Source organism: Citrobacter sp. T1.2D-1 (assembly GCF_950098555.1).
Taxonomy (GTDB): Bacteria; Pseudomonadota; Gammaproteobacteria; order Enterobacterales; family Enterobacteriaceae; genus Citrobacter_A; species Citrobacter_A telavivensis.
This window is the reverse complement of the sequence record NZ_CATNHH010000005.1, coordinates 57,672-173,014: the sequence shown is the minus strand read 5'-3', so window position 1 is coordinate 173,014 and position 115,343 is coordinate 57,672. Positions and strand designations below refer to the sequence as shown.

Genomic DNA, 115,343 nt, shown 5'->3' with positions numbered 1-115,343 from the left:
TAACCGACGGCCTTATCCGCCAGGGCCGGATCAATATTGTGCATCGCGCGGATGATGTAACCGGCGTTCCACAGCACGACCATAACCAGCACCGAGACAAAACCCGCCAGCCAGAATCCCTGGCGAACCTGATGCGCAATGCGTTCACGACGCCCGGAACCGTTGAGCTGAGCAATCACCGGGGTTAGCGCCAGCAGCAGCCCGTGACCGAACAGAATGGCGGGCAGCCAGATGGACGTCCCAATGGCGACGGCGGCCATGTCGGTGGCGCTGTAGCCACCCGCCATCACGGTATCAACGAACCCCATTGCGGTTTGGGCGATTTGCGCAAGAATCACCGGAATTGCCAGAGCCAATAACTGACGCGCTTCACTGATATACTTCTGCACGTGTACACCTATCATTTTGTTTTTATTTGAGAGACTAAAAAAGCCGCCACGAGTGGCAGCAAGAAGAAGATGCAGGGGAAATTTCAGTCTATTGTAGCGATGAATACATATTTCTCCAGTGAAAAAACAGGCGCAATGGGTGCTTCACTGGCAACCTGATTTTCCAACTGCTATTGTGGCAGGCAGAAATGGTTTAACTGAATTCAGGAGTTGCAGGTATGTTTACAGGTATTGTGCAGGGCACCGCCAAACTGGTGTCGATTGATGAAAAACCAAATTTTCGCACCCATGTAGTGGAATTACCTGAATACATGCTGGACGCGCTGGAAACGGGCGCATCGGTGGCGCACAACGGCTGCTGCCTGACCGTGACAGAAATTAACGGTAACCGCATCAGTTTTGATCTGATGAAGGAGACGCTGCGCATTACCAATCTGGGCGATCTGAAAGTGGGTGACCTGGTGAACGTCGAGCGCGCGGCAAAATTCAGCGATGAGATTGGTGGACATCTGATGTCCGGTCACATTATGACCACGGCGGAAGTATCAAAGATTTTGACGTCTGAGAATAACCGTCAGATCTGGTTCAAAGTCCAGGATCCGACGTTGATGAAGTACATCCTGTACAAAGGATTTATTGGCATTGACGGGATCAGCCTGACCGTTGGCGAAGTGACTGCGACGCGCTTTTGCGTACATCTTATTCCGGAAACACTGGAACGCACGACGCTTGGGAGAAAGAAACTGGGCGCGCGCGTCAATATCGAAATCGACCCGCAAACGCAGGCCGTGGTGGATACGGTGGAACGCGTGCTGGCTGCGCGTGAAGCTGCGGTGGTGAAAACCGCCAGCGAAGCGTAAGACAGCGCAGCCCCCGCAGGACGGCGGGGGCATGAAGATTAGCGGGCAACGCGCAGGCCGTCTTCGACGCCGCGTGAGAACACCACCTGCCAGAGCTGAATATCGCGGGCGCGAAACGCACCGGCGCAGGCGTTCAGGTAGTAGCTGAACATCCGTTTAAAGCGCTCGGTATAGTTATCGGCAATTTCCGGCCAGGCGGCGAGGAAACGTTCGTACCACGCCATCAGCGTTGTGTCGTAATCCGCGCCGAAGTTGTGCCAGTCTTCCATCACAAAGTGCGCTTCGCTGGCGTTAGCTATCTGGCGCACTGACGGGAGGCAACCGTTGGGGAAGATGTACTTATTGATCCACGGATCGACATTGTTGTCGGTTTTTTTCGAACCGATGGTGTGCAGCAGGAACAACCCCTCCGGTTTCAGGTTGCGATCAACGACGTCGAAATAGGTCGGGTAGTTTTTTGGACCGACGTGCTCAAACATACCTACTGACACAATGCGGTCGAACTGATCGCGCAAGTCACGATAATCCTGCAGCAAAATCGACACATCCAGTCCCGCACAGCGCGCCTGCGCCAGTTTCTGCTGCTCGGCAGAAATTGTCACGCCAACCACGCTAACGTCGTAGTTCGTCGCCATGTAGTGCGACAAACCGCCCCAGCCGCAGCCGATATCCAGCACCCGCATGCCGGGTTGCAGTTGCAACTTCTCGCAGATTAACCGCAGTTTGGCCTGCTGCGCTGCTTCCAGAGTGTCAGCGTCCTTCCAGTAAGCGCAGGAATACTGCATGTACGGGTCGAGCATGCGGCTGAACAGATCGTTACCGAGATCGTAATGCTCTTTACCGACGATCCAGGCGCGTTTTTTACTTTGCAAATTGAACAGGCGAGCGCCGGCGATGCGGAGAGTATCTTTGAAATGGTGCGGAAGTTGGTTTTCCAGTCCTGCGCGCAGGACTTTGCTAAAAAACTGGTCCAGTCGATCGCACTCCCACCAGCCATCCATATAACTTTCACCCAGACCGAGCGACCCCTCTTGTAAAACACGTTTGAAAAAATCGGGGTTTTTGACGCGTATATCTGCTGGTGAAGAGCCGTTGATGGCAATACCGGCGCGGCTTAATAATTCGCTAGTGATACGGTACCAGTCGTCATCCGGTACGCTGACTTCTTCTATACACGATGAACTCATAGCTTCTCCATCACTGGTCGGTGATCAGAACCTTAAAACAGCGTAGACGCTTTTTGGGCTTTGTGAGAAATCTCGCGGGATCATTCCGCGAGTCTATTATCCGACGTAGAACAGAGGAAGGGAGGACCCCTTGCCGAAAAGGCCATCCGTGGTGAACCGGGAACGCTCCGGTTCCCGTTAGCACATAATTATTATCGTAATTTTAACAACCGAAATTTAGTATAGGCCTCAAAAATCGATGATTCAACCAAAAATTGTTAGCCGACTAATTAAGGGTGATTATCATTAATATCAATGGGATTCGCTGTGGGCAATCCCGTGATTATCAGGCTGTTCACTGGCGCTTGAGGTTTGCAGCTGCATCTTATAACCCAGTCCAGCCAGTACGACCGTCGACAGCATCACGCTGGTCGTGGTCAGCAGCGGGGTGCTGATAAGCCAGGAGACCACCAGACTCGCCAGGAAGCACAGACCCAACTGCAGGGTATTTTGCAGGGCAGCGGCACGCCCCGTAGCCTGCGGGAAAGGACGCAGCGCCTGCGCAACCACAATCGGGTAGATAGCCCCGTTGGCAATCGCCATTACACAGAACGGGATCAGGATTTCCGCGAGCGTAATGTGATGGATAAAGCTTGCCGCCCACGTCGCCACCACGCTCAGCGCATAGATGACCAGTAGCCAGGGCAGAAGCTGTTGTCCCTGCCATTTTTGCAGCGCGGCGCGACAACCGTAGCCCCCAATCAGAAACGCGATGGTTTGTGGTACATAGCTCAGTCCAATCACCGCCGGGCTATAGCCCATTTCACTCAGAATAAACGGCGAGCCGGTCAGCCATGCAAAGAAGCTGGCGGAACAGGCAGCGTAAATCAGGACGTTACCGCGGTACGCTTTCGCGCGCAGCAGCGTGGTGAAGGTCAATTTATCTTTGCTGTCGTTTCGCGCCCGGGTAGAGGGTTTTAAGAACAGCGCAGGCAGCATCAGCAGCAGCGTGATGAAAAACAACGTGGCAAAGATCGCCTGCCAGGAAAGATGGGTCAGGATCCAACTTCCTAATAACGGCGCCAGGGCAGGAGACAGTCCGACCAGCGGCATGATCGTCGCGAAAATACGGTTAATTTTATGTGAGGGATAGTAATCGGTGACCAGCGCCTGCCAGATGACGGTCGCCGCACAGACGCCCACCGCCTGAATAAAGCGCAGAACCAACAGCCCTGTCGCGCTTTCGACCCACAGCATACCCAGGCTACCGAGGGCGAAGATGGACAGACCCAGCAACAGGATCGGTTTACGGCCGTAGCGGTCCGAGAGCGGGCCCCACAACAGTTGCGCGACGGCAAAGCCCGCTAAAAACAGACTCAGGCTGGCGCTGACGGCAGATGCCGGTGTTTGCAGGTCAGATTGAATGGCGGCAAAAGCGGGCAAATACATGTCGGTTGCCAGAAAACCCAACACGCTGAGCCCTGCCAGCCAGACTAAAAACCCTTTTCCTGGTTGCATAGTTGTTCTCTAATTTTAATGAATAACACTGGCGCAGAGTGTAGGGAGTGAATTTCGGCTTGTGAAACGGTAATATTTGTTTATTGCATTCAAAAATTTTGTAGGCAGATTATGTGGTCAGAATATGCACTGGAAGTCGTTGATGCCGTGGCGCGCAACGGGAGTTTTAGTTCCGCCGCTCAGGAGTTGCACCGGGTGCCCTCGGCGGTCAGCTATACGGTTCGGCAACTGGAAGAGTGGCTGGCGGTCCCGCTCTTTGAACGTCGTCACCGCGATGTGGTGCTGACCCCGGCGGGAGCCTGGTTTTTGAAAGAGGGCCGCTCTGTCATCAAAAAAATGCAGATCACGCGCCAGCAGTGTCAGCAGATAGCCAACGGCTGGCGTGGGCAACTTCCCATCGCGGTGGACAATATCGTGCGCCCTGAACGCACAAGACAACTGATAGTCGATTTCTATCGCCACTTTGATGACGTGGAGCTGCTGGTCTTTCAGGAGGTGTTCAATGGCGTCTGGGACGCGCTGTCAGATGGCAGGGTTGAACTCGCTATCGGCGCAACCCAGGCGATCCCGGTAGGAGGTCGATACACCTTCCGCGATATGGGCAAACTGAGCTGGTGTTGTGTCGTTGCCAGCACACATCCGCTGGCCGCCATGAGCGGGCCTTTAAGCGATGACACGTTGCGCAACTGGCCGTCACTGGTGCTGGAAGATACCTCCCGCACGCTGCCGAAACGCGTGACCTGGCTGCTGGACAACCAGAAGCGGGTGGTGGTTCCGGACTGGGACTCTTCCGCGACCTGTATCAGCGCCGGACTTTGTGTCGGCATGGTGCCGACGCATTTTGCCAAGCCGTATCTCAATAAGGGGCAGTGGGTGGCGTTGGATCTGGAGAACCCTTTCCCGGACGCAGCCTGTTGCCTGACCTGGCAGCAGAACGATATGTCCCCCGCGCTGATCTGGCTGCTGGACTATCTGGGAGACAGCGAAACGCTGAACAAAGAGTGGCTGCGGGAGCCTGACGAGACTCCCGCAAAAGAGGTTTAACGACGGTAGTCGCGGAAAGGGCCATCCGCAACGGAGCGGCGCTCCACCAGGCGCGGGTGGACTTCAATGGACTGTGACTCTTCGCGCTTATTGACGATACGGTCCAGCAGCATGTTAAAGGCCGTTTCACCCAGAGAATCTTTTGGCTGGTGGATGGTGGTCAACGCTGGCGTAAAGAAGCGGGCGTTGCGCACATTGTCATAGCCTATCAGCGACACGTCCTGCGGTACGCGCAGGCCCATCTCATCCGCAGCGCAAAGGGCACCCATCGCCATGATATCGCCGCCACAGAAGACCGCCGTCGGGCGATGCGCCTGCGACAGAATTTGCTGCATTGCACGGTAGCCGGATTCCGGTTCGAAGTCGCCCTGCACAATCCAGTTTTCCGGCACTTTAATCAGCGCTTCATCCATCGCCTTCATAAAACCGGCCAGACGGCCCGCGCCGGTGTTGCGCTCCATCAGTCCCGGGATCACGCCAATTTCGCGATGTCCGCGTTCGACAAGGTAACGGCCAGCCATATAACCGCCCTCAAAGGCGTTATCAATCACCGTATCGGTGAAGTCGGCTTTGGCTTCGCCCCAGTCCATGACCACCATCGGGATATGACGGTACTCTTCCAGCATCGAGAGCAGGGGATCGGGATATTCGGAACACATCACCAGCAGGCCATCAACGCGTTTTTGCGCCATCATGGACAGATAGGCACGCTGTTTTTCCAGATTGTTCCAGACGTTACCGAGGATCAGGGTATAGCCTTTCTGGAAGCAGTTCTTTTCAACGGCTTCGATAATTTCGGCAAAGTAGGGGGCTTCGCTGCTGGTCGCCAGCAAGCCGATAGACTTGGTATGGTTGACCTTCAGACTACGGGCAACAGCGCTGGGGGAATAGTGCAATTCTTTGATTGCCGCCCACACTGCATTGCGTGTTTCTTCAGCGACGAAACGCGTTTTGTTAATTACGTGTGATACGGTTGTAGTGGAAACGTTTGCGCGTTTCGCTACATCTTTAATTGTTGCCATTAAATCTCACTCCAGACCCAACCTGAACATTAAAATATGCTAAGTAAACGTTTGCCTTTAATCATCCTGTGCGCAACGTCAGGGTTGCGGCATGCCGGGAAAACGCCACAGAGCGTCAGGAAGGGGTCAATGGCCGGTACGATAATCAAGTAAGCGTCGAATTTTGGCTGATCTTAACGAAAAGGGGAAGTATTAAAAGCACATATCACTCTAAATCGTGGGAGATTTTTGCACTCAAGTGTGCAAAAATGCGCTATATCACTTTTTGTGTGGGAATAAAAAGGAGAAAAGTTGATGAGCACCGATCTGAAATTTTCATTAGTGACCACGTTTATTGTTCTGGCTTTAATCGTTGCTGGCGGTCTGACAGCGGCACTGCATTGATTTCCCTCGGGGGAGTGCCTGCTCCCTCGAACCTCCCGCCATATTGTTATCGAATCTGCAAAAGTCTTTTGTATTTTTGTTAACTTCTCTTTTTTTGTGATTGATGTCATGCTTTTGACTCTTAGTTAAGCCTCGCGCCTCATCGCGAAGAGCCGGAGTCATCACTGCATGAAAATTAATTATCCGTTACTGGCGCTGGCCATCGGCGCATTCGGCATCGGTACGACCGAATTCTCGCCAATGGGGCTGCTGCCCGTCATTGCGCGCGGCGTGGATGTGTCCATCCCCGCCGCAGGCATGTTGATTAGCGCCTATGCCGTCGGCGTGATGGTTGGGGCCCCGCTGATGACGCTGCTTCTGTCACATCGTGGACGCCGTAATGCGCTGATTTTTCTGATGGCAATCTTTACGCTTGGTAACGTGCTCTCGGCGATTTCGCCGGATTACACCACGCTGATGCTGTCACGCATTTTAACCAGCCTCAACCACGGCGCGTTCTTCGGCCTGGGTTCCGTTGTAGCAGCCAGCGTGGTGCCGAAGCACAAACAGGCCAGCGCCGTTGCCACGATGTTTATGGGGCTGACAATCGCCAATATCGGCGGCGTTCCGGCGGCGACCTGGCTGGGGGAAACCATCGGCTGGCGAATGTCGTTTATGGCGACAGCCGGTCTGGGCGTTATCTCGATGCTGAGTCTCTTTTTCTCGTTGCCGAAAGGCGGTGCCGGGGCGCGTCCGGAAGTGAAAAAAGAGCTGGTGGTGTTAATGCGTCCTCAGGTGCTCTCCGCGCTGCTGACTACCGTGTTGGGGGCGGGCGCTATGTTTACGCTGTATACCTATATTTCGCCTGTCCTGCAAAGCATCACCCATGCGACCCCGACCTTCGTGACCGGGATGCTGGTTCTGATTGGCGTGGGCTTCTCCATTGGTAACTACCTTGGCGGCAAACTGGCCGATCGCTCGGTTAACGGTACGCTGAAGGGCTTTTTGCTGCTGCTAATGGTGATTATGCTGGCTATCCCCTTGTTGGCACAAAATGAACTGGGGGCGGCGGTCAGTATGGTGGTCTGGGGGGCGGCGACCTTTGCGGTGGTGCCTCCGCTGCAAATGCGCGTCATGCGTGTGGCTCACGAAGCGCCAGGCCTGTCGTCTTCCGTGAATATCGGCGCTTTTAATCTCGGAAATGCACTGGGTGCTGCCGCGGGTGGGGCCGTGATTTCTGGCGGGTTAGGCTACAGTTTTGTTCCTGTGATGGGGGCGATTGTGGCAGGTATGGCGCTGTTGTTGGTGTTTGTCTCGGCGAGAAAACAGCCTGAACAGGTGTGCGTCGCAGGTTAACAGCAGAACAAAAACGCAGAAGGGACACCCTTCTGCGTTATCTTTTTTACGCGGCGAAGTTCTTCGCGACAAACTCCCAGTTCACCAGCGCCCAGAAGTGCTCCAGGTAGCCAGGACGCGCATTGCGGTAGTCAATGTAATACGCATGCTCCCACACGTCGACGGTCATCAGCGGGGTGGCGTCGGTGGTCAACGGCGTGCCGGCGTTAGATGTTGAAACGATAGCCAACTTGCCATCCTTTCCTTTTACCAGCCAGGTCCAGCCGGAACCGAAGTTCTTAATCGCCGCATCGGTAAACTGCGCTTTGAACTCCGCAAAGCTGCCGAAAGAGGCGGCAATCGCGTCAGCCAGTTTACCGGTTGGCTCGCCGCCCGCATTCGGCGCCAGGCAGTTCCAGTAGAATGTGTGGTTCCAGACCTGAGCGGCGTTGTTGAACACGCCACCTTCGGAGCTGCGTACGATCTCTTCCAGTGATTTTCCTTCAAAGGCGGTGCCTTTGATCAGGTTGTTCAGGTTGGTGACATAGGTCTGATGGTGTTTGCCATAGTGATATTCCAGCGTTTCGGCGGAAATATGCGGCGCAAGCGCATCTTTGGCATACGGTAGTGCAGGTAATTCGAACGACATTGCTTCTCTCCTTATTATTAATAGTATTTCGCGCAATAACCTTATTGTGCGTAAGGATAGGGTAGCAAATTGAAAGGTGAGACAAAAGATGAACTTACCCTGTTGCGTTAACAACAGGGTAAAGTTTTAACGAATGGTTTTGGGGGTCATGACCCGGCGAGCGCCAACGTAGTGGCGTTGCCAGTAATCTTCGCTGAGCGACGTTATCTGGATTTCCTGGCCGCTGCGCGGCGACTGGATAAATTTGCCGTTGCCGACATAAACGCCAACGTGATCGGCGGTGCCGCGTCCCTGAGTGCGGAAGAACACCAGATCGCCATTTTTTAATTCTTCACGGTCAATCGGTGCGGCATCACGCAGGTGATACATTTCATTTGCCGTGCGCGGAATACGGAATTTCACGAGATCTTTATAGGCGTAATAGACCAGACCGCTGCAATCGAAACCGGTGCGCGGCGACGTGCCTCCCCAGCGGTACGGTTTGCCAATCTGGCTCATTAATTTGTTCATCGCCGTGCTGGTCGCTTTTTGCACTTTGACTTTATGTGCATCCGCAATCTTGCCTGGCACTGTGCTCTTCACTTTGATACACGTCGGTTTGTGACCTTTGCGCGGGGTGCATTTCTCGCTCCAGGTGACGGAGGCTGTCTTTTTCGTCGCGACGGTTTTTCCTTTGCGGCTGGCTGTTTTGCTGGCTTTAGCGGGAGCGGTAATTTTTTTCTTAGAAGAAGAGGCGGTTTTAGTACTGGATTTGCTGGTGGTTTTCTTAACGGTTTTTTGACTGGTTTTATTCGTTTTTTTCGCTGTTGCCGTACTTTTCTTTTTGTCGCTGGCTTTCTTATTATGCGAAAGATCAGCGGTGTCCCTAGCTTGCTTGGACGCATGTGCCATCGGCATAAAGGGAATCGTTGTAAATAGTAAAGCACAGAGCGTGAGGGAAAGTCGGTTTATCCGCGCCACTGAGCATTCCTCTGTTAAGGCAGGTCGCAATCATACCTGCGTGTGATTTACAAAACCTGATGATTCTAATCTATAGAAACGGATAAAGTTAATAGCTTTTATTGTTAAAAATGCGGTTTCGCTATTGAGTGCAAAAAAAAACAGCAGCCAAAGCTAAATTTGGTTATTTGGCGCGCACTTCTGACATAAGCACCGGGGAAACCATTATTGGGAATGCAACTTAATCGTTCAGACGATAAAATAGTAAAGCGTAATGAAAATGTTATTTTCCGATGTCGCCCTGAACCGCTACAATGTCAGACGACTGCCGTAAAAGAAGTTAAGGAAGCAAGACAATGAGCACCACTATCGAAAAAATCCAGCGCCAGATCGCTGAAAACCCGATTCTCCTGTACATGAAAGGTTCTCCAAAACTGCCAAGCTGCGGGTTTTCAGCCCAGGCTGTGCAGGCGCTTTCCGCCTGTGGTGAGCGTTTTGCCTATGTGGATATTCTGCAAAACCCGGATATTCGCGCTGAACTGCCGAAATACGCGAACTGGCCGACCTTCCCGCAACTGTGGGTTGACGGTGAACTGGTTGGCGGCTGTGACATTTTGATCGAAATGTACCAGCGTGGCGAACTGCAGCAACTGATCAAAGAGACCGCTGCAAAATACAAATCTGAAGAATCAGATGCTGAGTAATCAGTAGATGGTTAAGAGGAGCTTTCCCGTGTCAGGGTAAGCTCCTTTTCATTTCTGCCGCTCTGCTGCACCCTCGGCATGTCTACCCCCAGTCAAGTCCCTGCGGCGAACTGGAAAACCCGACCTCCCGAAGCAGGGTAAACAGACGGGTTTGCCGGACCGGTTTATCGTTAACTTCTGTCAGGGTAAAACGAAGTCGCGGCTCACGGCGTAAAGCACTCGCCAACGCCCTGAATATTTCCGCTGAAATCGTCTCCTCATTTTCGCTCCAGACCATCATCTTTTTCCCGCCCTGAGCGAGATACAGCCGCAGCTGGCCGGCAGAAATAACGACAAATGCGCCATTACGGCGTCCAGGGACCAGAGACGACGGATGCGTCGGCCACGGCAGAAGCGCGCCCCAGGGATTGGCCGGGTCGTTTGCGGATAACGCCACCGCCGTAAAAGCCTGATGTTCAGTATTCGATGAGGTAAGATCGCGAAGGCGATCGATAGTAGGCCGCTCGGCAAACTGCGCACCGCCCATTCCCTCAACGAAACGCCCTCGTAGAATGCGTCCCGAATCCTCCATGCTTCGACACAGGGTCTGCATGGCAGGAAACCCCCCAGGGACATTCTCCGCAATCACCGCCTGCCGACCGATCACGCCGTAGCGATCGAGCATATTCTCCGCGCAGGCCAACATTCGCTCGGTATCATTTAACGTCTCTCGCGGCAGCAGTGACCAGCGTCCGGCCAGCGCAGGAGTGGTGTAAGAAACCGGTACGGAAACTGACGTGGGGCGAGTTGAGGCATAGACAGGGCGTCCACGACGCATACGCGGTGAGCGTCGCGACGGCTGACGTGACGCAGAGACAGTGCGCGACAGGCCTCGTAGCGGGGCCCAGATATCGGTTGTGATGTACCCTTGCCAGACCAGCCCCCAAAGGGCCTCATGCAGCGTGGCTGGCGTTATCCACTCATCATTGCCAGACCTTTGCGTCCGGGCCTGAATCAACGCACTGAGTTGCTGTGCAAACCATGCGCCGCCGCCTGAGAGGACGTCTAAAATGGCGCGCTGTAAGTCTGAAAGTGACTCGCTGTCACCGGATGGCGGGGAAAGCGTCTCCGCCAGATAATCCCGTAGATGCAGTACCACTCGTCCGTCATCATCACCCAGTTTCTTTTGCCCTGACCAGATGACTTCACCGGTTGCAAGCAGCTCATCGAGCATGTCCGGCGAATAGTCTCTGACCCGGGCAGGGAAAATCTGGCTTTCCCACAGTGAGGCGGGCAGGCCGAGTCCGGCCAGTTGTTCAATAACTCTCGTGACACCGTCACTTCCTTCCAGCATTCCCGCTGAGGACGCCGGGAGGCGCGCCGGGCTGCCGTCGGCGGGTGAAATGAGCCCATGACGTTCCAGCAGCAGGCGGGTGTAGCTCGCCGCCGGGACAGGGCGGGTTGCTTCTCTGGCGGCATGCAGCGAGCGGATGCGCAGCCGATGAAATATGTCTTCATTCACCCACGTTGAAGAACGCGCGTCGTTGGGAGTGGATGACGCCCCCGTCCGCAGTTGGATCAGGACGCCCTCATCGCGTAACTGGCGCAGGAGATCGTCGGCGACGGCTACACCCAACCCGAACGCCTGCGCAATCTGATCGCCGGTAAAGAGCGTATGGGTGCGGCTGAAGCGCATGAAGAGGTCCCGCAGCGGTGTGTTCACCGGATGCAACCATGCAGCCGAAATCGTCGCTGGCAGGCGGACACCCAGTGCATCACGAAGTCTGGCCGCGTCATCCATGCAGGCCATCTGCGCAGTACCTGCAATAACAACCGGGAAAATACGCTTGTCAGCCGTCAGGCCATCGAGCCAGGGCCCGATGTCAGCGATCGTTGCTTCGTGCCTGGCCGCAATATCCTCGATGGTCATTGGCCCCAGTTCGCGCAGCAAATCGTAAACGCCTTCCATTCCCTGGGCTTTTCTGCCCGTCGCCCGCCGCTGAAGTTCATCCTCTACCTGGCGGATAATCTCCGGGTCGAGCAACTCCAGCGGATCGCCCTGGCCTAACAGGTTGCCCAGCAGTTCGCTGTCCAGCGCCAGTACCGAGGCCCGCCGCTCCGCCAGTGGAACGTCGGTGGCGTACATAAATTCCGCGACATAACCAAACAACAGATCGGTGGCAAACGGCGAAGGAGCGGGCGTGGTGACTTCAGATATCTGGATCTCGCCGGTGTTCAGGCGGCGTATGACCTGCTCGAGCGCGTCAAGATCGTAGACGTCCTGGAGGCATTCTCGGGCGGTTTCCAGAATAATGGGAAAGTCAGGATAGCCCGCTGCAATTTCCAGAAGCTGGCTGGCGCGCAGGCGCTGCTGCCAGAGTGGGGAGCGACGTCCCGGCGTGCGGCCAGGCATCAGCAGAGCGCGGGCGGCGCATTCTCTGAAGCGGGCGGCAAACAGCGCCGTGCTGCTGACGGCTTCCCGGACAATGCGCAACAGTTTTTCCGGATCGAACAGAAAAATGGCGGCATCCGGCAGCTTTCCGTCGCTGTCCGGAATGCGGGCGACAATCCCGTCATCGCTGGCGACAATCGACGCGTCAGCCCCCCATTGCGCATGGAGGCGTCCGGCAATCGCAAGGGCCCAGGGGGCATGTACCCGACGGCCATAAGGCGAATGCAGAATGACCCGCCAGTCACCCATCTCATCACGACAGCGTTCAAGTACCAGATGACGGCTCCAGGGGAGCACGCCCGTGGCATTCTTTTGATCGTTAATTAACCCTTTGATATTCGATAAAACATTATCGTCGCGCAGTCGGGGGGAGAGTTGTCGCTCCGCGTTGTCATCGGACAGGGTATGGATGAAATCACCAATACGTTCCCCCAGTTCCGCAGGACGCCCGACGCCTTCGCCGCGCCAGAACGGAAGCCTGGCCGAGCGTCCAGGCGCAGGGACGACGATAACCTGATCGCGGGTGATCTGTTGAATACGCCACGAACTGGCACCAAGCGTAATGATGTCGTTGACGCGAGACTCATACACCATCTCTTCATCCAGTTCGCCCACGCGCCGCGATCCCGCTTGTTCATCCCCTTCGGGGAGCAGCACGCTGAACATGCCACGGTCCGGAATGGTACCACCGCTGGTCACCGCCAGAAGTTGTGCGCCGGGGCGTGCCGTTAATAACCCGGTTTCGCGGTTCCAGATAATACGCGGTCGGAATACCGCAAAATCGCCAGAGGGATAGCGTCCCGCCAGCATATCCAGCGTGGCGTCAAACGCGCCTCTTGGCAGCGCTTTCCATGGAGAAGCCCGGCGGACGAGGGCATACCAGTCATCGACATTGACCGGATCCATGGAAACGGTGGCCACGGTTTGTTGCGCCAGAATATCCAGCGGGTTGCGCGGAGGCGTCAGGGTCTCCAGTTGCCCGGCGTACATGCACTCGACAATCACCGCCGAATCAATCAGATCCCGGCGAGTTCTGGGATAGAATAGCCCCTTCGAGACGCCGCCAACCTGGTGGCTGGCTCGTCCGATGCGCTGCAGGCCGCTGGCGACTGAAAGGGGCGTTGCCACCTGAATCACCAGATCAACGGCGCCCATGTCGATCCCCAGCTCCAGACTTGACGTCGCCACCACACAGCGAAGTTCGCCTGATTTCAGGGCATGCTCCGTGACGGCCCGCTGCTCTTTGGAAACTGAACCGTGATGCGAGCGGGCAATGTATTCTCCGGCGTCCTGCGCCCGATTGCTGGTGGAACCGGTTGACGAGTCATAGTGTACGGGTTCCGCCTGCGATTCAGGGGGGGCGTGTCGTCGCGAGAGATAGAGTTCATTCAGACGAGCCGTCAGTTTTTCCGCCAGCCCGCGCGAGTTGGTGAAGACAATAGTGGAGCGATGGCGAAGGATTTGATCGAGAATACCGGATTCAATGCGCGGCCAGACGGAACCTTCTCTGCCTTTGTGAATGGCATCGCTGCTGTCACTATTATCGGCTAAGACGTCATCCAGATTGGCGGCAGGTGCAACAATGCGGATATCCGGGTGACGAGTCGCGGGGGGATTGACCACGGTAACCGGGCGATCGCCGCCCAGAAAAGCCGCAACCTCCGTAACGGAACGCACCGTCGCCGACAGACCAATACGCTGCGCCGACCTCGTCAGAAGCGCATCCAGTCGTTCAAGGCTGAGCGCGAGGTGCGCACCACGTTTTGTGCCTGCCACCGCGTGTACTTCATCGACGATCACCGTTTCAATCCCGCGCAGCGACTCTCTGGCGCGCGAGGTGAGCATCAGATAAAGCGACTCCGGCGTGGTGATCAGAATATCGGGCGGATGACGACTGAGCTTCGCACGCTCCTGAGGTGGCGTATCTCCTGTACGGATACCGACCCGAATGGTCACCTCTGTCGCGCCGCATTTCTTCCGCTCTTCGCTAATCCCCTGAAGGGGAATTTGCAGATTGCGCTGAACATCCGTGCCGAGGGCTTTTATCGGAGAAATATAGAGGATGCGGGTGACTTTCTTTTCTTTGCCGGAGAGCGGCGTCGTGGGCTTTTCCTCACCTTCACGAAACAGGCGATCCAGTGCGTAGAGAAACGCGGCAAGGGTTTTCCCCGAACCGGTCGGGGCGATCACCAGCGCATGTTGATTCGTCGCGGTAACGGCCCACGTTTGCGACTGCACCAGCGTGGGATGCTGAAATGCCGAGATAAACCAGTCGCGGGTCGCCTGCGAGAAAATATCCGGCAGTGGGGGCGACGCATTGTTTGCTGACATGTTCCCTGTCCCTTTTGCGGTGTTGGCGGATCAAGACCTTTTTACAGAATAGCGGGAAATAGGCAGGGTGTATTGATACTGGTCAAATATACAGTGTCGGGGTGGGGGTGGCACGACCTGATAAACCACGTTATCAGGCCATATCATCAGGCTTCTTCAGGCAGGGGTAACGGCCAACCGCCCAGACGCTTCCAGCGGTTGACGATTTCGCAAAACAGCACGGCGGTGCGCTCGGTATCATAAAGCGCAGAGTGCGCCTGGGTACCGTCAAACTCCATGCCTGCCGCAAGACACGCTTTGGAGAGCACCGTTTGTCCGAGAGCAAGCCCGCTCAGGGCGGCGGTATCAAACGTCACGAACGGATGGAACGGGTTGCGCTTGAGCGACGCTCGCTCGGCGGCAGCCATCATAAAGCTATGATCGAACGTCGCATTATGCGCCACCATGATGGCGCGACTGCAACCGCTGTCTTTAATGCCTTTGCGCACCATTTTGAAAATGGCGTGCAGGGCGTCATATTCGCTCACCGCGCCACGCAGTGGGTTAGACGGGTCGATACCGTTAAACGCCAGCGCTTCTGGCTGCAAATTCGCGCCTTCAAACGGCTCCACGTGGAATTGTAGCGTGCTGTCCGGCATCAGCCAGCCTTGTTCATCCATTTTCAGCGTGATGGCGGCGATCTCAAGCAGCGCATCGGTTTTGGCGTTAAATCCAGCCGTTTCAACATCAATGACGACGGGATAGAAACCACGAAAACGGTCGCACAGACCGGTAAGTTGAGCGTTATCGGACATCAGGGTCTCTTAGTACGGAAAAATTGCAGCGCGCATTATGCCAAATTTTGTTGCTGACGGGAATGGTAGAGGGGAAAAGCGGACATCGGATATTGCGTACCGGGATATCGACATCCCGTAGAGCAGGTTGAAGCATCGTCAGGCTGCTTGTGGGCATTTTCTTCTCCTTCAGATTGCAGAGCGCCTGTTCATAAAATCAAAAAAATATATTTTGTATTCCTATTTTTTATCAGCATTATTCAGTGTTGAGGGCTTAGGTGAACGTGTTATCAATTTAATTGAAGGAATGGTTAGTTAATCTCACTTGCCTATTACGTGAATTAATATCTGATATTGTCTCTGGTTAATTTTGTGTTTAAGTAAAGTGTCCGCATTGTGAATTGTCCAAAAATAGACTGAACATTTATTACCGTCGGCTTACTGTTGATATATAATATTATTATGTTGTTATGGCTATTGTACTGACGCTAAAGATATTCTTTTGCATATGATGACTAAAATTGCTCGGAATTGCGAGTTGTCGGAGTATAAAATATAATAGCGATAAATAACATGAAGAATCCTTACAGATAACACTGGCGAGTGAGTGCTAAGTTTTAGGGATGATTGATACTCAATAAACACTCTTGTTATACGTTGGAGAGATAAATGAAATTGCGTAAGTTATATATGGTGATGTTTGCCTGTGCGATAGTGAGCTTATCTGGCATCAATACCGCGAATGCAGCAACGGATAAAGGGACAATCAAATTCGACGGGGAAGTTATTGCGTCAACTTGTGATGTATCCGTTGATGCGACGGGCCCGACTGGTACGGTAACTCTGGATAAAGTGTCAACAGAAACCATCGCGGGGGTTGGCACGACAGCAAAACCGAAGCCTTTCACCATTTCCGTTTCGAGTTGTGCGCCTAGCGCGACAGGTATCGGTGTTAATTTCGGTGTGGCAACGGGAACGCCGGATACCAATGGTAACCTGGCGAACGAAGACGCAACGCCGACGAAAGTCAGTCTGCAATTGGTTGATGTGGCTAAATCAAATACTGCGATTGATTTAAATGCGGACCAGAGCGGTGGGTCGAAATTTGACATCGATGCCAGTGGGAAAGGTTCGCTTGAATATGTCGTGCAATATTACAGTAATGATGCGGCTCCGGCAGTCGGTAAAGTCACCGCTAATGCCACCTATGAACTGTCGTATCAGTAAATAAGTCACACAGAGTGTTGTTAACAAATGGGTGCTTCTGGATTAATTTAATGAAACGTTCTCAATTTTTATGTCAGATGTCATTAATGATGACACTGTTTGGTTTCAGCACTCTCTCATTTGCTGGTCTGGTATTAGACGGGACTCGTGTTATCTATCCTGCCGGCGAGAGTGAGGTCACTGTACGAATGAAAAATACAGGAAGACTGCCGGTTCTGGCGCAAAGTTGGATCGATAACGGTGTCAAGAACGTGACACCCGACAAAATATCATCGGTCTTTGTCTTAACACCGCCAATTAACCGGGTGAATGCGGGGAAAGGGCAGACCTTGCGGATCAGTTTGCTTGCCGAAAATACCCTGCCGCAGGATAAAGAGTCTGTGTTTTATCTGAATGTATTGGCTATCCCAGCAAAATCGAAAGACTCCATTGACGCAAGCCAGATCAATATTGCCTTCAAAACACGCATCAAGCTTTTCTATCGTCCAGACTCACTCAAAGGCAACGCTAATGATGCGCCCGATTTACTGCGCTGGCATATTAACGGTAGCAGTGTCACAGCGACGAACCCAACACCTTATTATGTTACGCTGAGTGAAGTGAGTTATACATCGGGTGGGAAAAAAGTAGCGGCCTCAGGGCAGATGATTACACCGGGAGGAACCCGCGATTTTAATTTCAACGGTGTGAATCAGATAAATAGTGTAGATTCTATCGAATATGCTTCAATCAATGATTTTGGTGGGTTGAATAAGTATAAAGTAAAAAAATAATTTATTCTCCGGTGATATTGTTATGCGCTTACTTCATGTGTTGTGTTGCGTTAATATTGTGCTCCCGTTGCAATATGCTGTTGCCGAAACAACAGACGCTACCTCGATGGGTGTGGCCGGGAATTATGAATTTAATGATGCTTTTGTGAATCGTTCAGGTGCGCAAACAGTGGACCTGAAGCGATTTTCAAACGGTGCCAGTGTATTACCCGGTATCTATAAAGTCATTGTCACGCTGAACACTGAAAAATTAACGATTTCGAATATCGAATTCCGGGCAGGGGAAAATGATGCTGTTGATGCCTGTATTCCGGGAAATGTCTTTGAACTGATCAGTTTTAAAAAAGAACAGATTAAATTCACGCAATGGGACGGACTGACCGACAGTAAGAACTGCACACGTATACAAGATATCATTCCGGAGGCAACACAGGAATTTGACAGTGAAGCCCAGCAGCTAAATCTCTCTATCCCGCAAGTTTATATTAATAAACTTCCGCGTGGTTCTGTGCCCCCGTCAATGTGGGATAGCGGGATTCCCGCCCTGATGCTGGGATACAATATGAATGGCTACGAATCTAAAAACAGCAGTTATGAATCGAAGTCATTATATGCCTCGATCAACAGTGGTCTGAATATTGGCGCATGGTACCTTCGTCATAATGGTTCCTGGAACTGGATGCAGGATCAAGGCGGTCACTACAATGTCCTGAATACCTATGTGCAACGGGATATTCCCGCTATCTGGGGGCGTCTGGCTGCCGGGCAACTCAATACCAGCGGACAACTGTTTGATACATTACCCATCAGTGGGGCGCAGGTTGCCAGTGATGAGCGTATGTTGCCACAATCGCAGCGCGGCTATGCCCCCGAAATACGGGGTGTGGCGAGAACGAATGCGAAGGTCACGGTTAAACAGAGCGGTCAGACGATTTATGAAACCACCGTTTCGCCCGGTGCGTTTGTGATTAGCGATCTGTATCCGACCGGCTATGGCGGCAACCTGGATGTGAGTATTGAAGAAGCTGATGGTTCGCAACAGAACTTTTCCATTCCTTATTCTTCAGTGTCGCAATTACTGCGTCCCGGAAGTAACCGGTACAGCCTCAGCGCCGGGAAACTGCGTAGCAACAGCGTATCGGACGACCCTGTTTTTACGGAAGCTACCTGGCAACAAGGTTTCACGAACATTCTGACAGGGTACGGAGGCGTTCAGGCAAACAAGGATTATCAGGCGATAAAAATTGGCACCGCCTTAGGTTTTCCCATTGGCGCCATTGCGTTTGACGTTACCCAATCCAAAGCGCGTCTTCCCGGCCGCGGCGACATGTCCGGTCAGAGTTATCAGATAAGTTACAGCAAGCTGATTAATGAAACGAACAGTAATATCACACTGGCCGCGTACCGATTCTCCAGCAGTGGCTATATGGATTACCTTACGGCGATGGAAACTCTGGATGATCTTCATCATGGTGATGACGGTAATCATATCCAGCGACAAAAAAACCGCTTTACGCTTAATCTGAGTCAGGGACTGAAGGACGGATGGGGTCAGTTATACATCAGCGCCAGCATGGAGAACTATTGGAATAAAGGATCTGTAGAGCGGCAATATCAGATCGGTTATTCCAATAGTTATAAATGGTTGAATTATAGCCTGAACATCAGTCGTAGTCAGGACGAGTGGGGCACATCACAAACCAGCTATTTTCTGAATTTCTCGCTTCCGTTGTGGGAAAGCCACGATATGGGGACGTATGCGCCGCAGCTCAGTATGAGTTATAACCAGGATTCTTCTGGCTCGGCCTCAGAACAGGCGATTATTTCGGGTAATCTCGGTGAACAGAACCAGTATACCTGGTCGGTGAGCGGCAGTCATGACGACTATTCGGGAACAAGCGGCAACGTTGGTGGGTCATATAAAGGCAGCCTTGCGTCACTTTCTGCAACTTACAGTGAAGGTCGTGATTATCACAGTGCGTCGGTTGGGATGTCCGGTACGCTGGTTGCGCATTCTGGCGGTATCACGCTTTCACCCTACACGGGCGATACGTTCACCCTGGTAGAGGCGAAAGGGGCTGAAGGAGCGGCAATACCTTCTTATCCCGGCGTGACCATTGACCGTTTTGGCTATGCTCTGTTTCCGTCAACCAATCCTTATCAACTAAATGATGTCGTTATTGATCCAAAAGGGATATCTGAAAACGCCGAACTGGAAAACACCTCGCAAAAAATAGTCCCGCGCTATGGCGCAGTGGTGAAAGCGAAGTTTGATGCCCGCCAGGGGCGGCCGGTTTTAATTCAGGCGGACTTTTCCGGCAAAACATTGCCGTTCGGTGCGGATGTTTTTGATGATAACGGTGTCAGCGTCGGGGTGGTTTCGCAAGGGAGCCTGATTTATGCCCGCGTACCCAATGATAAAGGCAGCCTGCATATTAAATGGGGGGATGATGACAATGAACAGTGTCATGTCAATTATGCTCTTGCACCAGAATCGGAAAAAACAAAGAAAACAGCGTTGAAACCGTTTGTGGAAAGTTGTAGATAAACGTCCGGCACACAATGGATAACAGGAATATATGACAGCAATTATTTTAATTCTAAACAGAGCATTGAGCTACTCACTACGAATAGTAATAATGTCAGTTATTGCATTATCGTTGTACGGAATACCCATAGACGTACACGCCAGCTATACATCTTCATGTGCTACCGAACACGACATGAATGCTAAACCTGCTAATGTAACAATAGCTGTCAATGATTCCTCGGAATATCCTGTAGGGTCGCTGGTGGGGGAAGCCTATGTTGATAATTTGGAATCAGCATTTACATTCACGGGGGTAAAATGTTCCGCAAATGGGACATCAACTTGGGCATACAGTAGTAACATAGGCCAATCTATAGGAACATATTCAGCCCCAGAAGGAAATTTACCTGTATATCGACTGCCAAATAACTTTAATTATGGATATGCGATGGCAATAGGCGATCCTAATCTTTCCTATCACGGCCTAGGATGGGCTTCTTCCTCTACCGAGTTATGGTCAGATCCCGGGGTTATTTACCAGGGAGCCTTGGGAGTGAAATACAAAATATATTTCGTCACGGCACAAGCGTTGTTTCCAGGAGAGCATCTTATCCAAAATTCGAATTTGGCATACGTATGTCTCTCATCGTCAGATGTAAGGAATACGGGTGATATGTGTGCAACTATTTCGTCATCAGAGTTTACCATTTCTGTTAATTCAGGCGGCTGTGATATTAATGCTGACACCCCCTCAACGGTTAATTTGAGGCGTATTAATGCCAGTGACTTGCCTAAAAAAGGCGATGTCGGTAATAACGTGGATTTTACGATCAGCCTCAAGTGTAATGCGGCCACCACCGTCAATATGACGCTGACCGATCCTAACGGCGGCGACGCTGAAAATGGTGTGCTGTATAGCGATAAAGGGGACGGATTAGCGGAAAATGTGGGTGTTCAGATTTTGTCAGCCAAAGACGGAGGGCAAACGCCGCAAACCGTTCATCTGAACGAAACTTTTACAGTGGGGAATGCGAGCGAAGGGCAGTACAGTATTCCGATGGCAGCCAGATATTACAGAACGTCAGACAGCGAAATTGTCGGTGGGAAAGTCTCGGCGTCGGTCGTTTATGAATTGTCCTACCAATAAATACATCGCGTGTCGATAAAGGCGGGCGCGTCGTGCGCCCGCGAATACTCAGTTGCCCAGCCCGCGACCGGCATCTTTCTCTTCGATCAGTTCGATTTTGTAACCGTCCGGATCTTCAACAAATGCAATAACGGTCGTGCCGCCTTTCACCGGGCCGGCTTCACGGGTGACGTTTCCGCCGTTCTGACGAATGCGTTCACAGGCTTCGGCCGCATTATCCACGCTCAGGGCGATATGACCGTAAGCGGTGCCCAGTTCGTATTTATCGACGCCCCAGTTGTAGGTCAGTTCAATCACCGCTTCATCACTCTCTTCGCCGTAGCCGACGAACGCCAGAGAGTATTTGTATTCCGTGTTTTCACTGGTACGCAGCAACTTCATGCCCAGGACTTTAGTGTAAAAATCAATGGAGCGTTGCAGATCGCCAACGCGCAGCATCGTGTGAAGTAAACGCATGTTTTGTCCCCTTAAAAATGGTCAATACATTCAAAATGTTGTTTTAGTATAGCGGCGTTTTTACGCCGCTATCAATGCAGTAATGCGGATGGGGGGATCAGAGCGTCGGGTAATCGGTATAACCTTCCGCGCCGCCGCCGTAGAAACTTTCGCTGCGCTGTGGGTTGAGTTCGGCTTTACGTTGCAGGCGCGCGACCAGATCCGGGTTAGCGATGTAATCGCGCCCAAAGGCGACAGCATCGATCAGTCCTTTCTCAATTAAGGTTTCTGCTTTTTCTGGCGTATAGGCGCCGGCACCGATGATCGGACCGTGGAAACGAGCGCGCACTTTTTCACGGAACGCGTCGGTATACGGCTTGCCGCCCGCCCAGTCGGGTTCAGACATGTGCAGATAAGCGATGCCGCGTTTACCCAGTTCTTCAATCAGATACAGCGCATCGGCTTCTTCGTTCGGACCATTGTCAACGTTCTGGAAGGTGCCGACAGGCGAGACGCGAATACCGATACGGTCCGCACCCCATTCTTTTATGCCTGCATCAACCACTTCCAGCACCAGACGTGCGCGATTCTCTACGCTGCCGCCGTACCGATCGTTACGATGGTTAGAAGAAGGGGAAAGGAACTGGTGCAGCAGGTAACCGTGCGCGGAGTGCAGTTCAACCAGATCGAAACCGGCTTCACGCGCATTGGCGATCGCCTGGCGGAAATCATTGACGATGCCCGGAATCTCATCGATTTCCAGTGCACGAGGCATTGAGGTATCTACGCGGATCGCCTGACCGTGTTCATCACGCAGGGAAGTACGGGTACCGGCACTGATAGCCGATGCTGACACCGGCGGTTGACCGCCCGGTTGCAGGCTGGAGTGAGAAATACGGCCTGTGTGCCATAACTGAACGGCGATATGACCGTTTTCAGCATGGACGCCCGCGGTGATTTTCTTCCACGCGGCGATTTGCTCATCGCTGTGCAGACCCGGCGCGCCGGCGTAACCCTTCGCCTGTGCGGAAATCTGTGTTGCTTCGCTGATGATAAGACCCGCGCTGGCGCGCTGGCGATAATACTCGGCCATTAACGGAGTCGGGATGTCGCCAGGCTCAATACTGCGCAAACGCGTCAGAGGAGCCATAAAAATACGGTTTGGTGCGGTGATCGCGCCCACTTTCAGTGGGGTAAACAGTTTATCAGATGACATAATATTTCCCGTTATAAATAGACCGGTCGTCTAGTGAGAGAGTAAATAAAACGCCTGTTAAGCACCAGGCGTTGCAATAATACGTTCCACATGTGCCAGCGCATTTTCCAGCGGGGTGGCACTGCGCGAAATTTTGGCCTGCAGATTCGCTCCCAGCCACAGCGCGTAGAGAATTTGCGCCTGTTGCAGCGGCTCGCCTGCAAACGTCAAACAATGACTGTCGCGGCCTTTTTCCAGCGCCTGCGCCAGGATCGTCATAATCTTTCCGGCGCCCTGGTCCATCGCGGTGCGCATATCTTCCGACAGATCGCACACTTCGGCGGAAAGTTTAACCGTCAGGCAGCCGCTGATGATCCCTTGCTGGCAAAACTGGTTCAGAGTTTGCTGATAATAAGCCAGAATGCGATCGCGATAATTGCCAGGGCCCGTGTCAAAATGTGCCGCCAGCCGCTGATGATAACCGGCAAAGTGACGTTCCAGCATCGCGACGCCAAAGGCTTCTTTGGATCGAAAATAGTGATAAAACGATCCTTTCGGCACCCCGGCGGTTTTAAGCAACTCGCTCAGTCCCATACCGGTAAAGCCCCGCTGCATGCAAAGATGCTCACCGGTAGCCAGTAAGTGTTCGCGAGTATCGTATTCAGTTTGCTTGTTCATGGCAGGGAGTGTAATAGACCAGTCGGTCTAATGCAAGTCAGGTTGCCAGAAAGCGTGTTTACGTCTTCAATAGAATGAAGACCTGATTAAGAGGAAAGGGCGTGGCAGAGCAGTTAGAGTTTTTCCCCGTGCAGAGCCCGTGTCGGGGAATTTGCCAGTCAGATGAGCGCGGTTTTTGCCGGGGGTGTCTGCGCAGCAGGGAGGAGCGATTCAACTGGCAAAACATGAGCGACGGACAAAAACAAGACGTGCTGCGGTTATGCCGCCAGCGTCTGCTGCGTAAATTACGCGCAAATAAACCTGCGGCGCCAGAAGAACCTCAACAGCCTTCACTCTTTTAAGCCACTAATTGTATATACTCGCAGTAATTTACTTCACGAGGAAGCTGTTATGGTTCAGCGTATTACTCTTGCACCGCAAGGCCCGGAATTCTCCCGCTTTGTCATGGGATACTGGCGACTGATGGACTGGAAAATGTCCCCCCGGGAGCTGGTGAGCTTTATTGAAGCGCACCTGGATTTAGGTGTCACCACCGTGGACCATGCGGATATTTACGGTGGTTATCTGTGCGAAGCCGCTTTTGGTGAGGCGCTGAAACTGGCTCCTCATCTGCGCGAGCGCATGCAGATCGTCACCAAATGCGGTATCGCCACCACCGCCCGCGCGGAAAACGCGCTTGGCCACTACATCACTGACCGCGATCATATTGTGAAAAGCGCGGAACAGTCGCTGACTAACCTGGCGACTGACCATCTGGATCTGCTGTTGATCCACCGTCCGGACCCGCTGATGGATGCCGATGAGGTCGCTGAAGCCTTCAAACACCTGCACCAGAGCGGTAAAGTGCGCCATTTTGGCGTCTCCAACTTTACCCCCGCACAGTTCACGCTGTTGCAATCGCGTCTTCCTTTCACGCTGGCGACCAATCAGGTGGAGATTTCACCGGTTCACCAACCGCTGCTATTAGACGGCACGCTCGATCAACTTCAGCAACTGCGTATTCGTCCGATGGCCTGGTCCTGCCTCGGTGGCGGGCGCCTGTTTAATGACGATGCGTTCCAGCCACTGCGCAACGAACTGGCGGTCATTGCACAAGAACTCAACGCCTCGTCCATTGAGCAAGTGGTTTACGCCTGGATACTGCGTCTGCCGTCGCAGCCGCTGCCGATCATCGGCTCCGGTAAAATTGAACGCGTTCGCGCGGCGGTGGAAGCGGAGTCGCTCAAAATGAGCCGTCAGCAGTGGTTCCGTATCCGAAAAGCGGCGTTGGGGTACGACGTACCGTAATCGCTAAATCATGGTTCTGCGTTCAAAATGGTGTCACTGGTTTACACTTAACCGACATGCATACAGAACGGAGGTCCTATGAAGCGATTGAGTCTGGCTGTGTTAACCCTGTTAGCCTGTACGGGCGCGCAAGCCGCCAGTGAGACGGTGGAGATGAATCTGGTCACCTCGCAAGGCGTTGGGCAGTCTATCGGGGAGGTGACCATTACCCAAACGGAGAAAGGGCTGGAGTTTACGCCGGATCTGAAAGCGCTGCCGCCGGGAGAACATGGTTTTCATATCCATGCCAACGGCAGCTGTCAGCCCGCGATTAAAGATGGCAAAGCGTCTCCTGCTGAGTCCGCAGGAGGACATTTTGACCCGCACAAAACCGGTAAACATGCCGGACCGGATGGCGAAGGGCACCTGGGCGATCTGCCTGTGCTGGTGGTTAATAACGAAGGTAAAGCCATTATTCCCGTCACGGCAACACGCCTGAAATCCCTGAATGATGTCAAAGACAAAGCGCTGATGATCCATGTCGGCGGCGATAATATGTCCGATCAGCCTAAACCGCTGGGCGGCGGCGGGGCGCGTTACGCCTGTGGGGTGATCAAGTAATCAGGATGTGAGCGTTCCTTCTGGCGGCGCTTGTTCCAGTTGAGAAAGTGAGCAATACAGCCGCCAGATGATGGCTGCCAGTTCTTGCGCAGCCGGCTGATGATGATGCGAAAGCGTCTCACAGATGCGCAGCAATTCGGTGAGCGTGGCGGCGAGGGGGCGCTGCTGGACACCGCGCTCATTCATTACATCGCGTAGTAACGAAATACAGATATCCCGCACGCGCGACAGCGGATCGGAGCGCGATTCCCAGGCGCGAAGCTGCCAGACCACGTGTGAACAGTTGAGCAGCACCACGCCCCAGCGTAAAAGCCAGCGTCTGGCCAGCGCATCCTGGCTGTTGCTTAGCTGGCTGATGTGGTGATACGTCAGCGACTCAAACTCGTTTTCACTGTGTGCAGGATGGCGGCTCAGTTGGTCGACAAAACTCCGGCGTAACGCGCGGATATGACGGCGACTTTTACGCGCATCCGATCCCGGACGCAAGATGGCGAAAGCAAGCCAGGACAAGGCGACTCCGACGATCTTGGCGGTGTTGTCATTAAGGAAATCAGCAAAGTCATAGACGGGCGGATTGGTCACGGCGATAAACGATCCCATAAAGACAATGAGTTGTCCCCAAAGCCCCGCCAGTTTTGGCATCTGTAGCTTAAGCAGTTGCATGGTGGTCAGCAGGGGGAATAAAAACAGTAAGAATTCCCACAGTTCACTAATCTGCACCATCAGGCCAAACTTCACCACAAAGCTGAACAGCGATAACAACACCAGCGTACGCATCAGCAGCGTCAGTGATTTAAACGGCGTGGCAACGGCAGAGTAGAGCACGCAACTGATGGCGGCCAGCGTCAGCGCCCCCGAACCCGATTCCCACTGTGACCCAATGCTCCAGGCGCCAATCACCGTCAGCGTGACGAAAGTACGCAAACCGCTCCAGAGCGCTTCAGCATTATCAGTGTGTCGCGCCAGCGCAGGCGCACGGGGAATATGGACAGGCGTCAGTGCCCCGCCATTTTCGATCAGGTATAACTGATGGCTGGTGCGCAGATAGAGACGACAGAAGTAACATAACCGCTGCCAGAAGGCGACATGACGGTAATCAGCCCCGTTAGCGGGGGCAAGCGGGGCAATAATTCGAGCGATGGTGTAACTGTCCGTTTGCGAGCGGGCCAGGGCCGTCAAAAGTTGGTCAATGACATCACGCGTGTGGGCTGGAGGATTTGGCCAGTTAAGCAACATCCTGCGCAGGCTTGAGATGACGCTGGTCAGGCGCAACTGATGATGCAAGAGGGCATTCAACAGCGCATTCTGGCGACGAAAGCGGTAATGGCTCCAGAAGGCCTGGATACGCAGTAAGTTCATCGTCAATATTTGCCCGATCACCCCTTCGTGGGCAGAGCGGATGGCGTCTGTAGTCTCGGGTTGCCACAGCAGACTGGCATGTTCCAGCAAGCGTGCATGCATATTCTTCAACGCCGTCAGCAACGCGGTGCCATCGGAGGTGCTCGGCAGGATCATCATCATCGTGCCGCCGCAGAGGATCCCGACAATCACTTCACAGACGCGCGCCTGCGCGATATCCCAGAGTTGAGTGATTTCAACGATGTTGACCATCGGGAAGGCAATAATCGCCGCCGTGTAACCGGCAAGCTGAAAAGCGTAGGCTACGTTGTTGGTAAACTGCGCACAGGCCCAGGTACAAAAACCAATCCAGGCGGACATGCTCAGCAGAAAAAGCCACGGCTCGTTGAGAGTATGCCCGGCGAGAATCAACGCGGCGGTTGCGCCGAGCAAACTCCCGGCAATACGCCCGAGGCTCTTGCTGATAACGCCGCCGACGGTGGGAAAACTGACCACCGCGGCAGAGGTCATGGCCCAATAGGGTTCATCCAGGTTCAGATAATAGGCGAACGTCAACGCTAGACACATCGCGAGGGTATTACGCAATGCATAGCGCCACTGCCCGGCCGTCGCTTTCAGCCACGGCGTTTTGCTCAGATAGCGGTACAGGGAGGACATTTATTTGCCGATCGCTACGCTACAGGTCGTGCCGGAAACGAGCGTCACGTCATGCGGTAGTTGATCAAACTCGATACGTACCGGTACGCGCTGCGCCAGACGCACCCAGGGCACGTTAGGTTTGATATCCGGCACCAGTCCGGAATCGCTCTCCACGCTTTGGTCGTAAATGGCGCGACCGATGCTGGATACGTGACCCTGTAACTGAATATTGCCGCTGTAGAGCGTTATTCTAGCAGGCGCGCCCTCGCGGATATGACGCAACTTGGTTTCTTCAAAATACCCCATCACATAGAAGGAGTGGCTATCCACCAGAGCAAACAGCGGTTGCCCGGTGGTGGCGAAATCACCGGTACGCGTCGACAGATTGGTTATCCAGCCGGAGACCGGGGCATGGACATCCGTCTGCGCCAGTTGCCACTGCGCCTGTCTGAGCGTCGCCTGAGCGACGTCCACACTTGCCTGCATCGCTTTGACGTTCAGATTCGCGGTGTCTAACTCTTCTGCAGAAATGACGTTCTGCGATAAACGGCGGCGGCGGTTGGCTTCATTGTTGGCCTTTGCCAGTTCCGATTGCGCTTTAGCCAGTTGAGCCTGTGCGTTGAGTTCGGCGATATGAAAAGGGGTCTTATCAATGCGAAAGAGCAGATCGCCCGCGTTGACGAACTGGTTATCCTTTACCTGGAGATCGACGATGGTGCCAGACACCTGGGGGGTAATGCTGACCTGCTCGGCGCGCACCTTACCATCACGCGTCCAGGGCGATTGCATGTAATAATTCCACATAAACCAACCCGCCAGAACGGCGAGGGCAGCAATCACAATTGTGGAGAAATACTTCAGTGTTTTCAGCGTCATAATTACCACGCAACCAATAGAAAAAGACCCGAACAGACGCAGAGGGCAAAAATCGACAGATCCATCAATAATGGATGCCAAATTTCACCGGAGTAGATGCGTTCGCGCAGCAGGCGATGGATGAAAAGCCAGAGGAAAAATCCCAGCGCGAAGGCCTTGAACAGCGGCGGGAAATAAACAGATGCGCCAATCACCAGGTCTTGTAAGGGCATCCCTGTAGTATTGAGTGCGGAGGTCACAAGCAATAGTCCTTTGCGTCAGGTTACGTGTATACAGGTTTAGCAAAAACCTGCATGACGAGCGCTTTTTTCGCGTAATGTCTGAAAAATATGTCTGGCGGTAACCAATTGCAGCAATACATTTGTTTTAGCAATACAATTGCTGCACACTATTCTAAAATCAGTATAATATCTTAGCAAGCTAATTATAAGGAGATGAAATTGGAATCGCCATTAGGTTCTGATCTGGCACGGTTGGTGCGCATTTGGCGTGCTTTGATAGACCACCGTCTTAAGCCTCTGGAATTGACGCAGACACACTGGGTAACGCTGCATAATATTCATCAATTGCCACCGGATCAATCACAGATACAACTGGCAAAAGCGATTGGCATTGAACAGCCGTCACTGGTACGTACGCTGGATCAGCTCGAAGAGAAAGGGCTCATTTCGCGTCAAACCTGTGTCAGCGATCGCCGTGCTAAACGTATAAAGCTAACGGAAAAGGCAGAGCCGCTGATTGCCGATATGGAAGCGGTTATCAATAAAACGCGTGGTGAAATTCTGGAAGGGATTACTGCGCAGGAAATTGATCTGCTGATCAAGCTGATCACCCGACTTGAACACAATATTATTGAGCTCCAGTCGCACGATTAAAATCATGAAACGTGTGGTCAGGATCTGACCACACGTTAATTCACTTAGCGCGGAGAGACAGTAACCTGACGACCGTTGCTGGCCAGCACGACACGCTGTCCTGCAGAGAAACGCGTATCCCCTTGTTTCTGAACAACCATGATGGTGTTGCCATCATCCTTGCGGATTTCCAGCTCAACGCCCTGCGTTTTGTTCATCGCGCCCTGTACGCCTTGACCGGCAACGCCACCAGCGACAGCGCCTGCCGCGGTTGCCAGGGAACGACCCGTACCACCACCGACAGTATTCCCCAGGAAGCCGCCGAGCACGGCACCGCCAATGGCGCCGATCACGTTTTCATTATCACCGGCCTGAATTTTGACCGGACGGACGTTCACAATCGTACCGTAGGTGACATTCTGCACCTGCTTCGCTTCGGAGGCGGTGTAGACATCGCCTGAAAGGCTATCTGTGTTGGAACAACCCACCAGAGACAAGCCTGCCAGTGAAACGATCAGCACACGTTTAATCATCTAAAAATCTCCTGTTCACCATGAAACGCTACCCAAGCATCCCTCATGGTCAAATTATATGGTATTTGTGCGTTTAAGGTCACATGTTCTGTCTTAACGATGCAGAAATCATAATAACAGCCAGGTTAACCAACTTTAAACGAACTATTCAGCGGATCCACTTAATTGACATTGCGCACGCGCTTTCAGGGGAAAAACGTGAATGAAGCGTAGCATTGACTGCGCGTTTGTGATGGAGTGTTGACGCAACATTATGCTTAAAAAAGGAACATGTATGAAATCGGGCCGTTATATTGGCGTGATGTCTGGCACCAGTCTTGATGGTGTCGATGTAGTACTGGCGACGATTGATGACACGATGGTGGCTCAACAGGGGAGTCTCACCTGGCCGATGCCTGTGTCCCTTAAACAGGCGATTCTCGATATCTGTCAGGGACAATCCCTGACGCTCTCTCAGTTTGGTCAGTTGGATGTCCAGTTGGGCAAGCTGTTTGCAGAGGCGGTAAACGCGCTGCTGGCACAGGAAAAACTGCGCCCGCAAGACATTGTCGCCATCGGCTGCCACGGGCAAACCGTGTGGCATGAACCTGGCGGCGTTGCGCCGCACACGCTACAGATTGGCGATAACAACCAGATTGTGGCGCGTACCGGTATCACGGTGGTTGGCGATTTCCGCCGTCGTGATATTGCGCTGGGCGGACAGGGCGCGCCACTGGTGCCCGCATTTCATCAGGCGCTGCTCGCGCATCCAACTGAGCGAAGAATGGTGCTCAACATTGGCGGTATTGCGAATCTGTCGATGTTGATTCCAGGGCAACCCGTTCGTGGATACGATACCGGTCCTGGCAATATGCTGATGGATGCCTGGATCTGGCGGCAGTGCGGTAAACCCTATGATAAAGATGCGCAATGGGCCTGTGGTGGGACGGTGATTATTCCGTTGCTGCAAAACATGCTCAGTGACCCCTGGTTCTCGCTACCGGCACCGAAAAGTACCGGACGGGAATACTTCAACTATGGCTGGATTGAACGTCAGATGACGGCGTTCCCGGGGATTAGCCCGCGAGATGTTCAGGCGACGCTGACGGAACTGACGGCGGTAACCATCTCCGAGCAGGTGCTGCTGAGCGGAGGGTGTGAGCGCCTGATGGTCTGCGGCGGCGGCAGTCGCAACCCGCTGTTGATGACACGCCTGGCGGGACTGCTGCCGGGAACCGAAGTGACCACCACCGATGAGGCTGGGATTAGCGGCGATGATATGGAAGCGCTGGCGTTTGCGTGGCTGGCGTGGCGTACGCTTGCCGGTCTTCCGGGCAATCTGCCCTCGGTCACCGGTGCCCGCGAAGCGAGTGTGCTCGGTGCTGTTTTCCCCGCCAACCCGCGAACTCAGAGTTAACTGAATTTTTCTTTCGTCTTCTGCCGTTACACTGTGGAGATTAAGGAGGGTGAATTCACCCTCCCGGACCAGGAAAGTCTTCAGGATACGTCTATGAAAAAACTGTTACTCATCTGTTTCCCGCTTATGCTGTCCGGTTGTAGCGTCTACAATCAGTTTGTTGAGCGCATGCAAACGGACACGCTGGAATACCAGTGTGATGAAAAACCGCTGACGGTGAAATTGAATAATACCCGTCAGGAGGTGAACTTTGTTTATGACAACAAACTGCTCAATCTGAAGCAGGGCATCTCGGCGTCAGGCGCGCGCTATACCGACGGAATTTATGTGTTCTGGTCGAAAGGCGACGGTGCGACCGTCTACAAACGTGACCGTATCGTGCTGAATAACTGCCAGTTACAAAACCCGAAGCGTTGAGATTTCCAGCAGGGCGGCGCACAATAGCGCCACCCACTGACAATCCGTAGCGAGCACCATGTCTGATAACGACGAATTGCAGCAAATCGCGCATCTGCGCCGTGAATATACCAAAGGCGGTCTGCGCCGCCGCGATCTTCCCGCTGAGCCGTTAACCCTTTTCGAACGCTGGCTGGCTCAGGCATGTGACGCCAGACTGGCGGATCCCACCGCCATGGTCGTGGCGACCGTTGACGAAAATGGCCAACCTTATCAGCGTATTGTGTTGTTGAAACACTACGATGAAAAAGGTCTGGTGTTCTATACCAACCTTGGCAGCCGCAAAGCGCATCAAATCGAAAAAAATCCACGGATCAGCCTGCTGTTTCCCTGGCATATGCTGGAGCGTCAGGTGATGGTGACCGGCAAAGCCGAGCGCTTATCGACGCTGGAAGTGGTGAAGTATTTCCACAGTCGTCCACGTGACAGCCAGATAGGTGCCTGGGTCTCGAAACAGTCCAGCCGCATTTCCGCGCGCGGGATCCTCGAAAGCAAATTCCTCGAACTGAAACAGAAATTCCAGCAAGGTGAAGTGCCGCTGCCCAGTTTCTGGGGCGGATTTCGCGTCAGCATTGAGCAGATGGAGTTCTGGCAGGGCGGTGAACACCGACTGCATGACCGCTTTTTATACCAGCGTGAAAATAACGCATGGAAAATTGACCGTCTCGCGCCATAAACCCGGAAAATTGTTGTTTTAAGCGCTAGCGCTGTGTGCGCCAGCGCTTTATTCTATAGAGCTTTCGCGTCTGGCGAAAAGTCGTGTACCGGCAAAGGTGCAGTCGTTTTATACATGGAGATTTTGATGGCAAGCAGTAACTTGATTAAACAATTGCAAGAGCGGGGGCTGGTCGCCCAGGTGACGGACGAGGAAGCGTTAGCAGAGCGACTGGCGCAAGGCCCGATCGCGCTCTATTGCGGCTTCGATCCTACCGCTGACAGCTTGCATTTGGGGCATCTGGTTCCATTGTTATGCCTGAAACGCTTCCAGCAGGCAGGTCACAAACCTGTGGCGCTGGTCGGCGGCGCGACCGGTCTGATTGGCGACCCGAGCTTTAAAGCCGCCGAGCGTAAACTGAACACCGAAGACACCGTTCAGGAGTGGGTAGACAAAATCCGTAAACAGGTTGCTCCGTTCCTGGATTTCGACTGCGGCGAAAACTCCGCTATCGCGGCGAACAACTATGACTGGTTCGGCAACATGAACGTGTTGACCTTCCTGCGCGATATCGGTAAGCATTTCTCTGTAAACCAGATGATCAACAAAGAAGCGGTGAAGCAGCGTTTGAACCGTGACGATCAGGGGATCTCCTTCACCGAGTTCTCCTACAACCTGTTACAGGGTTATGATTTTGCCTGCCTGAATAAACTGCATGGCGTGGCGCTGCAAATCGGGGGTTCCGATCAGTGGGGTAACATTACTTCCGGGATCGACCTGACACGTCGTCTGCATCAGAATCAGGTCTTCGGTCTGACCGTTCCGCTGATCACTAAAGCCGACGGCACCAAGTTCGGGAAAACCGAAGGCGGCGCAGTGTGGCTGGATCCGAAGAAAACCAGTCCGTACAAATTCTACCAGTTCTGGATCAACACGGCGGACGCCGACGTGTATCGTTTCCTGAAGTTCTTCACTTTCATGGACATTGAAGAGATCAATGCGCTGGAAGAAGAAGACAAGAACAGCGGCAAAGCGCCGCGTGCCCAATATGTGTTGGCCGAGCAGGTCACGCGTCTGGTGCACGGTGAAGAAGGTCTTATCGCGGCGAAACGCATCACGGAGAGCCTGTTCAACGGCACGCTGAGCGATTTGAGCGAAGCGGACTTCGAACAGCTGGCGCAGGATGGCGTACCGATGGTTGAAATGGAAAAGAGCGCTGACCTGATGCAGGCGCTGGTAGATTCCGAACTGCAACCGTCTCGTGGTCAGGCGCGTAAAACCATTGCGTCAAACGCGATCACCATTAACGGTGAGAAGCAGTCAGATCCGGAATACACCTTCGTCGAAGGCGATCGCCTGTATGGCCGCTACACGCTGCTGCGTCGCGGTAAGAAGAATTACTGTCTGGTGTGCTGGAAGTAATCGAAAGTCAGCAGGGGCGTGGGAAACCACGCCCCTTTCTATTTTCAGGGTTGTGGTAAGCAAAAAATGAAGAATATTCTCGCCATCCAGTCCCACGTTGTTTTTGGGCATGCTGGCAATAGTGCTGCGGAATTCCCGATGCGCCGCCTCGGTGCCAACGTCTGGCCCCTCAATACGGTTCAATTCTCTAATCACACGCAATACGGCAAATGGACAGGCTGCGTCATGCCGCCATCACATCTGACCGAGATCGTGCAGGGCATAGCTGATATCGATCAGCTGAAGCGCTGCGATGCCGTGCTGAGCGGTTACCTGGGTTCTGCCGAGCAGGGCGAGCATATTCTGGGGATCGTGCGTCAGGTGAAAGCGGCCAACCCGGCGGCGAAATATTTTTGTGACCCGGTGATGGGACATCCGGAGAAAGGCTGCATCGTCGCCCCGGGCGTCGCCGAATTTCATGTTCGTCACGCGCTGCCAGCAAGCGATATTATTGCGCCGAATTTGATTGAGCTGGAAATCCTCTGCGAACACGCGGTGAACAGTGTGGATGACGCCGTTGTCGCCGCCCGCGAGTTAATCGCACAGGGACCGGAGATCGTGCTGGTAAAACATCTGGCGCGTGCGGGTTACAGTCAGGATCGTTTTGAAATGCTGCTGGTCACTGTTGATGACGCCTGGCACATCAGCCGTCCGCTGGTGGATTTCGGCACACGCCAGCCGGTCGGCGTTGGCGATGTGACCAGCGGGTTGCTGTTAGTGAAGTTGTTGCAGGGGGCGACAAACCAGCAGGCGCTGGAGCATGTCACTGCGGCGGTGTATGAGATTATGATTGCCACCAAAGCGATGCAGGAATATGAACTACAGGTGGTTGCCGCACAGGACAGGATCGCTCAACCAGAGCATTACTTCAGCGCCACACAACTCTGACCCACTTGCCGGATGAGGCGTCTACCGCCGCCATCCGGCACAATTCGCTTATTGTAACCCTTCAGCTTTCAGCGCCGCCGCAACGCCTGGACGCTCAGCCATGCGCTTCATATACGCCGCGATATGCGCTAACCCATCCATATTGAGCTTCACCGCGTATGCCCAGCGCAGTACGGTGAAAAGGTAGGCATCTGCGATAGTGAAACGCGATCCGCATATCCACTGTCCCTCTTTGAGGGAAGCATCAACGTACTGCATCTTCTTCTCCAGCAGCGCACGAACGGTCGGTTTGTACTCTTCCGGGGTATCAGGGCGAAACAATGGGGTGAAGCCTTTGTGCAGCTCAGTTGCAATGTAGTTAAGCCACTCAAGCGTCTTATAGCGCGAGATGCTGCTCACGGGCGCCAACAACTGGCGGTCAGGAACGCTATCGGCGAGGTATTGCATAATCGCCACGCCTTCGGTTAACAGCGTGCCGTCATCGAGCAGCAGGGCGGGAACCTGTCCTTTCGGGTTGACCGCGAAAAAATCATCACCGTTTTCCAGACGCTTCTTCATCAAATCCACACCATCCAGCGTGAAATCTTTCCCACTCTCGCGAAGGGTAATATGGGAAGCAAGAGAGCAGGCGCCTGGCTTGTAGAACAGTTTCATCGATAACTCCTTTCAACTGAGGTTTAACGTATCCTGGTTCGGGTTCAGGCAAAAAAAAAAGCTGCTAACGCAAAGTTAGCAGCTTCATTACGCGTTTCCCAGAAATTTACGCGGTAGCGGTCTTGGACGCTTTCTCGCCTGGTTCGTCGTCCTGAGTCATGCGGTTCAGTTTCGGCGCCGTCAGCAGCATCAGAACAGCGATCACTGCGGTCGCCACGCCAATCTGCAGGAACACGCGACCATACACTTCCAGAGACATCAGCGGATCGGTCACATTTTCAGGAACCGCCATCATGCTGGCGACATAACCGCCAATGATGTTGGCACCGGCGGTGGTCAGGAACCAACTGCCCATGATGAAGCCCATCAGACGCTGTGGAACCAGCTGTGCCACCATGGCCAGACCCAGACCGGAAATCATCAGCTCACCGATACTTTGCAAGCCGTAGCAGATGATCAGCCAGTTAACGGAAACGATACCCGCATCGGTCGCGAATTTTGCTCCCAGCGGCAGGATCAGGAACGCGCCAGAACACAGCACCATACCAATGGCAAACTTAGTTGGCATCGGCAGGGTGTCACCCATCTTGTTATAGATAGCCGCGAGGATAGGGCTACCAATGATGATCCAGAACGGGTTCAGCGCCTGATACTGTTCAGGTTCGAATGCAATGCCAAGAATAGAGTGCTCAACGTTACGAATAGCGAAGAAGTTCAGCGACGTCGGCATCTGGCTATACAGTACGAAGAAGATGATCGCTTCCAGCATCAGAATGAAGGCCACAATCATTTTACGACGAGCGGCACCCTGCATGGCGAACGCTTCTTTACCGAAGATAAAGACGATACCAAGTGCGATCACGCCCAGCACCATACGTGCGATTTGTTGGTTATGCAGCAGCCAGGTCGCAATTGCGATCAGCGCGACAACACCGACGATGGTCAGCAGCAGGTTGCGGATGTTGATAGGTTCGAAGTCAGGTTTAGAACCGTAGTTTTTCACCCAACGCTGGCAGAATGCGAAGTTTACTACGGTTATCAGCATACCGACGACGCTCAGCGCGAACGCGGTGCTCCAGCCGTAATGCGCGGCCAGCCACGGTGTTGCCAGCATAGAGAAGAATGAACCGATATTGACGGACATGTAGTACATCGTAAAGGCGCCATCAAGACGCGGGTCATCTTTCGCATAGCAGGTCGACAGCAGAGAGGATGGGTTAGCCTTAAACAGACCATTACCGACGGCAATGGCGGCCATCCCCATATAAACGACACCGGCGTCGTGTCCGGACCATGCCACCAGTGCATAGCCGATAGCCAGTACCACCGCACCGAGCATAATGACGCGCTTGGTACCCAGAACTTTGTCACCTAACCAGCCACCAATGGCGACCAGACCGTAAACCAGGGCGCTAAAGGATGAGAAAAGAGTGATTGAATCCGCTTCAGACATACCCAGTTGTTTAACCAGGTAAACGGCCATAATTCCTTGTAAGCCGTAATAACCGAAACGCTCCCAGAGCTCAATCGAGAAGATGAGATAGAACGCCTTCGGTTGTTTGAAAGCGTTAAGACTGACGCTTTCCGTTGGTTTCTTGTTTGCAGTAGACACTTTAACCTCTTTTTTTACATCCCATATTAACGGGGGTGTTCTGTCACGTGATACCTCTTGGGTAGCCGTGAAATTGTTATAGTGGGAGGGGAAACGGCGAGTAATGTTCACTATCTTGCACTTTCAGACAAGTCTTTTGTAATACTCTGTTACATATATATTGAATGGTGGATTCCACGGGGTGGATAAATGTTATCTAGCGTTAAATTTTATTAATTGAGTAATGGCAGTTTATTACGCTGTCACGTTGCCCTGGAAATGGCTGTATGGCGATATGTTCTGCTATTTGTCGGTTAATGCAGTGATAAAGCCCAGTATCTAAAAAATAGCCAGTGTAATGTTTTGTGTATAAAAACTGACTCATTGTCATCTGAATGCAAAGTTAACCAAAATTAACAGAAAAATTTACATAGAGTTATCACTATGATCGAGATCACAATTGGATAGAAATTTTCGTTATTAAAAAAAGGATTAACCTGAATAAGTGCTTATAGCCAGGATGAATCATTTGTATAAGACGTAGAAAGCGGAATCATTGACGGATTGGGGAGAAAGAAGCAGAGGATAACAAAAAGTGATGGCTGGACAATGTTACCAGCCCCTGGCGGTCAGATATCCACCTTCTCTTTGAATTCACAGAGATCTTCAATGATACAGGAACCACAGCGCGGCTTACGGGCAATACAGGTATAGCGCCCATGCAGGATAAGCCAATGGTGGCAGTCGACCTTAAATTCCGCGGGAACCACCTTCAGTAATTTCTCTTCCACCTGCTCAACGTTTTTGCCCGGTGCAAACTGGGTACGGTTACAAACGCGAAAGATATGCGTGTCGACGGCGATGGTTGGCCAGCCGAAGGCGGTATTCAGCACAACATTCGCCGTCTTGCGGCCCACGCCCGGCAGCGCCTCAAGCGCCGCACGATCTTCTGGCACCTCGCCATGATGCTGCTCAAGCAAAATACGGCAGGTCTTAATCACGTTCTCGGCTTTGCTGTTAAACAGGCCGATCGTTTTGATGTAGGACTTGATCCCTTCAACGCCGAGCTCCAGCATGGCGGCGGGGGTATTCGCAACCGGATAGAGTTTCGCCGTGGCCTTGTTCACGCTGACATCCGTCGCCTGCGCCGACAGCAGCACCGCGATCAACAGCTCAAAGGGGGAGTTGAAGTTCAACTCGGTGGTCGGATGCGGATTGTTCGCGCGTAATCGGGTTAATATTTCTAACCGCTTTGCTTTATTCATGAGGCATTCCCTGGTTCACCGGAGGGCAACTCCGTCGCGACTGCCGCACTGGCGCGGCGCTTTTTCATCTTTTCATCAATGAGATATTTCACCGCCAGCATGAGTCCCAACCCAATAAATGCGCCAGGCGGTAACATTGCCAGCAGGAAAGGAGAGTCGGTGTGGAAAATTTCCACGCGCAGCACCTTTGCCCAGTTGCCGAGCAGTCCGTCCGCCCCGTCAAACAGCGTGCCATTGCCGATTATTTCGCGCAGGGAACCCAGCACAAACATAGCGCCGGTTGCCCCCATCCCAATGGAGAAGCCGTCCAGCGCCGACAGCGCCGGACCCTTTTTGGCGGCAAAGGCTTCAGCGCGTCCCACCACAATGCAGTTGGTCACGATCAGCGGGATAAAGATCCCCAGTGACTGGTAAAGACCAAAGGCATAGGCGTTGATCAGCATTTGTACCGCACTGACCACCGAGGCGATGATCATCACGTAAATCGGGATACGAATTTCGGCTGGCGTCCAGCGGCGCAGCGCGGAGATAGTCAGGTTGGTCAGCGTCAGCACCAGCGTGGTGGCAAGCCCCAGCCCGAGGGCGTTGGTGGCAGTCGAGGTGACCGCCAGCAGCGGGCACATCCCCAGCAGTTGCACCAGCGCGGAGTTATTTTTCCACAATCCCTGAACGATGACGTCTTTAATTTCACTCATGACTTACTCTCCGCAGGCCGGAAGTTGAGGCAGTTGCGCAGGCAGCGTTTGGGCATACAGCCCTGCACGCTTGACGGCATTGACCACCGCGCGCGGCGTAATCGTTGCCCCGGTAAACTGATCAAAATCTCCGCCATCTTTTTTCACGGCCCAGTGGCTGTCGTTGTCACCCTGAATCTTTTTACCGCTGAAACCGGTTATCCAGTCTGACAGGCGCAGTTCAATTTTATCGCCCAGCCCCGGCGTTTCATGGTGTTCCGTTACCCGGGTGCCCAAAACCGTGCCGCTGAAGTCGGCACCGACCAGCAACTGAATGGCGCCAGAATAGCCATCCGGCGCCGTTGTCTCAAGCACGGCCGCCACGGGCGTACCGTCCTGCTCCGCAATATAGACGCGATGCTCGCCTTTCCCCAGTGCGGGCGCGCTGACCACGAAGCAGCGATCCTGCAAACGGTTATTATAGCGATCGGCAGGCAGAACCTGATCAAACAGCGCCTTTTGCTGAATGGCCGCCTGCTCATCAATGGTGGTTTTGGTCATCAGGTTGATGGCGGCAGTCAGTCCGGTCGACCCCGCCGCAAACAGCGCCAGGGTGATGCCATGTTTACGAATCGTTTTCAGCATGGATTATCCTTTGCGGTGTCCGTACACGCGCGGACGCGTGTAGTAGTCAATCAGCGGGACCGTGATATTGGCCAACAGCACGGCAAAGGCCACGCCATCCGGATAGCCGCCGAAACTGCGGATTAACCACACCAGCAAGCCTGCCAGCGCGCCAAACACCAGACGACCGCGATTGGTCGTCGATGCCGTCACCGGGTCAGTCAGAATGAAGAATGCGCCAAGCATCGTTGCCCCGGAGAGCAGATGAATTTGCGGGGAGGCGAGCGTCTCAGGCGCAAATAGCCAACCCAGCATCGCGCAGACGGCTAATGAGAGCAGGAAGCTAACCGGAATATGCCAGCGAATAGCGTTTTGTTGCAGCAGAAAAACACCGCCAGCCAGCCAGGCCAGGTTGACCCACTGCCAGCCCGCACCGGCAAAGATGCCGCTGTAAATGGGGTATTGCATGATCTGCTCAACAGAATGACCGGCATGCAGGGACGTTTTGAAGGTGTCCAGCGGCGTGGCCTGGCTTATCCCGTCAATCCCCATGCGCAGCGTATGCATGTCGCCCCCGCCGGTGGTCTGTCCGGTAACGATTATCTGCAGGGCATCGAGCAGTCCTGGCGTTGTGGCGGCAATATCCTGTGGCGGTAACCAACTGGTCATCTGCACCGGGAAGGAGATAAGCAGCACCACATAGCCAATCATCGCCGGGTTGAACGGGTTTTGTCCCAGACCGCCATACAGCTGTTTGGCGATGATCACCGCGAATACCGTACCGAGGATCACCATCCACCAGGGCGCGAGCGGGGGAATACTGACGGCAAGCAGCAGACCGGTCAGTAGCGCGGAATTGTCCTTTAAAATCGCCACTACCGGTTGCTTACGTAATCTGAGCACGGCGGCTTCAGCCAGCAGCGCACTTGCGCAGGCGAGTACGATCTGCAACAGAGTTCCCCAGCCGAAAAACCACCATTGCACGGCAATTCCCGGCACGGCGGCAAGTAAGACCAGCAGCATAATGCGCGACGTTTGACGCTGATTATGCGTGTAGGGAGAGCTTGCGATTCTGAATACCATTTAATCCTCGTTAACAACCTGCTGCTGAGCGTCTCTTTTGGCTTTTGCCCGTGCTATTGCGACTTCGACGGCCGCTTTACGCGAGTCCACCGGTTTATCCGACGCGGCGGGTTTACTGCTGGCCTGCTGTTCCTGTTTGCGCGCCTTCGCGCGGGCAATAGCGGCTTCGACGGCGGCTTTACGTGGGTCCACCGGTTCATCAGACGCAGCGGGTTCGTTGCTGGCCTGCTGCTCCTGCTTGCGTGCCTTCGCGCGGGCAATAGCGGCTTCGACGGCGGCTTTGCGCGGGTCCACCGGTTCATCAGACGCGGCGGGTTTACTGCTGGCCTGCTGCTCCTGCTTGCGCGCCTTTGCGCGGGCAATAGCGGCTTCGACGGCCGCTTTACGCGAGTCCACCGGTTCATCAGACGCGGCGGGTTCGCTGCTGGCCTGCTGTTCCTGTTTGCGCGCCTTTGCGCGGGCAATAGCGGCTTCGACGGCGGCTTTACGCGGATCGGTGTCAGTAGCGGTGGCGTTCTCGGCCTGTTTTGCTCGCGCCAGCGCTTTACGCGCTTCACGAGCCGCAATCACCGCGCTATTGTCCGGCGTTTCACCCGCTTTAATCATTACCGGTTGCGTCGCCTGAGCCTGTTTCTCTTTAACGCGAGCCAGGGCGGCGGCAATGGCATCCTGATCCTTCGCCGCTGGCTGTACGGCGGCTTTCTTATGACGTTCCAGACGCGCGGCTTTCTCACGCTCCAGGCGAGCCTGACGCGCTTCGAAACGCGCTTTGGCTTCCGCCGCGCGCTTTTCTTCCTGGCTTATTGCATAAAGCTCAGCTTTTTCCTGACGGAAATATTGCACCAGCGGAATGTTGCTTGGGCAGACCCAGGCGCAAGCGCCACACTCAATGCAGTCGGCAATGTTATGCGCGGTGGCTTTGTCATGCTGCTGTCCTTTACTGAACCAGTAGAGCTGCTGGGGCAGAAGATCGGCCGGGCAGGCGTCGGCACAGGCGCTACAGCGAATGCAGCCTTTCTCTTCCTGCGGCTCGCCCATTTCCGTTGCCGACGGTGCCAGCAAACAGTTGGTTATCTTCACCACCGGGACATCGAGCCACGGCAGGGTGAAGCCCATCAATGGGCCGCCCATGATCACCATCTGATCGGCAGAAGGGCAGAAACCCGCATCATTAAGCAGATGGCGTACCGGCGTACCGAGTCTCGCCCAGACGTTACCCGGACGACTGACCGCTTCACCGGTGAGGGTCACAACGCGCTCGGTAATCGGTTCGCCGTCAATAATCGCACGTTTAACCGCATACGCCGTGCCGACGTTTTGCATCAGTACGCCGATGTCGGAAGAACGACCGCCGTGAGGAACCTGTTTTCCGGTCAGGATTTGGGTAAGCTGCTTTGCCCCGCCCGAAGGGTATTTCGTTGGGATCACGCGCAGCGCGATATCCTGCGAGCCGGCCAGCACCGCACGCAGCATTGAGATCGCCTGCGGTTTGTTATCTTCAATACCAATAAGGATTTCACGCGGTTGCAGAATATGCGCCAGAATGCGGATACCCTCGACGATCTGCGCCGCACAATCCTGCATCAGACGATCGTCGGCGGTGATATAGGGTTCACATTCCGCGGCGTTGATGATCAGCGTTTGAATTTTGTCGCCGCCGCCCTGCAATTTATTCCCGGTCGGGAAACCGGCTCCGCCCAGCCCGGCGACGCCGAACTGATGAATGCGGGCGATCAGGGCGTCGCGACTCTGCGAACGGTAATCCTGCCAGCCTTCACGCTCAATCCAACGGTCTTCACCGTCGGCATCAATGATTACGCTCAGCTCGGCTAATGCTGAAGGGTGCGCCGTCGAGTGGGGCGCAATCGCCACCACCGTCCCGGAGGTAGGCGCATGAACCGGGAGCATTCTTCCCCATCCACGGGTTAGCGGCTGTCCGCGCAGTACATGCTGCCCTTCGGTGACGCACAGTTCCCCTTCAGCACCGATATGCTGTTTGAGCGGAATAACGAAACGCTGCGCGAGGGGAACCTGGCGCAGCGGCGTGCCGTTTGACTGTGTTTTCATTTCCGGCGGATGGATGCCGCCGTTGAAATCCCAGATCTTATCTTTTCTGAAAGCAGAGAATAACTTAAGCATGGTGTTCCACGGGGATAATACGCACGGGGATCGTGTTCAAATCCCACTTCCAGTTGTCAGGCGTTTCGGCGACCGGACGCAGTTCAATGCAGTGAGTCGGGCAGGGGTCAACGCACAGATTGCAACCCGTGCACAAATCGCTCATCACCGTGTGCATGGCGCGCGTAGCGCCAATAATTGCGTCCACCGGACAGGCCTGAATACATTTGGTGCAGCCAATGCAATTAGCTTCATCAATTACCGCCAGCATGCGAACCGGCGCAACGTCTTGTTCATCGCCATCAATCGGTTGGGGATCGACGTTCAGCAGTTCCGCAATTTTCAACATGACCGCTTCGCCGCCGGGCGCACAGCGGTTAATTTTTTCGCCCTGGCCACCAATCGCTTCCGCGTAGGGGCGACAGCCAGGATAGCCGCATTGCCCGCACTGGCTTTGCGGCAGAATTTCATCAATCTTTTCAACGACAGGATCATCCTCCACCGCGTAACGACGGGAGGCATAACCCAGGATAGCGCCGAACACCAGACCCAGCAGGCTCACGGCGGCAACGGCAATCCAGATAGCATTCATTACAACTTCACCAAACCACTAAAGCCCATAAAGGCCAGAGACATTAACCCGGCGGTAATCAGCGCAATGGCGTTACCGCGAAACGGAGCAGGCACATCCGCGACGGCGAGACGCTCGCGAATCGCCGCAAACAGCACCATCACCAGTGAGAAGCCGACAGCGGCGGAAAAGCCGTACAGTGCCGACTGCAAAAAGTTGTGGCCGAGATTGATATTCAACAGCGCCACACCGAGAACCGCACAGTTGGTGGTGATAAGCGGCAAGAAGATCCCCAGCAGACGATAGAGCGCCGGGCTGGTTTTGCGCACCACCATTTCGGTAAATTGCACCACGACCGCGATAACCAGAATAAAGGCCAGCGTACGCAGATAAATGAGATCGAGCGGAATCAGGATCCAGGTGTCAATCAGCCAGGCGCAGATTGAAGCCAGCGTCATCACAAACGTGGTCGCGAGCCCCATCCCCATCGCGGTTTCCAGTTTTTTGGAAACGCCCATAAAGGGACAAAGACCCAGAAACTTAACCAGTACAAAGTTATTGACCAGTACAGTTCCGACAAACAGCAGCAGGTAATCAGTCATTTTTCGGCCTGAAATAAAAAAGCCGCCTATTATCTGACAATCTACAGCAGGCGACAACAGGTTAACTGTAGGGTTATTACGGATTCACAAAGGTGGTTTTCACACGTACTGAGCGCTTGAAATAGGGCACTAACAGTGCCGCCGCCAGCAGCGGAAATAGCAACTGGCGTACCGCGAGTGCGTCGGGTACTGGTGAAAAAGCAAAGGCTTTAACCGCCAGCAAGACGGAGACCAGTAGCCAGATAATATAATGTTTCGGAACACTGCGTCTGCGCTTAAAGAACGCAATCGTCAACCACAGGGTGTAATACCACATGGCGATCGCGGTGAGAAAAGAGACGCCCCACAACAGCAGATTGCCGGTACTTTGCTCTGCCAGCATCGCAAACGTTTTGGGAGAGGCGAGTGCTGTAGCATACAGAAACAGGGCCAGCGAGGCACTCAGCAAGGCGACTAAAAGCCAGGCCAGCGGGCCCAGTAACCAACCGCCAATGCGCTGTGCCGGTGTTGTGGTCATAAAATCTCCGGAATTGCCATATGTACCGTTCTTTTTGGGGCGGTTATTATAAAGCTTTTACCGGCAAGCGCTACTTTCTTATTGCACGTAGCGCCAGACTGATTTCGGTACCTGGCCAACATCAAAAAGGCGACCGCCGGAGACCAGTTCAGCGCGACGGTGATCGGCAGCGCGATACATATTGATAATGTCCTGGTCATCGGTAAGGGTGTAGTGCAGATGGTCAAACAGTTTTTCCAGACTTTCGAGCGAGCTAATTTTGCGAAATTTTAATAAATAATCCTGAACAGTCATAAACAGGGATCCCTATTATAAAAATAAAGCCTACGAGTCGTGAACGTAAATAAACCTTTCCGGCGAAAAGAACCGGCAGGCAAATGTCAACAAAGTATTTTCTTAAGTGGTGTTTGACGTGTCAGACGACACCAGAGCGAAGGGTAACGCGCTTCGCTATGACTGGCAATACGCGCAGAGGCAGGAAGCCGCACAATCCGCTTTTTCAGATAATTTTTACGGCTTTTTCTGCAATCAACAGGGGAAAACAGACCTTCCAGGCGACATACGTCGCCTGGCACACTATTTCTGCTGAATAGCGGCGGTCGGTTCGGGAGGCTGATAATTATCAATATGATTAGCGACGCCGAGGAGGACCACAGAAACTGCGAGAACCACCCAACCTGTTAATTGAATAAGACGATCGATGACTGACGACATTTGCGTTGATTTATCCTTAAATACAGGCAGCAGATGTTACTTAGCAATAATTATCCCGGCAAGTGTTTTGGGAACGATTTCAGTGACTTTATATCGACAAAATGCGCGAAAGTGACATTTATTTGACTTAAGTTAAATAACGACCTTTCTTGCGGCGGGGTGAGTAAACTATTGTTAGTGGTTTATGGATAGTGTGAAATAGTCAGCAGACTGAAACGAGAGGCAGAGATATGAGTGACAACATCCGTGTAGGACTGATTGGCTACGGATACGCCAGTAAAACGTTCCATGCTCCCCTGATTGACGGCACACCGGGACTGGAGCTGGCGGCAGTATCCAGTAGCGATGCAGCGAAAGTGAAGGCGGACTGGCCTTCCGTGGCCGTTGTCTCTGAGCCGAAGCATCTGTTTAATGACCCCAATATCGATCTGATTGTCATTCCTACCCCCAACGATACCCACTTCCCGTTGGCCAAAGCGGCGCTGGAAGCCGGCAAACATGTGGTGGTGGATAAGCCCTTCACCGTGACACTGTCACAAGCTCGTGAGCTGGATGCGCTGTCGCGCAGCCTGGGACGGGTGCTTTCTGTTTTCCACAATCGCCGCTGGGACAGTGACTTTTTGACCCTGAAAGCGATGCTGGCAGAAGGCGTTTTGGGTGAGGTCGCCTATTTCGAATCGCATTTCGATCGCTTTCGTCCGCAGGTGCGCGACCGCTGGCGTGAGCAAGGGGGGCCGGGGAGCGGTATCTGGTACGATCTGGCTCCGCATCTCCTTGACCAGGCGATCAATTTGTTCGGCCTGCCTGTCAGCATGACGGTAGATTTAGCGCAGTTGCGTCCGGGGGCGCAGTCAACGGACTACTTCCATGCCACGCTTTCCTATCCACAGCGTCGGGTTATTTTGCACGGTACGATGCTGGCCGCGGCGGAATCGGCACGTTACATCGTGCATGGTTCGCGCGGCAGCTATGTGAAGTATGGTCTTGATCCGCAGGAAGAGCGCCTTAAAAGCGGGGAACGTCTGCCGCAGGAAGACTGGGGTTATGATATGCGTGATGGCATCGTCACACGCGTTGAAGGCGAAACGCGGGTGGAAGAGACCTGGCTGACCGTGCCGGGGAATTATCCGGCGTATTATGCCGGGATCCGCGACGCGCTGAATGGTAACGGCGAAAACCCGGTACCGGCGAGCCAGGCCATCCAGATCATGGAATTGATTGAGCTGGGCATTGAGTCGGCGAAGCATCGTTCGACGTTATGTCTTGCCTGATGTCTTAAAGGCCCGATGAAATTCATCGGGCCTTTATCTTTATGCCGTTGCGACTTTTTCACGCAGCGCCTGTTTTTCCGCTGCGCTCAGGAAGGCGCTTTCCAGCCCGTTGATCTGCGCCTGACGAATCTGCTCACGGCTCAGTCCCGCTGCCGGTGCCGCGACCGTATATTCGTGAATAATATCCACCCCCTGGACCGCCGGGTCGTCAGTGTTCAGGCTGGCGAGGATGCCGTGCTCCAGGAACGTCTTCAGCGGATGGACGGATAACGACGGCACGGTGCTGGTCTGAATATTTGACGTCAGACAGGATTCGATTCCAATACGCTGTTCAGCGAGGAAATCCATCAGCGCGGGATCCTCTACCGCTTTTACGCCGTGACCGATACGTTCCGCACCCAGTTCGCGAATGGCCTGCCAGATGCTTTCCGGACCGGCGGCCTCACCGGCGTGCACCGTAATATGCCAACCGGCATCACGGGCGCGGTTGAAATGGGACAGGAACAGACTGCCGGGGAAGCCCAGTTCATCACCGGCAAGGTCGAGGGCGGCTATCCGATCGCGGTGCGCCAGCAGTGCTTCCAGTTCTTGCAGGCAGGCGGCTTCGCCGAAGGTCCGGCTCATGATGCCGATCAGTTGCGCCTGTACGCCAAAGGTTTGGCAGCCTTCACGCACGCCGGCAATCACGGCTTCAACCACGCCAGCGACCGGCAGCTGATGCGTCATTGCCATGTAGCCTGGGGAAAAACGCAGCTCAACATAGTGCAGGCCATTACGCGCGGCGTCTTCGATGTTTTCAAAAGCCACGCGGCGACAGGCGTCAAGGGAGGCTAAGACCTTTACGCCCCAGTCCAGTTTCGACAGAAAGCTGACGAGATCGGGTTCTGTGGCTGTCACCTGCACATGAGGGATCAACGCTTCAAGGGTTTGTGCGGGGAGGGGCAAATTGAACTGGCGGCCAAGATCCAGAATGGTTTGTGCCCGGATGTTTCCATCAAGGTGGCGATGAATGTCAGTTAACGGCAGGGAAGTATCAATCATGGTCGCACTCATTATTCGAATATAAAAGTGCGCTCTATTATAAAAACAAAAGCAGGGGAAAAGCTATGTAGCGCAATGATTAATTCCATTGCGCAACAGGCTGTCAGCGTATTGAGCGGATTGCGTTAATTAACCCGTTCACCCCTTTTTCCAGTTTTGAACGGGGACAACCGGCATTCAGGCGCACAAAACCGCGTCCTTCATCACCGTAGGTGTAGCCGGGCATGATGGCGACTTTTTCCTGCTGAATCAGCGCATTCTGCAATGCGCTATCGTCAACGTTCAACGCCCGCAGGTCAATCCACGCGAGATAGGTCGACTGGGGTATCTGCCAGTTGAGTTCAGGAAATGCGTGGTTCAGCGTATCCGCAACGTAGCGCAGATTGTCTCTGAGATACTCCCGCAGCGCATCCAGCCACGGCGCACCCTGTTCGTAGGCTGCAATGTGCGCAGTCAGCGCCAGCACGGCGGGAGACGACAGGCCATCGCGGCCTTTTAGCGCACTCAGATACGCATCGCGACTGTCAGCGTCTTCAATCAGTCCCCAGGCGCCGGTCAGCGCCGGAATGTTGAAGCTCTTGGAGGCGGACGTGAACAGCGCCCACTGGTCGCGTGCTACGTTGCTCCAGGGAATATGCGGCTGTTCGCCCCAGACCATATCCATATGAATCTCATCAGATATCACCCGCACGCCGTGACGCTGGCAGCGTTCCGCCATCGTCTCCAGTTCTTCGCGCGTCCAGACTTTACCTGTTGGGTTATGCGGACTGCACAGCAGCAGAATTTTACTTTCCGGGCGAGCCAGCGCCGCATCCAGTTTGTCCATGTCGCAATGCCAGCCGCCATTTCGCTGCTCCAGCGCCACCGGCACAACGTGGCGCTCATTGCCTTCGATGGCCTTATAAAAGGCGTCATAGGCCGGGTTGTGAAGCACCACACCGTCGCCGACAGAAGACCACTGGCGGATGAGCTGCGACACCATATAGATTACAGAAGGGCCATACACCAGCGACCCGGTATCAATGGGCGTGTTGTGACGCCGGGCAAACCAGTGGGCGATCGCGCTGAGAAACGCATCATTCTTCCAGCGACTGTAGCCCAGCACACCATGTGCGAGGCGCTGATTTAGCGCCTCCAGGATGCAGGGAGCCGTCGCGAAATCCATATCAGAGATGGTAAACGGCAGCAGGTCGGCGGTACCGAAACGATCGGCCACGTAATCCCATTGCGTGCACCACGTACCGTGACGGTCGACAACCTGTGAAAAATCAAACATGCGCGTGTCCTTATGCCTGAACCGTATTCATCAGGCCTGCCATTTCGTCTTTAACCGACTGGACCTGCGGGCCAATCACCACCTGTAGGTTATGCTGATTCAACTGCACAACGCCAATGGCTCGGTTGTCCTTCAGCGCCTGCACGTTCACCTGCGACATATCTTTAACAGAAAGACGCAGGCGGGTAATGCAGTTATCCAGACTGACGATGTTATCAGCACCGCCCAGCGCGGCCAGAATAGCAGGAACGTTATAACCCGATTTTCCCGGCGTTCCGGCAACGGCTTTTTCGAGCGTGCTGGCGATTTCACTGTCACGACCCGGTGTTTTGAGGTTAAAGCGGGTGATGGCGAAGCGGAAGATGGCGTAGTACACCACGAACCAGACCGCCGCCACGACCGGTACCAGATACCACTTGGTCGACAGCCCGTGCAGGATCCCAAACACCACAAAGTCGATAATATTGCCGTCGGTATTACCGATAGTCACACCCAGTACCGACATCATGGTAAAGCCCAGACCGGTCAGTAACGCGTGAATGACATAGAGCACCGGCGCGACAAACAGGAACAGGAACTCCAGCGGTTCAGTCGTGCCGCCAACGACGCAGGCAATCAACCCTGAGATCAGCAGTCCTTTGATCTTGTGACGGTTCTCCGGACGTGCGCAATGGTACATCGCTAACGCTGCACCCGGCAAGCCGCCGAGGAACGCCGGCATTTTACCCTGTGACAGGAAGCGGGTGGCGCTTTCCGAGAAGCCCTGCGTGGTCGGGCAACTCAACTGTGCCTGGAAAATAGTCAGTGCGCCGCTCACCGAATGACCGCACACTTCCTGGGTGCCACCGGCGTCGGTAAAGCGAATCAGCGCCACCAGAATGTGATGCAAACCAAACGGCAACAGCAGGCGTTCGCCCGTACCAAACAGCATTGGACCAAAGTCACCCGCGCTGTTAATCATATGGCCCAGGCCGCTGATTCCCATCGCGAAAACCGGCCACACCAGCGGGATCACCAGACCGACCAGACCCATCACCACCGAGGAGACGATCGGGACAAAGCGGGTGCCGCCGAAGAACGCCAGCGCATCCGGCAGGCGGATGTTATGGAAACGCTCGTGCAGCATCCAGACGATGATACCGGCGATTACCGCGCCGAGGATCCCGGTGTCGATGGACTGGATGCCGAGGATATTCTGGATGTTATTGGCTTTCAGTACTGCCGCATCGGTGGTTGGCAGAATGCCTTTCGCGGTCAGCCAGAAGTTGACGGCGAGGTTCATTACCGCGTAACCGACAAAACCGGCGAACGCCGCAACGCCTTTGTTTTCGCGCGCCAGTCCGAGCGGGATAGCAATACAGAACATCACCGGCAGGAAACTAAAGGCGAAGGAGCCCACTTTGCTCATCCAGGTAAAGATGGCCTGTAGCACCGGATTACCCAGTGCCGGAAGCAGGGTGATCACATCGTGGCTGCTTAACGAACTGCCAATCCCGAGCATAATCCCGCAAAACGAAAGCAGTGCCACGGGCAACATAAACGTTTTCCCCAACTGCTGGAAAAACTCCCACAATGTAATTTTTGGTGTTGTCTTCGCCGTCATCTAACGACTCCTTGTGCAAATCCATTGGTAATGAGCAAATTTGAGCAAGAAGATAAAACGTTTTACCATTTTTTAGTGCGGTGAAAGTCACATTATCAGCGGATGATTACGCGTATAAATATAAGTTATAGATAAAACGTTTTATCTGTCACATTATCAGGGAGTCCGGCGTTTTTATGGCTATAGCCAAAAAAATCACTATTCACGATGTCGCCCTTGCGGCAGGTGTCTCCGTCAGTACGGTTTCACTGGTGCTCAGCGGCAAGGGTCGCATTTCAACCGCCACCGGCGAACGGGTGAATGCGGCAATAGAACAACTGGGTTTTGTGCGTAACCGTCAGGCCTCGGCGCTACGGGGTGGGCAGAGCGGCGTGATCGGACTGATTGTCCGCGATTTGTCGGCGCAGTTTTATGCGGAACTGACGGCGGGACTAACGGAAGCGCTGGAAGCACAGGGGCGGATGGTGTTTTTACTGCATGGCGGTCAGGATGGTGAACAACTGGCCCAGCGCTTTGCCATGTTACTGAATCAGGGCGTTGACGGGGTGGTGATCGCCGGGGCGGCTGGCAGTAGCGACGACCTGCGCATGATGGCGGAAGAGAAGGGCATTCCGGTGGTTTTTGCCTCGCGGGCCAGCTATCTGGATGATATGGATACCGTGCGTCCGGACAACATGCAGGCCGCGCAACTGTTGACCGAGCATCTGATTCGCCACGGTCATCAGCGCATCGCTTGGCTGGGTGGGCAGAGTTCTTCATTAACGCGTGCGGAACGCGTCGGCGGCTACTGTGCGACGCTGCTGAAATACGGTTTACCGTTTCACAGCGACTGGGTGATGGAGTGCGCGTCCAGCCAGAAGCAGGCCGCCGAGGCAATCGGCGCGTTACTGCGGCGCAATCCAACCATCAGCGCCGTGGTGTGCTACAACGAAACCATTGCGATGGGGGCGTGGTTTGGTCTGATGCGGGCGGGGCGGCAGAGCGGTGAAGTGGGGGTCGATCGCTACTTTGAACAACAGGTCTCGTTAGGCGCCTTTGCTGACGTGGCGGAAAACGCACTGGACGATTTGCCGATTGTCTGGGCGACGATACCGGCCCGGGAAATGGGGTACAGCCTGGCGGAGCGCATGCTGCAACGTCTTGCACACGAAGAGAGTCACTCCCGTAATCAGACGCTGTCTGCGCGGCTGGTGGTGCAAAAATAAACCCCTCCGTAGAGGGGCTTTAACGATTATTGCTGCGGCAATACCATACCAAACATCGCGACAAACTCTTCCAGCGGCATCTTCTTACCGTTTAAGGTCACCTGACCGTTAGCGTACTGCAGGCTGGTGCCAATGGTGTTGTCCTCAAGGGTGGTAATGCGGAACATCTGTCCCATTGCGGCCAGCCCCTTCACCTGCTGGTTGGCAAGCTTAGCCGCTTCATCCTGTTGATAACCTTCGAGTCGGGCAACCTGAGTCATGAACTCAACGGCCATGTCCACCGGAATCGATAGCTTACCGTCGAACGATTTCACTGAGCGATCGACTTCGTCAGCCAGCGTCTGCGGCTCGCCCTGTGCGGCGGACGGATCCTTCAGGAACAGAGATACATTCAGCGCGGTTTCGCCTTTGGCATTTTTCCAGCTCAGCGGTGCAATGGTGATCGTCGGTTCGCCTTTCATCAACAGCGGCAGGGCACCGAAGAAGGCTTCGGTCACTTTCTGCTGATACAGTTCCGGGTTATCCGCTATGTCCGGTTGAGATAACAGCGCCTGGGTCTGGGCGTTATACTGCTGGCTGAACTGATGCCAGGCCGCGCCGTCAATCTGGCCCACTTTCAGCGTCAGCTTGCCGCTGCCCAGATCCTGATTCTGAACCTTCAGGCTGTTCAGGGCGTAATCCAGCTGGCTGTTGATGGTTTTACCGTCATCCACGAGATCGGTTTTACCGCTGATCTCCATGCCTTCCAGCAGCGCCATCTCTTTGCCTTCCACGGCGAGCGCTACTTTCCCAATCGTGACTTTCTGGTTGCCGACGCGCTCACCGAAGCTGGCAAGCGTGCTGGAACCTTCTGTTTTCAGGTCATTAAAGGAGACCTGGACCTTCTGATCGTACTCATTTACTGCATCGACCAGACCGCTCTTCGCCTCACCGGAAAGGGATACCACTTTTCCTTCTTTATCAGCATTGAAGATAAAGTCGCCGCCGCTGAACGCGACTTTCTCAGCCCCTTTCTCATAGTTCAGCGGTTTCAGCGACAGTGCGGAACGGGTATCGCCGCTATAGTTAATACGAGAATTGACCTCAAAAGGCGTTTCACCTTTCGCCATCTCAAAGAGCGGTTTGCTGACGTCGTTGTTCACCAGGGTGGTTTTCACCGAAGCCATCGACGGCAGGAGATTAAAGGTTTTCAGTTGGGCAAACGGGAAGGGACCGTGATCGACGGATTCATCAAGCACCACGCTCTGGCCCGCTTTCAGCCATGGATTCTCTTTTCCCGCCACCGGCTTAAGCACTAACTGTAACTGGCTACTGAATACGCCACGCTGATAGTTCTGATAAGCGAGTTCCACGTTTGCTTCCGGTGCGGTGAGTTTAATCTGCGCATTGGCCTGGCTGACCATCTCAGCAAGATGGGTTTCCAGCTTCTTACCTGTGTACCACGCACCGCCTGTCCAGACGACGCCGAGTGCGACGATCACACCTGCAGCTACCAGCGATTTTTTCATATTGTTTGTCCATAAAATGAAACCAGGCGGTAGGGACCGCCCGGCAAAGTCATAAGCCCTTTACAAGCTTAGCAAGAGTTACTACAGAATTCAGTAAGTTGCTAGAGTTTGTTGTAAACCCGCGCCACACGACCCACGCCACTCATGCTCACCGGCGACTCTTCAGCGCTGATAAACGCCGATTCCCCCGGTTTAAGTACCAGACTCTGTTCGCCTTTGCTCAACACCGCTTCGCCTTCAACGCAAAACAGGATCGCCGCGCTTTGCTGGTCAATCGTCGTCTCTTCGGCTGACAGAGCGTGCAGGGAGAACGCGAAATCATCCACCGGGATAGGGAAATCGAGTTCCGCGCCGTTTTTCACCGGCGTGGTCAGTAACTGGTTTGCCGGTTTTGCGTCGAACTTAACATTGGCGACCAGTTCCGGGATGTCGATGTACTTCGGTGTCAGACCCGCACGCAGCACGTTATCGGAGTTCGCCATAACCTCCAGCGCCACGCCCTGCAGATAGGCATGCGGCGTTTCGGCGAACAGGAACATCGCTTCGCCAGGATTCAGTTTCACCACGTTCAGCAACAGAGGCGAGAAGAGACCGCTGTCGTCCGGGTAAAATTCTGCGATAAGGCGGATAGTCTGCCACGGTTCGCCCTGTTGGGTTTCCAGCGCCGCTTTCAGAATCGCCAGCGCCCGGGATTTCTCTTCGCCCTGCATACTCAGCAGACCGGCAAACAGCTCGCTCAGACGTTCAGCGTTGGGGTCTTCCAGAAAATGGGCGATGGCGGTGTGCGCGCCAGCCACCGGTTGCAGCAGTGAAACGATTTCAGAGAACTCGCGGAATGCGTTCATGGCAAGGAACGGGGTCAGGGCGAAAACCAGTTCCGGCTTATGGTTCGGATCTTTGTAGTTGCGCTCTGCGGCATCCATCGGGATACCGGCGGCATTTTCTTTAGCAAAGCCGATTTCAGAATTACGCTTGTTTGGGTGTACCTGAATGGACAGCGGCTGCGCGGCACACAGCACTTTAAACAGGAACGGCAGCTCCCCGAAGCGCTTTGCCACGGCATCGCCGAGCAAGGCGGATTGCCGACTGTCGATCGCGTCACGCAGCGACACAATGCGTCCGCTGGTATCTTCAATCTTCGAACTGCTCTTCGGGTGTGCGCCCATCCACAGTTCCGCCATGGGTAACTGCTGCGGATTCGCCAGACCATAGAGTTCTGTCAGCGCCGTTTTACTTCCCCAGGCGTAGTTCTGCACGGAGTTGATGAGTTTTTGCATGTTCAATGCCCTGTTGCAAGTTGGAAATCAGTGAAAACTTAATTCGACTATTAAAGCAAGAAACCTGTGGGAAGTAACCTGTGGGCGCAAAAAGTCGTACTTGTCTCAGTTTTTGTTAAAAAAATGTGTAGGATAGTGTAACTCGCTTTTAACGAGGGCAATGGAACATCTGCCCTGAAGCCTAAGAAAATCAGACCGAGCAGTAAGTGAGAGAACAATGTCAAACAAACCCTTTCATTATCAGGATCCTTTTCCCCTTAAAAAGGATGATACCGAATACACCCTGCTGACCAGTGAATATGTTTCCGTCGCCGAATTTGAAGGACAAGAGATCCTCAAAGTCGACCCGCAAGCGCTGACGCTGCTCGCGCGCCAGGCCTTCCATGACGCTTCATTTATGCTGCGTCCTGCGCACCAACAGCAGGTTGCCGATATTCTGCGTGACCCGCAGGCCAGTGAAAACGACAAGTATGTGGCGCTGCAGTTCCTGCGTAACTCTGACATCGCGGCAAAAGGTATTCTGCCAACCTGTCAGGACACCGGCACGGCGATAATCGTCGGGAAAAAAGGCCAGCGCGTCTGGACCGGCGGTGGTGATGAGGCGGCGCTGGCGCGTGGGGTGTACAACACGTACATCGAAGATAACCTGCGCTACTCGCAAAATGCCGCGCTGGATATGTATAAAGAGGTGAATACCGGCACCAACCTGCCTGCGCAGATTGACCTCTATAGCGTCGATGGCGATGAGTACAAATTTCTTTGCATTGCGAAGGGCGGCGGCTCAGCGAACAAGACCTATCTCTGGCAGGAAACCAAAGCGCTATTAACACCGGGCAAGCTGAAAAACTACCTGGTCGAGAAGATGCGCACGCTCGGAACCGCAGCCTGTCCGCCATACCATATCGCTTTTGTGGTAGGCGGGACGTCGGCGGAAGCGAACCTGAAGACCGTGAAGCTGGCGTCGGCAAAATACTATGACGAACTGCCGACGGAAGGAAATGAGCACGGTCAGGCGTTCCGCGACGTTGAGCTGGAAAAAGAACTGCTGCTGGAGGCGCAAAACCTCGGCTTAGGCGCACAGTTTGGCGGCAAATACTTTGCCCATGATGTTCGCGTGATCCGTCTGCCGCGTCACGGCGCGTCTTGTCCGGTCGGGATGGGCGTCTCCTGTTCGGCGGACAGAAACATCAAAGCGAAGATCAACCGCAAAGGCATCTGGATCGAAAAACTGGAGCACAATCCGGGTAAGTACATTCCTGAAGAACTGCGTAAAGCGGGCGAAGGGGAAGCGGTACGCGTGGACCTGAATCGTCCCATGAAAGCGATCCTTGAACAGCTATCGCAATACCCGGTTTCGACTCGTCTTTCCCTGAACGGCACGATTATCGTCGGTCGTGATATCGCGCACGCAAAATTGAAAGAGCGGATGGATAATGGCGAAGGGCTGCCGCAGTATGTGAAAGATCACCCGATTTACTACGCGGGTCCTGCGAAAACGCCGGAAGGCTACGCCTCCGGTTCACTCGGTCCGACTACCGCCGGGCGTATGGACTCGTATGTCGACCAGCTTCAGTCGCAGGGTGGGAGTATGATCATGCTGGCGAAAGGTAACCGCAGTCAGCAGGTGACCGATGCCTGTCAAAAACACGGCGGATTCTATCTCGGCAGCATTGGCGGTCCGGCAGCCGTTCTGGCGCAGGGCAGCATCAAGAGCCTGGAGTGCGTGGAATATCCGGAACTGGGAATGGAAGCTATCTGGAAAATCGAAGTCGAAGATTTCCCGGCCTTTATTCTTGTTGACGATAAAGGAAACGATTTCTTCCAGCAGATTCAGACGTCGCAGTGCGCACGCTGCGTTAAGTAACGTCAGCCGCCCTTCGGGGCGGTTTTTTTTATCGCACAAACCACCAAACGGTGGTGCTGTCATCGTTGATACTCATAAGACCGCAAGCAAGTGGGCAATGTCGAACATAACCTAATCAATTCATTATCTAAGGAGCAGGTCATGGTAACGGTACGCAGCGAGAAAGATTCGATGGGCGCGATTGATGTCCCGGCAGATAAGCTGTGGGGAGCGCAAACCCAGCGTTCGCTTGAGCATTTTCGTATCTCCACCGAGAAAATGCCCGTCTCGCTGATCCACGCGCTGGCGCTCACCAAGCGCGCAGCGGCAAAGGTTAACGAAGATTTAGGGCTGCTGGACGCCGAAAAAGCCGCCGCAATTATGCAGGCTGCCGATGAGGTGCTGGCAGATAAACACGCACAGGAGTTTCCTCTGGCTATCTGGCAGACCGGGTCAGGTACGCAAAGCAACATGAACATGAACGAAGTGCTGGCAAACCGGGCCAGTGAACTGCTTGGCGGCGTTCGCGGCATGGAGCGCAAAGTCCATCCTAATGATGATGTCAACAAGAGCCAGAGTTCAAACGACGTCTTTCCGACGGCGATGCATGTCGCTGCGCTGCTGGCGCTACGCAGCCATCTTATTCCGCAGTTGCAGGTATTAACAAAAACGCTGAACGAAAAATCACACGCCTTCGCTGATATTGTCAAAATTGGCCGTACTCATCTCCAGGACGCCACGCCGCTGACGCTGGGGCAGGAGATTTCCGGTTGGGTGGCGATGTTAGAACATAATCTGCGACACATCGAAAACAGCCTGCCACACGTGGCGGAACTGGCGCTGGGCGGTACAGCCGTTGGCACCGGGCTGAATACGCATCCGGAGTATGCCCGCCGCGTCGCCGACGAACTGGCGGCAATTACCCACGCTCCCTTTGTCACGGCACCGAACAAGTTCGAAGCGCTGGCAACCTGCGATGCGCTGGTTCACGCCCACGGCGCGCTGAAAGGGCTGGCGGCGTCGCTAATGAAAATTGCCAACGACGTGCGCTGGCTGGCATCGGGGCCGCGCTGCGGCATTGGCGAAATTGCGATCCCGGAAAATGAACCGGGTAGCTCGATAATGCCAGGCAAGGTCAACCCGACCCAGTGCGAGGCGCTGACGATGCTGTGCTGTCAGGTGATGGGGAACGATGTGGCGATCAACATCGGCGGAGCGTCAGGCAATTTCGAACTGAACGTCTTCCGTCCTATGGTGATTCACAACTTCCTGCAATCGGTGCGTCTGCTGGCGGATGGTATGGAGAGCTTTAATGCGCATTGTGCGGTCGGTATTGAGCCAAATCGCGAGCGGATTAATCAGTTGCTCAATGAATCGCTGATGCTGGTTACCGCGCTGAATACCCATATTGGCTACGACAAAGCGGCGGAAATCGCCAAGAAAGCGCATAAAGAGGGGCTGACGCTGAAAGCGGCGGCTCTGGCGCTGGGCTATCTCACCGAAGCGGAGTTCGACAGCTGGGTGCGGCCAGAGCAGATGGTCGGCAGCATGAAACCGGGTCGTTAATCTGCCACATACAGGTGCAGTCGCGGAATGATCAGATGCAGCGGCTGCGCCTGCGGTTTAAATCGATGCTGTACGTTTTCGGCGTCGTAGTTCAGTAGCTCGCCAATATCCGGCATGCCTGCACCGTTTTCCGTATTGATTAACGCGATAAGCGGCGTCGGGCAGGCATGCTGTACCTGCTTTTGTTCGCCTTTGTACCAGACTCTGGCAATGGGTTGGACCTTCACCGGACGCTTAATTTTCAGTTTTGCCTGCTGCGGCAGGGCGGCGATGTCCTGATACTCGCGCTCAAGCTTTGCCTGCCACTCTTCGCGCGTCCAGGGATGCACGCTGCGCGGGGTATTCAGACTCTTTTCCAGTTGCGCCAGGACCTCATCGCGCGTCAGATTCTTGATGATATGCTTGTTCGCCCAGCCAAAGCGCAGTGTCGCCGGATCGTTTATCACCGTCAGCATCCGGTAGGCATTAAGCGTAATCAACCCCGGCAGATGGCGATGGACCCATTCAAAGCGCGCGGCGGACGGCAAACCGGACTCGACGGTGACAATATGCTCAAAAGTGGTTTTCAACTGATTGATACGTAGCACCTGGTTTTCCAGCGCGGCCTGGCCTGCACCGTCAACCTGATAGCACAGCACACCCGGCAGACGCACCGCCGCTTTACTGCTGCGGGATTCGGATTGCTGCTGAATAAACAGGTGACGATAATGCGCCAGCGCCAGCGTTTCGGCCTCTTTGCCCAGATGCTGCTTCACCGCAATGGTATCCAGCGGGGAGTGCTCGGCCTCTTTGGTCACTTCCGGTAGCGAAAAGACGCGGGCAATCATCAGTTGATGTTGTCCGAGCGCTTGTGTCAGTTCTGCCAGCGCCTGCTCCATCAGGCGAAACGTGGTATTCAGTCTGTCGACGAGATCGTAACGGGCCATTGGGTACCTCATTAGTTACAACATACTCAATTTATAGCAGGTTATTTAGCCTGCGACTACGGTGCGGGTGGCGTTAGCCAGCGGTTAATTCGGAAAGTGTGTGCCGGATCGGCCAACAAAAGCTGAAGCGGGCACCGCCCAGTTCACTTTCCCCACAGCTGACCGTGCCACCCATCGCCTGAGCGATAGAGTAGACGATAGCCAGACCCAGACCGCAGCCGCCGGTGGCGCGATCCCGACTCGGATCCAGGCGAACAAAAGGCTCGAAAACGTTCTCTCTGGCTTCCGGGGCAATGCCTGGACCGTCATCTTCAACGACCAGCGTGGCGAAACGATCGCTAAGTTGCAGGCTTATCTGCACCGTGGACTGGCAATAGCGCAGCGCGTTGTTTAACAGATTATCCAGCACCCGTTCCATGAGTCGCATATCCAGCGCACCGTAATCGCCGTTGACGAGGTGTGAAACCTGAAGCGTTCGCTCAGGATTCACGCTCTGTACATCGTCAATGTGCGCCGTGAGCCAGTTTGGGAGGTCCGGTTCGCTCAAATGCAGTTCATTCTGCGGTCTGTCGAGCCGGGCGTAGGTTAACAGTTCTTCAATCAGCGCTTCGAGTTGCCCGATATCGCGATTAAGCGCCAGAGACTCCTGCTCACTGAGGTTTTCACTCATCTCCAGCCGGTAGCGAAGTCGAACCAACGGGGTACGCAGTTCATGGGCAATCCCGTCGATCAGCTGTTTTTTACTGGCGATCAGCGCATTGATATTGTCCGCCATCTGGTTAAAGGCAATGCCCAGGCGTTCAAAGCTGGAACCGCTGTCAAAATTCAGTCGTTCACTGAGATGACCGGTGCCGAACCGCTGAGCGGCAGCTTCCAGTCGCAGCATTTCCTGCCAGTGAGGACGCATCCAGATAAACACCGGAAAGGCCAGTGAAATGGCGATAAACGCCATTAGCGCGATATCCAGCAGGCGCATCTGATGGAGAAAATAGAGATAGGGAATGGGGCCAACGGCCAGTACATAGTGACTGCGCGGAATGCGCTGAATGAAGGTGTACTGATCGTCGAGCGCAATGATGTCGCCTTCACGCAAACGCTGCATACTTGGGGCATCCAGCGTGAATTTCGTCAGTGGCTCAACGCGCAGGTCAAAAGAGAGATTAAGGTCCATCTCTTTGAGCGTTTTACCCCAGTCGCGCGGGGGGATCTCGCGCAATTCGCTGCGCATCAGATAGAGCGAGCTTTTCATCAAATCATCGAGCGACTGCCTGCCGGCTCGTTCCGCGGTGAATTTATAAACCAGTCCGACCAGCAGGGTCATCACCAGAAAGCAGACAAACAGCAGGAGATAAAACTGCACGAACAGTTTCTTCATTAAAAATCACCGAATGTTCAATGTTGTGTCTGATGCAAACGGATTGCAGGTACGTTGCTCTGTTGTCCAGGTCGTCATCATGCGCATCCCGCCAGGCAGTGTACACTGTCCTGTCCTGCGTGAAAATTTTGTGATGAAGAGGGAAACCTCTTTCCTGGCTAAAGTATATGGTGTCGTAATAACAGGAATGGATTTTTTCAAGGGAGAGAACAAATGCTGGTGCGTAATACGCTGACGGAAGCCTTACCATTACGTACGCGGGCAGGGGCCGTGGGCCTGGTGTTGAGTCTGGAAGGCGCGCGTTATTATGTTTTTCATAGTCGCCAGACCCGCGATCAGGTTGCCAGCTCCGTTCTGCAAAGGAGGCTGGAACTGCATCATGACTTGCTGCACCGAGGACACGAAGACCCTCCGCCTTACGATAGCGCACAAGGCCAACTGCGTTACCGCGAGCTGATCGGTTTCGCGAGGAATATGGCAGCGAGAACCGCTGGATCCCGAGGGGCGACATGCGGAAGAAGCAATGATTGAACACTGGGATGAAGTATTGCGGGATTTCGCGAACCATCGACATCGTCTTCCCCGGCGCGCCGACGTCTTTCTTACCTATTGCCCCTGTCAGGTGACCAATCGCGATCCCAGTCCTGCACGTCAACTGGGACGCATTCATTATCCACTGTCCTGTCACGAAAAATTACGTCGGTTCTGTACAACAGAAAACCGTTCGCACATGCACTGGACGGTTTACTATGAGCATCTGTTTCAAACGGTCACCGGGCTGGATATTCATTATGGCAATCTCCGGATCCTGAGACTGCCTCCCTATATCGTCATGCCGTAACCGGCGAAAGGCGTCGTCTTACTGGCCTTGTACTTCATCCCAGGCGTGCGGGGCAAACAGATAGCCCTTGTTACGTATGGTTTTAATACGATAGGGTTCTGCCGCGTTATCAAGCAGTTTCTTACGTAGTCGCGAGATGGCGACGTCCACGCTGCGATCCATACCGTCGTAGCTTACGCCTCGTAGATTTTTCAGCAGCGCATCGCGGTCCATAATCTGTCCGGCATGGGTGGCGAGTTCCCATAACAGTTCGAAATCGGCGGTGGACAGTATGACCTGCTCACCGCTGAGCAATACGACACGGTTGATGGGATCGATGGACAGGGAACCAAAGCGCAGGGTTTTATGCGGCGTGACGGTGGCAGGCTGAAACCCTTTGCTATGGCCAGATTGATCGCTCTGACGCAGGTGCAGCCGCAGGCGGGCCAGCAGCACCGCTGGCGGTGTGGTCTTCAGAATGTAGTCGCAGGCGCCCATTTCCAGCGCCAGGATGTGGTTCATGTCGCTGTCAAGCGAAGTGAGCAGGACGACGGGACCCTGCCATTGCCCCTGCAGGTCACGACAAAGGGTCATGCCGTCTTTGCCGGGGAGCATAATATCCAGCAGCACCAGGTCCGGTTGAACCTCTAATATCCGCGCTTCCGCCAGATCGCCACGCGGTTCGACGACCACCTCGAAGTCATGTTTTGCCAGATAGGCCGCAATGAGCGCACCGACCTCAGGATCGTCTTCAACAAATACAATCGTGTTCATCGTCTTGATTGCCGATCAGAAAACGTCAACATACACCGCCGGGGCGTTGCCTTCCATTAATCTTTCCTAAACGGGGACGCTTCCGTTATGCTGGTTGCCGATGTTATTGATGTGTAAAGGCAAGGTAATGGGACTCGTGATTAAAGCCGCGCTGGGTGCGCTGGTAGTGGTGTTGATTGGGTTGCTGGCAAAAACGAAGAATTACTACATCGCAGGGTTAATCCCGCTGTTCCCGACATTCGCGCTGATTGCACATTACATCGTGGCCAGCGAACGGGGTATTGACGCGCTGCGAACGACCATCGTGTTCAGCATGTGGTCAATTATTCCCTATTTTGTCTATCTCGTTTCGCTGTGGTACTTCACCGGTTTTCTGAAGCTGCCGGTGGCGCTGGGCGGGGCGGTGATCTGCTGGTGCCTGAGCGCCTGGCTGCTGATCTTTTGCTGGGTCAAACTTCACTAACGCAGGTGACGACCACCGTCCACGGCGAAACTGCGGCCGGTCACAAAGCAGCTGGTCAGCAGATAATCGATTAAATCAATTACCTCTTTTTCGCCCGGAGCCGTTTTCATCAGCGATTTGTTCAGTGCCTGCTGACGGTACTCGGCATCGTCAGCTTCGTTAAACAGAATCAACGAAGGGGCGATTGCGTTAACCTTCACTTCTGGCGCGAGCTTACGGGCGAATGATCGGGTCATATTATCCAGCGCCGCCTTACTGGCCGCATAGGCGATATGCTTGTCGCTGCCTTTCTCCACAACGTAATCGGTAAAGTGAATGATGTCACCGGCGGCGTGCCCGTGCCCGCGCAGCATGCCTTCCAGCGCATGATTAAGTAGATAGGGGGCATTAACATGGATTTGCATCATACAGGCCAGTACATCAGAGAGCGGCGTTCCGGGTTTCTCTGCCATCCATGCGCTGGCGTTGTGCACGATGGCGCGCAGGCCGCTGGCACACGCTTTAACGTTATCGGCAAAGGCCAGAATGCCTTCATCAGTAGAGAAATCGGCCTGAATGCACAGGGCTCCTGCCTGGGTCAACCCATCAATGGCCGGATAATGCGTGCGGTAGCTCACGATCACCGGCTGTTTCTGATTGAGAAAGTGCCAGGCAATGGCGAGACCGATGCGGCGACCTCCACCGGTCACTAAAATGGGCAGAGGATGTTGGGTTCCCATCGAAAAACTCCTTATGCGCCTGCGAATCAGGCAATTAGCGTCAAACGATGGGATGCGTTTACCCCACCAGCAACCAGGTCGCCGGTACGGCGGCAACCAGTAACAGACCTATCAGAACCATCTCCTGACGATTCAGAACGTTATCATGCGTATGCGTCTTGCGTGCATACAGGAACACCAGCAGACCCGGCGCATAAAGCACTACCGAGAGCAGCAGGTGCATTGGCCCGGAGGCATACAATAACCATAAGCCATAAATGCACGCACCGACACCTACCGCCTGGTGAAGCGGGCGGGTGGCAATTTTCAGCAGAAAGGCACCGACGAGGAAATAAGGCACCAGAATCATCTCTGAGGCGATGGTCAGCAGCGTGTTGTAATCTGAACCGGTAAGCCAGATAAGCACCAGGCAGACCTGGACGCAGAGGTTGGTGAGCCACAGCGAAGCCGATGGCGCCCCTTGCGCATTCTGACGGGCGAAAATCCGCGGAAAAGCTTTATGCGTTGAGGCGAGAAACGGAACCTCCGCCGCCATAATCGTCCAACTCAGATACGCTCCGCAGACAGAGACAATCAGGCCCGCCGCAATGATAATCTCACCCCACGGTCCCATCATCTTGACCATCAGACCGGCCATTGACGGGTTACGGATTTCCGCCAGTTCAGGACGGGCAACCACGCCAAGTGAGAGCAGGGTAACCAGCAGATAAACGGCAAGTGCAGAGAGCACCGCTAACAGCGTGGCGCGACCCACATCGTGCTTATTACGCGCCCGCGCCGAGACCACCACCGCGCCTTCCACACCGATGAACACCCATAACGTGATGAGCATCGTGTTCTTAACCTGTTCCCAGACCGGGACTCCCAGCGCGAGGCCGGTAAAATCGAGGCTGAAGACCTCCAGTTTAAACGCCATAAAGGCCAGCACGATAAACAGACCGAGCGGCAACAATTTTGCCAGCGTCGCCACCAGATTAATGCTGGCCGCCGTTTGTACGCCGCGCAGTACCAGAAAGTGCACCACCCACAGCAGAACCGAAGCGCCAACGATCGCCTGCCAGGTGTTCCCGTCGCCAAACAGACGCAACGCTGGCGTGTCGGTAAAGAAGCTGAGGGCAGAGAAGACAATGACGAGGTAGGAGACGTTGGCAATCACCGCGCATAACCAGTAGCCCCAGGCAGAGCAGAAACCGATCAGCTCCCCGAATCCTTCACGAGCATAGGTGAAGATGCCGCCATCCAGTTCGGGACGGATACGGGTCAGAATCAACATGGCAAACGCCAGCAGCAATATCCCGGCCCCGGTGATCGCCCAGCCGATGAGTAATGCCGACGGACTGGCAACCGCGGCCATGTTCTGCGGCAGACTGAAAACACCTGCGCCAAGCATTGAGCTTAAAACCAGCGCGGTGAGTGCGCTCAGTCCCAGTTTCTTTTCCATGGTTATCCCGTGGTAAAAACGAACGATGAAGAATAATTATTGTGGCAAAACGCATAAAAATGGTGAAAGCCACTAAGGCGCGGGATTTTACGGAGAGAAGAGACTGCATGCAATGATCAGAGAAAAATTTGTGACTAATAAAACGAAAGGCGGCATAAAGCCGCCTTATTTTGCTACCGGAGATCGTTATTTATAGAGATCGGCGCTGATGGTCATGTTGTTACCACGTTCCTGCCACTGGCGAGTAATGTGGTAATACTTGGCCCCTTGCTTCGCCGCACGTTTGGCGACCTGATAAGAGACTTCGGTCATGCTGCTGTAGTTGCCGGTGAACTTGATGCTGTCGAACGGCACCATCATAGCCGCCGTGGCTTTGTTCAGCTCTTCGACTTTCGTGCCATCCGGAAGGGTGACAGTGTAACGTCCACCTTTAGTGGATTGCGTTTCGAAGAAGCGGCCCACGTCAGAGCTCGGGGATGCGGTAGTGGCTACGCCCGGGATTTCGACGTTCTTCGCCGCCTCGCCGCCAGCAGCGAGCGCTGCGCGACCAGCATCGGAGTCTGCCGGGATCGCGTCAGGGCTCTGCACCACGCGTTTCTTCGCATCTTCTTTATAGATAAAGGCGGTGATACGCTGGTTGCCACCCTGGTTCGCATCAATCTGACGTACGATATAGAAGGAGTAGGCTCCTTTTTCACGTGCGGCTTTAGTGATGGCGTCATTCACTTCCGGCTGGCTGCGGTAGAAACCCTGTACCGTGACGGTATCAAACGGTTCCAGCATTACGGCTTCAGACTTCGGTAATTCAACCACGCCATTGATCACGCGGTTTTTGCTGGCTTCCGCTTTTTCGGCGTCGGCTTTGTAAAAGTCTGCAACAACACGCCAGTTACCACTGTTGCCAAAATCAGATGTATCAACGACATAAAATGAGGCAGCGCCTTCTTTATCTGCGCGGCGGTTAACGGCCTTCACCGCGTCGCCAATCGCATTAAAACGGCCTGTGACCGTGACACGGTCGTAAGGTTTCAGTGCTGCCGCTTGCTCCGGCGTCAATTCTGTTGCTGCGTTTACGGAAAAAGCCGTCGCAGAAAGAAGTGCGGACGCCAGGAGAGTGTTCTTAAGCTTCATAAAAATAATCCTTCGCCTTGCGCAAACCAGGTACTGGTATTGTTATTGACTAGAAACGTGGCTGATTATTGCATTTAAACCCGGTGACTGTCTGCGTCATTTTTCAATCAGCATGGCAGATGACGTCACAAGGTCGATAACAAATTATGATATGTCGAAAAAATGGTCATTTCACAGTAAAAACTGATGAACGTGCTGAATTTTATAAGTTAATTTAATGTTAATTAGTTGATCTGCCGTGGCGCTTAATCATGTTTTGCCGCTTCGTCTGAGCGATTTATTGGCCTTTCTCAAGGAATTGAAGGTCATTATCCCGGGCAGAGGGCTGAATCGTTCCTGTTTTGCTGATAATCCGACAAATACTGTTTTTTGGCGCTAGATCACAGGCGCTATTTTCAGTACGTTATAGAGAGTTTGTTACTGTTTTATTTTTCCGGGGTAACCTATACCTCCTGCGTGAAATTGCTTACGCGATTCCACGATCACTGACAAACCATCATCAAAAATACCGATGGAAGGGAACATTATGCGAATTGGCATACCAAAAGAACGGTTTACCAATGAAACCCGCGTAGCAGCGACGCCAAAAACGGTTGAGCAACTGCTGAAGCTGGGTTTCACCGTCGCGGTAGAGAGCGGCGCGGGTGGACTGGCGAGTTTTGACGATAAAGCTTTTGTAGAAGCGGGCGCGGAAATTGTCGATAGCAGCGCTGTCTGGCAATCAGAGATCATTCTGAAGGTCAACGCACCGGAAGATGAGGAAATTCCGTTACTCAATCCGGGCACCACGCTGGTCAGCTTCATCTGGCCTGCGCAGAATCCAGAGTTAATGCAAAAGCTCGCCGAGCGTAATGTGACGGTGATGGCAATGGATAGCGTACCGCGTATTTCACGTGCGCAGTCGCTGGATGCATTGAGCTCCATGGCAAACATTGCCGGTTATCGGGCGATCGTGGAAGCGGCACACGAGTTCGGCCGTTTCTTTACCGGGCAAATTACCGCAGCGGGCAAAGTCCCTCCTGCCAAAGTGATGGTGATTGGCGCCGGTGTTGCCGGTCTGGCTGCCATTGGTGCGGCGAACAGCCTGGGCGCGATTGTACGTGCCTTTGACACCCGTCCGGAAGTGAAAGAACAGGTCCAGAGTATGGGCGCTGAATTCCTCGAACTGGATTTCAAAGAGGAAGCAGGCAGCGGCGACGGTTACGCCAAAGTGATGTCTGAAGCGTTTATCAAAGCGGAAATGGCGCTGTTTGCCGCGCAGGCAAAAGAGGTCGACATTATTGTCACCACTGCGCTGATCCCCGGCAAACCAGCACCGAAACTGATCACCCGTGAAATGGTTGACTCCATGAAAGCGGGCAGCGTGATTGTCGATCTGGCCGCGCAAAACGGTGGCAACTGTGAATACACGGTCGCCAATCAGGTCACGACCACGGCAAATGGCGTCAAAGTGATCGGCTATACCGACTTGCCAGGGCGTCTGCCGACGCAGTCTTCCCAACTGTACGGCACTAACCTTGTTAATCTGCTCAAACTGCTGTGCAAAGAGAAAGACGGTAATATCACCGTTGATTTCGACGACGTGGTCGTGCGTGGCGTAACGGTGGTGCGTGACGGTGAAATTACCTGGCCTGCGCCGCCGATTCAGGTGTCTGCACAACCGCAGGCCGCCGCGAAAGCCGCGCCGGCAGCAAAAGAACCGGCAAAACCCACATCGCCGTGGCGTAAATATGCGCTGATGGCGCTGGCGATCATTCTGTTCGGCTGGCTGGCTGATGTCGCGCCGAAAGAGTTCCTCGGGCACTTTACGGTATTCGCCCTGTCCTGCGTGGTGGGTTATTACGTGGTCTGGAACGTCTCTCATGCCCTGCATACGCCGCTGATGTCCGTGACCAACGCCATTTCAGGGATCATCGTGGTTGGCGCGCTATTGCAGATTGGCCAGGGTGGCTGGGTTAGCTTCCTGAGCTTCATCGCGGTACTGATTGCCAGCATCAATATTTTCGGTGGCTTCACCGTGACTCAGCGCATGCTGAAAATGTTCCGGAAAAACTAAGGGGTAACACATGTCTGGAGGATTAGTTACAGCTGCATACATTGTTGCCGCGATCCTGTTTATTTTCAGTCTGGCGGGACTTTCAAAGCATGAAACGTCTCAGCAGGGTAACAACTTTGGTATCGCCGGGATGGCGATTGCGCTGATTGCCACGATTTTTGGCCCGGATACCGGCAACGTTGCCTGGATCCTGGTGGCAATGATCATCGGCGGCGCGATTGGTATTCGTCTGGCGAAGAAAGTCGAAATGACGGAAATGCCGGAGCTGGTGGCGATTCTGCACAGCTTTGTCGGTCTGGCTGCGGTACTGGTCGGCTTTAACAGCTATCTGTATCACGAAGCGGGCCTCGAGCCGATTCTGGTCAATATTCACCTGACCGAAGTGTTCCTTGGCATCTTCATTGGTGCGGTGACCTTCACCGGCTCGGTGGTGGCGTTTGGTAAACTGCGCGGCAAGATCTCGTCTAAACCGCTGATGCTGCCGAACCGCCATAAAATGAACCTCGCGGCGCTGGTGGTTTCTTTCCTGCTGCTGGTGGTTTTTGTGCGTACCGAAAGCGTTGGCCTGCAGGTTCTGGCGCTGCTGGTGATGACCATCATCGCGCTGGCGTTTGGCTGGCACCTGGTGGCCTCCATCGGCGGGGCGGATATGCCGGTCGTGGTCTCCATGCTGAACTCCTATTCCGGTTGGGCAGCGGCGGCGGCAGGCTTCATGCTGAGCAATGACCTGCTGATCGTGACCGGTGCGCTGGTCGGTTCTTCCGGTGCGATTCTGTCTTACATCATGTGTAAGGCGATGAACCGCTCGTTCATCAGCGTCATTGCGGGGGGCTTCGGTACCGATGGTACGGCGTCCAGCGGTGATGAAGAAGTGGGTGAACACCGTGAGATCAGTGCGGAAGATACTGCCGATATGCTGAAAAACTCGCATACGGTGATCATCACCCCGGGCTATGGCATGGCGGTGGCGCAGGCACAGTATCCGGTTGCGGAAATTACCGAGAAACTGCGCGCGCGCGGCATCAAAGTGCGTTTCGGCATCCACCCGGTTGCCGGGCGTTTGCCGGGCCATATGAACGTACTGCTGGCGGAAGCGAAAGTGCCTTACGACATCGTGCTGGAAATGGACGAGATCAACGATGATTTCGCCGATACCGACACCGTGCTGGTTATTGGCGCGAACGACACGGTGAACCCGGCGGCGCAGGACGATCCGAACAGTCCTATTGCCGGTATGCCGGTACTGGAAGTGTGGAAAGCGCAGAACGTTATCGTCTTTAAACGTTCGATGAATACCGGTTATGCCGGTGTGCAGAACCCGCTGTTCTTTAAAGAGAACACCCATATGCTGTTTGGCGATGCCAAAGCCAGCGTGGATGCGATTCTGAAAGCGCTGTAATCGGTTGTTCGTTCAAAACGGCCTCTGCGGAGGCCGTTTTTACGTCAGTTATGCGTTGTTCGCGTCGCCTAACAGAATGGCGATACTTTGCCCGCCAACGGATTGTTCCAGCGCAATCTTGACGATAATGGTCAATGGTACCGAAAGCAGCATCCCGACCGGTCCCAGCAGCCATCCCCAAAAGATCAACGACAGAAACACCACCAGCGTAGAGAGCCCCAGACCGCGTCCCATGATGCGTGGCTCAAGGATATTACCGAACACCAGGTTGATAATCAGATAGCCAGCAAGTACCACCAGCGCGTCGTACAGGCCGCCAAACGCCAGTACCTGAATGATAGGGGGGATTGCAGCCAGCACCGAGCCTATGTTCGGAATGTAGTTCAGCGCGAAGGCCAGAAGCCCCCAGATGAAGGCGAAACGGACATCCAGCGCTGCCAGCATCCCCCAGACCACCAGACCCGTGACGAGACTGATGGCCGTTTTCAGCACCAGATAGTGTGACACGCTGTCGATGGCGCGCTGAATGGCCGCCATCCCCTCAACCGGGCGGACCATAATCTGCTGGAATTTAGTGGGAAGCTGCGGCACTTCCAGCAGCATGAAGACCACCGTCAGCAGCAGTAAAAATATCGACGACATGGCATTGGTTAACTGCGTCAGCAAATTGGTGATAAGCGTCATGGCCGCGTTGGGATCGATGTACTTCACCATCTCATCCACGGAGACGCCGATGCCTAAGCGAACCAGCCAGGGCTCCAGATTTTTCAGGGGAATGACCAGTGACGAACGATACTGGGGCAGGGTGCGCGCCAGTTCGTTGAGGGACGTTCCAAGGTAGGCCAGCAGCAGGACCATCGCCATAACGATGATGATAACCAGCAAGGAGATCGCCAGCACGCGCGGAACGCGCAGTTTCACCATCCGCTGTACCAGTGGGCTAAGGACAACGGCAATAAATAAGGCCAGAATAAAGGGAACAATAATATCCGCCGCAAAGCGGATACCGGTAAGAATGATCACCAGCATTCCCAGCATAATGACTATCTTGAGACCGTTCAGCGTGATGATGGGTTTTGCCATGGGGTGTCCTGTATTTTTCTGATTGCCGCGTATAATAATGTGATTCCTGTCGAGGTGTCCTGGAAAAAATCAAACGATTCGGGTAAAGAAGTGAAAAGGTTTTGAGTTAATTCCTGGCCTATGATACAAATCAGGCGTGTTCAACTACCGAGGACAATTATCATCCGCGATGACGAGAAGCAACACTGCGGATAATTGTAATATTATGGACAATATGTTCAGGACGTTTTTTTCTACACAGACTCTTCTTCGCACTTCCTCCTCTTTCTTGCTTGCAGGTGAGCAGCACTGGCGCAACGCGCTGTAGTCCCTTCTTCTGTTCGAGCTGACGCCATGCGTCTGGCTAACTGATTTTATTTTCTGGTTTGCCGCTTTGTGCAAGCCCAAAGGATTATATTCTCAAGCAGGAGAAGCACCATGTTTTACTGGATTTTATTAGGCCTGGCGATTGCCGCCGAAATTACCGGCACACTGTCGATGAAATGGGCAAGCGTGAGCGATGGCAACAGCGGATTTATTTTAATGCTGGTGATGATCGCGACTTCGTATATTTTTCTCTCTTTCGCCGTTAAAAAAATCGCCCTCGGCGTAGCTTACGCCCTGTGGGAAGGTATCGGTATTTTATTTATTACGCTGTTTAGCGTGCTGTTATTTGATGAGTCGCTGTCGGCCATGAAAATTGCCGGTCTGGCGACGCTGGTACTGGGGATTGTGTTGATCAAGTCTGGTACCCGCAAGTCGCGTCAGAGTGCGAAAGAGGTGACGCATGCAACAGTTTGAGTGGGTTCATGCTGCGTGGCTGGGAGGGGCGATCGTTCTGGAAATTATCGCCAACGTCTTCTTAAAATTCTCTGACGGCTTTCGGCGCAAATGGTACGGCATCCTCTCGCTGGTCGCGGTACTCGCCGCGTTCAGCGCGCTGTCTCAGGCGGTAAAAGGCATCGATTTGTCCGTTGCCTATGCGCTGTGGGGTGGGTTTGGTATCGCCGCGACGCTGGCCGCCGGATGGATACTGTTTGGTCAGCGCCTGAATCATAAGGGCTGGATTGGCGTTGTTCTACTGCTGGCCGGAATGGTGATGATTAAACTTGCCTGATGTTCCGCTGCCCGCTTCCTGCGGGCAGCGCGATGAGCCTTATTGTTCCCCGGCCAGTGCATCCAGTTTTTCACGAAAACCGGTCACCGAGATAGCCCGGTTGTCTGCGCGCCAGCGATCTTTTGCCGCCGGGGCAGAACTCTGAACGCCGATTAACTGCCATCCCGCCTCGGTTTTCAACATCAGCGGCGAACCGCTGTCGCCCGGCAGGGTGTCACACTGATGTGACAACACCGAATTCTGCGCCCAGCCGGTGACAATGCAATCCTGATGAGAATAGAGCGTATCAAGATGGTCTTCCGGATATCCCGACTGTGTGACCTTGCGCCCGGCATCCTTGAGTGCGGCGGTCAGTGCGGCTTTATCCCCTTCAAAGAGCGGCAACGGCGTGATGCCGGAAGGCGGATAGCGCAGGACGACCAGACCAAAATCCCACGGCGCGGCAGCCGGCGGCACAATCCAGCCATCGCCATCGGGCTTCAGACGTTTTCCCAGGCCGGGATCGACGCGTCCTTCAATTCCGTGGATTTCATAACGCCAGAGACCTTTTTTAGAGACAAAACGCAGGACCACGGCTTTATCCGGTTTCCCTTTAGGCGGGGTTAATAAGCAATGTCCGGCGGTAAGCGCCAGATGCGGGGAGATCAGCGTCGCAGTACACAAGTTACCGCTGGCGGTTTCCAGTTGTCCGATAGCATCCCACGGCGATTGCGTAGGATCGCTTACCGGCGCGCGATCGTCCTGACCAAAAAATAACGTTTTGACTTCACTGGTCTCGCTATCCACCTCAGGCTTATCCGCATGCGCAATACCCGATGAAAAGCACAACGACCCCAGTAATACAGCAACGGTTTTACGCATATCACACTCTGTGTGGGTAATTATGATTATTAAAAGAAAACCCTCAGTAAATACTATAGACGTAACGGCGGGAAAGTGAGAGCAAAATCAGAGTACTACGATCAGGAAAGATAAAAGCGGGCAGCAATGAGTGCACATAAAATAAGCGTGATAAGGATGAACTCAAAGCGATAACGGCGCACCATGTTACCCTCCGAAAAAGACGGCGCTAAACCGGGAAAGCGTTCAGCGCCGTTAAGTAATGGCGCGAGGGGGCGCGCCAGTTTACAGATTCAGGACTTAAGCTGCCGGTTGAGCAGCAGGCTTAGCAGCCGGTTGCTTGGTGTGTTTCTTGGCGTGCTTTTTAGCGGCTTGCGCTTTTTGTTCTGGCGCTTTCTGCTCAGTCGTGGCTTTGGCTTTTTTCGGGTGTTTTTTAGCGGCCTGCGCTTTTTGCTCTGGCGCTTTCTGGGTGGTCGCTTTGTGATGTTTTTTGTGGTGCATGGTTTTTGCCGGAGCCGCTTTTGCGACAGGTGCGGCAGCCGGTGCAGTTGTCGTAGTGTCAGCAGCAAATGCGGCAGAAGACAGACCCATAGCAGCGGCAACAACCAGAGCTAATACTTTTTTCATTCTCATACCCTCGATTTGGTTTTTCATTCAACCCCACTGCGGGGCCGTTGAAATAACTATATCGCTGGATTATGTGTGCTTCCGTGAGTCATTGGTTTCGGCGTGTAACGATATGTACAATGCCGGGCGCAACGGCCCGGCAAGGCGGTTTACAGATAGCGAGATTCAAGGTGGGCGCGGAAATGGCGGCTGTTGAGCGTTTCTCCGGTGGCCTGCGTGATCAACTGCTCCGTAGTAAAGCGGCTGCCGTGTTGCCAGATGTTCTGTCGCAGCCAGTCAAACAGCGCGCTGAAATCACCGCCAGCAATTTGTTGGCTGAGGCCAGGCAACGCGCGGTTCGCGGCGCTGAACAACTGCGCGGCGTACATCGCGCCCAACGTGTAAGAAGGGAAGTAACCAAACCCGCCGTCGGTCCAGTGAATATCCTGCATACAGCCGTCGCGATAATTCCCTTTTGTCGACAGTCCCAGCCATGCCTGCATTTTTTCGTCCCACAGCGCCGGAATATCTTCCACCTCGATGTCGCCATTGATTAACGCTCGCTCAATCTCATAGCGCAGAATGACGTGCGCCGGGTAGCTGACTTCATCCGCATCCACGCGGATAAAACCGGGTTTAACCCGCTGGTTCCAGGCGATGAAGTTTTGCTCTTCAAAGGCAGCCTGAGAGCCAAAATGACGCTTCACGGCGGGTAGCAGTCGCTGTAAAAACGCATTGCTGCGGCCCACCTGCATTTCAAAAAACAGACTCTGGGATTCGTGGATCGCGGTGGAACGGGCTAGCGCTACCGGCTGACCCAGCCAGTTACGCGGCAGGTTTTGCTCATAGCGGGCGTGTCCGGTTTCGTGGATAACGCCAAACAGGGCGCTGAGTAACTCGTTTTCGTCATAGCGCGTCGTGATACGCACATCTTCCGGCACGCCGCCGCAGAACGGATGAGCGCTAATATCCAGGCGACCGGCATTGAAATCGAAACCGAGTACAGACATCGTCTCCAGCCCCAGTTCTCGCTGGACGGCAGTCGGGAAAGGGCCAACGGGGGCAACCAGCGACTGCTGTGACTGCCGGACGACCACGCGGTTGAGGAGATCCGGCAGCCACGATTTGAGATCGGCAAACAGTCCGTCCAGTTGTGCACTGGTCATTTCTGGCTCATAAATATCCAGCAGCGCGTCATACGGCGAGCCGCCTTTGACCTGCGCACGCAGTCTGGCCTCCTCGCGACTCAGTTTCACCACCTCTCGCAAATTCGCCGAGAATCCCTGCCAGTCGTTGGCGGGACGCTGACTGCGCCAGGCGTGCTCGCAGCGACTTCCGGCGAGCGATTTAGCCTCCACCAGCGACTCAGGTAACAATGCGGCCTGGGTATGCAGCCGCGTCATTTCCCGCAGATTGGCCTGTTCCACATCATTGAGATCCTCCTGGGCGGCAGCGGCAAGCCATTGCGCCACTTTCGGTTCGGTCAGGATTTGATGTTCCAGCACGCTCAGCTCAGCCAGCGCTTCACCGCGCGCCGCGCTGCCGCCTGGCGGCATCATGGCGAACATATCCCAACTGGCGATGGCGGAAAGGTGAGAGAAGCGGGACAGCCGCAGGAAGGTACGTGCAAGTTGTTGATAGCTTTTGTTATCCATGTAACCTCTTCGACGAAACAGGCAGGTTGAGTTCCCCCACCATAATGGGTAGTTATGTTTATCGATAGCCTTTTTTATAGTAGCCGACGGGAACATCGTCCCCGTCCAATAAAAATAAACACACACAGCAAAATGAATCCACTTCACTGGGTTGTCTTTGCTCTTCTGGCACTGGATGCCGTCAGAGAATTGATGGGGTATTCATCAATCTTAGGAATTTGGTAACCACTGTTGGTCGAGAGGCGAAAGCCCGGTGAAACCCGGGCTTTTCTTTCAGACTAGACGTGAAGGCGGTGATGCAGTCGGGTGCCGACCAGAATGGCCAGTATCAGCATAATAGCGATAAATCCCCCCACGCCATTCCAGCCATAGTTATGCCAGAACACGCCGCCGAGCGTACCGGCGATACTGGATCCCAGATAGTAGCTGAACAGATACAGCGAAGAGGCCTGGCCTTTGGCGCGCCGCGCGCGCGGGCCGATCCAGCTACTGGCGACGGAGTGGGCGCCAAAGAATCCCGCCGAGAAGAGCAGCATGCCGGTGAAAATCAGCCATAGCGAGCTGAATAGGGTCATTAGCAGACCGACAAGCATCACGGCGGTAGAGAAGAGCATCACCGGGCCGCGCCCGTAGCGCACCGTCATCGAACCGGCTTTCGGTGAACTCCAGGTCCCGGTCAGATAGGCAACGGAAAGCAGGCCGACCACCGCCTGACTGAGCTCCCACGGTGAAAGCATCAGGCGATAACCGATGTAGTTAAACAGCGTGACGAACGACCCCATCAGCAGAAAACCTTCCGCAAACAACAGCGGCAGCCCCTGGTCGCGCCAGTGGAGTCGAAAGTTAATGAACAACGTTTTGGGGCGCAGCGACGTGGGACGGAAGTGGCGTGATTCCGGCAGAATTTTCCAGAACATCAGGGCCGACGCCAGTGCGAAGCAGCCAATGGCCGCCAGCGCAATGCGCCAGCTAAAGAAATCCGTAAACACGCCGCTAATCAGACGTCCGCTCATTCCGCCAATCGAGTTGCCGCTGATGTACAGTCCCATTGAGAACGCGACAAAACTGGGGTGGATCTCTTCGCTCAGATAGGTCATTCCGACGGCCGCTACGCCGCTGAGCGAGAGGCCAATCAGCGCGCGCATCACCAGTATACCGTGCCAACTGGTCATCATCGTCGAAAGCAACGTACAGCAGGAGGCGAGCAGCAGCGCGGTCACCATCACCGGCTTGCGACCGATGGCATCCGACAGCGGGCCGGTAAACAGCAGGCCAACGGCTAACATTCCTGTGGAGATCGACAGTGAAATACTGCTACTGGCAGGCGATACGCCAAATTCATGGGACAGCACTGGCAGAATAGGCTGGACGCAGTACAGCAGGGCGAAGGTCGCCAGTCCGGCAGAAAAGAGCGCCAGCGTGACGCGCATGAAGGCAGAGGTACCGCGTTGAATAAACTGAACCGGCTGAGAAATGCGTTGGTCGTCAATATCGCTCGCCGTCGCGTCATTGACTGTAGTAGTACGACTCACTGGAAATCCTTGCGCAACAAACCCGTGTTTTAAGGGGACGGGCATAACCTTGTTGAGTAGAGTAGGAAAAACTCATTATTCTGTCTAATATATTAATAGTCTCAAATAATACTTTAAAAATATGAATATTGAACTTCGTCATCTTCGCTACTTTGTTGCCGTAGCGGAAGAACTGCATTTTGGGCGTGCTGCGGCCCGATTGAACATTTCGCAGCCGCCGCTGAGCCAGCAAATTCAGATGCTTGAGCAACAGGTCGGCGCGCGCCTGCTCGCGCGAACGAACCGTAGCGTCGCGCTGACCGCCGCAGGCAAGCAATTTCTTGCCGACAGTCGGCAGATCCTCGGGCTGGTTAATGATGCCGCCGCCCGCGCGGAGCGTCTGCACCAGGGGGAGGCCGGGGAACTGCGCATCGGCTTTACCTCGTCGGCGCCGTTTATACGCGCGGTCTCCGATACTCTGTCGTTGTTCCGGCAGAATTACCCGGATATGCATTTGCAGACCCGCGAGATGAATACCCGCGAACAACTGGCACCGCTGAGTGAAGGGGCGCTGGATCTGGGCCTGATGCGCAATACCCCGTTGCCGGAGAGCTTACATCATGCGGTTATCTTGCATGAACCGCTGATGGCGATGATCCCCCGGGTGTACCCACTGGCGCAAAAGCCGGTAGTGACGCTGGCTGAACTGGCGAAAGAACCGTTTGTTTTCTTTGACCCCCATGTCGGAACCGGTCTTTACGACGATATCCTCGGCATGATGCGTCGCTACCAGTTGTCGCCTGTGATTACCCAGGAGGTCGGCGAGGCAATGACGATCATTGGGCTGGTCGCTGCCGGTTTAGGCGTGTCGATACTTCCGGCGTCGTTTAAAAAAGTGCAGCTCAATGAGATGTGTTGGGTGCCAATTGCGGAAGAGGATGCAGTCTCGGAAATGTGGCTGGTCTGGTCGGCACATCATGAACAGAGCCAGGCGGCGCTACGCTTTCGTCAGCAGTTAATTCAGGCCGTCAGTAGCGCTTAAATTAATTTAATAACGGCTGAAAATGTGCAGTTAATCACACGGCTAAGTAAAAAGTTGACGTCGTGTATTGAAGTACTTCACCATAGCCCGCAGATTATTTCGGAGCGCGAAAATAAAGGGAGTCAGAGGTGGTTGCTGATAGTCAGCCTGGGCACATCGATCAAATAAAGCAGACCAATGCGGGTGCAGTTTATCGCCTGATTGATCAGTTGGGGCCGGTATCGCGTATTGATCTTTCGCGTCTTGCGCAGCTGGCGCCTGCCAGTATCACGAAGATAGTGCGCAAAATGCTTGAAGCGCACCTGGTCCAGGAACTGGAAATTAAAGAAGCCGGTAGTCGCGGACGCCCTGCGGTGGGACTGGTGGTGGAAACAGAAGCCTGGCACTATTTGTCTCTTCGTATCAGTCGTGGGGAAATATTTCTCGCCCTGCGCGATCTCAGCAGCAAACTGGTGGTGGAAGAGTGTCTTGAGCTGCCGCTGAACGATGAAACGCCGCTGCTGGCGCGCATTGTCACGCTGGTCGATCAGTTCTTTATTCGCCATCAGCAGAAGCTCGAACGTCTGACCTCCATCGCCATTACCTTACCCGGCATTATTGATACAGAGAATGGGATCGTGCATCGCATGCCGTTTTATGCCGATGTGAAAGAGATGCCGCTCGGCGATACGCTGTCGCAGCACACCGGTGTACCGGTCTACATTCAGCATGATATTAGCGCCTGGACAATGGCAGAGGCGCTGTTTGGCGCGTCCCGTGGGGCGCGTGATGTGATTCAGGTGGTTATCGATCATAACGTTGGGGCCGGGGTGATTACCGACGGTCACTTACTGCATGCGGGCAGCAGCAGCCTGGTGGAGATTGGCCACACCCAGGTTGATCCTTACGGAAAACGCTGTTATTGCGGCAATCACGGCTGTCTGGAAACCATTGCCAGCGTCGAAAGCGTGCTGGAACTGGCGCAACTGCGGCTGGCACAATCCATGAGCTCGTCGCTCCATGGCCAGCCGTTGACGGTTGATTCGTTGTGTCAGGCGGCGATGCAGGGCGATCTGCTGGCTAAAGACATTATCAGCGGCGTGGGAACTCACGTTGGACGTATCCTCGCCATTATGGTCAATCTGTTTAACCCGCAAAAAATACTGATCGGATCGCCGCTCAGTAAAGCGGCGGACGTGTTGTTCCCGGCGATTGCGGACAGCATTCGCCAGCAGGCGCTACCGGCCTACAGCAAAAATATGGTCGTTGAGAGCACGCAGTTTTCTAATCAGGGGACGATGGCGGGGGCCGCGCTGGTAAAAGACGCGATGTATAATGGTTCTTTGTTGATTCGTCTATTACAGGGTTAACATTTTTTAACTGTTCTACCAAAAATTGCGCTAACTCAAGCTGATTCTACCTGGCATACCTTAGACTTTCTCCACTGTATTATTTTCCTGGCTTATATTTTCGAAGCATAACGGTGGAGTTGGTGATGCTGAAGCGTTTCTTTATTACAGGTACAGACACTTCTGTTGGGAAGACGGTTGTTTCCCGCGCATTGCTACAAGCGTTAGCGTCGGGGGGTAAAAGCGTTGCGGGATATAAACCGGTCGCGAAGAGCAGCAAAGAGACCCCTGAAGGGTTGCGCAACCGGGATGCACTGGTGCTGCAAAGCGTATCGACGCTGGAATTGCCCTATGAGGCCGTTAACCCCATCGCCCTGAGCGAAGATGAAAGTAGTGTGGCCCACAGTTGCCCGATCAATTACACCTTACTTTCTAACGGTCTGGCGAGCCTGTCCGAGAAAGTCGATCACGTGGTGGTTGAAGGCACCGGCGGCTGGCGCAGCCTGATGAACGATCTGCGTCCGTTGTCTGAATGGGTGGTGCAGGAGCAGTTACCGGTACTGATGGTGGTAGGCATTCAGGAAGGCTGTATTAACCATGCGCTGCTGACTGCTCAGGCGATCGCCAACGACGGCTTACCGCTGATCGGTTGGGTCGCCAACCGTATCAATCCGGGTCTGGCACACTATGCGGAAATTATCGATGTCCTGAGCAAAAAACTGCCTGCGCCGTTGATCGGCGAACTGCCTTATTTACCGCGCGCCGAGCAGCGCGATCTTGGACAGTACATTCGCCTGTCAATGCTGGGTAGCGTGCTGTCAGTCGATAGAATCATGGCCTGATTCACGACCTTACACATCATAATGATGAAACCGGGGAGCCAACGCGCTCCCCGGTTTTTTTATACTGTCAAAACCGGTCTTAGCTGCTTTCGTGAATGTTCAGCGCCCGGCGGGTACGTCCAGAACTGAGATAATCGGCGATGTAATCCTGTGAGATCTCGCCGTTGTAGCGACCGTCCTCGTCAACAATCGGCATCCAACTGGTATTACTTTCATACAGCTTGGACAGCACAATACGCAGGTTGTCTTCGGCCTTGCCGGTAATACGGAAGGGATGAATGATGTCTGCGCAGGTGCCGGTGGCCTGACGCGCCTCGCGACGTTTCACAAAGCCCAGCGGTTTACCTTCGCCATCCACCACCGTAATCGCACGAATGTCGTTGTCATCCATAATCCCAAAGGCTTCATTCAGCGACGTAGACGGTTGCGCGGTCAGCGTTGGCTGCTGGTCGGTCACGTCGCCCGCCGAGACCAGCAGCAGGCGCTTGAGCGTACGGTCCTGACCGACGAATGAACCGACAAAGTCGTTGGCCGGTTTGGCCAACAACTCATCCGGGCTGGCGCACTGGACAATGCGTCCCTGGCGGAATACGGCAATACGATCGCCGAGTTTCAACGCTTCATCAATATCATGACTTACCAACATCACCGTTTTCTTCAACGCGCGCTGCATGTCGAGGAACTGGTTCTGGATCACTTCGCGGTTGATGGGGTCGACGGCGCCAAACGGTTCATCCATCAGCAGAACCGGCGGATCCGCCGCCAGGGCGCGAATGACGCCAATACGCTGTTGCTGGCCGCCGGACATCTCTTTTGGATAACGATGCAGAAACTTCTTCGCATCCATTGCTACCATCTCCATCAACTCTTCGGCACGGCTTTTACAGCGGGCTTTATCCCAGCCCAGCATGCGGGGGACGACCGTAATGTTTTCTTCAATCGTCATGTTAGGGAACAGACCAATCTGCTGGATCACATAGCCAATGTTGCGGCGCAGGGTCACGGTATCCATCTCGCCCGTATTTTCACCGTTAATCAGGATGTTGCCGCTGCTCGGGGTAATCAGGCGGTTAATCATCTTCAGGGTAGTGGTCTTGCCGCAGCCCGACGGCCCCAGCAGAACGCACATTTCTCCCTCTGGCACGTTCAGATTGACGTTATCGACGGCCTTAAGCGGCTGACCGTTTTTCTGCGAAAATTGTTTGGTGAGGTTTTCCAGTTTTATCATTATCGTATCCCCTTCGGTGTCAGGACGACTTGCAGGCGGTGTAACAGCCAGTCAAGTACAATCGCTAAAAGACAAATCATCAATGCGCCGGCAATCAGCATGCGAATGTCGCTGCCGCCGATACCATTCAGTAACAGTAATCCCAGGCCGCCTGCGCCAATCACTGCGGCAATCGCCATCACGCCGATGTTCATGACCACGGCGGTGCGGATCCCGCCGAAAATCACCGGTAAAGCCATTGGGATCTCAACCCAGCGCAAACGCTGCCAGAACGTCATGCCAATCCCGCGACCCGCTTCGCGTAAGCCCGGTGGGATGCTGTCCAGTGCGGTATGGGTGTTACGCACGATAGGCAGCAGCGAGTAGAGGAACACGGCGGTAATGGCGGGCAGTGCGCCAATTCCGTGACCGATCAGCGAAAACAGAGGGATCATCAGCCCGAAGAGGGCAATAGATGGAATCGTCAATAGCAGCGTGGCGGCGCTCAGTACGGGCGTTGCCAGCCATTTGTGGCGGACAATCAGGATCCCGAGCGGTACGCCAGTCACAATCGCCAGGCCAACCGCCAGCGCCACCAGCCACAGATGCTGAAAAGTGAGCGTCGCCAGATAACCTGCGTTATCGATCATGTAGTGAATCGTATCCATATGCGCTCCTTACAGCAGGTTCTTTTGTTGCAGGAATTCACGAGCAACCTGCTGAGGTGACTGGTGATCGATATCAACCTTCGCATTCAATGAACTGATCACGTCATTATTTAACTGCTCCGAGAGGATATTGAGCGCCTCGGCAAGCCCTGGGTTGGCCTCCAGCGTATCTTTACGCACCACAGGCGTGACAGCGTAACTTGGGAAGAAGCCCTTATCATCTTCCAGCACCTTGAGATCAAAACCCTTCACACGACCGTCAGTGGTATAGATAAGGCCGGCGTCAATAAAGCCATCACGCACGGCGTTGTAGACCAGTCCGGGATCCATCTGGCGGATTTGCGGTCGGTCAAGCTCCATCTGATAGGCCTGCTGTAGCGGCTTCATTCCGTCACTGCGCCCGGCAAATTCCAGGTCGAGCCCCAGCAACCAGTTGTTGTCGGGATCGGTCTGGCGGATGTGCTCAATTTTCGCCACCATCTCCGACATGGTGTTGATGTTTTCCGCTTCGGCGCGCTTACGTTGCATGGCGAACGCGTAGGTGTTGTTCATATCTGCCGGTTTCAGCCATACCAGCCCCAGCCTGGCATCAAGGCGCTTCACCGTGTCATACGACGCCTGCGGGCTCATGCGCTCATTGATATGGTTGAAAATAATCAACGAAGTGCCGGTGTATTCCCATGTCATATCAATCTGTTTATTGATCATCGCATTCCGTGAGATGACCGTGGCGATATTGGTCTGTGGCTGAACCTGAAATCCTTTTTTTTGCAGATACTGAACGGTCATGGCCGAGAGAATGTGCTGTTCGGTAAAGCTCTTGGTGGCGAGGATAATGGGGGCGGCCTGGACCTGCGTGCTCATCAACAGCGCGGCGGCGAGCCATCCCAGCCATGTATTCTTGAGATTCATTTAGCGCTCCTTGTTTTTATCATTGTCATCAGGCCGTGTGCGGGCTCAGGGCGCGCCCAAGCCAGGCGAGCAGACTGTCGAGGATCAGGGCGAAAAGTGCGGTGGCGGTCGCCCCCAAAATCAATGTCGGGAAGTCGTTAAGATAGATGCCGGGGAAAATCAGCTCGCCGTAGCTGCTGGCGCCAATCAGAAACGCCAGCGGGGCGGTTCCGACGTTAATCGCTGTGGCAATGCGGATCCCGGAAAGCATCACCGGCCAGGCGTTGGGGATTTCCACCTGACGAAGCCGCTGCCATTTCGTCATACCGATGCCGTTTGCCGCTTCAATCAGCGACGGTGGGACAGAAATCAGTCCGGCATAGGTGTTACGCACAATCGGCAACAGTGACGCCAGAAACAGCGCAACAATAGCGGGTAGGTCGCCAATGCCGATAATGACCATCGCCAGCGCGAGAACGGCCAGCGGAGGTAGCGTGTTGCCAATGTTGAAGATCTGCATGGCATATTCAGCAATCCCCTTTGCTGCGGGGCGGCTGAGCAGGATACCGCTTGGAATACCGACCAGTAGGGCGAAGAACATTGAGGTAAGGACTAAAATCAGGTGCTGTTGGCCGAGATAGAGCAAATCGACCTGACGTGATTTGAGCGTTTCGACGCCAATTCCCCAGATCAGCAGTGCCAGTAGCACAATGATGACGAAACTAAAGCCCAGCACGTGTTTTAACGTGGAAGTGTGCATTGCAGTGTGTCTCCCTGTTTGCATGCGTTATGGCGGCGAATAATCGTCGCATGTTGTTATGCCATGTATCGGCAGGGTGTTTTGAGCTATAGCAACAGGGTGGGAAGGATTCCAGCGTGAAGGCAAATTAGATTCGCAGACTATTAATCGCTAAACGCGATTTGGCCTTATGCCGTAAAGGATAAGCAGGGTATGTAAAGAATTGTCTTAAAAACGCCAATCAGAAGTGACACTGTAACAACAAAGAAAAGTGCAGGTATCAGAAAAGGCAGGAAAAACCTGCCTTCAGAGGGTTAGCGGAATAACGGTTTTTCCGCGACCGGAGTCAGTAACTGAGACTGCCACTGTGCCAGGGTGTGGCGGGCCAGTTCGCCGAGAGCCCGATAAAAAGGATGACCGGCGTTATCAATAAATATGTCCAGGAAGCGGGATGACCACGGGAACAGATGCCACGCCAGCAGCTGTTCGCATTCAGTGTGTCGGCCACTTTCAGCCAGCCACGCCGCCATCAGCAATAACGAACCGAAATGATCCTCGGGTTCATTTTGCGTTGCTTCGACGTGAATGCCGTTGTCGCGCATCCACTGACGCAGGGCCAGAGTGGACTCGCCAAACAGGACATTTTCGCGATCTAACCAGACGGAACCCCAGGGTGGCGACGGTAACGCATACGGCCCCACGAACAGGCGCTGAAACGCCTCGGGAAGTGATTCATCGCTGACGCGTTTAAAATCCGTCGCCAGCGGAGCCAGTATTTCCGCTGCCAGCGGCCACTGAGTCTGCCAGTCATCTGCGGTTAACGCTGATACCAGAGGGGCGGCCTCGGCGCTGTCGGGCGCGTAATAAAACAGGGCCCCCAGCACGCGTGCCGTCATCGCAAAATCATCACGTTGAGTAAAATCAGTCATCTGAAACATCCTGAGAAGTGCGGGTTTCCCCGCACGGATTTGTTAACCTGCTACCGCCATACCGACGGTCATATGCAGGCCATAAAACAGGCCACGACCTATTATTTCGCCACCAAGCACGAGGAGTAACCCCAGTAGCAACCCGGCGACATGCGGTTCTTTGCGGCGTACCAGCGGGCAGATCCAGCAGCCCAGTCCGGCGGTAAGCAACACCACACGCCATACCTGCAGGGAGGCATAATCCGGCACCAGCGCAGAGGCCTGCTGAACCGAACTGTGAATCGTCGCCAGCGACATGCCTTGCAGGACAATGACACCCACGCTGACCAGCAGCGCCAGTACGCTGATACTGGCGAACACGGTTCCGCTAAAGGTGACGCGGGACGCCCGCAACAGTAATGCCGCGAACAGGGGGCCGCTGAGCAATACCGTCATGAAGAACGCCAGCGTCGTATAGCCAGTATACCAGGTCGGTACGGTATCGATCAGGTAAACACGGGTCATTGCCCAGACGAAGACGATACCCAGCACCATGCCGAGCAGCAGCCAGAGTTTTCCCAGCGCGGGCGGCATTTTACCCAGTACGGCGACCAGCCACCAGATACCACCCACGGCGAAAAAGACCGAGCCTGCGGCGATTTCATTGCTCAACCCGGATGCGCCAATGCGGTTGAGTGAGTTGAATGCCCGCATCGGCGACCCGAGATGCACGATCGACGCCAGGAATCCCAGCCCCATCACCAGCCAGAGGAAAAACATGCTGCGAACCAGGCGTTGCCGGGCGGCGGCATCGTCTTTCATCGCAAACCAGCCAAGCCCACTGACAATCAGCGCGCCCACGACGCACTGGCCGAGTACTGTAAACAGCACCAGCGGCCATTCATGCCATCCACTTCCCATTTTACACCTCCTTCGGATTTGCCAGATAACCGGTGGTATCCCCGGTCGGACGGCTGTTGGCATTCGGTTTGATCACAATACTCGGCTTCGTGAAGTGCGCACCCGGCAGTGGCGCAACGGCAGCCAGTTCACCGTGTTTCTTACGCAGTTCGTCGATGGGACCGAAATCCAGCGCGCGCAGCGGACAAGATTCGACACAGATCGGTTTCTTACCCTCTGCCACGCGGTCATGACAGCCATCGCACTTGGTCATGTGACCCTTAGCGGCATTGTACTGTGGCGCGCCGTACGGGCAGGCCATATGGCAGTAGCGGCAGCCGATGCAGATATCTTCATCCACGACCACAAAACCGTCTTCCCGCTTGTGCATCGCTCCGCTCGGGCAGACCTTGGTACAGGCCGGATCTTCGCAGTGGTTGCAGGCAATAGAGAGATAGTAGGCAAAAACGTTCTGATGCCAGACGCCGTTGTCTTCCTGCCAGTCTCCGCCCGCGTATTCATAAATGCGGCGAAAACTGACATCCGGGGTTAAATCCTTGTAGTCCTTGCAGGCCAGTTCGCAGGTTTTGCACCCGGTGCAACGGCTGGAATCGATAAAAAATCCATACTGAGTTGTCATCGGTTACTCCTTAAACCTTTTCAACCTGAACGAGATTACTGTGCGAAGGATTCCCTTTTGCCAACGGCGAAGGGCGGTGTGACGTCAGGATGTTGATGGAGCCACCGTGGTCTACCTGGTCGCCAAACATATCGGCCTTGAGCCACGCCCCCTGACCAATGGCAGTGACGCCGGGCAGAATGCGTGGCGTTACCTTGGCGGGGATCAGCATCTGACCGTTATTGTTAAATACCCGGACGGTGTCACCGTGTTGAATCCCGCGCGCGTTGGCATCAATCGGGTTAATCCAGATCTCCTGCGGGCAGGCCTGTTGCAGGACGTCAATGTTGCCATAGCTGGAGTGGGTGCGCGCCTTATAGTGGAATCCGGTGAGTTGCAGCGGGTATGTTTTGCGGATCGGATCGTCCCAGCCGTCGAAACCGGGAGCATAGGCGGGCAGAGGATGGATTACCTCATCCGCCTTCAGTTCCCAGGTCTCGGCGAGAGTGGCCAGCCGCGCAGAGTAAATTTCAATTTTCCCTGACGGCGTTTTCAGCGGGTTAGCGTTTGGATCTTCACGGAACGCGCGGAAGGCGACGTAGTGCTCTTCCGGACATTTTTTCTTGAAGATACCGGTTTGCTTCATCTCTTCGTAATCCGGCATTTCCGGATTGCGCTCTTTGGTTTTCGCATGCAGGTATTTCACCCATTCATGCTGCGAGCGTCCTTCGGTGAACGTCTGGTATACGTCAGGCCCAAGTCGGCGGGCGATTTCGCTGAGCATCCAGTAAATAGGCTTTCTTTCAAACTTCGCTGAGGTCGCGGGCTGGCCGAGGATTACATAGCCCATGTTGCCCGCAGATTCGTGGGAGATCAGATCTTCCTGCTCCGTTGGCATTAAATCTGGCTGCAGGATGTCGCAGTACTTCGCCGAGGCCGTCATGAAATGTTCAATGCCGACAATCATTTCGCACTTGCTGTCGTCCTGTAGCACCTCATGAGTATGGGCGATATTCCCGTGCTGGTTAATCAGCGTATTACTGGCGTAGCACCACATGAACTTGATGGGAACATCCAGTTTCTCTTTGCCGCGTATGCCGTCGCGCGTGGCGGTCATTTCGGTGCCATGATCGATAGCATCGGTCCAGGTGAACACGGAGATTTGCGTTTTCACCGGGTTATCGAGCATCGAAAACCACTCCACGCCGAGATCCCAGGTGCCTTCACGTACGCCTGAGTTACCGCCGTTGATGCCGACGTTGCCGGTGAGTACCGACAGCATGGCGATAGCCCGTGCGGTTTGCTCGCCGTTGGAGTGACGCTGAGGTCCCCAGCCCTGGCAAATATAGGCCGGTTTCGCCGAGCCAATTTCACGGGCCAACTGGATGATTTTATCCGCCGGAATACTGGTGATGCGGGACGCCCACTCCGGGGTTTTGGCTATGCCGTCCGGACCTTCGCCGAGGATGTACGCCTTGTAGTGCGCGTTACGCGGCGCACCGGCAGGCAGGGTGGTTTCATCGTAACCGACGCAGTATTTGTCGAGGAACGGCTTATCGACCAGATCTTCAGTAATCAACACCCAGGCGATTGCTGCCGCCAGCGCGCCGTCCGTGCCGGGACGGATGGGCAGCCATTCATCTTCGCGTCCGGCGGCGGTGTCGTTATAACGCGGATCGATAACGATCATTCGCGCATTGGAACGTTCACGCGCCTGTTCGACGTAGTAAGTGACGCCGCCGCCGCTCATACGGGTTTCCGCAGGGTTGTTGCCAAACATCACCACCAGTTTCGTATTGGCAATGTCATCAGGGCTGTTGCCATCGTTGCTGCCAAACATGTAGCTCATGGCGGCGCTGATCTGCGCGGTGCTGTAACTGCCGTAACGGCTAAGGTAGCCGCCGCAGGCGTTCATCAGACGGTAAGGGACATTAGAGTTGGTAATGTTTCCGCCGTCGACGCCAGTGCCGTACAGCACGTGGACCGCCTCGTTGCCATACTCTTTGAGGATCCGCTTCAGGTTGTCGCCGACGATATCCAGCGCTTCGTCCCAGGTGATGCGTTCAAACTTGCCTTCACCGCGTTTGCCGACGCGTTTCATCGGGTATTTCAGCCTGTCGGGGTGATTCATGCGTCGACGTATCGAGCGACCGCGCAAGCAGGCGCGAACCTGATGGTTGCCATACTCATCGCTGCCGGTGGTGTCAGACTCCACCCAATAAACCGTGTCATCTTTGACGTGCAGACGCAGCAGACAACGGCTTCCGCAGTTAACGGTACAGGAACTCCAGACCGCTTTTTCTTCGACCGGCGCGGGCGTCATGCCGTCTGCGGCGCGCGCGATCCGGGTGAAAGGGAGGGTGAAAGCGCTACTGGCAAGCGCAAGGCTGCCAATAGCGGATGATTTCACCAGACTACGGCGACTGATACTGGCCGTCATGAGGGCCTCAGGCGTGGTGATTTTCATGGTTGCTCACTTTGCTAATGTCAAAAACTGACCTGGTTGCGTCCCTGTTTCCGGGAACAGCCATTCCTTTGTTTTCTGTATTGATCGGTGTGATGCAGGCGGTGTTGTGTTGATACCCCACCGTCAAACAGAGCGTTGTATAGTTTTTTCTATAGCGATATCAGAGACATGCTAAGCAGGAATGAATTTTACCCCTTAATGAGTAGGGGTTATTAATCCATATCAAAGTGAGGGAAACCCTCCGTTGCCGGAGGGCGAAAAACAGGCGGAATTACTGCGGCTCGGTGTTGGCACCTTCCTGAGAAGGCGTGGTGCTGGCAGGTGCATTACCACTGCTGGTTCGGGTGTAGAGAATTTTATGCGTGTCGTTGGCGCAATGCCCTACAACCTGTGAGTCAGGCTGATCGGCCTGATCGTTTGGCACGATGCTCAGGGTGAAATTGGCCTCCGGCACGCCGTTATTGATGATGCGCTGCTCAATATCACTCCTGACACGTTCGCAGGAGTCAGGGACGGCGAACACCAGCGGGGAGGCGCTCAGCAGTACACATGTCAGTATTCCTCGGGAAAATTTCATCATCAGCTCCATTGTTGAGATGCACCGATTAAGCATAGCATTGATAGTGTAAGCAATTGTCATTGCCAGCAACCTGTCGAAGAATCGGAAAGCTCTCTCTTTTCCCCAAAAGCAAAAACCCCGACGGTGTCAGGGTTTGTGCTAAATCCCCCGTGTTGCCACGGGAGGAAGGGTCAGAAGCTGTATTTCAGCCCCAGCATACCTTGCGTATCGCTGTAGCCATTGTCGCCAATCTGTTGGGCGACGTTGCCCCACAGGGTGACATTTTTCGTCAGTTGACCTTCAACACCAGCTTTCAGTTCAGCTATGTTGCGGCTGCCTTTCACTTCGCTGTTGATGTCATCCATCTGCACGCTGTAATTCTGCGTGTTGTGGATCCAGTTGGCTTCGACAAACGGCTGGAAGGTGCGGTCTTTACCGTCATCCATCGCGTTATGCCCTTGCAGGTACGCTTTCACACCCAGGCGGGTTTGCAGATTGCCGTCGGTTTTATCCACCACCCGGGTACCGTTTTTCTCGATGTGGGTATCGGCCTGCACGTCCATCCAGGTCACCTGGACTTTAGGCTGAATGTACAGCGCGTTACGTTCGCTGAATTCGGCCAGTTTCCAGGTATAACCCGTTTCGACAGAGGCGGTGATGCCGTCTGAGTCATACTCTTCAGAGGCCAGTCCCTGTCCGGAGACGGTGTTGTCAAACCAGTTGTAGAGCATCCAGCCATCAACATAAGCCCCGGTTTTATCGGCGTCGTTGGCATACCAGGTGCCGTACAGACCGGCGCTGTAGCCGCTGATTTCCCCGCGAGAGGTGTATCCGGTCAGACTGGAATGGCTGCGGCTCTTGCTGTTGGCGTAACCGGCCATCAGACCCAGATGCCAGCGATCCAGACCGTCGGTACTCCATTGCGCAATATCACCGCCGAGTTGCAGCACATAGCGGTTGCTCTGGGTGCTTATCTGCCCGGAACCGTCCTTGAAGCGGTTATGGCCGCCGATGTGGCGCATCCACAGGCTGGTCACCTTCTGCTCGCCGGTTAACGCGTCGGTATACTGCGTTTCGCCCAGACGATCGTGGAGGCGGGTGGTAAACAGCGTATTGGCGGCAAGGGTGTTTGCCAGATAGCTGCCGGTTTCCGGGCGATACTGGTGTTTACCTTCCGGGGCGGCAGGAGTCTCCGGAACCGGCTGTTCCGGTGATGCTGGCGCGGGCTCATCTGGCGGTAACGGATCGGGAATTACTTCGCTGGTCAGATGCCAGTTCTGGTTGTTCTTTTTGATGATGTTGTAGTCGTAAGCGCCTGCGACGATACGGCCTTCTTTGACAAAGGTACCGTTGGAGGCTCCTTCCACTTCCACAACCGGGATGCCTTCTACCGTCTGCGAACCGCCGCCGCCAGCGTTGCTGACGCTGACACGCGTGGTGCCGCTGGTATCACCACGAACAACCAGCTTATCGGTCGCCGAAAGGTCATCGCCTAATACGGTGCGTAAGGCCAGCAGACCGTTGTTGCCCGTGTAATTGCCGTTGATGGTTAACGTGGTCGGGCTAAAGGCCGCTTTCACTCGCGGTGGGGAAGAGAGCGTCGTCGTGCCTGCCAGTGCCAGCGAGTTCAGGGTTTGCGAATAGCCATTAAGATCCAAACTGGCACCGTCGTTGACGATGTAATCTGACGCGTCGCTAAAGGTATTTTCCGCGCCTGCGCGCAGCGTCCCTCTGGAGACAAGCGTGTTGCCGCTGTAAGTATTGGCCCCGGTCAGCGTGGTCACCCCCGAACCAACGTGGTTGACTTCACCATTGCCGTAAATTCGCGATGCCAGCACGAAGTCCTGACTGGAATGGTTGAAGTTCAGAATGGCGGTGTTCTGATCGCTGTTATTCATCAGATAAATTCGTGACGCCTCAATGTTGCCTGCCGCCTGTTCGGTTTCTCCCTGCGCGCCGCCGATATTTAAAATCCCGGTACTGCCGTTGCCATAGGCCAGGCGGATCAACGTGCCGGACTTAACGGTTGCGCCATTGCTGACGGTGAGGATCCCTTTGGCGGTATTATTTACGGTTGAGAACCCGCCCAGATTGATGGCCGCAGCAACGTCCAGCATTGAATTAGCCCCATCGACCCGGGTTTCACCAAAGCCTTTAGCATCGGTATTAACCGTCACTCCGACGAGGCCAATACTCATGTGACTGGTCGTTGAGAGCTTACCGCCGTTGGTAATGAATAATTGACCATGTCCCTGATCGCCGACGACGGTCCAACTGGTTTCAATTGAAGAATTAGCGCCGTCAATGTTTACCACTCCCTGGGCATCTTCGTATGCTTCACCAATGCGCAAATCATCAAGTCCAGTTATTTTACTGCCGTTAAGCACATTCAGCGTGCCGGAACCATTCCCCATTCCAAGCTGGATATGCCAGTTATTCGTTCTCCAGGTGGCGCCATTGGTCAAGGTGACGATACCGGTCCCCCCGTAACCAATGATAGCCCCTTCGGCAACGAGGATATCCCGACCATCAATAATCAATGTACCGACGCCGGTACTCCCAACGCTTGCTGCGCGAACCTGATTCCAGTTACTGCCGGTATTTTCGGTTGAGGAAAGGGTGAGAGAGTCATTATTATCGATAATGAGATCGCTCGTGATGTCCGTCGGAGGCGTCACGGTTAACAGATTGATATTATCCACATTCGCTGCGGCGGCAGTTTGTATTGCGAAGGCAATAGCGATTGCCAGTATTGATTTTGGTTGGTGCGATTTTTTAATATTCATAATTGTCTCTTCCATAAGAGAGTGCCTGGTGTACGAAATAAATTTTGTATTGAAGAACAATCCCTTAGTGCATGGTGATGAACAAAAATATAATTTGTAAAAATAAATTGTTTTCTTAAGGTGTATTTTATTCGCATGATTTTAAATTGAGAAATGGTTTTATCGACTAATTATTGTGTTGTTCAATAGGTTTCATCTATTTAATATATCTTTAATTTTCTTATATAAGATCTTAAGTGTTTTTTTGCCAGCAATGTATCTTATTAAGACCATTTAAAATATTAGGATTAGTGCAAATAATTTCCCTTATACAATGAGATAATAGGCGTGGAGGATGAGTGATTTTTATTATAGAGCGAATGACTAACCTGCTAGTCATTTGTCAGGCAATCATTGCTTAAATGCGTGAGCGTGGTGATTTAGGATTTTTGCGGAAAGCTAATACATGATAGCTTGATTTCGATCAAACCTCGCAGTTGAGATAAGTAAAGTCCGGGCGCGTTTTGCGTAGAAGTTTGCCACCAGACGCTATGTGCCCGTTGGCACTCAACGGTTTTTTTTGCTTTGCTGTCGTGTAAACGACAGTCTTTGCTAATATGACTGGAGATCATCCTTTTCTTTCGGGGAAGCTGTGAAAAAACAGATATTTCTTTTCGTGCTCGGTACTTTGCTGGTGGGATGTGACAACGGTACGGTACCGCTCTCCTTTACGCCGGAAATGGCCAGTTTCTCTAATGAGTTTGATTTTGACCCTTTGCGCGGGCCGGTAAAGGACTTCAGCCAGACGTTGCTCAATGAGAAGGGCGAAGTGGCGAAGCGCGTCAACGGTACGCTGTCTGAGGAAGGCTGTTTTGACTCGCTGGAGCTGCACGATCTTGAAAACAATACCGGCGTGGCGCTGGTGCTGGATGCGAACTTTTATCGTGATGCCGAAACGCTGGAGAAAAAGGTGCGCCTGCAGGGGAAATGTCAGCTCGCGGAACTGCCTTCAGCCGGCGTCGTCTGGGATACCGATGATAATGGCTTTGTGGTCGCGGCGACCGGAAAAGAGATGAAAGTCCAGTATCGCTATGATGCCGAGGGTTATCCGCTCGGCAAGACCACCGTCAGCAAGGACCAGACGCTATCCGTCAGCGCAAAACCTTCGACCGATCCGCGTAAGAAGCTTGATTATACGGCGGTAAGTCTGCTTAACGATCGCCCTCTGGGGAACGTTAAGCAAACCTGTGATTATGACCGTCATGCCAATCCCACGGACTGTACGCTGGTGATCGTTGATGAAAGCGTCAAGCCCGCGGTTGAGCACAATTACACGATCAAAAATACCATCGATTACTACTAAGATGACCGCGCAGCGATTACTGCGCGGTAGGTTTCAACATCGCCGTACCGGGCGACCGATGTTCCGCCAGGTACTGATGCTGGAAGATACACATCCGGATAGTATTGCGGTATTCACCGTTAATAAAGAATTCATGAATCAGTTCACCTTCAACCATAAAGCCCAGCTTACGGTAGATGTGGATCGCTTTTTCGTTCTCTTTATCAACGATGAGGTACAGCTTATAGAGGTTAAGTACGGTAAATCCGTAGTCCATCGCCAGCCTGGCGGCACGTGAGGCGAGACCTTTTCCCTGATACTCCGGGGAAATAATGATCTGAAATTCGGCCCGACGATGGACATGGTTGATTTCAACCAGTTCGACCAGTCCCGCTTTTTCACCGTCGCATTCGACAACGAAACGGCGTTCGCTCTGATCGTGAATGTGCTTATCGTAAAGATCGGACAACTCGACGAAGGCCTCATAAGGCTCTTCAAACCAGTAGCGCATCACGCTGGCATTGTTATCGAGTTGATGGACAAAACGTAAATCTTCACGCTCCAGCGGGCGTAGCTTGACACTGAGGGCGCTTGTCATACCAAATCCTTAACGTCTCGTTTAGTTCTTTGTATCAGGGGGCAACCACGCGACCGGTGCGACGATCCAGACAGCGCAGGGTATTCGGCTCCCAGTACGCATTCAGATTGGCACTCTGCTCGCAGCTATCGCGGTTATCAAAAGCGGCATCCGCTTTATCCCACTCTTTTTCCGCGCGCTTGTTAATTTTCTGACGCAGGCTACGTGTGTCATCCCATTGCTCTTTTTGCATGGCTGCCTGCTGACGGCTCAGGGCGCTGTCACCGGATTCGATCACCAGTCGACTGGTCTCAGCCTGCGCGGTCGCGGTGTAGACGACGGCACTCAGCAGCAGCATTGCCGTCAGGCACAGGCGTTTGCGAAGCGTAATGTTCATGGCAAGTTCCTTTTATGAGCGACGCAAAAAGCATCATTGACAGGCAAATTCTACACCATTCCTCGCACAGGGCATACCCGCCGGAAGGTTATGGATAAGTTCAGGCAATTATGACGTATCATGCCTGAACCTCAGGTAAATGAACGATACAGATGATCAAAACGACGCTGCTTTTTTTTGCCACCGCACTTTGCGAAATTATCGGCTGCTTTCTCCCCTGGCTCTGGCTAAAGCGGGGGGCTACCGCCTGGTTGCTGTTACCTGCAGGCGTTGCGCTGGCGCTGTTTGTCTGGCTGTTGACGCTGCATCCTGCCGCCAGTGGTCGGGTGTATGCTGCGTATGGCGGCGTTTATGTTTGTACTGCGCTTATCTGGCTGCGCGTGGTGGATGGAGTAAAGCTCAGCGTGTATGACTGGAGCGGGGCGCTCATCGCGCTCAGCGGAATGCTGATTATTGTGGCGGGATGGGGACGCGGATAAGCGCCTCTTTTTTGTGATCGCCTGGTGATTTTTTGATCATTATACTTGTATGGTAGTTATGGGGGGAATAAATTTCTTGCATCACTAATTTGATGTAAGGAAAACGCATGGAAAGTATAGTGATTCAACAGCCAAATAAATTATGCATTGAACAGCGGCCATTACCTTTACCAGAACCTGGAGACGTGAGGATTAAGGTAAAAATAGCAGGGATCTGCGGGTCGGATAGTCATATATATCGTGGACATAATCCTTTTGCGCAATATCCTCGCGTCATTGGTCATGAGTTCTATGGCATTATTGATGCAGTCGGCGAGAGCGTGGAGAATAAACGCGCTGGCGAACGTGTGGTGGTGGATCCCGTAATAAGTTGCGGTGTCTGTTATCCCTGCACTGTTGGCAAACCCAATGTTTGTACCTCTTTAACGGTATTAGGTGTTCATCGGGATGGTGGCTTCAGTGAATATGTCACGGTTCCGGAAAGTAATGTTTATTGTATTCCGGATTCGATTAGCGACCGACAGGCGGTAATGGTTGAACCCTTTACGATTGCCGCGAATGTCACGGGGCAGGTTGCGCCAACAGAAAATGATATTGCCTTAATTTACGGCGCCGGTCCGATGGGGTTAACCACCGTCCAGGCGCTTAAAGGGGTATATCAGGTCAAAACGGTGATTGTTGTTGACCGGATTGACGCGCGCCTGGCAATGGCGAAAGCGTGCGGGGCCGATGAAACGATGAATAATGCCCGGCGGTCATTAGCGGAATATCTGGCACAGAAGGGCATCAGACCGACGCTGATTATCGATGCGGCCTGCCATCCCACCATCCTGTCTGAAGCCATTGGCCTGGCATCACCTGCGGCGCGTATTGTGATAATGGGTTTTTCCAGTGACCCTTGTCAGATAATCCAACAGGGGATTACCGGAAAAGAGCTCACGATTTTTTCATCCCGACTGAACGCGCATAAATTTCCAACCGTTATTGAGTGGATGCAAAATAAATTAATCGACCCTGATAAATTAATCACGCATCAGTTTGACTATCGACAGGTCATCGACGCAATAACGCTATTCGAAACCGATCAGCAAAGCTGTTGTAAAGTATTACTCACCTTTTCCGCTTAAAATTAATTCATGCGATGGATGCCTGACGATTCGGGTATTCCGTGGTACGCATTTACTCTGTAGAGACAGACGACATGAATACAACAAAGCATGAAAGAAGCACCCGGGATCTGGTGCGCGCCGCGGTTTCCGGTTGGTTAGGCACCGCATTAGAGTTTATGGACTTTCAGTTATATTCTCTGGGTGCCGCACTGGTTTTCCATGAAATATTTTTCCCGGAACAATCGGCGGCAATGGCGTTAATTCTCGCAATGGGAACTTACGGGGCAGGCTATATCGCCCGCATTATCGGGGCCTTCTTTTTTGGCAAAATGGGGGACAGGATCGGGCGTAAGAAGGTGTTGTTTATTACCATCACGTTAATGGGAATGTGTACGACCTTAATCGGTATACTTCCGACTTATGCGCAGATAGGCATTTTTGCACCCGTGCTGTTGGTGACATTACGTATTATTCAGGGACTCGGGGCCGGGGCAGAAATATCCGGTGCCGGAACCATGCTCGCAGAATATGCGCCAGTCGGTAGGCGGGGAATTATTTCATCACTGGTCGCTATGGGAACAAACTGCGGCACGCTCAGCGCGACCGCGATTTGGGCGGTGATGTTCTTTGCGCTCGATCGTGAAGCCTTGCTGGCATGGGGTTGGCGTATTCCATTTCTGGCGAGCGTCGTCGTCATGATTTTTGCGATCTGGTTGCGGTTGAACCTGAAAGAAAGTCCCGTCTTCGAGCAGGTCAATGAAGGGGACGCACCGGCGACAGCCTCGCAGGAGGCGATTTCAGTGGGAACGATGTTTACCAGTAAATCTTTCTGGCTGGCAACGGGATTACGCTTTGGTCAGGCCGGTAACTCGGGGCTGATCCAGACGTTTCTTGCCGGATATCTGGTGCAGACGCTGCTGTTCAATAAGGCCATTCCGACGGATGCGCTGATGATAAGTTCGGTGATTGGTTTTATCACTATCCCGCTACTGGGATGGTTATCCGACAAATTCGGCCGTCGATTACCCTATATCGTGCTGAATATCTCGGCGATTATTCTCGCATACCCAATGTTATCCATCGTGGTGGATAACTCTTACCAACCGGGCGTGATTATGACGGCTCTGATCGTCATTCATAACGTCGCGGTACTGGGATTATTTGCTCTGGAAAACATTACGATGGCTGAAATATTTGGCTCACGTAATCGCTTTACCCGTATGGCGATCGCCAAAGAAGCAGGGGGACTGGTGGCGGTCGGCTTTGGACCGGTGCTGGCAGGGATTTTCTGCAACATGACAGGAAACTGGCTGCCAATTCTGGTGATGATCGTGATTTATTCCCTGATTGGTCTGCTCTCTGCATTCCTGATGCCTGAAGTGTGCGACCGCGATCTGCGGATACCGGAAGACGCCGCGCAGCCGGTGACCGGGAAACGGCGTTCTGCGACAGCCAGTCGCGTCTGACCTCCTTCAAGGGTGACGGTTCCTGTCCTTCAGGGCCGTCTTTACACCCTTTCTGAATTCAGCATTCCATGACATAACCCGCGAGTTTTGTGATCTGCTCAGAAAAACAGATCATTTATACTTGTATGGTAGTATGTGAATTGCGTAGATTCTCACCATCACCACACAGAACCAGGAAGAAAAAATGAAGATTGTAGGGGCTGAGGTTTTTATCACCTGTCCGGGGCGTAACTTTGTCACGTTGAAGATTACGACCGAGGACGGCATCACCGGTCTGGGAGACGCAACGCTGAATGGACGTGAGCTGTCCGTCGCGTCGTACCTGAAAGATCATCTTTGCCCGCAGTTAATCGGCCGTGATGCCCACCGCATCGAAGATATCTGGCAGTTCTTTTATAAGGGGGCGTACTGGCGTCGCGGACCGGTGACCATGTCTGCCATCTCCGCCGTCGACATGGCGCTGTGGGATATCAAAGCCAAAGCCGCCAACATGCCGTTGTATCAGTTGCTCGGTGGCGCATCGCGCGAAGGCGTGATGGTTTACTGCCACACCACGGGTCATACCGTTGATGATGTGCTGGAAGACTATGCGCGTCACAAAGAGATGGGATTCAAAGCCATTCGCGTACAGTGCGGCGTGCCGGGCATGAAAACCACCTACGGCATGGCGAAGGGGAAAGGGCAGGCTTATGAACCGGCGACTAAAGGGCAGTGGCCGGAAGAACAACTGTGGTCAACCGAAAAATATCTCGATTTCACGCCGAAACTGTTCGAGGCGGTGCGCAATACGTTCGGCTTTAACGAACACCTGTTGCACGACATGCACCACCGTCTGACGCCCATAGAAGCGGCGCGCTTTGGTAAAAGCATCGAAGATTATCGTCTTTTCTGGATGGAAGATCCGACGCCTGCTGAGAATCAGGAGTGCTTCCGACTGATTCGTCAGCATACGGTGACCCCGATTGCCGTCGGTGAAGTCTTTAACAGCATCTGGGACTGCAAGCAGCTTATTGAAGAACAGCTCATCGATTACATCCGGGCCACGATCACCCACGCGGGCGGAATTACCGGCATGCGTCGTATCGCCGACTTCGCCTCTCTGTATCAGGTACGTACAGGATCGCACGGACCGTCCGATCTTTCTCCGGTCTGTATGGCCGCTGCGCTGCACTTTGACCTGTGGGTTCCGAACTTTGGCGTTCAGGAGTACATGGGCTATTCCGAGCAGATGCTGGAAGTGTTCCCGCACAACTGGACCTTTGACAACGGCTATATGCATCCGGGTGAGAAGCCGGGACTGGGTATCGAGTTCGATGAAAAGCTGGCCGCGAAATATCCCTATGACCCCGCCTATTTGCCGGTTGCCCGGCTTGAAGATGGCACCTTGTGGAATTGGTAAAAAACCTATTTCGATTCACGCAGGAGAAATAACATGGGCTTCATTAACGATCGCTTTATGATTGGCAATGAAGTCGGTGTTCGGCTCTATCAGGATATCGCTAAAGATCTGCCGATCATCGATTATCATTGCCATCTTGAAGCAAAAGACATTTACGAAAATCACGCATTTGATGATATTACCCAACTCTGGCTGGCGGGAGACCATTATAAATGGCGGGCGATGCGGGCAAACGGCATCGACGAACGTTTTATTACTGGCAATGCCAGCGCGGAGGAAAAATTCCAGGCATGGGCTGAAACTGTGGAAGCGGCATTTGGCAATCCGCTGTATCACTGGACGCATCTGGAATTAAATCACTATTTTGATTGCCAGCTTATGCTTGACAGTCATAACTGGCGTGAAGTGATGGATCACTGTAACCGGCTTATTAAGCTGGCTGATTTTAAACCGCGCCGCTTAATGGAACGCTCCAGGGTTGAAGTGATTTGTACAACCGATGCCCCCCTCGATTCTCTGGAATACCATCGTCTGCTCCAGCAGGACGACACGTTTGCCATTAAGGTATTACCTACCTTCCGTCCGGACGATGTCTTTAATGAGGATGCCGTACAGTTTTCGCAGTTTACGGCAAAACTTGGGCAGTTAACGCAGATTGAGATTACGACGTTCGAGCAGTTCAGCGCAGCGCTGAGCAAACGTATTGCCTGGTTCCATGAGGCAGGGTGCCGTATTTCTGATCATGGTCCGATCGCTATTGACTATCAGGCAGCCGAACCGTCCCGCGTGAATCAACTTTTTATGCGCAAAGCCTCTGGTGAGACGCTGAAAAAAGAAGAAGAGCGACAGCTGAGCAGCGCTATTTTTGTCATGTTGGCCAGACACTACAAAGCATCAGACTGGGCGATGCAAATCCATTTTGGCGCGATTCGTAATAACAATAGCCGGATGCGTCAACAACTGGGGATTAATACGGGTTTTGACTCGATAAACGATCAGTCGAATCTGGCGATGTCTCTGAATCAGTTACTGGATGCGATGGCGCAGGAAAACGCGCTGCCAAAAACCATCCTGTATAACCTGAACGCTGTTTATAACGACGTTGTGGCGACAACTATCGCCAATTTCCAGAGTGCCGAACATGGGGTGAAATCACCAATGCAGTTTGGTTCCGGTTGGTGGTTTAACGACACCCGACGTGGCATGGAAAATCAACTGAACAGTTTGGCCGATCAGGGGTTGTTGATGCATTTTGTTGGCATGCTTACGGATTCGCGCAGTTTTGTTTCCTACACCCGTCATGACTATTTCCGCAGGATCCTGTGCAATCTGATCGGGGGATGGGTTGAGAAAGGTGAAGTACCCGACAATAAAGAGATTCTGGCACGAATGATCAGAAATATTTGTCACGATAACGCTAATAACTATTTTAAATTCTAATACTCTCCGGTGAGGATAGAACATGACTCGTACCAATAGAAAAATAACCATTCCGGTCAGTATCGGCTACGGACTGACGGATATAATGGGGGGAGGCGCGTTTACCGTTATTGGCGCCTGGCTACTCTTCTTCTACACCACTTTTGTCGGCCTGTCGCCGGTAGAGGCTGCTGCCATCGTGGCGATTGCGCGAATTGTCGATGCCATTGTCAGTTTGTTTATGGGCTCATTTACCGACCATTTCTATAAGAATGCGTTAGGTAAACGATTTGGCAGAAGACGTTTTTTCCTGCTGATCGGCGCGCCATTGATGCTGGTCTATATTCTCTTGTGGGTCACCGGAATGAATTTCTGGTTCTATCTTTCGGTCTACCTTGCCTTCGAAATTATCGCAGCAATGGTATTAATCCCGTGGGAAACATTACCGTCGGAAATGACCAAAGACTTTAATTCCCGAACCAAACTTTCTACCTGTCGTATGTTCCTCTCTGCATCCGGGACGTTTTTGGCGACCTTTATTCCAGGACTGCTAATCGGTTATTTTGGCGAACAAGATCCTAATGCCTATTTTATTAATGGTGTTGTATTTGCAGTCATGTTTATGCTGTGCGTGTTTATCTCCTGGAAAGTGACCTGGGAGCGCGAGTTAACCCCAGAAATGCTGCAGGAACTGGAACGTAGCAATCAACCCTCCACGTTTGCTGAGAAAGTCGTGAAGGTTGGACAGCTCTTTAAAGATTACGCGTCAACGCTGAAAGTACGTGCTTTCCGTAAACATCTGGCGATCTACTTGTTCTCGTTTACGGCGAAAGACGTCTACAACACGGTCTTTGTTTTTTTCTGCGTCTATTGCCTTAACGTGTCGTCATCGCTGGCGGGAACGTTGCTGTCGATGAGTATTGTGGGACTGCCGGTTACCTTACTGGCAGGAGTAGGGATCATCAAGTACGGTCCGTCTCGCCTCTACATTTTTGCCTATACATTAATGATGCTCTGTCTGGGCGGACTGTTTATGGTTTACCAGTTCCCGACAGACAGCAAAGTCACCTTGCTGGTGATCCTTGCCGCACTGTATCAGGTTGGGCGCTGCGTACTTGAGTTTACGCCCTGGAACGTGTTCCCCTTTATTCCTGATATTGACGAGATGATCACCCGTCAGCGCCGTGAAGGTTTATTCGCTGCAGTGATGACGTTTTCGCGCAAAACAACCGTAGCAATCGCCACCTTTATTGTGGGATTGATGCTGCAAAACGGTGGGTTTGTGAAGGGTAGTCAGGTGCAACCCGAGCAGGCCATCAATACCATAGCGACACTCCTCTTTGCCGGTACCGCTGGCTTACTGATTCTGGCGCTCTGGCAGGCAGTGACATTCCATCTGAATAAACAGACCCACAAAATCTTTGTTGATGAGGTGGATCGTTTAAAAGCTAACGGCGCTAAACAGGATGTGGATCCTGAGACCCGCCGAGTGGTAGAGGATCTGACGGGCTACAACTACGACACGCTGTGGTGCGATGCGCAACCTCAGGTTGCAAAATCCGCTAAACCGGCCACCACGCAGAGTTAATGGGTGGACAGTCCTGGTCGTGAATATCAAATCGCCAGGGCTGTCACATAACTTCTTAATGATGTTATACCAATTAGCAAAATATTAATTCAAATCAAAACATACAACCATACAGGCGTTACTCTGGGACCGTCCTGATTTCATTCAAAGTAGGTCATACAATGCAAAACAAGCTCTTAACGGCAAAGGCGACGCTTCCTGACTACGATCGCAACCGACTGATTCCGCGTATTGTTCATCTTGGTTTTGGTGCTTTCCACCGTGCGCACCAGGGCGTCTATACCGATATTCTGGCAGCAGAGCACAACAGCGACTGGGGATACTGCGAAGTAAACCTAATCGGCGGCGAGCAACAAATCGCCGATCTTAAGCAGCAGGATAATCTCTATACCGTGGCGGAAATGTCTGCCGATGCCTGGACGGCGAGAGTCGTGGGCGTGGTGAAAAAGGCGCTGCATGCTCAGGTTGACGGGCTGGAGAGCGTGCTGGCGGCGATGTGTGAACCGCAGGTTGCCATTGTTTCACTGACGATTACTGAGAAAGGGTATTGCCACTCCCCGGCAACCGGACAACTGATGCTGGATCATCCAATGATCGCCGCCGATCTGCAAAACCCTCATCAGCCGAAATCTGCGCCAGGCGTGGTGGTTGAAGCGCTGGCGCGTCGCAAAGCCGCGGGTTTAGCGGCCTTTACCGTGATGTCCTGCGACAACATGCCGGAAAACGGTCACGTGATGCGTAACGTGGTCACCGCCTATGCACGCGCAGTGGATGCTGAACTGGCCGCCTGGATCGAACAAAACGTCACGTTCCCGTCGACGATGGTTGACCGTATCGTTCCGGCCGTCACCGCCGACACGCTGGATAAAATCGAGAAACTGACCGGTGTGCGCGATCCGGCGGGCGTGGCCTGCGAGCCGTTCCGCCAGTGGGTGATTGAAGATAACTTTGTTGCCGGTCGCCCGCAGTGGGAAAAAGCGGGGGCAGAACTGGTCTCTGACGTGATCCCGTTTGAAGAGATGAAACTGCGTATGCTTAACGGCAGCCACTCATTCCTCGCTTATCTGGGTTATCTTGCAGGGTATCAGCATATCAACGACTGCATGGGGGATGAAAATTACCGCGTGGCGGCCCGCGCGCTGATGCTTAACGAGCAGGCGCCGACGCTGAAAGTGCAGGGGGTGGATCTCACGCATTATGCCGATCTCCTCATCGAACGCTACAGCAACCCGGCGCTGCGTCACCGTACCTGGCAGATTGCGATGGACGGTAGCCAGAAATTACCTCAGCGGATGTTGGATTCTGTGCGCTGGCATCTGGCGCACAACAGCCGTTTTGATTTGCTGGCGCTGGGCGTGGCGGGCTGGATGCGCTATGTCGGCGGCGTGGACGAGCAGGGAAATGCCATTGAAGTGAACGATCCGCTGTTGCCGGTAATTCAGCAGGCAGTGCAAAACAGTGCGGAAGGTGAAAGCCGCGTTGAGGCACTGCTGGGTATTGACGCGATCTTTGGTAACGAACTGCCGCAAGTGGCGTTGTTCACGCAGGCGGTGAAAGAGGCGTATCGGACGTTGCTGGCGGATGGGGCGAAAGCCACCGTGGCAAAATATGCGGCAAAAGTGAAGTAACTGCCTCAGGACTGCCGGATAATCAAGGCATTATCCGGCACTCACACCATTAGTTCATGCCGAGCCGAATCAGTTCTACCGGGGCAAATATGCCTTCACAGCCTTCCACTTCGACTGTTTTTTCACGACGAATTTGCGCCGCATCCCGGCCCTCGGTATCAATCGCTTTGATGCGACCGGTATGGCCGGTGCCACTGATCATCACACGGCTACCTGTGGTGATTGCGTTACGGTTACGATCGTATGTCATCATGGTATTTTCTCCTTTCTAACTTACCGTCAAAGCCCGTGGGCTCAGGTCCCACGTAACGGGCGCTATATAAATACGCTTATCAGTCAGGAATTTTTTTGTTTTTGATCAATCTCACATCTTTTTTGATGCGGACATGCAGGGAAGAAAACGAGGAAACCTCATCTCGCAGGAGATGAGGTGGGGGAATTACTCTTCGCTGAACCAGTCACTGTTTTCCTGGCGGATCAACAGGACCGATTCGCCAATTTCTTGCAGATGTTGGGTCATTGCCTGCTCGACGGCATCGGCGTCGTGCTTTTCCAGCGCGGCAAAAATATCGAGGTGCTGACGGAGTAACATTTCCGGCGGGGAAACGTGATCAAGGCTCATGTAACGCACGCGGTCGATAGTGGCCTTGATATTTTCGATGGTGTCCCATGCCAACTGACAGTCGGCAATGGTTGCCAGCTTCTGGTGGAAATTGTCATCCAGCTCGAAGAAATCGTTCAGCTGTTTGCGCTCAATGGCAATCCGCTGCTGATTGAGATTCTGCTCAAGCTGATAGCACTGACTGTCGGTGATTTGGGCTGCGGCCCGCCGCGCCACTGCGCATTCGATAGCCTGACGGACAAAGCAGCCGTTTCGCACCTGCGAGAGGGAGATCTTGTTGACGTAGCTGCCGCGCTGCGGGCGGATCTGGATCAATCCGTTTTCCGCGAGCTTAATAAACGCTTCGCGCACCGGTTGACGAGAGACATCGAAGCGAACAGACACCTCTTTTTCGGACAGCGGCGTGCCTGGCGCAATGAGGCAGTGCACGATGTCACGGCGAAGAATGCGATAAATCTGCTGATTTACGGGCTGTGTAGGGTTGAGTTGCGTTTCGACGGTCATTCGCTCTTACTTTTTAAAAAGTTAACCCACAAATTCTACCACTTTTTTGTCGCGAGCTATACCCGGCCCGCAGGCCGGGAGGCAAAATTAACCGCGGTGAACGCTCAGTCCGGCAAATGACTGCGTCACAGGCATCATTTCTACCGTATTGATGTTCACATGGGCAGGCAGGGTGGCAACCCACCAGACTGCTTCGGTCACATCTTCCGGCGTCAGCGCCGTGGTGTTCTCATAGGTTTTGTCCGCTTTGTTGTCATCGCCTTTAAAGCGCACGTTGGAAAACTCAGTACCGCCCACCAGACCCGGTTCGATATCCGTGACGCGAACCGCCGTACCGTGCAGATCGGTACGCAGATTCAGGCTAAACTGACGAACAAACGCTTTGGTCGCGCCATAAACGTTACCGCCGGCATAAGGCCAACTGCCTGCCGTAGAGCCAATATTGATGATATGACCCCGGTTACGCTCTACCATGCCAGGCAGGACGGCGCGGGTCATGTAAACCAGCCCTTTGTTGTTGGTATCGATCATGGTTTCCCAGTCTTCCACACTGGCTTTATGCGCAGGTTCCAGGCCCAGCGCCAGACCGGCGTTATTGACCAGCAGATCGATATCACGCCACCCGGCAGGCAATGACGCCAGCATCTCCTCAATGGCCGCGCGGTTGCGGACATCCAGTTGCGCGGTCAGCACGTTATCACCCAGCGACTCTTTTAACTCTTGCAGGCGTTCCTGGCGACGGCCAGTGGCAATGACTTTATGCCCGTTCTCAACAAAACGACGTGTAATGCATTCACCAAAACCTGCTGTTGCTCCGGTTACTAAAACGATCATCTCACTGTTCCTCAACGCTTTTTACGTTTAACTACCATAGCACGCGATCCGCCCACGCGGGTAATCCTGGTTTTACAGGATTGCGGTCTTTTACCCTGAAGCCTACTCTATTGAACAAATCGTTTTCAGGAGTGAAAGATGTCGTTAACGAATCCGTTCTTTAGCCACAGCCTGTTACCGTATCAGGCACCCCGTTTTGATCTGATTGAAGTCAGTCATTATCGTCCCGCATTTGATGAAGGGATGAAGCAAAAGCGGGAGGATATCGCCGTGATTATCGCTAACCGCGATGCGCCGGATTTTACCAATACCGTTCTCGCGCTGGAGAAAAGCGGTGAACTGTTGACCCGCGTTACCAGTGTCTTCTTTGCCATGACCGCCGCGCATACCAATGAGCAACTTCAGCGTCTCGATGAGGCGTTTTCCGCCGAACTCGCGGAACTGGCGAATGATATCTGGCTTAACAGTGCGCTATTTTCCCGCGTCGACCACGTCTGGCAACAGCGCGATGCGCTGGGGCTCGACAGCGAATCCGTGCGTTTGATTGAGGTGACGCATCAGCGCTTTGTCCTTGCTGGTGCGCAACTGAGCGACGCCGACAAAATGCAGCTCCGGGCACTTAATACCGAAGCGGCGACGCTCACCAGCCAGTTTAACCAGCGTCTGCTGGCGGCGAATAAATCCGGTGGTCTGGTGGTGGACTATGCCCATCAACTGGAGGGACTCAGTGCGGAAGAGGTAGCCAGCGCGCGTCAGGCGGCGAGTGAAAAAGGGCTAACCGAGGGATGGCTCATTCCGCTACTGAATACGACCCAACAGCCGGCGTTAAGCGTGCTGCGCGATCGTCAGACGCGGGAGAATCTGTTTAACGCCGGGTGGCGTCGTGCGGAGAAAGGGGACGACAATGACACGCGAGCGCTGATTCAGCGACTGGTCACCCTTCGAGCCCGTCAGGCGCAACTGTTGGGCTTTGCGGATTACGCGTCGTGGAAAATCGCCGATCAGATGGCAAAAACGCCAGACGCCGCACTGGCGTTTATGCGCGCAATTGTTCCTGCCGCACGTCAGCGGGCGTTGAATGAGTTGGCCGATATTCAGCAGGTCATTGATGACGAACAGGGCGGGTTTAGCGCGCAGGCCTGGGACTGGTCGTTTTATGCCGAGCAGGTGCGCCGCGCGAAATATGCGTTAGATGAATCACAGCTAAAACCTTATTTTGAACTGGATACCGTTCTGCACGAAGGGGTGTTCTGGACCGCCAACCAACTCTTTGGCATCAAATTCATCGAGCGCTTTGATATTCCGGTCTACCATCCGGATGTGCGCGTCTGGGAAATCTTCGATCATAACGGCGTCGGACTGGCGCTTTATTACGGTGATTTCTTTGCCCGTGATTCGAAAAGCGGCGGTGCCTGGATGGGCAATTTTGTCGAGCAGTCGACGCTCAACGAAACCCAACCGGTTATCTACAACGTCTGTAATTATCAGAAGCCCGCGGCGGGACAGCCCGCGCTGTTACTCTGGGATGATGTCATCACGCTGTTCCATGAGTTCGGTCATACCCTGCACGGGCTGTTTGCCTCACAGCGTTATGCCACGCTCTCCGGCACCAATACGCCGCGTGATTTCGTTGAATTTCCATCGCAGATTAACGAACACTGGGCGAGCCACCCGGCGGTATTTGGGCGCTACGCCCGCCATTATGCTACCGGCGAGAAAATGCCAGAGGCGCTACAGGACAAAATGCGTAAGGCAAGCCTGTTCAATAAAGGCTATGACATGAGCGAACTGCTCAGCGCCGCGCTGCTGGATATGGGCTGGCACAGGCTGTCTGTTGAAGCATCGAGCCAGCAGGTCGAGTCGTTTGAAAAGCAACTGCTGGCGGCAGAGCAACTCAGTCTTCCGGCGGTACCACCGCGCTATCGCAGCAGCTATTTTGCTCATATTTTTGGCGGGGGTTACGCGGCAGGCTATTACGCCTATCTCTGGACGCAGATGCTGGCGGATGACGGCTTTCAGTGGTTTGTGGAGCAGGGTGGGCTGACGCGCGAGAACGGTCAGCGTTTCCGCGAGGCGATTTTATCGCGGGGCAACAGTGAAGATTTAGAGCATCTTTACCCGGCCTGGCGAGGAAATGAACCGCAGATCGACCACATGCTCAGACACCGTGGCCTGGCGGGATAAGACGATTGACAACCCAATACGGGTAACTTGATGTACAATGCGGGCTTCTTTTTTCGGAGTCCGCGGTTGCACATGCCTGTTTTCCTCCCTTTCTGCGCTGATACCCTTCAGGTAATTTTCATCCCATGAAAGGATCCGCACCCCTCCTTCTTTCCTCTGTCCTGCTACTGGCCGGTTGTGGCAACAGCACCTTATCGCAGATGAATATGCCGGCTGAACAGCGTGCGCAGGCGGTGGTGGGTTACTACGCGCGCGGCATCGATCCGATGATCCGCCAGTATATGCAGGAAAAGCAGGTGACCGGGATGGTGGTGGCGGTTATTCAGCACAACGGGCCGGTGGAGTTCCACAGTTACGGTGTGACCGACAGCAGGCATCGTTATCCGATCACGCCGGACACGCTATTTGCGCTGGGGTCGCTGAGTAAAGGGGTGACCGCGGAAGTCACTACCGTTCTGGTGAATCAGGGCGTGCTTCAGTGGAACGACACGCTGGCGCAACTGCTACCGGCCAGTACGCCGTTAAGCGAGGACGCCAGAAAAATTACCCTGCTGCAACTGGCGACGCATACTTCCGGTTTACCCAGACAACCGATGGATTTGCTGACTCTGGAAAATCTTCTGCACTATTTCAGTACGGGTGAAAATTTTTATACCCAACTGGATAACGACACGGTGCTGACATTTCTCTCCGACTTCACCGCGCCTGAAGCGCGCGTGCCGCGCTATTCCAATATCGGTTACGCGCTGCTTGGCTACATCGTGCAACGTCAAACCGGTGAGTCGATCCCGGCGTTGGCCCGTCGTCTAATCTTCCAGCCACTACAGATGAGCAACAGCAGTTTTGTGCCGACGTCGCTCAAAGCCTATCCGTATCGCGCATTAGGCCACGCGGGAGATCAGCCGAAGCTCATTCAACGCGGCGAACTGACGCCGGACTGGACGTTCCGCCACAACATGGTCGGGGCGGCGAGTTTATACAGCAGCGCACGCGATCTGGCGGGCTACGCACGGGCCCATTTTGCGCCAGGGGACAACGCCGTGCTCGCCCGCGCGTTTGCGGATGTTTCCCGCATCCAGTTTTATCGTCAAAAAGAAGCGGCGAATATTGCGTGGGTGACAGATACCTTAGCCGATCGCCAGATAACCTGGCAGGTAGGGTATATTGGCGGATATTCCAGTTATATTGGTTTTGACAAACGGAATCAGAATGCGGTGGTGGTGCTGCAAAATAGTTTTAACTGGAGTAATTATCTGGGGCATACCATTCTTACAAAATTGGACAAACAGGAGAACATGCCATTCTGAGGGCGCTATGTCGGGGTTAAATCAGCATATTGCTCTGAACCGTTGATCCCATCCTCTTCTATTAATAAATTGACATAACCTTGCTTTTATCTCGTTACACTATTTTTCGAAATGGAACAGGTGCGAAGGAGTGGCGATGATTAAAAAGGCAGTAGAAATTGATGCTATCCTCTTAGAACTTAATCAGTCTATTGATACGCATTATCAGTGGTTAGTCAAAATGTTCCACTGTGTGGTCACAGAGGATGCGTCGCAGGCAGATATTATTGCTACTAACGCACACTGTTTATGCCATTTTGGTCAGTGGTTAAAAAATCATACTGTGCACAGTCACGAGGAGTGGGAACATTTTCGCGAAATGGAATATGCACACGCTAAAATGCATGAATCGGGTCGTGAATTAATGTTGGCGGTCATTGAAAAGCGTTGGCGCGGTACCCATTTTGACCATTTTCAGGACAGCTTATTAAGCTTCACCGGGAAAGTGATGGAATATAAAATATCTCTGGTCAATCTGCGAAGCAATATGGATATATTAACCGGCCTTCCTGGACGTCGGATGCTGGATGAAACGTTTGACAGACAACTTAAAGACGCCGCGCCGCTGGAGTTATATCTCTTGTTGCTGGATATTGACCGATTTAAATCGATTAACGATGGCTATGGTCACCTGGTGGGGGACATCGTACTACGTATGCTGGCGACGAATCTGACGGCCTGGACGCGCAGCGATGAAACGGCTTACCGCTATGGCGGCGAGGAATTTGTGATTGTCATCCGGGCAAAATCGGATGAAGAAGCCCGACAGGCCGGTTTACGCATTTGTCAGGCTATTGCGAGCACAACGATTCACTATCCTGGCGGGACTCTGGATATCACAGCAACAGGCGGAATCACCCGCGGCTGGCCGGGCGAGTCCCTGAATACCGTATTAGGCCGTGCCGACAAAGCCATGTATGAGGGGAAACAGACGGGAAGAAACCGTTGTATGTTTATCGATAAGGACCAACGAATGACCAACGTGGTAAACGTCGCCCCCGTTCACGCGGTCTTTACAAAACAGGCCGTTAGCTGACATAAGTCTGCACTCGATATGCTAAATTCCTGTCAACAAGTTGATTAATGGACTAAAACAGTGAAACCCGGAGGTCATATGCAGCTGTTGATGCGCAAGAAATTACAGAGAAAACGCTGGAATTCCCGTCCTGAATCGCAAGATTTACAGAATACACGTTCCGCTGAACCGTGGTCTTCACGTACCGCATGTTGCCAGAGTAAGAAAGAGTGGAAACGAGACGCGCCGGAATCTTAGTTCCTGTCGTTTAACATTCATTGAGAATTGGCGTGGTAAGGTATTGGCTGTCTATTGTCTCTGCCGGGATTGGCAGGATGATAGAAAAAGTAAAATACAAATCTATCCATGCAAGCATTCACCGTCGGTTATCCGGCGGTTTTTTTTTGCCTGTCGGAGATAAAAAAATGGCCCCTTGTGCAGTGTTGCGACAAGGGGCCTTATCGGTTCAGGACTTTCTCCGTTCATTAGTCATCCCATTTGTGGCTGAAATAAGCGGCCAGGAATCCAGAAAATAAAATGATTCCCAGAACGGCCATGAAAACGTTCATATTACCCAGCATAATTACCTCCTTTGACGGGTTGTGTTTTTCCTCGCTTACCTTAATTTCGGTTGGTGAAAGAGATAATAGCAGCGTGAACCTAAACAAAAGCTGAATTAGGTGATTATTTAACGTTAAAAGTAAATTTCTTTCGGTATTGTGACGGGGACAGACAATAAGCGTGGCGAAAATGGTGACGAAATAGCGCCGCACTGCCAAAACCGGTTTGTTCCGCGATCATTTCCACGCTGAGCGGTGAATTTTCCAGGTAATCGCGCGCCCGTAATAAACGTTCGTTGAGGATCCAACGTGCAGGCGTGGTGCCCGTACAGTCGGTGAAACGCCGCAAAAATGTGCGCGAACTCATTCCGGCGCGTTTGGCCAGCGAGGCGGCGTCATGATTCATCGTCAGATTCTGATGCAGAAAATCAAACAACGGGCCGAGCGTCTGGCTTTCACGCTGCCGGGCAACGGGGCGTAGCAGTTGCTGTGGTTGCGCGCCGTCGCGATGGGGTTGCACCACCAGTCGTCGGGCAACGCTGTTGGCAACCTCGAGGCCGTAGTCTTCTCTGACCAGGTAGAGACAAAGGTCTATACCCGCCGCGCTGCCCGCCGAGGTCAGCAACCGTCCCGCATCATGGTAGAGAACGTCATCAAGCACCTCGACCGCCGGGAAACGCTGCTGGAGTTTCTCAGTGTAGCGCCAGTGGGTGGTGGCTTTGCGCCCATCCAACAACCCGGTCGCCGCCAGTACAAACACGCCGGAACAGATCGACAACAGACGGCAACCTCGCGCCTGTGCGGTGCGCAGTGCGACACACAAGGCTTCCGGCACCGGCGCGTCGCTGTCCCGCCAGCCGGGAACAACAATGGTATCCGCCTCAGCCAGCAGTTCCAGCCCTCCATCCACCATCATCCGCACGCCGCCGGTCGCGCAGAGTGGACCGGGATCGACTGACGCAACGGCAAAATGATACCAGTCAGCACCCAGTTCCGGGCGCGGCAGGCCAAATATTTCGACCGCCACGCCAAACTCGAAGGTGCACAGTCCGTCATAGGCGAGCACGACCACCAGCGGGCGCGGCGTTTTTGGCATAATCCTGGCGTTTTTTGGCATAGTTGAAGGCGGTATGTGAGGTCAGGGATGGTTAAATTATTGTAAACACAATCGTCCCTGAGGAGAAAGCAGAATGAGTCATGTCACTGAGTTTCCGGCCGCCGCATCCGCCCTTGCGGTCAACCATTTCCTGTCTCGTTTGAGTCTGGAAACAGATTGCGCCGATGTTTATGAAAGTATCCATAGCGGGGAGCCGGATTTCGTCTTACTCCACGTAGTGGGAAGGCCGGAGACATTTGCACGTCGCCATATTCCGGGCGCTATTCATCTGCCGCATGCCATGATGACCGCCGAACGGATGGCGCAATGGCCTGCGGATACCCTGTTTGTGGTTTACTGCGCCGGGCCTCACTGTAACGGTGCCGACCGCGCGGCGCTGAAGCTCGCAAGGCTGGGCATACCGGTGAAGGTGATGATTGGCGGTATCACCGGATGGGCAGACGAAGGCTACGCGTTTGCCTGTCCCGCAGAATGAAGATGAATTTTTTTCATCATCCATGAATTTATCTCGTTTGCCTGCACGACCCTTGCATGTCAATTTGGACGCATGGACATCCAGAAGTCTAAATGTTTAAATAAGAAACTATCACGTCAGGCAACCTTTGCCTGACGACGAAGGAGATCACATGCAAAGACAACAGGCCCCATTTCGCGCAGAAGTCGTTGGCAGCTTTTTACGTCCCGACGACATCAAAGTTGCCCGCCAACAGTTTTCGCGCGGTGAGTTAACCGCACTGCAGTTACGCGCCGTCGAAGACGACGCGATTCGCCGGGTGGTCGAACAGCAGTGCGCCTGCGGTTTGCACGTTGTCACGGACGGTGAGTTCCGCCGCGCCTGGTGGCATTTTGATTTCTTCGACGGTCTGCAAGGGGTGGAGCGTTATGACTCACAGCAGGGCATTCAGTTTAATGGTGTGCAGACCAAAGCGCACGGTGTGCGGGTTACCGGAAAACTGGCTTTCGGCGATCATCCGATGCTGGAGGATTTCCGCTATCTGAAGAGCATCAGCGGTAACGCGCAACCGAAGATGACCATTCCCAGCCCCAGCGTGCTGCACTTTCGCGGCGGGCGTAAGGATATCGATGCCTCAGTGTATCCGGATCTTGAGGCCTATTTTGACGATCTGGCGACGACCTGGCGCGATGCTATCCACGCTTTCTACGCCGCAGGCTGTCGCTATCTGCAACTGGATGACACGGTATGGGCGTATCTCTGCTCTGATGCCCAGCGTCAGCAAATTCGCGAGCGTGGGGACTGCCCTGACGAACTGGCGCGGATTTATGCCGATGTTATCAACCGGGCGCTGGCGGATAAACCGGCCGATCTGACGGTGGGCCTGCACGTCTGCCGCGGTAACTTCCGCTCAACCTGGATCTCCGAAGGCGGCTATGAACCGGTTGCGGAGATCCTGTTCGGCAGCGTCAACGTCGATGCCTTTTTCCTGGAATACGACAACGATCGCTCCGGCGACTTTGCGCCGCTGCGCTTTATCCGCCCTGGCCACCAGCAGGTGGTGCTGGGACTGGTGACCACCAAAAATGGTGAACTGGAAAACCCGGAGGGAGTAAAAGCGCGCCTGCAGGAAGCGGCACACTATGTCGACAAAGCGCAAATTTGTCTCAGCCCGCAGTGCGGTTTTGCTTCGACGGAAGAGGGGAACAGCCTCACGGAAGCCCAGCAGTGGAACAAAATTAAACTTATCACCGAAATAGCCCAACAGGTCTGGTAAGTTGCCTCAATAATGCACACCGCGTTGCACACTAATAATGCAGCGCGGGTTCATGATGGAGCATCCTCCACGCTAAGCCCGTCTGGTCGTGCGTTTTAACACTTTTTCCTCTTCATCCCCGTTCTGGCATCCTTTTTGCCTTATTCCTCCTGAACAAATTTTTGCGCCGTGTTGTTTGTCGGGTCGCACCAGAACTCACAGCATTTTTATTTTCAGGAGTGAAATTATGCAGCGTCGTACCTTACTCAAAGCGTTTGCCCTCTCGGCCTCGGTTGCCGCCATGGGCTTCAGTTTTAGCGTTCAGGCCGCCGATACCATCAAAGTGGGCATTATGCACTCACTTTCCGGCACGATGGCTATCTCCGAAACGCCGCTGAAAGATGTGGCTCTGATGACGATTGATGAGATCAACGCCAAAGGGGGCGTATTAGGCAAGAAGCTGGAACCGGTGGTGGTCGACCCGGCTTCAAACTGGCCGCTGTTTGCCGAGAAAGCACGACAGTTGCTGAGCCAGGATAAGGTGGCGGTGGTGTTTGGCTGCTGGACCTCCGTGTCGCGTAAGTCGGTGTTGCCGGTTTTTGAAGAGCTGAACGGCCTGTTGTTCTACCCCGTCCAGTACGAGGGGGAAGAGATGTCGCCGAACGTCTTCTACACCGGCGCGGCACCCAACCAGCAGGCGATCCCGGCGGTTGAGTACCTGCTGAGTGAGGACGGTGGAAACGCCAAACGCTTCTTCCTGCTGGGCACCGATTACGTTTATCCGCGTACGACCAACAAAATTTTGCGTGCGTTCCTGCATTCAAAAGGGATTGCCGATAAAGATATTGAAGAAGTCTACACGCCGTTTGGTCACAGTGATTATCAGACCATTGTCGCCAACATCAAAAAGTTCTCCGCCGGGGGTAAAACGGCCGTGGTGTCGACCATCAATGGCGATTCTAACGTCCCGTTTTATAAAGAGCTGGCAAACCAGGGGCTGAAAGCCACCGACGTTCCGGTGGTCGCGTTTTCCGTGGGAGAAGAGGAACTGCGTGGGATTGATACCAAACCGCTGGTGGGTAACCTTGCCGCCTGGAACTACTTCGAATCGGTTGATAACGCCACTAATCAAAAATTTGTCGCCGATTATCGCGCATACGCCAAAGCCCATAAGCTGCCAAATGCCGACACCGTTGTGACTAACGACCCGATGGAGGCGACATACGTTGGCCTGCATATGTGGGCGCAGGCCGTTGAAAAAGCCGGGACGACGGATGTGGATAAAGTCCGTGCGGCGATGGCCGGACAGTCCTTCAAGGCTCCGTCTGGCTTTACCCTGACGATGGATGCCACCAACCATCATCTGCATAAGCCGGTGATGATTGGCGAGATTGAAGGCAACGGTCAGTTCAACGTCGTGTGGCAGACCGAAGAGCCGGTTCGAGCCCAACCGTGGAGCCCGTTCATTGCCGGTAATGACAAAAAATCTGAACAACCGGTGAAAACAGCCAGCAACTAACGTTAAGCCCTCCTGCGGGCGCAGACGGCGTGATGCCCGATGGCGCAAGCTTATCGGGCCTGGACAGAGCAGGGGGAAGCAGATGTAGGCCGGATAAGGCGTAAGCCGTCATCCGGCGAACGCGTCGCAAGGTTTGTCAACGTTCTTATCCCTCCAGCGGAGGGTGACTTCTGGAGATCACGACATGAAAGCCATGGGCTTTATTCGCGGCTTGCTGCTGGCGTTCGGGCTTCTGCCATGGTTCGTTCAGGCCAGCGATGCCGATGTGTTCGTTGCCGCCAGTCGCAGCGAGCAGGCGCAACTGCTCGAACAGTGGGCAGCGGCACCTGAAACACAACGTTTGCCGCTGCTGACGGCACTGAGCCGGGAGGCGGTGCTCACCGACGGCACAAAACAGGCTTTTACCCGAGAGGGATCGCAGGTCGTCGCCCTGGGGAGTGCCAGCAGTCCAACGGGCGCGCTAAAACCGCTGCGCCTGACCAACCGACTACGTATTCTTGTCGCTGGCGCGCTGGCGACACATCAGCTTATTAGTGACAGTGTCACACAAAGGCTGGCAGCAACCCGTACGCTTCAGCGCGACGCACAGCCAGCCATGCTGCCTTTTATCCAACAGCGCCTGGCACAGGAAACGGATGCGGAAGTGAAAACTCGTCTGACCCGCGTGCTGGCTAATCTGCAACTGACCAGTCCATCCGCTGAGATTCGTCGCGAGGCGATCGCGCTGTTGGGGGAATCCAGCGATCCGGAAATGCAGGCGCGCCTGCAGCCTTTTACTGACAAGGCGCATGAACCGGATGCCAGCGTGCGTGCGGCGGCCAGTGATAGCCTGGCGCGCATTCAGCAGCGGATGGCGATTGGCGATCTGCTTGGACAGGCGTTTATGGGGCTCTCGCTGGGATCGGTACTGCTGCTGGCGGCGCTGGGGCTGGCGATCACCTATGGTCTGCTGGGGGTTATCAACATGGCGCACGGCGAAATGTTGATGCTCGGGGCGTACTGTACGTGGATGGTGCAACAGGCGATGGCGCAGTTCCTGCCGCAGTGGTTGGCCTTTTATCCACTGGTTGCCTTGCCAGTCGCCTTTCTGTTTACCGCAGGCGCGGGAATGATTCTGGAACGCGGGGTGATCCGCCATCTCTACGGACGTCCGCTGGAAACGCTGCTGGCGACGTGGGGGATAAGCCTCATGCTGATTCAGCTCGTGCGGATGACCTTTGGCGCGCAAAACCTGGAAGTGGCGAATCCGGCGTGGCTTTCCGGCGGCGTGCAGGTCTACGCCGGTCTGGTACTCCCGTGGAATCGCATTGTGGTACTGGGTTTCACGCTGCTGGTGTTGTTCTTCACCTGGCTGCTGCTGAACAAAACGCGACTGGGCATGCGGGTACGCGCGGTCACCCAGAACCGCAGTATGGCGGCTTGCTGTGGCGTGCCGACCGGACGTGTGGACATGCTGGCCTTCGGACTCGGTTCGGGGATTGCGGGCCTCGGCGGCGTCGCCTTGTCGCAACTGGGTAACGTCGGCCCGGAACTGGGTCAGGGCTATATCATCGACTCCTTCCTGGTGGTGGTACTGGGCGGCGTGGGTCAACTTGCCGGCAGCGTGGCGGCGGCGTTTGGTCTGGGCGTGTTCAACAAAATTCTTGAGCCGCAGATGGGGGCGGTTCTCGGGAAGATAGTGATCCTGGTGTTGATCATTTTGTTTATTCAGAAACGACCCCAGGGACTGTTTGCCCTGAAAGGGAGGGTTACCGAATCATGACGATGCCAATGACCTTAACACTGGCGCGTAAAGCGCCGCGTGTCAGCCGGGTATTGGGGGCGATTATCCTGCTGACGCTGGTGATCCTGCCGTTTCTCACCTTGCTGCCCGCCGATCATCCGCTGGCCATTTCTGTGTGGACGCTTCAGCTTGCCGGGAAAATTCTTTGCTATGCGGTCGTTGCTGTGGCGCTGGATCTCGTCTGGGGCTATGCCGGAATGCTGTCGCTGGGACACGGGCTTTTCTTCGCGCTTGGCGGCTATGCGATGGGGATGTATCTGATGCGCCAGGCCTCCGGCGAAGGGTTGCCGGCGTTTATGTCCTTTCTTTCGTGGAGTGAATTGCCGTGGTTCTGGTGGGGAACCCAGCATTTTGCGTGGGCAATGGCGCTGGTGGTGCTGGTTCCGGGGGGGCTGGCGCT

At 53.9% G+C, this 115,343-nt stretch carries 110 protein-coding genes and 1 pseudogene (2 of these 111 cut by a window edge); 50 read left to right on the top strand and 61 right to left on the bottom strand.

The features are described from left to right. A protein-coding gene (gene mdtK, locus QQZ17_RS07610; protein WP_152404847.1) for a multidrug efflux MATE transporter MdtK crosses the window boundary here: on the bottom strand, positions 1-389 show its 5' portion. Its footprint begins 985 nt before the window's first position; the window shows 389 of its 1,374 coding nt (coding positions 1-389); its start codon is at positions 387-389; the stop codon falls past the left edge of the window. Between the two features lie 218 nt (positions 390-607). Between mdtK and QQZ17_RS07605 the strand changes: the two genes are divergently transcribed. Beyond that, positions 608-1,249: a riboflavin synthase subunit alpha gene (locus QQZ17_RS07605; RefSeq protein WP_152404846.1), complete on the top strand. Its 642-nt coding sequence runs from the start codon at positions 608-610 to the stop codon at positions 1,247-1,249. Between the two features lie 38 nt (positions 1,250-1,287). On the opposite strand, the gene cfa is transcribed toward QQZ17_RS07605, so the two are convergent. After that, positions 1,288-2,436, bottom strand: coding sequence for a cyclopropane fatty acyl phospholipid synthase (cfa, locus tag QQZ17_RS07600; protein WP_152404845.1), 1,149 nt, complete (start codon positions 2,434-2,436; stop codon positions 1,288-1,290). A gap of 291 nt (positions 2,437-2,727) precedes the next feature. Continuing rightward, positions 2,728-3,933 carry a purine nucleoside transporter PunC gene (gene punC / locus QQZ17_RS07595; protein ID WP_152404844.1) on the bottom strand — a complete coding sequence of 402 codons (1,206 nt, stop codon included), beginning with the start codon at positions 3,931-3,933 and terminating at the stop codon, positions 2,728-2,730. Positions 3,934-4,044: 111 nt separating this feature from the next. Here punC and punR point away from each other — a divergent pair, with 111 nt between their 5' ends. Beyond that, entirely contained in the window at positions 4,045-4,977 is a 933-nt protein-coding gene (gene punR / locus QQZ17_RS07590) for a DNA-binding transcriptional activator PunR (protein WP_152404843.1), read from the top strand. Here the strand turns inward: punR and purR are convergent. Then, complete coding sequence (gene purR, locus QQZ17_RS07585) at positions 4,974-5,999, bottom strand: HTH-type transcriptional repressor PurR (protein ID WP_042319232.1); 1,026 nt, start codon at positions 5,997-5,999, stop codon at positions 4,974-4,976. The two genes, punR and purR, sit on opposite strands and share 4 nt — an antisense overlap. Before the next feature lie 294 nt (positions 6,000-6,293). Between purR and cydH the strand changes: the two genes are divergently transcribed. Continuing rightward, positions 6,294-6,383 (top strand): cytochrome bd-I oxidase subunit CydH, encoded by a 90-nt coding sequence (gene cydH, locus QQZ17_RS07580; protein WP_086512609.1) that lies wholly within the window; start codon positions 6,294-6,296, stop codon positions 6,381-6,383. 168 nt (positions 6,384-6,551) lie between these two features. Then, the gene (locus tag QQZ17_RS07575; protein ID WP_152404841.1) at positions 6,552-7,718 is read left to right on the top strand and encodes an MFS transporter; all 1,167 of its coding nucleotides are present in this window, start codon (positions 6,552-6,554) and stop codon (positions 7,716-7,718) included. Between the two features lie 46 nt (positions 7,719-7,764). Here QQZ17_RS07575 and sodB read toward each other — a convergent pair whose 3' ends face one another. Together sodB and QQZ17_RS07565 are read right to left on the bottom strand one after the other, a co-directional pair. After that, positions 7,765-8,346 carry a superoxide dismutase [Fe] gene (gene sodB, locus QQZ17_RS07570; RefSeq protein ID WP_061077390.1) on the bottom strand — a complete coding sequence of 194 codons (582 nt, stop codon included), beginning with the start codon at positions 8,344-8,346 and terminating at the stop codon, positions 7,765-7,767. Between the two features lie 126 nt (positions 8,347-8,472). Then, positions 8,473-9,306, bottom strand: a complete 834-nt coding sequence (locus QQZ17_RS07565) for a C40 family peptidase (RefSeq protein ID WP_152404840.1) — start codon at positions 9,304-9,306, stop codon at positions 8,473-8,475. A 335-nt stretch (positions 9,307-9,641) separates the two neighbouring features. On the opposite strand from QQZ17_RS07565, the gene grxD reads away from it, so the two are divergent. Beyond that, positions 9,642-9,989: a monothiol glutaredoxin 4 gene (gene grxD / locus QQZ17_RS07560; RefSeq protein WP_042319226.1), complete on the top strand. Its 348-nt coding sequence runs from the start codon at positions 9,642-9,644 to the stop codon at positions 9,987-9,989. Positions 9,990-10,071: 82 nt separating this feature from the next. Here grxD and QQZ17_RS07555 read toward each other — a convergent pair whose 3' ends face one another. Continuing rightward, positions 10,072-14,751 (bottom strand): ATP-dependent helicase, encoded by a 4,680-nt coding sequence (locus QQZ17_RS07555; protein WP_152404839.1) that lies wholly within the window; start codon positions 14,749-14,751, stop codon positions 10,072-10,074. Between the two features lie 146 nt (positions 14,752-14,897). Then, the gene (rnt, locus tag QQZ17_RS07550; RefSeq protein ID WP_102601897.1) at positions 14,898-15,545 is read right to left on the bottom strand and encodes a ribonuclease T; all 648 of its coding nucleotides are present in this window, start codon (positions 15,543-15,545) and stop codon (positions 14,898-14,900) included. A gap of 648 nt (positions 15,546-16,193) precedes the next feature. Here rnt and QQZ17_RS07545 point away from each other — a divergent pair. The 4 genes from QQZ17_RS07545 to QQZ17_RS07530 are packed head-to-tail and all read left to right on the top strand — an operon-like array spanning position 16,194 to position 21,201. Further along, the gene (locus tag QQZ17_RS07545) at positions 16,194-16,751 is read left to right on the top strand and encodes a fimbrial protein (RefSeq protein WP_152404838.1); all 558 of its coding nucleotides are present in this window, start codon (positions 16,194-16,196) and stop codon (positions 16,749-16,751) included. Positions 16,752-16,801: 50 nt separating this feature from the next. Beyond that, entirely contained in the window at positions 16,802-17,524 is a 723-nt protein-coding gene (locus tag QQZ17_RS07540; RefSeq protein WP_152404837.1) for a fimbrial biogenesis chaperone, read from the top strand. 22 nt (positions 17,525-17,546) lie between these two features. Continuing rightward, positions 17,547-20,072 (top strand): fimbria/pilus outer membrane usher protein, encoded by a 2,526-nt coding sequence (locus QQZ17_RS07535; RefSeq protein ID WP_152404836.1) that lies wholly within the window; start codon positions 17,547-17,549, stop codon positions 20,070-20,072. 31 nt (positions 20,073-20,103) lie between these two features. Next, complete coding sequence (locus QQZ17_RS07530; protein ID WP_152404835.1) at positions 20,104-21,201, top strand: fimbrial protein; 1,098 nt, start codon at positions 20,104-20,106, stop codon at positions 21,199-21,201. A 48-nt stretch (positions 21,202-21,249) separates the two neighbouring features. Here QQZ17_RS07530 and gloA read toward each other — a convergent pair whose 3' ends face one another. The 3 genes from gloA to QQZ17_RS07515 form a co-directional block, all read right to left on the bottom strand. Then, on the bottom strand, positions 21,250-21,657 hold the full coding sequence (gene gloA / locus QQZ17_RS07525; protein WP_152404834.1) for a lactoylglutathione lyase: 408 nt from the start codon (positions 21,655-21,657) through the stop codon (positions 21,250-21,252). A 97-nt stretch (positions 21,658-21,754) separates the two neighbouring features. Beyond that, complete coding sequence (gene nemA / locus QQZ17_RS07520) at positions 21,755-22,852, bottom strand: alkene reductase (RefSeq protein ID WP_152404833.1); 1,098 nt, start codon at positions 22,850-22,852, stop codon at positions 21,755-21,757. Positions 22,853-22,909: 57 nt separating this feature from the next. Then, entirely contained in the window at positions 22,910-23,509 is a 600-nt protein-coding gene (locus QQZ17_RS07515) for a TetR/AcrR family transcriptional regulator (RefSeq protein WP_152404832.1), read from the bottom strand. A 101-nt stretch (positions 23,510-23,610) separates the two neighbouring features. Here QQZ17_RS07515 and QQZ17_RS07510 point away from each other — a divergent pair, with 101 nt between their 5' ends. The 3 genes from QQZ17_RS07510 (at position 23,611) to sodC (ending at position 25,396) form a co-directional block, all read left to right on the top strand. Next, the gene (locus QQZ17_RS07510; protein ID WP_152404831.1) at positions 23,611-23,850 is read left to right on the top strand and encodes a DUF1289 domain-containing protein; all 240 of its coding nucleotides are present in this window, start codon (positions 23,611-23,613) and stop codon (positions 23,848-23,850) included. A gap of 49 nt (positions 23,851-23,899) precedes the next feature. Next, complete coding sequence (locus QQZ17_RS07505; protein WP_152404830.1) at positions 23,900-24,796, top strand: aldo/keto reductase; 897 nt, start codon at positions 23,900-23,902, stop codon at positions 24,794-24,796. A 78-nt stretch (positions 24,797-24,874) separates the two neighbouring features. Then, entirely contained in the window at positions 24,875-25,396 is a 522-nt protein-coding gene (gene sodC, locus QQZ17_RS07500) for a superoxide dismutase [Cu-Zn] SodC (RefSeq protein ID WP_152404829.1), read from the top strand. Here the strand turns inward: sodC and QQZ17_RS07495 are convergent. The 3 genes and pseudogenes from QQZ17_RS07495 to QQZ17_RS07485 form a co-directional block, all read right to left on the bottom strand. After that, a pseudogene (locus QQZ17_RS07495) lies at positions 25,372-27,412 on the bottom strand (FUSC family protein). The gene sodC and the pseudogene QQZ17_RS07495 overlap by 25 nt on opposite strands. Continuing rightward, the gene (locus QQZ17_RS07490; RefSeq protein WP_152404827.1) at positions 27,413-28,270 is read right to left on the bottom strand and encodes an efflux RND transporter periplasmic adaptor subunit; all 858 of its coding nucleotides are present in this window, start codon (positions 28,268-28,270) and stop codon (positions 27,413-27,415) included. 2 nt (positions 28,271-28,272) lie between these two features. Continuing rightward, positions 28,273-28,482 (bottom strand): DUF1656 domain-containing protein, encoded by a 210-nt coding sequence (locus tag QQZ17_RS07485; RefSeq protein WP_152754576.1) that lies wholly within the window; start codon positions 28,480-28,482, stop codon positions 28,273-28,275. A 222-nt stretch (positions 28,483-28,704) separates the two neighbouring features. Here QQZ17_RS07485 and slyA point away from each other — a divergent pair, with 222 nt between their 5' ends. Beyond that, positions 28,705-29,145 carry a transcriptional regulator SlyA gene (slyA, locus tag QQZ17_RS07480; RefSeq protein WP_080949892.1) on the top strand — a complete coding sequence of 147 codons (441 nt, stop codon included), beginning with the start codon at positions 28,705-28,707 and terminating at the stop codon, positions 29,143-29,145. A 44-nt stretch (positions 29,146-29,189) separates the two neighbouring features. Here the strand turns inward: slyA and slyB are convergent, their stop codons facing one another. Then, on the bottom strand, positions 29,190-29,657 hold the full coding sequence (slyB, locus tag QQZ17_RS07475) for an outer membrane lipoprotein SlyB (protein WP_046480503.1): 468 nt from the start codon (positions 29,655-29,657) through the stop codon (positions 29,190-29,192). Positions 29,658-29,931: 274 nt separating this feature from the next. Between slyB and anmK the strand changes: the two genes are divergently transcribed. The 5 genes from anmK to pdxY all read left to right on the top strand — a co-directional run bounded on the left by anmK (position 29,932) and on the right by pdxY (position 34,513). Then, entirely contained in the window at positions 29,932-31,053 is a 1,122-nt protein-coding gene (anmK, locus tag QQZ17_RS07470) for an anhydro-N-acetylmuramic acid kinase (RefSeq protein ID WP_152404825.1), read from the top strand. Between the two features lie 93 nt (positions 31,054-31,146). Further along, the gene (mliC, locus tag QQZ17_RS07465) at positions 31,147-31,470 is read left to right on the top strand and encodes a C-type lysozyme inhibitor (RefSeq protein ID WP_044254665.1); all 324 of its coding nucleotides are present in this window, start codon (positions 31,147-31,149) and stop codon (positions 31,468-31,470) included. Between the two features lie 58 nt (positions 31,471-31,528). Further along, positions 31,529-32,185 (top strand): pyridoxamine 5'-phosphate oxidase, encoded by a 657-nt coding sequence (pdxH, locus tag QQZ17_RS07460; RefSeq protein WP_046480507.1) that lies wholly within the window; start codon positions 31,529-31,531, stop codon positions 32,183-32,185. A gap of 126 nt (positions 32,186-32,311) precedes the next feature. Beyond that, positions 32,312-33,586 (top strand): tyrosine--tRNA ligase, encoded by a 1,275-nt coding sequence (gene tyrS, locus QQZ17_RS07455; RefSeq protein WP_152404824.1) that lies wholly within the window; start codon positions 32,312-32,314, stop codon positions 33,584-33,586. A 66-nt stretch (positions 33,587-33,652) separates the two neighbouring features. Continuing rightward, positions 33,653-34,513 carry a pyridoxal kinase PdxY gene (gene pdxY / locus QQZ17_RS07450; RefSeq protein WP_152404823.1) on the top strand — a complete coding sequence of 287 codons (861 nt, stop codon included), beginning with the start codon at positions 33,653-33,655 and terminating at the stop codon, positions 34,511-34,513. Between the two features lie 48 nt (positions 34,514-34,561). Here pdxY and gstA read toward each other — a convergent pair whose 3' ends face one another. The 12 genes from gstA to blr all read right to left on the bottom strand — a co-directional run bounded on the left by gstA (position 34,562) and on the right by blr (position 44,914). Continuing rightward, positions 34,562-35,167 carry a glutathione transferase GstA gene (gene gstA, locus QQZ17_RS07445; protein WP_152404822.1) on the bottom strand — a complete coding sequence of 202 codons (606 nt, stop codon included), beginning with the start codon at positions 35,165-35,167 and terminating at the stop codon, positions 34,562-34,564. A 106-nt stretch (positions 35,168-35,273) separates the two neighbouring features. Further along, positions 35,274-36,779 carry a dipeptide/tripeptide permease DtpA gene (gene dtpA / locus QQZ17_RS07440; RefSeq protein WP_152404821.1) on the bottom strand — a complete coding sequence of 502 codons (1,506 nt, stop codon included), beginning with the start codon at positions 36,777-36,779 and terminating at the stop codon, positions 35,274-35,276. Between the two features lie 608 nt (positions 36,780-37,387). Then, a complete protein-coding gene (nth, locus tag QQZ17_RS07435; protein WP_152404820.1) occupies positions 37,388-38,023 on the bottom strand; it encodes an endonuclease III in 636 nt (211 codons plus the stop codon). Then, complete coding sequence (locus tag QQZ17_RS07430; protein WP_046480516.1) at positions 38,020-38,718, bottom strand: electron transport complex subunit E; 699 nt, start codon at positions 38,716-38,718, stop codon at positions 38,020-38,022. The genes nth and QQZ17_RS07430 overlap by 4 nt, the downstream gene beginning before the upstream one ends. A 3-nt stretch (positions 38,719-38,721) precedes the next feature. Continuing rightward, entirely contained in the window at positions 38,722-39,342 is a 621-nt protein-coding gene (gene rsxG / locus QQZ17_RS07425; RefSeq protein ID WP_152404819.1) for an electron transport complex subunit RsxG, read from the bottom strand. A 3-nt stretch (positions 39,343-39,345) separates the two neighbouring features. Then, positions 39,346-40,404 carry an electron transport complex subunit RsxD gene (gene rsxD / locus QQZ17_RS07420; protein ID WP_152404818.1) on the bottom strand — a complete coding sequence of 353 codons (1,059 nt, stop codon included), beginning with the start codon at positions 40,402-40,404 and terminating at the stop codon, positions 39,346-39,348. Further along, positions 40,405-42,543, bottom strand: a complete 2,139-nt coding sequence (gene rsxC / locus QQZ17_RS07415; protein WP_152404817.1) for an electron transport complex subunit RsxC — start codon at positions 42,541-42,543, stop codon at positions 40,405-40,407. Continuing rightward, positions 42,536-43,114: an electron transport complex subunit RsxB gene (gene rsxB / locus QQZ17_RS07410; protein ID WP_152404816.1), complete on the bottom strand. Its 579-nt coding sequence runs from the start codon at positions 43,112-43,114 to the stop codon at positions 42,536-42,538. Before rsxB ends, rsxC begins: the two co-directional genes overlap by 8 nt. Then, the gene (rsxA, locus tag QQZ17_RS07405; protein WP_005121199.1) at positions 43,114-43,695 is read right to left on the bottom strand and encodes an electron transport complex subunit RsxA; all 582 of its coding nucleotides are present in this window, start codon (positions 43,693-43,695) and stop codon (positions 43,114-43,116) included. Before rsxA ends, rsxB begins: the two co-directional genes overlap by 1 nt. 76 nt (positions 43,696-43,771) lie before the next feature. Next, positions 43,772-44,212 (bottom strand): DUF2569 domain-containing protein, encoded by a 441-nt coding sequence (locus QQZ17_RS07400; protein ID WP_046480527.1) that lies wholly within the window; start codon positions 44,210-44,212, stop codon positions 43,772-43,774. Between the two features lie 78 nt (positions 44,213-44,290). Then, a complete protein-coding gene (gene ydgT, locus QQZ17_RS07395; RefSeq protein WP_012905703.1) occupies positions 44,291-44,506 on the bottom strand; it encodes a transcription modulator YdgT in 216 nt (71 codons plus the stop codon). Positions 44,507-44,788: 282 nt separating this feature from the next. Beyond that, positions 44,789-44,914, bottom strand: a complete 126-nt coding sequence (gene blr / locus QQZ17_RS07390; protein WP_284554128.1) for a division septum protein Blr — start codon at positions 44,912-44,914, stop codon at positions 44,789-44,791. Between the two features lie 242 nt (positions 44,915-45,156). On the opposite strand from blr, the gene QQZ17_RS07385 reads away from it, so the two are divergent. After that, the gene (locus QQZ17_RS07385) at positions 45,157-46,197 is read left to right on the top strand and encodes an oxidoreductase (RefSeq protein ID WP_152404814.1); all 1,041 of its coding nucleotides are present in this window, start codon (positions 45,157-45,159) and stop codon (positions 46,195-46,197) included. 39 nt (positions 46,198-46,236) lie between these two features. Here the strand turns inward: QQZ17_RS07385 and add are convergent, their stop codons facing one another. The 3 genes from add to malX form a co-directional block, all read right to left on the bottom strand. Further along, on the bottom strand, positions 46,237-47,238 hold the full coding sequence (gene add / locus QQZ17_RS07380; RefSeq protein WP_152404813.1) for an adenosine deaminase: 1,002 nt from the start codon (positions 47,236-47,238) through the stop codon (positions 46,237-46,239). Between the two features lie 103 nt (positions 47,239-47,341). Then, the gene (locus QQZ17_RS07375) at positions 47,342-48,514 is read right to left on the bottom strand and encodes a MalY/PatB family protein (protein WP_152404812.1); all 1,173 of its coding nucleotides are present in this window, start codon (positions 48,512-48,514) and stop codon (positions 47,342-47,344) included. Positions 48,515-48,524: 10 nt separating this feature from the next. Beyond that, positions 48,525-50,117, bottom strand: coding sequence for a PTS maltose transporter subunit IICB (malX, locus tag QQZ17_RS07370; RefSeq protein WP_152404811.1), 1,593 nt, complete (start codon positions 50,115-50,117; stop codon positions 48,525-48,527). A 176-nt stretch (positions 50,118-50,293) separates the two neighbouring features. Here malX and QQZ17_RS07365 point away from each other — a divergent pair, with 176 nt between their 5' ends. Further along, positions 50,294-51,322, top strand: coding sequence for a Mal regulon transcriptional regulator MalI (locus tag QQZ17_RS07365; protein ID WP_152404810.1), 1,029 nt, complete (start codon positions 50,294-50,296; stop codon positions 51,320-51,322). Between the two features lie 26 nt (positions 51,323-51,348). Here QQZ17_RS07365 and QQZ17_RS07360 read toward each other — a convergent pair whose 3' ends face one another. Both QQZ17_RS07360 and manA read right to left on the bottom strand, forming a co-directional pair. After that, entirely contained in the window at positions 51,349-52,830 is a 1,482-nt protein-coding gene (locus tag QQZ17_RS07360) for a YdgA family protein (protein ID WP_152404809.1), read from the bottom strand. 101 nt (positions 52,831-52,931) lie between these two features. Next, a complete protein-coding gene (manA, locus tag QQZ17_RS07355; protein WP_152404808.1) occupies positions 52,932-54,107 on the bottom strand; it encodes a mannose-6-phosphate isomerase in 1,176 nt (391 codons plus the stop codon). Positions 54,108-54,324: 217 nt separating this feature from the next. Between manA and fumB the strand changes: the two genes are divergently transcribed. Both fumB and fumC read left to right on the top strand, forming a co-directional pair. Next, positions 54,325-55,971: a class I fumarate hydratase gene (gene fumB / locus QQZ17_RS07350; protein WP_152404807.1), complete on the top strand. Its 1,647-nt coding sequence runs from the start codon at positions 54,325-54,327 to the stop codon at positions 55,969-55,971. A gap of 141 nt (positions 55,972-56,112) precedes the next feature. After that, a complete protein-coding gene (gene fumC, locus QQZ17_RS07345) occupies positions 56,113-57,516 on the top strand; it encodes a class II fumarate hydratase (protein ID WP_152404806.1) in 1,404 nt (467 codons plus the stop codon). Here fumC and tus read toward each other — a convergent pair. Together tus and rstB are read right to left on the bottom strand one after the other, a co-directional pair. Next, positions 57,513-58,442, bottom strand: a complete 930-nt coding sequence (gene tus / locus QQZ17_RS07340) for a DNA replication terminus site-binding protein (RefSeq protein WP_152404805.1) — start codon at positions 58,440-58,442, stop codon at positions 57,513-57,515. The genes fumC and tus overlap by 4 nt on opposite strands. Positions 58,443-58,515: 73 nt before the next feature. Further along, positions 58,516-59,817: a two-component system sensor histidine kinase RstB gene (rstB, locus tag QQZ17_RS07335; protein WP_152404804.1), complete on the bottom strand. Its 1,302-nt coding sequence runs from the start codon at positions 59,815-59,817 to the stop codon at positions 58,516-58,518. A 213-nt stretch (positions 59,818-60,030) separates the two neighbouring features. Between rstB and QQZ17_RS07330 the strand changes: the two genes are divergently transcribed. Together QQZ17_RS07330 and QQZ17_RS07325 are read left to right on the top strand one after the other, a co-directional pair. Then, positions 60,031-60,348 carry a hypothetical protein gene (locus QQZ17_RS07330; RefSeq protein WP_152404803.1) on the top strand — a complete coding sequence of 106 codons (318 nt, stop codon included), beginning with the start codon at positions 60,031-60,033 and terminating at the stop codon, positions 60,346-60,348. Then, complete coding sequence (locus QQZ17_RS07325; protein ID WP_152404802.1) at positions 60,341-60,658, top strand: hypothetical protein; 318 nt, start codon at positions 60,341-60,343, stop codon at positions 60,656-60,658. Before QQZ17_RS07330 ends, QQZ17_RS07325 begins: the two co-directional genes overlap by 8 nt. Before the next feature lie 18 nt (positions 60,659-60,676). Here QQZ17_RS07325 and rstA read toward each other — a convergent pair whose 3' ends face one another. Next, positions 60,677-61,411: a two-component system response regulator RstA gene (rstA, locus tag QQZ17_RS07320; protein WP_152404801.1), complete on the bottom strand. Its 735-nt coding sequence runs from the start codon at positions 61,409-61,411 to the stop codon at positions 60,677-60,679. Positions 61,412-61,538: 127 nt separating this feature from the next. Between rstA and QQZ17_RS07315 the strand changes: the two genes are divergently transcribed. Continuing rightward, positions 61,539-61,874, top strand: coding sequence for a GlpM family protein (locus tag QQZ17_RS07315; protein ID WP_042319174.1), 336 nt, complete (start codon positions 61,539-61,541; stop codon positions 61,872-61,874). Here the strand turns inward: QQZ17_RS07315 and folM are convergent. The 3 genes from folM to ydgH form a co-directional block, all read right to left on the bottom strand. Then, entirely contained in the window at positions 61,871-62,593 is a 723-nt protein-coding gene (gene folM, locus QQZ17_RS07310; protein ID WP_152404800.1) for a dihydromonapterin reductase, read from the bottom strand. The two genes, QQZ17_RS07315 and folM, sit on opposite strands and share 4 nt — an antisense overlap. A 58-nt stretch (positions 62,594-62,651) precedes the next feature. Continuing rightward, a complete protein-coding gene (locus QQZ17_RS07305) occupies positions 62,652-64,034 on the bottom strand; it encodes an amino acid permease (protein WP_152404799.1) in 1,383 nt (460 codons plus the stop codon). Positions 64,035-64,220: 186 nt separating this feature from the next. Next, a complete protein-coding gene (gene ydgH / locus QQZ17_RS07300; protein WP_152404798.1) occupies positions 64,221-65,165 on the bottom strand; it encodes a DUF1471 family protein YdgH in 945 nt (314 codons plus the stop codon). A gap of 526 nt (positions 65,166-65,691) precedes the next feature. On the opposite strand from ydgH, the gene pntA reads away from it, so the two are divergent. Then, complete coding sequence (gene pntA, locus QQZ17_RS07290; RefSeq protein WP_152404797.1) at positions 65,692-67,221, top strand: Re/Si-specific NAD(P)(+) transhydrogenase subunit alpha; 1,530 nt, start codon at positions 65,692-65,694, stop codon at positions 67,219-67,221. A gap of 10 nt (positions 67,222-67,231) precedes the next feature. Further along, entirely contained in the window at positions 67,232-68,620 is a 1,389-nt protein-coding gene (gene pntB, locus QQZ17_RS07285; protein ID WP_046480558.1) for a Re/Si-specific NAD(P)(+) transhydrogenase subunit beta, read from the top strand. 48 nt (positions 68,621-68,668) lie between these two features. Here pntB and QQZ17_RS07280 read toward each other — a convergent pair whose 3' ends face one another. Continuing rightward, on the bottom strand, positions 68,669-69,703 hold the full coding sequence (locus tag QQZ17_RS07280) for an AI-2E family transporter (protein WP_152404796.1): 1,035 nt from the start codon (positions 69,701-69,703) through the stop codon (positions 68,669-68,671). A gap of 136 nt (positions 69,704-69,839) precedes the next feature. Between QQZ17_RS07280 and QQZ17_RS26385 the strand changes: the two genes are divergently transcribed. The 3 genes from QQZ17_RS26385 to mdtI all read left to right on the top strand — a co-directional run bounded on the left by QQZ17_RS26385 (position 69,840) and on the right by mdtI (position 70,799). Further along, positions 69,840-70,010, top strand: coding sequence for a protein YdgV (locus QQZ17_RS26385; RefSeq protein WP_080949895.1), 171 nt, complete (start codon positions 69,840-69,842; stop codon positions 70,008-70,010). A gap of 110 nt (positions 70,011-70,120) precedes the next feature. Then, a complete protein-coding gene (gene mdtJ, locus QQZ17_RS07275; protein WP_152404795.1) occupies positions 70,121-70,483 on the top strand; it encodes a multidrug/spermidine efflux SMR transporter subunit MdtJ in 363 nt (120 codons plus the stop codon). Next, positions 70,470-70,799 carry a multidrug/spermidine efflux SMR transporter subunit MdtI gene (gene mdtI / locus QQZ17_RS07270; RefSeq protein WP_152404794.1) on the top strand — a complete coding sequence of 110 codons (330 nt, stop codon included), beginning with the start codon at positions 70,470-70,472 and terminating at the stop codon, positions 70,797-70,799. Before mdtJ ends, mdtI begins: the two co-directional genes overlap by 14 nt. A gap of 39 nt (positions 70,800-70,838) precedes the next feature. Here mdtI and QQZ17_RS07265 read toward each other — a convergent pair whose 3' ends face one another. The 4 genes from QQZ17_RS07265 to QQZ17_RS07250 form a co-directional block, all read right to left on the bottom strand. Continuing rightward, positions 70,839-71,660, bottom strand: a complete 822-nt coding sequence (locus QQZ17_RS07265) for a trypsin-like serine peptidase (RefSeq protein ID WP_152404793.1) — start codon at positions 71,658-71,660, stop codon at positions 70,839-70,841. A gap of 101 nt (positions 71,661-71,761) precedes the next feature. Further along, positions 71,762-71,845, bottom strand: coding sequence for a hypothetical protein (locus QQZ17_RS07260; RefSeq protein WP_099434124.1), 84 nt, complete (start codon positions 71,843-71,845; stop codon positions 71,762-71,764). A 94-nt stretch (positions 71,846-71,939) separates the two neighbouring features. After that, a complete protein-coding gene (gene asr / locus QQZ17_RS07255; RefSeq protein ID WP_152406333.1) occupies positions 71,940-72,266 on the bottom strand; it encodes an acid resistance repetitive basic protein Asr in 327 nt (108 codons plus the stop codon). A 149-nt stretch (positions 72,267-72,415) separates the two neighbouring features. Next, positions 72,416-73,900, bottom strand: a complete 1,485-nt coding sequence (locus QQZ17_RS07250) for a carboxypeptidase M32 (protein ID WP_152404792.1) — start codon at positions 73,898-73,900, stop codon at positions 72,416-72,418. A gap of 54 nt (positions 73,901-73,954) precedes the next feature. Here QQZ17_RS07250 and QQZ17_RS26380 point away from each other — a divergent pair, with 54 nt between their 5' ends. After that, a complete protein-coding gene (locus QQZ17_RS26380; protein ID WP_216631409.1) occupies positions 73,955-74,125 on the top strand; it encodes a KPN_01571 family protein in 171 nt (56 codons plus the stop codon). Positions 74,126-74,178: 53 nt separating this feature from the next. On the opposite strand, the gene QQZ17_RS07245 is transcribed toward QQZ17_RS26380, so the two are convergent. Next, the gene (locus QQZ17_RS07245; RefSeq protein ID WP_152404791.1) at positions 74,179-75,432 is read right to left on the bottom strand and encodes an MFS transporter; all 1,254 of its coding nucleotides are present in this window, start codon (positions 75,430-75,432) and stop codon (positions 74,179-74,181) included. 121 nt (positions 75,433-75,553) lie between these two features. Between QQZ17_RS07245 and QQZ17_RS07240 the strand changes: the two genes are divergently transcribed. The 3 genes from QQZ17_RS07240 to bioD all read left to right on the top strand — a co-directional run bounded on the left by QQZ17_RS07240 (position 75,554) and on the right by bioD (position 78,623). Further along, positions 75,554-76,453, top strand: coding sequence for a LysR family transcriptional regulator (locus QQZ17_RS07240; RefSeq protein ID WP_152404790.1), 900 nt, complete (start codon positions 75,554-75,556; stop codon positions 76,451-76,453). Positions 76,454-76,581: 128 nt separating this feature from the next. Further along, positions 76,582-77,802 (top strand): sugar metabolism global transcriptional regulator Mlc, encoded by a 1,221-nt coding sequence (mlc, locus tag QQZ17_RS07235; RefSeq protein ID WP_152404789.1) that lies wholly within the window; start codon positions 76,582-76,584, stop codon positions 77,800-77,802. A gap of 125 nt (positions 77,803-77,927) precedes the next feature. After that, positions 77,928-78,623 (top strand): dethiobiotin synthase, encoded by a 696-nt coding sequence (gene bioD, locus QQZ17_RS07230; RefSeq protein ID WP_152404788.1) that lies wholly within the window; start codon positions 77,928-77,930, stop codon positions 78,621-78,623. A 79-nt stretch (positions 78,624-78,702) separates the two neighbouring features. On the opposite strand, the gene osmV is transcribed toward bioD, so the two are convergent. The 10 genes from osmV to QQZ17_RS07180 form a co-directional block, all read right to left on the bottom strand. Further along, a complete protein-coding gene (osmV, locus tag QQZ17_RS07225) occupies positions 78,703-79,851 on the bottom strand; it encodes an osmoprotectant ABC transporter ATP-binding protein OsmV (RefSeq protein WP_152404787.1) in 1,149 nt (382 codons plus the stop codon). Beyond that, positions 79,851-80,498 carry an osmoprotectant ABC transporter permease OsmW gene (osmW, locus tag QQZ17_RS07220; protein WP_046480576.1) on the bottom strand — a complete coding sequence of 216 codons (648 nt, stop codon included), beginning with the start codon at positions 80,496-80,498 and terminating at the stop codon, positions 79,851-79,853. Before osmW ends, osmV begins: the two co-directional genes overlap by 1 nt. A gap of 9 nt (positions 80,499-80,507) precedes the next feature. Then, positions 80,508-81,410: an osmoprotectant ABC transporter substrate-binding protein OsmX gene (osmX, locus tag QQZ17_RS07215; protein WP_152404786.1), complete on the bottom strand. Its 903-nt coding sequence runs from the start codon at positions 81,408-81,410 to the stop codon at positions 80,508-80,510. A gap of 28 nt (positions 81,411-81,438) precedes the next feature. Then, on the bottom strand, positions 81,439-82,149 hold the full coding sequence (osmY, locus tag QQZ17_RS07210; protein ID WP_152404785.1) for an osmoprotectant ABC transporter permease OsmY: 711 nt from the start codon (positions 82,147-82,149) through the stop codon (positions 81,439-81,441). A 293-nt stretch (positions 82,150-82,442) separates the two neighbouring features. Beyond that, entirely contained in the window at positions 82,443-83,057 is a 615-nt protein-coding gene (gene dmsD, locus QQZ17_RS07205; RefSeq protein WP_152404784.1) for a Tat proofreading chaperone DmsD, read from the bottom strand. A 42-nt stretch (positions 83,058-83,099) separates the two neighbouring features. Further along, entirely contained in the window at positions 83,100-83,957 is an 858-nt protein-coding gene (locus tag QQZ17_RS07200; protein ID WP_152404783.1) for a dimethyl sulfoxide reductase anchor subunit family protein, read from the bottom strand. 1 nt (position 83,958) lies between these two features. Beyond that, positions 83,959-84,576: a dimethylsulfoxide reductase iron-sulfur subunit DmsB gene (dmsB, locus tag QQZ17_RS07195; RefSeq protein ID WP_152404782.1), complete on the bottom strand. Its 618-nt coding sequence runs from the start codon at positions 84,574-84,576 to the stop codon at positions 83,959-83,961. 10 nt (positions 84,577-84,586) lie between these two features. Next, entirely contained in the window at positions 84,587-87,022 is a 2,436-nt protein-coding gene (ynfF, locus tag QQZ17_RS07190; protein WP_152404781.1) for a selenate/tellurate reductase subunit YnfF, read from the bottom strand. A gap of 271 nt (positions 87,023-87,293) precedes the next feature. Continuing rightward, positions 87,294-87,602, bottom strand: a complete 309-nt coding sequence (locus QQZ17_RS07185; RefSeq protein WP_152404780.1) for a DUF1161 domain-containing protein — start codon at positions 87,600-87,602, stop codon at positions 87,294-87,296. A 170-nt stretch (positions 87,603-87,772) separates the two neighbouring features. Beyond that, positions 87,773-90,367: an autotransporter outer membrane beta-barrel domain-containing protein gene (locus QQZ17_RS07180; RefSeq protein ID WP_152404779.1), complete on the bottom strand. Its 2,595-nt coding sequence runs from the start codon at positions 90,365-90,367 to the stop codon at positions 87,773-87,775. A gap of 631 nt (positions 90,368-90,998) precedes the next feature. Between QQZ17_RS07180 and QQZ17_RS07175 the strand changes: the two genes are divergently transcribed. After that, positions 90,999-91,709 (top strand): YnfC family lipoprotein, encoded by a 711-nt coding sequence (locus tag QQZ17_RS07175; protein WP_152404778.1) that lies wholly within the window; start codon positions 90,999-91,001, stop codon positions 91,707-91,709. Positions 91,710-91,725: 16 nt separating this feature from the next. On the opposite strand, the gene speG is transcribed toward QQZ17_RS07175, so the two are convergent. After that, a complete protein-coding gene (gene speG / locus QQZ17_RS07170) occupies positions 91,726-92,286 on the bottom strand; it encodes a spermidine N1-acetyltransferase (protein WP_152404777.1) in 561 nt (186 codons plus the stop codon). A gap of 34 nt (positions 92,287-92,320) precedes the next feature. Further along, positions 92,321-92,662 carry a DUF1283 family protein gene (locus QQZ17_RS07165; RefSeq protein ID WP_152404776.1) on the bottom strand — a complete coding sequence of 114 codons (342 nt, stop codon included), beginning with the start codon at positions 92,660-92,662 and terminating at the stop codon, positions 92,321-92,323. Positions 92,663-92,814: 152 nt separating this feature from the next. Between QQZ17_RS07165 and QQZ17_RS07160 the strand changes: the two genes are divergently transcribed. From QQZ17_RS07160 to QQZ17_RS07130, 7 genes are all read left to right on the top strand, one after another. Beyond that, positions 92,815-93,141, top strand: coding sequence for a YnfA family protein (locus QQZ17_RS07160; protein ID WP_152404775.1), 327 nt, complete (start codon positions 92,815-92,817; stop codon positions 93,139-93,141). A gap of 107 nt (positions 93,142-93,248) precedes the next feature. After that, complete coding sequence (locus QQZ17_RS07155) at positions 93,249-94,268, top strand: Zn-dependent oxidoreductase (protein ID WP_152404774.1); 1,020 nt, start codon at positions 93,249-93,251, stop codon at positions 94,266-94,268. Positions 94,269-94,342: 74 nt separating this feature from the next. Beyond that, positions 94,343-95,716: an MFS transporter gene (locus QQZ17_RS07150; protein ID WP_152404773.1), complete on the top strand. Its 1,374-nt coding sequence runs from the start codon at positions 94,343-94,345 to the stop codon at positions 95,714-95,716. A gap of 184 nt (positions 95,717-95,900) precedes the next feature. After that, positions 95,901-97,115: a starvation-sensing protein RspA gene (rspA, locus tag QQZ17_RS07145; protein ID WP_152404772.1), complete on the top strand. Its 1,215-nt coding sequence runs from the start codon at positions 95,901-95,903 to the stop codon at positions 97,113-97,115. Between the two features lie 33 nt (positions 97,116-97,148). Beyond that, positions 97,149-98,555 carry a glucuronate isomerase gene (gene uxaC, locus QQZ17_RS07140; protein WP_152404771.1) on the top strand — a complete coding sequence of 469 codons (1,407 nt, stop codon included), beginning with the start codon at positions 97,149-97,151 and terminating at the stop codon, positions 98,553-98,555. Positions 98,556-98,577: 22 nt separating this feature from the next. After that, the gene (locus QQZ17_RS07135; protein WP_152404770.1) at positions 98,578-100,122 is read left to right on the top strand and encodes an MFS transporter; all 1,545 of its coding nucleotides are present in this window, start codon (positions 98,578-98,580) and stop codon (positions 100,120-100,122) included. Positions 100,123-100,283: 161 nt separating this feature from the next. Then, entirely contained in the window at positions 100,284-101,750 is a 1,467-nt protein-coding gene (locus QQZ17_RS07130; protein ID WP_152404769.1) for a mannitol dehydrogenase family protein, read from the top strand. A 49-nt stretch (positions 101,751-101,799) separates the two neighbouring features. Here the strand turns inward: QQZ17_RS07130 and ydfZ are convergent, their stop codons facing one another. From ydfZ to ydfG, 3 genes are all read right to left on the bottom strand, one after another. Next, entirely contained in the window at positions 101,800-102,003 is a 204-nt protein-coding gene (gene ydfZ / locus QQZ17_RS07125) for a putative selenium delivery protein YdfZ (RefSeq protein WP_152404768.1), read from the bottom strand. A 186-nt stretch (positions 102,004-102,189) separates the two neighbouring features. Next, positions 102,190-102,876 (bottom strand): GntR family transcriptional regulator, encoded by a 687-nt coding sequence (locus QQZ17_RS07120; RefSeq protein WP_152404767.1) that lies wholly within the window; start codon positions 102,874-102,876, stop codon positions 102,190-102,192. 87 nt (positions 102,877-102,963) lie between these two features. Next, complete coding sequence (gene ydfG, locus QQZ17_RS07115) at positions 102,964-103,710, bottom strand: bifunctional NADP-dependent 3-hydroxy acid dehydrogenase/3-hydroxypropionate dehydrogenase YdfG (protein ID WP_152404766.1); 747 nt, start codon at positions 103,708-103,710, stop codon at positions 102,964-102,966. 138 nt (positions 103,711-103,848) lie between these two features. Between ydfG and dcp the strand changes: the two genes are divergently transcribed. From dcp to QQZ17_RS07100, 3 genes are all read left to right on the top strand, one after another. Then, a complete protein-coding gene (dcp, locus tag QQZ17_RS07110) occupies positions 103,849-105,894 on the top strand; it encodes a peptidyl-dipeptidase Dcp (protein WP_152404765.1) in 2,046 nt (681 codons plus the stop codon). A gap of 125 nt (positions 105,895-106,019) precedes the next feature. Then, positions 106,020-107,201 carry a serine hydrolase domain-containing protein gene (locus QQZ17_RS07105; protein ID WP_152404764.1) on the top strand — a complete coding sequence of 394 codons (1,182 nt, stop codon included), beginning with the start codon at positions 106,020-106,022 and terminating at the stop codon, positions 107,199-107,201. A gap of 136 nt (positions 107,202-107,337) precedes the next feature. Further along, a complete protein-coding gene (locus tag QQZ17_RS07100) occupies positions 107,338-108,276 on the top strand; it encodes a diguanylate cyclase (protein ID WP_152404763.1) in 939 nt (312 codons plus the stop codon). 464 nt (positions 108,277-108,740) lie between these two features. Here QQZ17_RS07100 and mgtS read toward each other — a convergent pair whose 3' ends face one another. Further along, positions 108,741-108,836, bottom strand: a complete 96-nt coding sequence (mgtS, locus tag QQZ17_RS07095) for a protein MgtS (protein WP_000901367.1) — start codon at positions 108,834-108,836, stop codon at positions 108,741-108,743. A 103-nt stretch (positions 108,837-108,939) separates the two neighbouring features. Next, positions 108,940-109,932, bottom strand: coding sequence for a transcriptional regulator FtrA (gene ftrA / locus QQZ17_RS07090; RefSeq protein WP_152404762.1), 993 nt, complete (start codon positions 109,930-109,932; stop codon positions 108,940-108,942). A 73-nt stretch (positions 109,933-110,005) separates the two neighbouring features. Here ftrA and QQZ17_RS07085 point away from each other — a divergent pair, with 73 nt between their 5' ends. The 5 genes from QQZ17_RS07085 to urtC all read left to right on the top strand — a co-directional run. Next, positions 110,006-110,407, top strand: a complete 402-nt coding sequence (locus QQZ17_RS07085; RefSeq protein WP_152404759.1) for a rhodanese-like domain-containing protein — start codon at positions 110,006-110,008, stop codon at positions 110,405-110,407. Positions 110,408-110,558: 151 nt separating this feature from the next. Further along, positions 110,559-111,662 carry a cobalamin-independent methionine synthase II family protein gene (locus tag QQZ17_RS07080; protein WP_152404757.1) on the top strand — a complete coding sequence of 368 codons (1,104 nt, stop codon included), beginning with the start codon at positions 110,559-110,561 and terminating at the stop codon, positions 111,660-111,662. A gap of 226 nt (positions 111,663-111,888) precedes the next feature. After that, on the top strand, positions 111,889-113,160 hold the full coding sequence (gene urtA, locus QQZ17_RS07075) for an urea ABC transporter substrate-binding protein (protein ID WP_152404755.1): 1,272 nt from the start codon (positions 111,889-111,891) through the stop codon (positions 113,158-113,160). Positions 113,161-113,344: 184 nt separating this feature from the next. Further along, positions 113,345-114,922, top strand: coding sequence for an urea ABC transporter permease subunit UrtB (urtB, locus tag QQZ17_RS07070; RefSeq protein ID WP_152404752.1), 1,578 nt, complete (start codon positions 113,345-113,347; stop codon positions 114,920-114,922). Next, positions 114,919-115,343, top strand: the beginning of a protein-coding gene (urtC, locus tag QQZ17_RS07065; protein ID WP_152404750.1) for an urea ABC transporter permease subunit UrtC. Its footprint extends 649 nt past the window's final position; the window shows 425 of its 1,074 coding nt (coding positions 1-425); it begins with the start codon at positions 114,919-114,921; its stop codon lies beyond the right edge, outside the window. Before urtB ends, urtC begins: the two co-directional genes overlap by 4 nt.

Coding starts and splice junctions, on each gene's coding strand:
- QQZ17_RS07530 (WP_152404835.1), top strand. CDS start 20,104: ATGACAGCAATTATTTTAATTCTAAACAGAGCATTGAGCTACTCACTA.
- QQZ17_RS07360 (WP_152404809.1), bottom strand. CDS start 52,830: ATGAAAAAATCGCTGGTAGCTGCAGGTGTGATCGTCGCACTCGGCGTC.
- rnt (WP_102601897.1), bottom strand. CDS start 15,545: ATGTCCGATAACGCTCAACTTACCGGTCTGTGCGACCGTTTTCGTGGT.
- purR (WP_042319232.1), bottom strand. CDS start 5,999: ATGGCAACAATTAAAGATGTAGCGAAACGCGCAAACGTTTCCACTACA.
- fumC (WP_152404806.1), top strand. CDS start 56,113: ATGGTAACGGTACGCAGCGAGAAAGATTCGATGGGCGCGATTGATGTC.
- QQZ17_RS07150 (WP_152404773.1), top strand. CDS start 94,343: ATGAATACAACAAAGCATGAAAGAAGCACCCGGGATCTGGTGCGCGCC.
- dmsB (WP_152404782.1), bottom strand. CDS start 84,576: ATGACAACTCAGTATGGATTTTTTATCGATTCCAGCCGTTGCACCGGG.
- slyA (WP_080949892.1), top strand. CDS start 28,705: ATGAAATTGGAATCGCCATTAGGTTCTGATCTGGCACGGTTGGTGCGC.
- rspA (WP_152404772.1), top strand. CDS start 95,901: ATGAAGATTGTAGGGGCTGAGGTTTTTATCACCTGTCCGGGGCGTAAC.
- QQZ17_RS07240 (WP_152404790.1), top strand. CDS start 75,554: ATGAATATTGAACTTCGTCATCTTCGCTACTTTGTTGCCGTAGCGGAA.
- QQZ17_RS07105 (WP_152404764.1), top strand. CDS start 106,020: ATGAAAGGATCCGCACCCCTCCTTCTTTCCTCTGTCCTGCTACTGGCC.
- nth (WP_152404820.1), bottom strand. CDS start 38,023: ATGAATAAAGCAAAGCGGTTAGAAATATTAACCCGATTACGCGCGAAC.
- speG (WP_152404777.1), bottom strand. CDS start 92,286: ATGACAAGCGCCCTCAGTGTCAAGCTACGCCCGCTGGAGCGTGAAGAT.
- gloA (WP_152404834.1), bottom strand. CDS start 21,657: ATGCGTTTACTTCACACGATGCTGCGCGTTGGCGATCTGCAACGCTCC.
- uxaC (WP_152404771.1), top strand. CDS start 97,149: ATGGGCTTCATTAACGATCGCTTTATGATTGGCAATGAAGTCGGTGTT.
- QQZ17_RS07330 (WP_152404803.1), top strand. CDS start 60,031: ATGCTGGTGCGTAATACGCTGACGGAAGCCTTACCATTACGTACGCGG.
- malX (WP_152404811.1), bottom strand. CDS start 50,117: ATGACGGCGAAGACAACACCAAAAATTACATTGTGGGAGTTTTTCCAG.
- ynfF (WP_152404781.1), bottom strand. CDS start 87,022: ATGAAAATCACCACGCCTGAGGCCCTCATGACGGCCAGTATCAGTCGC.
- QQZ17_RS07180 (WP_152404779.1), bottom strand. CDS start 90,367: ATGAATATTAAAAAATCGCACCAACCAAAATCAATACTGGCAATCGCT.
- manA (WP_152404808.1), bottom strand. CDS start 54,107: ATGCAAAAACTCATCAACTCCGTGCAGAACTACGCCTGGGGAAGTAAA.
- mdtI (WP_152404794.1), top strand. CDS start 70,470: ATGCAACAGTTTGAGTGGGTTCATGCTGCGTGGCTGGGAGGGGCGATC.
- ydgT (WP_012905703.1), bottom strand. CDS start 44,506: ATGACTGTTCAGGATTATTTATTAAAATTTCGCAAAATTAGCTCGCTC.
- QQZ17_RS07250 (WP_152404792.1), bottom strand. CDS start 73,900: ATGGATAACAAAAGCTATCAACAACTTGCACGTACCTTCCTGCGGCTG.
- rstB (WP_152404804.1), bottom strand. CDS start 59,817: ATGAAGAAACTGTTCGTGCAGTTTTATCTCCTGCTGTTTGTCTGCTTT.
- fumB (WP_152404807.1), top strand. CDS start 54,325: ATGTCAAACAAACCCTTTCATTATCAGGATCCTTTTCCCCTTAAAAAG.
- QQZ17_RS07130 (WP_152404769.1), top strand. CDS start 100,284: ATGCAAAACAAGCTCTTAACGGCAAAGGCGACGCTTCCTGACTACGAT.
- QQZ17_RS07505 (WP_152404830.1), top strand. CDS start 23,900: ATGGTTCAGCGTATTACTCTTGCACCGCAAGGCCCGGAATTCTCCCGC.
- dcp (WP_152404765.1), top strand. CDS start 103,849: ATGTCGTTAACGAATCCGTTCTTTAGCCACAGCCTGTTACCGTATCAG.
- sodC (WP_152404829.1), top strand. CDS start 24,875: ATGAAGCGATTGAGTCTGGCTGTGTTAACCCTGTTAGCCTGTACGGGC.
- ydfG (WP_152404766.1), bottom strand. CDS start 103,710: ATGATCGTTTTAGTAACCGGAGCAACAGCAGGTTTTGGTGAATGCATT.
- cydH (WP_086512609.1), top strand. CDS start 6,294: ATGAGCACCGATCTGAAATTTTCATTAGTGACCACGTTTATTGTTCTG.
- mliC (WP_044254665.1), top strand. CDS start 31,147: ATGAAAAAACTGTTACTCATCTGTTTCCCGCTTATGCTGTCCGGTTGT.
- pntA (WP_152404797.1), top strand. CDS start 65,692: ATGCGAATTGGCATACCAAAAGAACGGTTTACCAATGAAACCCGCGTA.
- QQZ17_RS07375 (WP_152404812.1), bottom strand. CDS start 48,514: ATGTTTGATTTTTCACAGGTTGTCGACCGTCACGGTACGTGGTGCACG.
- QQZ17_RS07185 (WP_152404780.1), bottom strand. CDS start 87,602: ATGATGAAATTTTCCCGAGGAATACTGACATGTGTACTGCTGAGCGCC.
- QQZ17_RS07515 (WP_152404832.1), bottom strand. CDS start 23,509: ATGAACAAGCAAACTGAATACGATACTCGCGAACACTTACTGGCTACC.
- rsxG (WP_152404819.1), bottom strand. CDS start 39,342: ATGCTGAAAACGATTCGTAAACATGGCATCACCCTGGCGCTGTTTGCG.
- rsxA (WP_005121199.1), bottom strand. CDS start 43,695: ATGACTGATTACCTGCTGCTGTTTGTCGGAACTGTACTGGTCAATAAC.
- mgtS (WP_000901367.1), bottom strand. CDS start 108,836: ATGCTGGGTAATATGAACGTTTTCATGGCCGTTCTGGGAATCATTTTA.
- sodB (WP_061077390.1), bottom strand. CDS start 8,346: ATGTCGTTCGAATTACCTGCACTACCGTATGCCAAAGATGCGCTTGCG.
- add (WP_152404813.1), bottom strand. CDS start 47,238: ATGATTGATACTTCCCTGCCGTTAACTGACATTCATCGCCACCTTGAT.
- mdtJ (WP_152404795.1), top strand. CDS start 70,121: ATGTTTTACTGGATTTTATTAGGCCTGGCGATTGCCGCCGAAATTACC.
- punR (WP_152404843.1), top strand. CDS start 4,045: ATGTGGTCAGAATATGCACTGGAAGTCGTTGATGCCGTGGCGCGCAAC.
- ftrA (WP_152404762.1), bottom strand. CDS start 109,932: ATGCCAAAAAACGCCAGGATTATGCCAAAAACGCCGCGCCCGCTGGTG.
- pdxH (WP_046480507.1), top strand. CDS start 31,529: ATGTCTGATAACGACGAATTGCAGCAAATCGCGCATCTGCGCCGTGAA.
- QQZ17_RS07485 (WP_152754576.1), bottom strand. CDS start 28,482: ATGCCCTTACAAGACCTGGTGATTGGCGCATCTGTTTATTTCCCGCCG.
- rsxC (WP_152404817.1), bottom strand. CDS start 42,543: ATGCTTAAGTTATTCTCTGCTTTCAGAAAAGATAAGATCTGGGATTTC.
- QQZ17_RS07540 (WP_152404837.1), top strand. CDS start 16,802: ATGAAACGTTCTCAATTTTTATGTCAGATGTCATTAATGATGACACTG.
- QQZ17_RS07260 (WP_099434124.1), bottom strand. CDS start 71,845: ATGGTGCGCCGTTATCGCTTTGAGTTCATCCTTATCACGCTTATTTTA.
- QQZ17_RS07400 (WP_046480527.1), bottom strand. CDS start 44,212: ATGACCACAACACCGGCACAGCGCATTGGCGGTTGGTTACTGGGCCCG.
- ydgH (WP_152404798.1), bottom strand. CDS start 65,165: ATGAAGCTTAAGAACACTCTCCTGGCGTCCGCACTTCTTTCTGCGACG.
- slyB (WP_046480503.1), bottom strand. CDS start 29,657: ATGATTAAACGTGTGCTGATCGTTTCACTGGCAGGCTTGTCTCTGGTG.
- pdxY (WP_152404823.1), top strand. CDS start 33,653: ATGAAGAATATTCTCGCCATCCAGTCCCACGTTGTTTTTGGGCATGCT.
- ydfZ (WP_152404768.1), bottom strand. CDS start 102,003: ATGATGACATACGATCGTAACCGTAACGCAATCACCACAGGTAGCCGT.
- urtA (WP_152404755.1), top strand. CDS start 111,889: ATGCAGCGTCGTACCTTACTCAAAGCGTTTGCCCTCTCGGCCTCGGTT.
- QQZ17_RS07305 (WP_152404799.1), bottom strand. CDS start 64,034: ATGGAAAAGAAACTGGGACTGAGCGCACTCACCGCGCTGGTTTTAAGC.
- QQZ17_RS07135 (WP_152404770.1), top strand. CDS start 98,578: ATGACTCGTACCAATAGAAAAATAACCATTCCGGTCAGTATCGGCTAC.
- QQZ17_RS07365 (WP_152404810.1), top strand. CDS start 50,294: ATGGCTATAGCCAAAAAAATCACTATTCACGATGTCGCCCTTGCGGCA.
- QQZ17_RS07160 (WP_152404775.1), top strand. CDS start 92,815: ATGATCAAAACGACGCTGCTTTTTTTTGCCACCGCACTTTGCGAAATT.
- cfa (WP_152404845.1), bottom strand. CDS start 2,436: ATGAGTTCATCGTGTATAGAAGAAGTCAGCGTACCGGATGACGACTGG.
- QQZ17_RS07490 (WP_152404827.1), bottom strand. CDS start 28,270: ATGACGCTGAAAACACTGAAGTATTTCTCCACAATTGTGATTGCTGCC.
- rstA (WP_152404801.1), bottom strand. CDS start 61,411: ATGAACACGATTGTATTTGTTGAAGACGATCCTGAGGTCGGTGCGCTC.
- QQZ17_RS07325 (WP_152404802.1), top strand. CDS start 60,341: ATGATTGAACACTGGGATGAAGTATTGCGGGATTTCGCGAACCATCGA.
- tus (WP_152404805.1), bottom strand. CDS start 58,442: ATGGCCCGTTACGATCTCGTCGACAGACTGAATACCACGTTTCGCCTG.
- bioD (WP_152404788.1), top strand. CDS start 77,928: ATGCTGAAGCGTTTCTTTATTACAGGTACAGACACTTCTGTTGGGAAG.
- QQZ17_RS07100 (WP_152404763.1), top strand. CDS start 107,338: ATGATTAAAAAGGCAGTAGAAATTGATGCTATCCTCTTAGAACTTAAT.
- nemA (WP_152404833.1), bottom strand. CDS start 22,852: ATGTCATCTGATAAACTGTTTACCCCACTGAAAGTGGGCGCGATCACC.
- gstA (WP_152404822.1), bottom strand. CDS start 35,167: ATGAAACTGTTCTACAAGCCAGGCGCCTGCTCTCTTGCTTCCCATATT.
- punC (WP_152404844.1), bottom strand. CDS start 3,933: ATGCAACCAGGAAAAGGGTTTTTAGTCTGGCTGGCAGGGCTCAGCGTG.
- grxD (WP_042319226.1), top strand. CDS start 9,642: ATGAGCACCACTATCGAAAAAATCCAGCGCCAGATCGCTGAAAACCCG.
- folM (WP_152404800.1), bottom strand. CDS start 62,593: ATGGGAACCCAACATCCTCTGCCCATTTTAGTGACCGGTGGAGGTCGC.
- osmV (WP_152404787.1), bottom strand. CDS start 79,851: ATGATAAAACTGGAAAACCTCACCAAACAATTTTCGCAGAAAAACGGT.
- QQZ17_RS07605 (WP_152404846.1), top strand. CDS start 608: ATGTTTACAGGTATTGTGCAGGGCACCGCCAAACTGGTGTCGATTGAT.
- QQZ17_RS07545 (WP_152404838.1), top strand. CDS start 16,194: ATGAAATTGCGTAAGTTATATATGGTGATGTTTGCCTGTGCGATAGTG.
- rsxD (WP_152404818.1), bottom strand. CDS start 40,404: ATGGTATTCAGAATCGCAAGCTCTCCCTACACGCATAATCAGCGTCAA.
- rsxB (WP_152404816.1), bottom strand. CDS start 43,114: ATGAATGCTATCTGGATTGCCGTTGCCGCCGTGAGCCTGCTGGGTCTG.
- QQZ17_RS26380 (WP_216631409.1), top strand. CDS start 73,955: ATGTTTATCGATAGCCTTTTTTATAGTAGCCGACGGGAACATCGTCCC.
- QQZ17_RS07575 (WP_152404841.1), top strand. CDS start 6,552: ATGAAAATTAATTATCCGTTACTGGCGCTGGCCATCGGCGCATTCGGC.
- QQZ17_RS07085 (WP_152404759.1), top strand. CDS start 110,006: ATGAGTCATGTCACTGAGTTTCCGGCCGCCGCATCCGCCCTTGCGGTC.
- anmK (WP_152404825.1), top strand. CDS start 29,932: ATGAAATCGGGCCGTTATATTGGCGTGATGTCTGGCACCAGTCTTGAT.
- QQZ17_RS07535 (WP_152404836.1), top strand. CDS start 17,547: ATGCGCTTACTTCATGTGTTGTGTTGCGTTAATATTGTGCTCCCGTTG.
- osmW (WP_046480576.1), bottom strand. CDS start 80,498: ATGGATACGATTCACTACATGATCGATAACGCAGGTTATCTGGCGACG.
- asr (WP_152406333.1), bottom strand. CDS start 72,266: ATGAAAAAAGTATTAGCTCTGGTTGTTGCCGCTGCTATGGGTCTGTCT.
- QQZ17_RS07200 (WP_152404783.1), bottom strand. CDS start 83,957: ATGGGAAGTGGATGGCATGAATGGCCGCTGGTGCTGTTTACAGTACTC.
- QQZ17_RS07155 (WP_152404774.1), top strand. CDS start 93,249: ATGGAAAGTATAGTGATTCAACAGCCAAATAAATTATGCATTGAACAG.
- pntB (WP_046480558.1), top strand. CDS start 67,232: ATGTCTGGAGGATTAGTTACAGCTGCATACATTGTTGCCGCGATCCTG.
- urtB (WP_152404752.1), top strand. CDS start 113,345: ATGAAAGCCATGGGCTTTATTCGCGGCTTGCTGCTGGCGTTCGGGCTT.
- QQZ17_RS07120 (WP_152404767.1), bottom strand. CDS start 102,876: ATGACCGTCGAAACGCAACTCAACCCTACACAGCCCGTAAATCAGCAG.
- QQZ17_RS07080 (WP_152404757.1), top strand. CDS start 110,559: ATGCAAAGACAACAGGCCCCATTTCGCGCAGAAGTCGTTGGCAGCTTT.
- QQZ17_RS07315 (WP_042319174.1), top strand. CDS start 61,539: ATGGGACTCGTGATTAAAGCCGCGCTGGGTGCGCTGGTAGTGGTGTTG.
- dmsD (WP_152404784.1), bottom strand. CDS start 83,057: ATGACTGATTTTACTCAACGTGATGATTTTGCGATGACGGCACGCGTG.
- osmY (WP_152404785.1), bottom strand. CDS start 82,149: ATGCACACTTCCACGTTAAAACACGTGCTGGGCTTTAGTTTCGTCATC.
- QQZ17_RS07165 (WP_152404776.1), bottom strand. CDS start 92,662: ATGAACATTACGCTTCGCAAACGCCTGTGCCTGACGGCAATGCTGCTG.
- tyrS (WP_152404824.1), top strand. CDS start 32,312: ATGGCAAGCAGTAACTTGATTAAACAATTGCAAGAGCGGGGGCTGGTC.
- QQZ17_RS07555 (WP_152404839.1), bottom strand. CDS start 14,751: ATGTCAGCAAACAATGCGTCGCCCCCACTGCCGGATATTTTCTCGCAG.
- QQZ17_RS07385 (WP_152404814.1), top strand. CDS start 45,157: ATGAGTGACAACATCCGTGTAGGACTGATTGGCTACGGATACGCCAGT.
- osmX (WP_152404786.1), bottom strand. CDS start 81,410: ATGAATCTCAAGAATACATGGCTGGGATGGCTCGCCGCCGCGCTGTTG.
- QQZ17_RS07430 (WP_046480516.1), bottom strand. CDS start 38,718: ATGAGTGAAATTAAAGACGTCATCGTTCAGGGATTGTGGAAAAATAAC.
- QQZ17_RS07265 (WP_152404793.1), bottom strand. CDS start 71,660: ATGCGTAAAACCGTTGCTGTATTACTGGGGTCGTTGTGCTTTTCATCG.
- QQZ17_RS07280 (WP_152404796.1), bottom strand. CDS start 69,703: ATGGCAAAACCCATCATCACGCTGAACGGTCTCAAGATAGTCATTATG.